Below are 115,343 nucleotides of genomic sequence, written 5' to 3'. Positions count from 1 at the left end.
GGTTTCCGTCAGACCGGAGAACACGGCGATCACTCCGCTCGGACGGCGTCGCAGCACACCCTCCACCCAGGCGTCTCCAGCGGTGTGGTCGCGGCGGAGGTCCGATATTCCCACCACGATCTCGTGCTCACGAGCCACCTCCGCCACGCCGTTGGTGATCTCGACGGGATAGTCGCCCTCCAACGCGTGGAAGACCAGCTCCACCAGGGCCAGCGAGGTGGATCGGCGGCGCTGCCGCCGGTAGCCGTGCTGGCGGATGAGCTTTTCCACGGCGGCGCGGGTTTCGGACGACACCGCGGATCGGCCGTTCACTACCTTGGAGACCGTCGCGGTGGAGACTCCGGCCAGCTCGGCGAGCTGGGCGATGGTGAGGGGGGACGACTCCATGGTCATGGCGGCAGTCTAGCTACGGTGGGGCCGACGGGGATCTCACAAGATCAAGGTTGCGCGCCCAGGGTGCACAGGACCGTGCGCGGGGCGGGTCTGACCAGGTGTCTCCCTCAGGCGGGTAGGTGGCGGGGCATGGTCCTGGGTCCTGGGCACGGCGGACACTTCCAGTCCGCCGCGTCCAGGACCCGGTTCACCATGACCCGGGCGGGGCCGCCCTTGCCCGAGCCCGCCACGCCATTAGCGCTGCAGTGTCAGCACACCCGGCCGGTAGGGCAGGAGACCGTAGTCGCCGCCCGAGCTGGGGGAACGTCCCTGGTAGAGCAGCTGCAGATTGCAGGGGTCAACAGTCATGGTCTGATCGGGGTTGCTGCGGACCAGATCGCCGTGGCTGATGTCGTTGGTCCAGGTGGCGCCGCTGTTGGCCTTGCCGGCGAAGGGGTTGCCCTCGGTCGCGGCCTGCGGTGTCCACGTACCGCCCAGGCTGGTGGCCGTGAACGAGCGGAAGTAGCGGCCCTGCGAGCCGATCGCCTCGACGAGCATGAGGTATCGGTTCTGGCCCTGGAGCTGGTAGACCTGAACGCCTTCGAACAGGTTGTTCGTCGAGTCGCTCATGATCGTCGTCGAGGTCGCGCCGAAACTGCCCGGGAAATTTCCGATGGGCATACTGGCCCGGTAGATCTTGCCGTTGTCCCCGGCGAAGAACAGGTACATGTTCGTGCTGTCACCGATGAGTGTCTGGTCGATGGGTCCTGTGCCGGAGCCGGAGATGCTGCCGGAGAAGAGCACCTGCTGCGCTGACCAGCCATTCGGATTGGTGGGGTCGCTGGAGGTCCGGTAGGAGAAGGCGGTCCCACCCCACTGGTAGGCGAGCACCCAGATGTTCTTCGGGGCGAAGTAGAAGAGCGTCGGCGCGACAGCGGAAACAGACATCGTGTTCTGGCCGGCCGAGGCCATGTCGGACCAGTTGGTGAAGAGGCCGAAGTTCATCGAACCCCACCTCGTCCCCGTGTCGTGCGTCGTCGCATAGACCAGATGCTTGCCGTTGTAGACGACGTTGGTGAAGTCCTTGAGCGAGACCCACCCCGACTTCGGGCTGGCCAGTTGGCCCGTCGATGTCCAGCGGTAGGTCGACGGAAGATCGCACGTACCGGGGTTGCCGCCGTCGACCCGGACAAGCTGCCACTGCTGATTGGTGCCGCCCCAGTCGTCGTATTGGACGATGTTGGCGCCGTCGGCGGTGGAGGCGCCCTGAACCTCCAGGGCCTTGTTGCTGTGGCGCGCGATGAACCTCACGTAGCCGTCCGAGCTGTCGGCGAGTCTCCATTGCTGGTTGGTGCCGTTGCCGTCGGCCCATTGGACGATGGAGCCGCCGTTGGCGGTGGAGAAGTTGTAGACGTCCAGGACCTTGCCGGAGTGGCGGGACTTGAGGCGGTAGTAGCCGCCGCCGGAGTCGACGAACTGCCACTGCTGCTGGTTGCCGTTGTTACGGGTCCACTGGGTGATGCGGCCGCCGTCGGCGGTCGACAGGTTGTAGACGTCCAAGGCCTTGCCGCTGTTGCGATTGACCAAGACGTACCAGGCGTTGGTGTCGACGGTGGCCGCGTTGGCGGACTGAGCCTGCATGGCGACGAACAGGCTCGCCACTAAGGTGACCACCGTCGCGAGGACGGCCAAAAATCTGAATTTCACGATGCGCTCCGATGCATTCGACTCGGACAGTTGCACGTATCAGGCGTTGATGTCGATCAGCCTCGGGGTGGGAGAGCCGCCGTTGAGGAGTCAGGGGGTGGTGAGATCGAAGCGGCGTACGGTCACCGCGCCGCCGAGGGCCTGGGTGGCGTAGTTGAAGATCCCGAAGCGGTAGCCCATGAAGAACTGCCAGGCATTGTTCAAGGTGAAGGCCGGGCCCAGGCTCACGAAGTTGCTGCCGTCGGTGCTGTAAGAGAAGTGGGCCTGCCTGCCGGACCCCGGCCGGATGTCGGCGTTGACCCGTAGCCAGACCCGGCCGCCCGAGATGTTCGCGCCGGCCGCCTCGGTGCCGGTGCCGGTGGTCTGCCACGAGCTGTTCATGGTGAGCCCGTTCGTCATCACGACCCGGTTGACGCCGTTGTCGCGTTTGACACCGATCCAGGCCGACTGGTCGCGCAGCATGGCCAGCCCGGAGCGGTCGCCGTTGGCCATCTGCGAGTAGTCGAGCTCGATCGTCGCCGTGGACGACGGGCCCTGGATGCGGTGGGTCAGCGTGTTACGGGCGTTGTAGAGATCGCCTGTGACGGTCGCGGTCTGCAGACGCAGGCCGTTGCCGGTGGAGAAGCGGCTGGTGTCGGGGTTGTGGTTCCACTCCCAGCGGTGGCCGAGAGCGCCCGAGGCGAACGTGTCGGGGCCGATCATCGACGCCACGGTCCGGCTGGTCTGGATGTTCGGCCTCGGGTAGGTGACTCCCCAGCCGCCGTTGACGGTCTGCACGGTCGGCCAGTCATTGGTCCAGGTGATCGGCGCGAGCGCCGGGACCCGGCCGCCGGGGTAGGCGTCGACGAACGACATGTAGTACCAGTCGCCGTTCTGGGTCTGGACGAGCCCGCCTTGGTGGGGGACGCCGCCGCCGGAGATGGGGCCGGGCATGTTGAGCAGGACCTGCCGCATCTCGTACGGTCCCCACGGCGACGTGGAGCGCAGGACGTACTGGCCGTTGGCCGGGCGGGTCAGCCAGATGTAGTAGTAGCCGTTACGTTTGTAGAAGCGGGAGCCCTCCAGGGTGCCGACGCTGCTCGGGGTCTGGAACACTCGCTGGGCACGCACCTGGCTGAGCCCGTCGGCCGAGAGCTGGGCGACGCTGATGGTGCTGTTGCCGTAGGCGACGTACATGGTGTCATTGGTGTCGATCAGCAGGCCGGCGTCGTAGTAGCAGTTGTTGATCTGCGAGCGCTTGGCCCACGTGCCGTCGACGGCGGAGGCGGTGTAGACGTAGGTCCGGTTGAACTCGACGCAGCCGATCCAGTAGTAGGTGCTGTTGCTGGGCCGGTAGTTCAGGGCCGAGGCCCAGATGCCCTTCACGTACGCCCGGCCGCCGTTGAGGTCGTAGGCGGCGGAGTTGAAGTCGAGCCTCGGGACCGAATGGCCGGCGTACTCCCAGTCGACCAGGTTGTAGGAGCGCAGGATCGGTGCGCCCGGCGAGTAGTGCATCGTCGAGGCCGAGTAGTAGTAGGCGTCGCCGACCCGGATGATGTCGCCGTCGGCGAAGTCCTGCCAGACGACCGGGTTGGTGTAGTTGCCGTCCAGATTCGGGTTGGCGCCGACCGTCGCCGCTGACGCCTGAGCCGTGAGGAACACGCCCACGAGCAGCAGAGACGAGAGCATCGCGAGCACGCGTCTCACAGGAACCTCCCAAGGTTGTTGTTCGAGCCGTTGTCGTCGGCGAGCACGACCGGCGCGCCCTGAGAGGTGTCGGCCAGGCCGCCGTCGGTGGTGGACATGTTCTGGATGCCGAGAGCCGGCTCGCCGGCACCCACCTGACCAGTGGTGTTCCAGTAGACGACGTAGTTGCGGCCATGGGCGTCGTAGAACGGCTCCAGCCGTACCGAGGCCCCGTTGGCGGTGGCCGTGAAGGCCAGGGACGAGGTGCCGGCCCGGGCGATCGATGAGAGGACCAGCGTCGGGGCCGACGACAGGCTGGTGTTGCCGTAGTCGCCCGACAACACGACCGGGCCGTAGGTGACGGCTCGCATGTTGGGGTTGTCGTTGGCGACCTTCATGGCCACCCGCATGGGCAGCCACACGGTCACGGTGTCGCCCGACGTCCACGAGCGGGTGAGATCGGCGTAGGTGCCCGGAGCCGTGGTGACGTCCTGCCGGACCCCGTTGACGCTGATCGTCGCGCCCTGGGTCCAGGCCGGGATGCGGACGCGCATCGTCCACGATCCGCTCACATTCCCCGTGACCTGCAGGGACGTGGTGTCGCTGACCGGGTACGAGGTTGTCTGGGCGACCGTGATGCCGCGCTGGCTCCAGTTGAGCGTGGAAGGCACGAACAGGTTCACGAACAGCGTGGTGCCGTTGTGGAAGTAGATCGAGTCCATCAGCTTGGTGTTGGTCTCGATGCCGGTGCCCTGGCAGCACCAGAAGGAGTTGTAGTCCGTGCTCCACGTGCCGCCGCCCCAGGCCGGGCCGACGCCCCGGCGCCCGCCCGGGTTGAGCGGGGTGAAGTAGGTGACGTGCCCGTGTGCGTCAGCCGGGTTCTGCTGCCCGATCAGATGATTGAGCAGAGCGTTCTCGTAGTAGTCGAAGTAGTCGGCCCGGGCCGGCGACAGCAGCCACAGCTCCCGGGTCAGCTTGAGCATGTTGTAGGTGTTGCACGCCTCGCCGGTATCCCTGTTCAGGTGGGCGGCGATCGCGTTCGGGGCGCGGAAGTGCTCGGCCTGGCTGTTGGAGCCGTTCGCGTACGTGTGCGCTCCGACGGTGATGGACCAGGCGTTGGCGGCGATGTCGCGGTAGCGGGTGGTGCCCGTCGCCTTGTACTCGCGGGCCGCCCCGATCCACTTGGGCACCTGGGTGTTGGCGTGCAAGCCGTTGAGCTGGTCCTGGTTCGCGGCCAGCGGGTTGAACACGGCCGCGTGGTCGAACCGCTGGGCCGTGGTCAGCCAGCGGGAGTCACCGGTCATCTGGTACAGGTCTGTGAGCACGGCGTTCATGCCGCCGAACTCGGTGCCGAGCATGGCCTGCATCTGGCTTGCGCTGAGCCGCGAGGTGCGGGTGTCCACCCATCCGGCCAGTGCCAGCAGCACGGTCCGGGCCTGGGTGTTGCCGATCAGCCGCCACACGTCCAGCAGCCCCGCCAGGGTCTTGTGGAGGCAGTAGTAGGGCACGTTGCCGTTGGTGAGCGTGCGGTGCTCCAAGGCGGTTATGTCGGACTCGGGGAAGCCGGACAGGTAGCCGCTGGTGAACCCGGCGGCGCCGTTGTTGGCCTGGCATTTGGCCAGTTCGGCGACCATGCGGTCGGCCTTGTCCCGGCAGGTGGTGTCGCCGAGCACGGCGTAGGCCTGTGCCCACGCCGTCAGGAAATGGCCCTGCATGTGGGACCGGAACGGGAAGCTGGGCGCGTCCCAGCCTCCGTTGGCCGCCGCGCCGTTGGTGGACAGGCGGTGGTTGGCCCGGAAGACGTACAGCAGCCGGTCGACATCGACGAAGCGCAGGTAGCTCAACGTGCGGTTCTGGTTGTCCAGCCAGCGGCCGGAGGTCAGCCGGATCTGGCCGAGGTCGAACTCGTAGGCCGAGACGCCGATGTCGGATCTGGCCCAGGGGAGTGCGGCCAGGGCGGGGGACGTGCCGATTACCTGGCCGGCAGCCGAGAGCGCGACGGTCGCGCCTGCGGCTTGAAAGAGTCGGCGACGGCTCAAGGGCATAAGGAGCTCCTTGGATGTCAGCGGTGAAGACGGCGGCCACAGACTTGTTAGCGCTAACATTGTGTCCTGCTCAGTGGCGCGTACCTCCGGTGAGTACGTTGTCGCGGAGTACATCCGACGGTCCGGCTCGCGTCAACGAGGGGCGGCCCTCGCCGACTCGGGCGTTTGCGCGGGAACGTCTTCCCGCCTGGAGCTTCGTCTCCGGGAAGATCGAGCCGCGCTGCCGGTGGATGTGAAAGTTTCACAGAAGTAACCCGTTGGCAACGGGTAACTTGCGACGCCTTCGGAATTAACTTGCAGTCTCCGGGCATGGCCCACGCCGACTCATCCTTGCCTCAGCTGAGTTGCCAGCGCACTGCGGTGGTCGGCGGGCCCGCATTTCCGCTCTTCGGTGAGGTCCTGCCGGATCGCCAGCGGCGATACGCCGAAAAGGCGCTGAGCTCGACCGTCGCTCATCGCCCTCTACCCCGAGGCTATTTGATCTTAGTTAAGTTTCCTCGGTGTGAACGGTTGACGAGCCGCAGTCGGGGCCTTACGTTCCAGCAAGAGATGTTAGCGCGAACAATCGGCGCTCTCGAGAGGGTTTTCGGCAATGGCCTGACCTATGTAAGCCTCATCGAAGTGACCCGGTGAGAACGCGTTTCTCCGATGGGAGCGCTCCCATAGCACGGCGGAACCGGCGCCGACTGGGCCAACGGGACCGGAAATGCGCGGACTCAGCAATAGCCAAGAGGAGGAGACATGACGCAAGGTCGGAATGAGGCTGTTGGCAGCGAGCGAGGATCGCTGAGCCGGAGAAGCGTCCTGGCGACCATGGGGGCTCTGCCGGTCCTCACCGTCGCGGCCTCGGCCGCGACAGCCTCAGTGGCCGAGGCCGCGACGGCTGCCGCCGCGGTGATCATCGATCCGTCGGCACGGCGGCAGACGATACGCGGCTTCGGCGGCATGACCCACACGGCCTGGATCGGCGATCTCACGGCTGCCCAGCGGGACACGGCGTTCGGCACCGGCGAGGGTCGGCTGGGATTCTCCGTGCTGAGGATCCCCGTCCCCGAGAACCAGGCGGACTGGAGCCGCGACGTGGCGACCGCGAGGCGCGCGATCGAACTCGGGGCGACCGTCATCGCGTCCCCCTGGAATCCCCCCGCCCGCATGGTCGAGACCTTCGTCCGCGGCAGTCAGAACAACGCGAGACGCCTCAGATACGACATGTACGGCGCCTATGCCCAGCACCTGAACGACTTCACCGCATTCATGCGGAACAACGGGGTGAACCTGTACGGCATATCAGTGCAGAACGAGCCCGACTACGCGCATGATTGGACGTGGTGGACCCCCACCGAAATGGTGCGATTCTTACGGGAGAACGCCGGCTCGATCAGCACCCGGGTCATCGCGCCCGAGTCCTTCCAATACCTGAAGAACATGTCGGACCCGATCCTCAACGACCCCACGGCGCTCGCCAACGTGGACATCATCGGGGCGCACCTCTACGGCACCTCCTTCGCGAACTTCCCCTATCCCCTCTTCAAGCAGAAGGGCGCGGGCAAAGAACTCTGGATGACCGAGGTCTACCACCCCAACAGCACCGATTCGGCGGACCTCTGGCCCCAGGCGCTCGACGTGGGGGAGCACATCCACCGCGCCATGGTGGACGCCGAGTTCCAGGCGTACATCTGGTGGTACATCCGGCGCAGCTACGGACCCATGCGGGAGGACGGCCAGATCAGCAAGCGCGGGGCTAACATGGCGCATTTCGCCAGGTTCGTCCGCCCCGGATACGTGCGGATCGGGGCGACGGCGAACCCGGCGTCGAACGTATACGTCTCGGCGTACCGGGGCGGTGACTCCACGGTCGTCGTCGTCGCCATCAACAAGGGGACCTCTGCGGTGAGCCAGCAGTTCACCCTGGCGAACGGCGCCGCGTCCAGGGTCTCGTCCTGGCTGACCGACGCGAGCAGGAACGTCGCACCCCAGGGCACGACCGGCGTGTCGAACGGTTCCTTCACCGTCACGCTTCCCGCTCGAAGTGTGCTGACCTTCGTGACCGCGTGACCGGCGCCATCGTCCGATACGACGGCTGGGGGTCGCCATCCGCGCCCCGCCCGGCCCGCCGACCGCGGGCGCTCTGTGCGGATGCGGTCAGGGATGCCGCGAGGCGGTGGATCGCGGTGACGATGTGGGGCTCAGGCGTCGCCGCGTGGCCGAGGAGCAGTCCGGGGCGTTTGGCCGGTTCCTGGGCGTGCGCGGACAAGGGCTGCACGTCCACGCCATACGCCGCGGCCCGGAAGGCCGCCTCTCTGTCATCGATGTCTTCGGGCAGCCAGCCGACGACGTGCAGGCCCGCATCGGCGGGCGTCACCGACAGGACGCCGTCGAGCTCTTGACGCGCCGCCCGGACGAGGGCCGCCCCGCGTTCCGCGTACAGGGCCCGCATCCGCCGGACGTGCCGGGCGAAGTGCCCGTCGGCGATGAAGTCGGTGAGGGCGGCCTGCTCCAGCACGGGGACGTGCGCGGCCGCGAAACGTTGCCCAGCCGTGAAGGCGTCCACCAGTTCGTCGGGCACGATCAGGTATCCGATGCGCAGCGCGGGGAACAGCACCTTGCTGAAGCTGCCGACGTACACCACTCGTCCGGCGCCGTCCAGGCCCTGGAGCGAGGGAAGTGGATCTCCGATGTAGCGGTACTCGCTGTCGTAGTCGTCCTCCAGGACATAGGTGCCGGCGGTGCGGGCCCAGTCCAGCAGCGCAAGGCGGCGGTGCAGGCTCATGGTGACGCCCAACGGGAACTGGTGCGAGGGGGTCACATAGGCGATGCGGGCGTGGGGCGCCCGGGCGTTCCCGGCGTCGATGTCCAGGCCGTCGGCGTCGACGGGGACCGGGACCGGGGTGGCTCCCGCGGCGATGATCGCTCCGCGAGCGCCGTAGTAGCCCGGGTCCTCCATCCACGCGTCGTCACCCGGGTCGAGGAGAAGCCGGGCGGCCAGGCTGAGACCGGCCTGCGCGCCGCCCACAACCAGCACCTGTTCCGGGGTGCAGCGCACCGCCCGGGCCATGCCGACATACGCGGCGATGGCCTCGCGCAACGGCTGATAGCCGGCGGGATGCTGGTAACGCAGGAGGGAACCGGCCGACCGGCGGGCTCGTCGTGCCACCACCTTGCCCCAGAGCTCGGCGGGGAACGCGTCGATCGCCGGTCGGCCGACCGGGAACGCCGGCGGGCCCGAGCCGGGGCCATCCATGGTGTGCCTCATCCGCCACCGCACGCCGGCCAGGGCGGCGCCTTGGGCCGACAAACGCGGCGGCTGCCGTACGTTCGGGGGTTCGTGGACGGGAGCCGCCGCAGGATGGGGTATCCGCAGGAGCGCCACAGTGGTGCCCGCGCCGACCCGCCCGTCCAGGTAGCCCTCGTCACGCAGCCGCTCGTACGCGGTGACCGTGGTGGTACGCGACACACCCAGCTCCGCCGCGAGCGCACGCGAGGACGGCAGCCTGAGCCCTGGCCTGAGCTGGCCGGACAGGATGGCGTCGCGGATCCGCTCATAGAGGTGGCGCGAGAGCGCGATACCCGGGGCGGGGGCGAGCGTGATGCCGGCCGCGGCGAGGGAGGGGGACTGCTTGGGCATGATCGGCCAGAAATGGACTTGCCGGTTGACGAAGAAATGGCTCTTCAGACGGTACCAAGTGCGGGCCTACAGTGCGCAGGCGGACGAACCGCCATGAAGATTCATTGAGGAGTGGTGAGATGTCCATCTTGACCAGGAAGCTCGGGCAGACGGGGCTGGAGGTCAGCGCGATCGGGCTGGGTTGCTGGGCGATCGGCGGGCCGTTCCTGCTCCGCGGCATGCAGGACGGCTGGGGGGAGGTGGACGATGACGAATCCGCTCGCGCGATCAACCGCGCCGTCGACCTGGGCGTCACCTTCTTCGACACCGCCGACGTCTATGGCACCGGCCGCAGCGAGCGGGTTCTCGGCCGCGCCCTGCGGAATCGGCGCGACGCCGTCGTCATCGCCACGAAGTTCGGCTACACCTACGACGAGACGCGAAAGGAGATCACCGGCACCGACACCTCCGCCGCGTATGTCCAGCGCGCGTGCGAGGCGTCCCTGGCCCGCCTGGGCACTGACTACATCGACCTCTACCAGATGCATGTGGGAGACGTCGACGCCGCCGAGGACGTCTTCGCCGAGCTGGAGAGCCTGGTCGACAAGGGCATGATCCGCGGCTACGGGTGGAGCACCGACGATCAGGAGCGGGCCCGCCGGCTGGCCGGTCGGCGTGGGGCGGCGGCGGTGCAGTTCGCCATCAACGTCCTCAGCGACGCACCCGGGATGATCGAGGTCTGCGAGGAGAGCGGACTGGCCGGCCTGGCTCGTTCGCCACTGGCGATGGGTTTGCTGACCGGCAAGTTCACCGCCGAGTCGCGGCTGCCCGCCGATGACGTACGCGCCAGCGGGCACTCTTGGGTGAGCTATTTCCGCGACGGACGTCCCGACCAGGACTCCCTCGACCGGCTCGCCGCCATCCGGGAGATCCTCACCAGCGCCGGCCGCACTCTCGCCCAGGGCTCCTTGGCATGGATACTCGCACGGGGCGACCAGATGATCCCCATTCCGGGGTTCAAGTCGATCGCTCAGGCGGAGGAGAACGCGGCGGCCCTCGAGCGTGGCCCGCTGACCCCGGCTCAGCTGGACGAGATCGACGCGTTGCTGGCTCGCTGATCCGGAGGAGCCGATACTCGGCGATCAGCAGTGGGTACTTGGTCGATCACCGCGCCTTCGACGCCGCACCCGGCAGTTCGTACGGCTCACCGCAGAAATAGCGGTTGAGCGCGTCAACGGCGGCCAGCAGCATGCGCGCGACCGCCGGATCGCTGCGATGCACGTTGACCGACAGCGTCATCCGGCGTTCGCCCGTGGCGTCGGCGAAGCTCAAGGTCTCGTAGCCGGGGATCGAGCCGGTCGCGCCCCACATCTGGCCGCAGGTGAGCCCCACCGCCTCCAACCCGAGCCCGTACCGGGGGAAGATCGGGGCCTGGGGTGTGGCGACGCCGGTGCGCATCTGCGTCAGCAGGTTCCGGCTGACCAGCCGGCCGCCGAAGAGCGCCTGGTAGAAGCGGTTCAGATCGCGGGCGTCTGACACCACTCCGTACGCGGCCCAGGCGAAGGACGGGTTCAGCCGGGTGATGGGCCGCAGCGCGCCCGGCCGGCTTGGATCGGCGCCCGTGGGCAGGTAGTAGCCGGTGGCGTGTGGACCACGGATGCCGTCCCAGGTCTTGGGCAGGTAGGAGCGCGTCATGGCGGCCGGCCGGAAGATCCGCCGATCGAGTTCGTCGCTCAGCTCATGGCCCGTCACCTTCTCCACGAGCAGCCCGAGCAGGATGTAGCCGGTGTTGGAGTAGCTGAAGCGACCCCGCTCGGGCGAGGGCAGCCGCTCGGCCTCGTCGATGAGTTGCCGCGGGGTATAGGTCCGCTTGCCGTACTGCTCGGGATCGGCGAACTCGGCGGCTTCGTCGTAGGTGGCCAGGCCGCCGGTGTGGTTGAGCAGCTCTCGCACCGTGATCTGGTCGCCACCGTCGATCTGGCCGGGTAGCCACGTGCCGACAGGCTCGTCCAGGCTCAGCTTGCCCTCCTGAACCAGCTGCAAGACGGTTGCGGCGACCATGCTCTTGGTCACGCTGGCGACGCGGAAGCGCGCCTCGCGCGGCACCGCTCTCCCGGTGTCCAGGTCGGCGGTTCCGCTGGTGCCGATCCAGGTCCCGTGGTCGTCGTCGATCCGGACCAGGACGCCGGGGGCACCGGCGGCCACCGTCGCCTCGAGCGCCTGCCGCATGCCGACGGGCTCGTCGTGCCGCGCCTGTGCGGTGGCCGGGACAGGCGACAGCAGGCCCGCGGCGACGAGCACGGCGACCGTCATGCGCTTACCGTTCATTGGCCTTCCTTTGGATGGAGGTCGTGGAAACGATCTCCATCCTGGTGGCGTCGGCGGCCGTCTCTCGTCAGCACTCGTGACGATCTTTCCCTGCGACCAGGGTCGCATCCCGGTAGTTCTCCAGGCTGACAAAGCCGGAGTGACCACCGCGGCGCGGTCTCGCGTTCGGCGGGGCGGGATCTTGAATGAGCGCCGAATCTATTAGTAAACTTTGTTTAAAGATTACCTGCTGGCGACCCGCGGGTAGAAGGAGCCTCATGAGAAGACATGCTCTCCGACCGGTGGTCCTCGCCCTCGCCTTGACCGTTGTCGGCGGCACCGCCGCCTCTCCCGCCAACGCCGCACCGGCCGCCGAGCCCGCCAAGAAGTCAGTAGCCCTCGGCCGCACCACCCTGGGTGGTGCGGACCCCAGTGTCATCCGGGTCGGCAACCTCTACGTCGCGGCCAAGTCGGTGAACGGTGGCGTCGCCGTACGGACGGCGACCACTCTCGAGGGCATCGCCGCCGCGCCCCCGCGCCAGGTGTGGAAGGACACCGGCAACCTCGGTGAGGTGTGGGCGCCCGAGATCGTGCACCACGACGGCCGGTACCACATCTACTTCTCGGCGGGCCGCAGCGCCGCCCACCGGATGTACCACATCAGCTCCGCCACCGCCGACTCCGGCTATTCCGCCGCGACGAAGGTCGCCCTGCCCGGCGACAAGTGGGCCATCGACGGCGCGCCGTTCACCTTCAACGGGCAGCGCTGGTTCGTGTGGTCCGGCTGGGCGGGCGACACCAACGTCGAGCAGAACCTTTACATCGCCCGGATGAGCGGCCCCACCACGGCCACCGGCGGCCGTTACATCATCTCCCAGCCGCGAGAACCGTGGGAGCGGGTCGTCGGCAACCCGTTCATCAACGAGGCTCCCGAGCCGATCCTCGACCCGAACGGGCAGTTGCACATCGTGTACTCCGCGAACGGCAGTTGGAGCAGCAAGTACTGCCTCGCCGATCTGCGGCTGCGCTCCGGCGGTGACCCCACGAACGTGTGGGACTGGTACAAGAGCAACGGTTGCCTGTTCGGCTCATACGCGGCGTACATGATGGCCGGCTGGACCCCGACGCTGCACGTGGACGGCCCGGGCCACCACACGTTCGTGCTGGAGGACGGCGACATCGCCAGCAGCCCGCCCTCCGGCAACCGGTTCCCGACCATGTACCACGCTGTCGCCAAGGGCACGCCGTACGAGTGGTCCAACCGGTACTGGTACACCGGCACGGCCGTCTGGTGGAGCAAGACCACCTACCGGCGGGCGAACGTGCCCGGCCCCAACACCGACGTCGGGTACAGCCTCAAGTTCTTCGAATGACGTCCCCAGAGCGGCACACGGAAACGTGCGTATCGGTCAGCAGACGGCCAGGGTGTCGCGCCACACCTCGTCCAGGGCCATCTGGATCGCGCCGGTGAGTACGGTGCCCTCGGCCAGCTCCGACAGTTCCACGCTGGGCGGGGCGAGGGTCAGGTCTTCGAGGTGCCGGGCGATCGCGTCCAGCAGGACCGCGCCGGCTCGGGCGATGCCACCACCTATCACGATCACATGCGGGGACAGTACGAGGACCACGGGCGCGATCGCCTCGGCGAAGACGGCGGCGACCCGGTCGACGACCTCGGCGGCGATCGGGTCGCCCCCGGCGGCGGCCGCGAAGACGGCGGCCGCGTCCGTCGCACGGGCGAGCCCGGACTCCGGATGCTCGGCGGCGCGGCGGCGGGCGAGATTGACGATCGCCTCGGCGCCGATCGCGCGCTCCAGCGGCCCACGACCGTCCCCAGCCGCGTCGGGAGCGTCGGCGTTGGGAGGGTCGGCGTTGGGAGGGTCGGCGTTGGGAGGGTGAGCGTCGGGAAGATTCGCGTCGGGAAGGTTATCGACGGGTCGAATGAAACCGATTTCACCGGCCTGGCCCGCGCCCCGATGCAGCCGTCCGTCGATGACGACGCCGGCCCCGAGCCGCTCGCCCCACTGAACCGCGAGCAGGGTGCCCGCGCCGGTGCGCTGGTGGGCCGCCGCCAGCGCGGCCAGGTTCGCGTCGTTCTCCACCGTGACCGCGCACCTGAAACGAGCCCGCAGGCGGCCGGCGAGGTCGATCTCCGACCAGCCCGGCACACTCGGGACGAACAGCACCCGGCCGGTGGTCTCCTCGACGATGCCCGGGGTCGCCGCGGTGACCGCCGTGATCTGCTCGGCGGCCAGGCCGGCCGTCGCCAGCGCTTCATCCGTCGCCTCGTCGACCGCCTCGAGCAGGTGCCTAGCGCTGCGCCGGCCCACCGTCCGGCGAATCACCGCGAGGCGCTCACCGGCCAGGTCGGCGATCCCCGCCGTCACGGTGTGCGGGCCGACGTCCAGGCCGAGCACGGGTGCCGCCCGGCCGTTCAGGGAGAACCGCGTCGCCGGTCTGCCCACCGTGGCCGGCCGCGGCGCGTGCTGCCGTAGCCAGCCGGCGGCCAGTAGATCCTCCACGGCCTGGGCGACCGTCGGGCGGGTGAGCTCGGTCAGCCGGCTGAGTTCGGCCAGCCGTACGGGCTCGGGTGCGCGCCGTCGGACCGCGTCGAGCACCGCGGCCCGGTTCATCCTCCGTAGCACGGGTGTGCCCGCCGGCCGCTCCTCCGTCATCCGCGCCCCTCGCTGTCCGGTTCGTGAATATCCGCCGTGAGATCTTGACCTCTGGTCGCCTGCGGCTGAGTATATTTCGCAAAGACGTTACGAAAAGTCTTTACATAACTCTTTCTATAGTAGGCCCCTTAGTCGCCCCCCTCGGAGGTGGCCGCCCGATGACCCGTTCCAGCGAACCCCACAGCCCCTTACCGCGCCGATGGCGAACGCTCCTGACGGCGCTCGCCGCAGTCCTGCTCACGATGCTCACCGCGCCGTTCGTCTCCCCGCGCGAGGCGGCGGCCGACACGGTCGCCGGGTTCGGCGGCCCTGCGGCGCAGGCCCTCGAACGGCTGATCGGGACATCGCGCGCCAAGCAGGTCACTCTGCTCACGATCGTCAAGGGCACGGGCCGAGACCGGTTCCAGGTGTACGGTTCCAACGGCCGCCTCGTCGTCGCCGGCACGACGCCCGCGGTTCAGCTGACCGGCTTCGGCTACTACCTGCGTCAGGTGGCCCACGCCGACATCGCGATCAACGGCTCCCAGGTCGACCTGCCCGAGCACCTCCCGTTGCCCGCGGCACCCATCGCCAGAGACTCCTCGGTGGATCACCGCTTCGCCCTCAACGACACCAACCAGGGCTATGCGGGCGCGTATCTGAGCTGGCCGGAGTGGCAGCGGCGGATCGATGTCCTCGCGCTGCACGGCATCAACGAAGTGCTGGTCTACGAGGGCCAGGAGGCGGTCTACCAGCGTACCTTCATGAAGTTCGGCTACTCCGACCAGCAGATGCGCGCGTGGATCCCGCAGCCGGGCCACCAGTCCTGGTGGCTGTTGCAGAACATGTGCTGCACCGACAGCCCGATCTCCCAGCAACTCATCGACCAACGGGTCGACCTCGGCCGCAAGATGGCCGACCACCTGCGTTCCCTGGGGATGGTCCCGGTGCTGCCCGGCTACTTCGGCACCGTGCCGACCGACTTCAAGGCCCGCAACCCGGCAGCCAACACGGTCCCGCAGGGCACCTGGAACCAGCTCGAACGCCCGCACTGGCTCGACCCGACCAACGCGGTCTTCGCGCGTGTCGCGGCCACGTTCTACCGGGTGCAGAGCGAACTGTTCGGCAACAGCACGATGTACAAGATGGACCTGCTGCACGAGGGTGGCACGGCCGGAGCGGTCAACGTCGCACAGGCGTCACAAGCGGTACAGCGGGCATTGAACACCGCCCATCCCAAGGCGCTCTGGACGATCCTGGGATGGCAGAGCAACCCGCTGCCGGCGACGCTTCAGGCCATCGACCGGACCAAGATGTTCATCGTCGACGGCATCAGCGAGGAACCCGGCATCACCGACCGGGACAAGGACTTTCTCGGCACCGGGTACGCGTTCGGCACCATCTGGAACTTCGGCGGTCACTTCAACCTCGGCGCCCGGCTGACGCTGTGGAACCAGAAGTTCCACGCCTGGCGCGACAAGCCCGGCACGGCGATGAACGGCATCGCCCTCATGCCGGAGGCCATCGACAACAACCCGGCCGCGGTCGCGTTCTTCGCCGACCTGCCATGGCAGGACAGCCCGGTCGACATGCGGCAGTGGTTCGCCGACTACGCCACCGCGCGGTACGGCGGGGAGGATCCGCACGCCAAGGCGGCCTGGCAGATCCTCCTCGACACCGTCTACAGCTGGCCCGCCGGCGCCGACTCCCGGCACGTCACCGGCCTGTACGACGACGAGCCCGGCCTGGCGAACACCGGCTACCCGCTCCAGTACGACATCGCCACCTTCGACAAGGCGCTCGACGAGCTGCTCCAGATCGACAAGGGCCTGCGCGGCTCCGGCGCCTACCGCTACGACCTCGTCGATGTCGCAAGGCAGGTGCTGGCCAACCACAGCCGGCTGCAGCTACCCAAGATCCGCGCTGCCTACCGGGCCAAGGATCTCGAACGCTTCGAGCGCCTCACCGGCCAGTGGATGGACCAGATGCGGCAGATGGACCGGCTGCTCGGCACCGACGAGAACTTCCTGCTCGGGGCGTGGCAGAAGGAAGCCCGCCGGCAGGCCGCCACGCCGGCCGAAGCAGCGACGCTCGACTACAACCTCAAGTCTCTGGTCACGATCTGGTCCGCCGACGCCCGTCTGCAGGACTACGCCCGCAGGGAGATGAACGGTCTCGTCGGGCAGTACTACGTGAAGCGCTGGCAGATGTTCTTCGACGGTCTGAAGACCGCGCTGCGCTCGGGCGAGGATTACCCCGAGAAGATCGACTGGATGGCCGTCGCCGAGGACTGGGCCAAGGCCGGCACCCAGCTCGCCTCCGAGCCACGCGGCGACGCCTACGCCGAAGCGAGCACCGTGGCCGCACTGCCCGACGGCGCGGTGACCATCGGGGTCGACCGTAAGGGCGTCAAGCCGGGTGGGACCGTACAGGTCACCGCCGCGTTCACCAACGACAACACCTCGCGGCCTACCGACCGGGCGACGCTTCAGCTCGACGCCCCGGACGGATACCAGGTGCAGGCGACCTCCCCGACCAGCGCCGACCACGTCGCCTCGCGTGACAAGCTCACCGCGACCTGGACGGTGACCGTTCCCGCAGGTGAGGCCCCAGGCGGCACTCCGGCGCTGGACGTCATCGCCTCCTGGGACTCCGGCGACGTCGCCCGACGGGACACGGCCTCGACCCGCCTGCTGATCGCCGGAGCCGCGCCCGCGCCGTACAAGACGATGAGCAACACGCAGGCCGAGTTCGCGGCCACCAACGACGGGGTCGCGATCGCGGCGAGCGGCGCCGACCTTTGGAAGGAGACCAACGAGCTGGCCACCGCCTACCGCGCGGACGCACTAGCCGACGGGCAGCAGCTCACCAGCACGGTGCTGCGACAGGACGGGGCGTCGGAGTGGACCCGGTCCGGGCTGGTGGTGAGCGACGATCTGGCCACCTCCGGGGCCACCGGGTATGCGAACATCGCCGTCACTCCCGGCCACGGCTGCGTGTTCAGCTGGGATTCCGACGGCAACGGGCAGCTTGACTCGTACACCGAAGTGGGTGGGTTCACCCCGCCCGTACGCGTGCGCATCGGCAAGTCCGGCGACCAGCTCACCGGCTCGTGCGGCAGCGACGGCAAGAACTGGTCGGTGATCGGGTCGGCCCGCGTCCCGGGCACCGGTGCCACGCTCGACGCCGGCCTGTTCGTCAGCGCGGCCAACCGAGACACCGGTCAGCAGGCGACCGCCGTGCTGACCGATCCCGAGTCGGCCCCGTCGACCGCCCGCGACGGCGCGGGGGACACACTGCAGAGCCTCCGCAAGCCGGTCACGGCACTGAGCTGGGAGTCGGGTCGGGGCCCCGAGTACGTGAACGACGGCAACCGGGCCAACTCCCCGTACTTCGCCAGCCAGATGACCTGGGACACCACCTGGTGGAAGGTCGACCTGGGGGCGGTCGACGACATCTCACGTGTCAACGTCCGCAACTATGTCGGAGGCGGGCGCTACTACGAGTACCGGCTGGAGGGCAGCCTCGACGGCGTCACCTGGTACACCCTCGGCGGCCGTCGTGGCCCCAAGGCCGCGACCGACGCCGGAGACACGATGACCACCGAGGCGAAGGCCCGGTACGTCCGGGTGATCGGCACCCACAACACCGCCAACCTGTCCTTCCACCTCACCGAGGTCAGCGTGTACGGCACGCCGGCGCAATAGGAGCCGTGAACGTGGGCGTTTCCCAGCCTTGATCACGAGGGCCGGCACGCCCACGTGACCGGCATCAGAACCCGGGCGGGGTCCCCGCCATAGCCATGTGCGCCGTCCTCGACGCCGCCGAGCGCGCCGAGGTGATGGGCAACGCCACAGCCAAGGCCGCCGCCGTCCACGCCTATGTCATGCAGGTGAACGCCGCTGTCATCAGCCGCTCCCTCACCCCGGCCCGAGCCGCCATCCTCAAGAAGCTGGCGGCCGCCCTGTAACCCACGCCCCGGGGGTGGGCGGCCACCGGCTCCCCGGTTACCCGACCTGGCTGGGTGGGCCACCGGCTGCCCGGTAAAGCCGCCCCGACGCGGTGGGCCATCGGAGGCCCGGTGGCCCACCCCGCGTGCGGAGTCGGGTCTCCCTGCCTGAGCCGTGAAGCGGCTGGAGCGAGATCGGCTGGGCGAATCGATCGCCCGCTAGGGGCTCTTCTGCCCTCGGTCGAATGCCCCTGTGTGGTTCATGATCGTGGTGATGAGGGTGGCTGTCGCGATGAACGTACCCCCGCTCCATCCAAGGGCTCCTACCATCGGCACCCCATTCTCTCTCGCCACGATGAAGGCGATGAGCGCGATCACCAGCGAGAGAAGCATGTCGATGGTTAAGCAGAGCGCGATGCGCAGGGTGATGCTCACTTCTTTCTCATTTCGGTCCGATGGATCGAGATCGGAGAAAGCGTGCGGCGCTCGGTCGACCTCGGCGGCGTCAATGTCCGGACAGGTAAGCCGGGAACTGTCCCTTTCGTCTGTTGATCTAGTGGCAGGCTCAGGCTGGCGTCAGGACGGATCGCCGTTTCGGCGGTGCTCGTCCATCGCCGCCCTAGATTATGGCGGTTCGCGAGCAGCCGCGCAGGTGCAGATGCATGTGCATGTATGGATTTTCCCCTGCGGGATGACAATCCTCCACCGGCGCGGCTTCTCGGGAGAAATTACCGATGCGTTTAGGTCTCATAGAAGCACATAATCCACAGAACGTTAATATGTGACTACGTAAAGTATCTGCACGTGCAGGCTGGCCGCTGGGCTGGGTCGGTGGCTGGCCCCTGGACGCAGCGCCGCAGGCGAAGCCGGCGCCGTGGCGGTGACGGCTGCGGCGGTGACGGCTGCGGCGGTGACGGCTGTGGCGGTGGTCCTGGTGGCGATGCGGTGGGACGCCGCGAACAAGATCGCGACCGCCCTGTCGGCCCTAGCGGCGCTGGCCGCGGTCGGAGTCGCGGTGTGGGCGGCGCTCCCGGGCCTCCCGCCCCAGGCCAATGTGCGGGTGTCGAACACCGGGCGGGCCATGGTCGGTCGCGGTGGCCGCGCCAACAGCGGGGCGTCGGGGAAGGCACCACAGGGTCGGATCCAGGTCGACCGGACGGCGGAGGCCGACGCGTCCAAGGGCGGCGAGGTCAACTCCGGAGTCGAGCTCGACTGACCTGGTGATCGTCACAGCGTCGGGGCCGCCCTCGCGCGGTCAAGCGCGAGGGCGGCCCCATATCCGGAGGTGTTCGTCGTGGCCGTTACTTCTTGAAGGCGTCCTTGACCTTCTTGCCGGCGTCCTTGACTTTCTCGCCGGCCTGTCTGAGGCCCCCTTCGGCCTGTTCTGTACGCCCTTCGGCCCGCAGGTCCTCGTCGTCGGTGGCCTTTCCGAGGGTCTCCTTCGCCCGGCCCTTGAGCTCCTCCGCCTTGTTCCGGATCTTGTCATCGGCGCCCATGTCCATGCCTTTCTCATCGGTTCCCGGAAACTCCCACTTTCCGAACAGACCGACTAGAAACATGGGGACCGGTCAGGCGAGGACCCGCACCGGGTTAGTTGACGCAGTCCTGCTTGTGGAGCCCCAGCGCCATCTCGTAGACCTTGCCCTTGTTGAGGAGGAAGGAATAGTAAGCATGCGCCTTGCCGGGGATGTCGACGTACGGGTAGCCGCTGGCGGCCGTCTTCAGCTTGGGATAGGCCTTCTTGATCTGCCGGTACGTAGAGCCCAGCCCGATGCCCTCAGGGGTCTTGGCGCCCTTGGGCGCGAAGATCACCGCAACGCCGTGCTTCTTGGAGATGAAGAGGCCGACGGAGTCGCTGCCGACCGGGTGAGCCTTCAGGCTCCAACCGGTGCAGGTGGGGGAGACGCCGGCCCCGTCGGCGGGCGTGATCTTGCCGCTGGCCTTGGCCGCCTTCGCGCTCATCCCCAGTGTGATGCCCCCATATCCGGAAGGGCCGAAAGCGGCGGACGCGGTCGCGGCGTGCGCCGCCGGCGTGAGGCCGCCCAGCACCAGACCTGCGGCCAGGGTCGTGCCCAATACGGTACGGGTCATCGTGTGTGTGGTCATGCACGGTTGGATGGACGAATGAGCCGCGAAGTTCGCACGAGACGAGGTTCTGACAACTGCTCCCGCTCGAAGTAGCCTCGAGATCGGGCCGTGGACCGTACGCGACACCGGGACCGAAGACCGCACGGTCTACGCCAAAACCTCGCTCCTTCCTCCTTCAACGAGGGACGACATGCCGACCACGAGATCGTCATCAGGAACGGACAGCCGCCGGCTCAACGACCCCATTCTCGTCACCGGTGGCAGCGGCCACGTCGGCTCGCACCTGGTCAGCCGGCTGCTGCTCGACGGTCACCGCGTGCGCGCCACGGTCCGCTCGCCCGCCCGCGAAACCAGCCTCCGCGAGGCGGTGGCCGCGGCCGGCGCCGATCCAGGGGATCGGCTCGACATCTGCCACGCCGATCTGTCCGCGGACGACGGCTGGGCCGCGGCCACGGCGGGCTGCGCCTATGTCCACCACGTCGCATCGCCGCTGCCCGCCGGTCAGCCGAGGGACGACGACGAGCTGATCGTCCCGGCCAGGGACGGAGCGCTGCGCGTCTTGCGTGCCGCCCGCGACGCCGGTGTGGCGCGGGTGGTGATGACCTCGTCCTTCACCGCGGTGGGATACAGCCGTAAGGCGAGCGACGAGTATGACGAGCGCGACTGGACCGACCCCGCCGACGACAACACGGCCTACACCAGGTCGAAGACGATCGCGGAGCGCGCGGCGTGGGACTTCGCGCGGACCGAGGCCGATGGCCTCGAACTGGCCGTGATCAACCCCACCGGGATCTTCGGTCCGCTGCTCGGCCCGCACCTGTCGGTCTCCACCATGCTCGTCAAGACGATGCTCGACGGGGACATGCCGGTCGCGCCCCGAGTCTTCTTCGGCGTGGTGGACGTGCGCGACGTCGTGGACCTGCACGTGCGGGCCATGATCCACCCCGCCGCGGCCGGACAGCGGTTCCTGGCCGGCAGCGGTGAGATGATCAGTTTCCTGCACGCCGCCCGGATCCTGAGCGACCATCTGGGCGAGCTCGCGGCCAAAGTGCCGAAGCTGGAGCTCGCCGACGAGCAGGTCAGGGCCGCGGCACGGACGAACCCCGAGTTACGGGCGATGGTCGACCAGCTGGGCCGCATCCCGGTCGTCCACGCGGACAAGGCTCGTGAGGTCCTCGGCTGGCAGCCGCGCGCCCCGGAGACCGCCATCGCCGACACCGCGGACAGCCTCATCCGCCTCGGCCTGGTGGCGAGCCGACCCTCGGCCACCGGTCGTTCGGCGACGTTCGGCAACCGATCGAGATCATGAACCCGAGGGCGGGGTGCGCTCGCAATAACAGAGCACTCGCTCCATAATGGTGTATCGTCGTTTCCGGCGCTGTGAGACGGCCTGTCGCCAGGCCGATACTCACCCGACCCGATCTTCCGCGGATCTTTGAGGAAGTAGTTCTGGGCTGATAATCAGGAGTTTTGATGTTGGCAAATCTCTCTCGGTCTTTCTCCCTGACTTTGTCGAAAGCTCTCGGCGGGTTGATCGGACAAGACGAGAAGTTCGCTTTGGAAGCGTCGCCGCAGCATGCTCCTGTCTCCAGCAGAGGTATCCGAGCTTGGGGTAGCGGGTGCATCAGGAGCGCCGAGGCCGAGATTTAATGGGCGCCCATTGAGCGCTGCGTCATGGGCCAACGGGATATTCGCAATCGACGACTCAAGCGCGATTTAGGAGCGTGAGCATGGCGCCAGAATCGATACCACCCAAGGCCCTGGAAGACAGCTGGCCGGGTCTGGAGGCGGAACGAGACGGCGTCACCTACAACGAAAAGGTGATCAGGGAAAGTGCCAAAGCGCTGAGAGAGGCGCTGGGGCGCTTCACCGGCGAAGGCGGCAGCGCCAAGGGGAGCAGCCTGGCCGCCGGCCAGGGCTCCATCGATGATCTGACCAAGTACGCCGCGCTCGAGCAACTGAGGGCCCAGTTGCAGAGCGTTGCCCGGTGGGAGGGCGGTCGCACGTTCGCCGAGATGCTGGCGACCTGCCACCAGGAGTTCACCACGACCTATCGAGAGGTCCAGAAGAACTTCGATATCGCGATTGCGCTGCTCGACGCCGGCGCGGGCAAATACAAGGACGTCAGCGACGCGAACACGGACGGAGCCTAGCCACCCATGGTTGCGAAGACCGACAAGAAGACACGCTGGCTCAAGCCCTCCCGCGGTGCGGACTGGACGATCGATAACGATGACCGCAGATTTGAGGAGGTCAGGGACTTCATCAAGGGCATCAGCGTCAAGGAGATTCAGGATGCCGGCGCCTCCTACGTGGACGCGTGTTCGGTCGTCGCCAACGCCCAATGGGTGCTCGGGCAGGAAGCCGAGGCTCTCGCCAAGGTCTGGGAGGGCAAGGCCTCCGTAACGGCACAGCGGGCCCTGAGAACTCTTTACATAGCGCTCGGCGAACTCTCTGACAAGCTGCTGGCGATGGGCCGTCCGCTCGAGACCCTGGCCGGAGTGGTACGCCAACACCAGGAGTCCATCGACGGCGAACTTTCGGAGGCGGAGCGCGAATCCTCGAATTTCGGCTTCAGGCGCGATGGTCACGGCGACCTCATTTTTAACGGAGTCCTGCAGTCGGGCAAGCATGGCGTGGATTTAACCTGGAAGAATCTGGGAAAGCTGGCAGGACTGCAGTTGGAGGCGTTCAGCAAGGACCTCGAGGCGATCTACAGCACCCTTCCCAAGACGGTGGAGATGGAACTGCCCGCCATCGCCTATCCGGTGGCACCGCATGAGAAGCCCGAAACGGTCGACTACAGATTCGGCGAGAGGCCGTCCGCCGGAGCCTCCGACCGCTCCCCCTCCCATATAGGCCCCACTGACACTGACCGCTCAGGCGGCGGCCCTGCGTTACCTGACGGCGCGGACTCTTCCGCAGCGCATGGCGAGCGCGCCCATTTCCCTGGTGATCCCGAGGACCGGGACAGAGCGGACCTCAGCCAAGGGCCGGACAGCCCATCGTCCGACGCCGCCCCGGGCGGCACGAACGCACCCCGTTGGCCGGCCATCCTCGACGCGAACGGCAGCGACGCATCGCCTGGCGACCCCACCCGCGGCTCGAACGATCCCACGAGCGCCTTGGATCGGCCCACCAACCTGCATACCAAGCTGGCAGACTTCCAGCGCCCAATCGACTCGGACAGCGGCCCGATCCACTCCACCCTCAAGAGCCCGAACCACTCCCCGGCCACCGACCCCGGCAATCCCGGCGCCGGTATGGGCAGTGGATCGGGAGCCCCGGCGACGATCAACGGTATTCGGGCCACCGCCACGAACGGGACGGGCTCCTCCTTCATGCCGATGAGCGGGATGGGCGGTGCGAGCGGCCAGGAGGAGAAAGAGCGCGAATCCGCCACTTGGCTCCATGAGGACGACGACGTCTGGGGCGACGACATGGACGGTGTGGTCCACGACAGAATCGGCTGATTGCCTGCCAAGCGCCACAGCAAGGCCCGTGTCGTGTCCGGTCGCCGTCACCAGCGGTGCTGAGAACGTTCTGCGTATGACGGCCGGTGACGACGGCGCGGGGTTCGCCGTCGCCGCCGTTGCTCCGCGGTTATCGGTAGGCGCTGGCTTGGAGGGTGTAGAGATCGGCGTACAGGCCGTCCAGTGACATGAGGGTGTCGTGGGTGCCCTGCTCGGTCACCTTGCCGTGCTCCAGGACGTAGATGCGGTCGGCGTAGCGGACGCTGGCCAGCCGATGGGTGATGAGCAGAACGGTGCGGCCGTCGGAGTGGCCGCGGATGCGTTCGAACAGCGCGTGCTCGGCGCGGGCGTCGAGGGCGGCGGTCGGCTCGTCGCAGATGAGCAGCGCCGCGTCGCGGTGGAAGCCCCGGGCCACCGCGATGCGCTGCCACTGGCCGCCGGACAGCTCGTGGCCGTCCTTGAAGCGCCGGTCGAGCAGCGTGCGGTAGCCGTGGGGGAGGTCGCCGATGACCACGTCGGCCCCGGCCACCTCGGCTGCCGAGTGCAGGGCCGCTTCGCCCTTGTCGGTGCCCATGGTGATGTTGTAGCGGGCCGTGAGCGGCCAGCGGGTGTGGTCTTGTGCGATGACGGCGGTGCGCAGCCGGAGGTCGTCGGGGTTGACGTCTTTCAGGTCGATCTCGTCCCAGGCGACGGTGCCGCTGTCGGGTTCGTAGAGGCCGGAGAGGATCTTGGCGAGGGTGGTCTTGCCCGAGCCGTTCTCGCCGACGAAGGCGACGATCTCGCCGCGCTTGATCTCGATGGACACCTCGCGGAGCGCGGGCTCGTCGGCGCCCGGATAGGTGAAGGACACCTTGTCGGCGACGATGCACTGGAAGGACTCGGGCGCCGTGAGCGGGCGGGGGCCGGGCAGCCGGCGTTCGGCGTCGGCGCAGAACTCCAGGAAATCGGTGAAGTAGAGGCCCTGCTCGTAGAGGCGGTTGGTGGCGTACATGAGGCTGCTCAGGGACTGCTGACCGGATCTGATCGCCAGGACGGCGGTGCCCGCCACGGCGAGCGGGATCGCGGCGATGGCCAGCAGGATGCCGAGCGCGACGTAGACCACGCCGGCGCCCAGGCCGCCGAAGGCCTCGCCCACGAGCCGGGCCACCGTCTGCCGTCTGGCCAGCAGCAGGAGCACCTCCTGCTCGGCCTTGGCCACCGCGTCGTACATGCGCAGCAGGAAGCCGCGCATCGTGAACGAGCGGACCTCGGCGGCGGCCTCGCGCTCGGCCAGCAGTTCGGCGATGATCCACTTGCGGCGGCGGGCCGGGATGAGGGAGTGCATCGTCGTGTAGCGCATCCGCGCGCTGCGGACCGCGGCCCAGGCGTCGGGCAGCACCGCCAGCAGGAGCAGCGGCAGCAGCACCGGGTGGAGGACACCGAGCACCCCGGCCACGGCCGCGAGGCCGACCACGGCCGTCACCACGTCGATGGCCGAGGACACCACCGAGTCGGCCACCGCCACGCCCCGCATGTTGGCGCGTTCGAGGGAGTCGTGGAAGTCGGGGTCGTCGTAGGCGACCAGGTCGACGCGGCTGGTCAGGCCGTAGAGCCGCTCCTCGGTGTGCCGGGAGATCTGGGGAGTGAGGCGGGATTCCGCCCAGCCGGCGCCCGCTTGCATGGCGGTGCGCAGGGCGGCGGCGGTGGCGACGAGGGCGAGGCTGGGCAGCGCGGCCATCACGCGGTCGGGGGTGGGACCCTGGCTGAACAGGGCGGCGAGCACGCCGGTCGTGGCCAGCAGCCCGAAGGCGGTGAACACCCCGCCGAGCAGGTTGAGCGCGACGGTGGCCAGGGTGTCGCGCGGGCTGGCTCCCCAGGCCATGCGCAGCGCCTGGCGCACCAGGGAGGGGAGCCGGCGGGCGATGGTCAGGAAGCTGACTTCCGCCATCTTGTCGGTGTGGGCGTGCCAGTCGGCGATGGAGATCTCGCCGAGTTCGAGAGGCTCATCAGACATACGCTCAGTGTGCACTCGGGCACCGACAGTTTCATCAGGTCGTCTTTTCCGGGGCCGCCGCCGATGCTCGGCGCCGTTCCGTACCGCCCGTTCGTACGCTGTCCGGACGATCCTGTGTCGCCTCGGTGAAGACGTAGACATAGGGGTGGTGCGGCCGTACCGAACCGTCGGCGGCGGCCCGCGCCAAGGCGAGCGCGCCGTCGGCGGAGTTGCCTCGGGGCGGTTCGAAGCGAGCCTCGGGAAGCAGCGTACGGACGGTGCTCTGGAAGGGCTCCATCAGCAGATCCGCGGCGTCGAACAGCCGGCCGCCCCAGGAGAAGACCGGGTCGAGCCCGGACGCGGCGGCCAGCGCGGTCTGGCCGAGCTGCCGACCGGCCTCGGTCCAGATCTGCCGGGCCACCGGGTCCCCGTCACGGGCCGCCTCGCCGACGGCCGGTGCGAACGAGGCGAAGTGGTGGGCCGCCGATCCCGCCGCGTACACCAGCGTTACCAGCTCCGATGGGGGCCCGAAGTGGGCCGTCAGGCGCTCGAGAAGCGCGGGCGACCCGCCCGTCCGGCCGTCATGCGCGCGCAGAGCGGCGTGCAGGCCGCGCATCCCGATCCAGGCGCCGCCGCCGTGGTCGCCGAGCAGGTATCCCCACCCGTCGGACTGGTTCCAGACGCCGTCCAGGTCGGTGCCGAGGGTGATGACGCCGGTGCCCGCGGCGACGACGACGCCGGGCCGGAACCCGAGCGCGCCGACGTGCGTGGTCACCATGTCGCCGGTGACCACGAGCGTGCCCATGCCGAACCGCCCGCGCAGGGCGTGCCAGAGCGTGCCCGGGTCCGGGACCAGACCCGGCAGGCCGGTCGTGCCGATCGCCATGCCGGCGAACCGGTCGATCTCCCGGCCGCCCACGGCGTTCTGGATGACCCGGATGATCCGCGCCGCGAGCCGATCGAGGTCGACCCTGCCCTGCACACGCGGCACCGGCGACGCGTCGTCCCCGGACACGATCGACCCGCCCGCCTCGATCCGCACCCTGATCCCGCCACCGCCGACGTCCACGCCCGCCAGGTTCATCTGCCGCCTGTCAGCGCCGAAGTCCACGCCCGCCGGTCCGCCGCCGCCGGCGTTCACGCCTCCCAGGCTCATCCGGCGTCCGCCAGCGCGGCGACGGCCGCACGCACGCCCGGATGCCGCTCCAGCGCGGTCCGCGCCCGCTCGGCCGAGCAGCCGGTGAGCAGCCGTACGAGCGCCTCCGGGATGTTGCCGCCCGCGTCGGCCAGGACCGCGCGGCAGCTCGCCGCCTCCTCACCCGTCGCCTCCACGAGCAGGCTCACCGCGCGCTCGCTGAGCTTGGCGTTGGTGGCCACCAGCCCGACCATGAGGTTGCCGTACGTCCGGCCCGCCTTGATCATGAGAGCCGTCGAGAACGAGTTGAGTATCACCTTCGTCGCCGTGCCGGCCTTGAGCCGGGTGGAGCCGGTCAGCGCCTCCGGCCCGGTGGCGGCGACGACGTTGATCTCGGCCAGCTCGCGGAGCGGAGCGTCCGGGTTGCAGGTGACCAGCACCGTGAGGGCGCCGGCGGCGCCGGCCGCGCGCAGCGCGCCCGCCACGTACGGAGTGGACCCGGACGCCGTGATCCCGATCGCCACACTGGCCTCGTCGAGGACGGCGGCGTCGGCGGCGCCCAGCGCCTCGGCGTCCTCCTGGTCGACGGAGGAGTCGGTGACGGCGGCGAGCCCACCGGCGAAGTGGGCGGTGAACAGGCCACGCGCCGCCCCGAAGGTCGGCGTGATCTCCGTGGCGTCCAGCACCGCCAGCCGTCCGGAGGCGCCGGCGCCGAAGTAGTGCACAGTTCCGCCCCGGTTCAGCCGGAGATGTGCTTCGTCCACCGCGCGGGCGAGCTGGTCGCCGGCCGCGCCGACGGCCTCGACCGCCAGGGCGTCCTCCTCTCGCAGCAGCCGGAGGACCTCACGGGACTCCAGGGTGTCGATGTCGGCGGTGCGTGGGTTCCGGCGCTCGGTCGGAGGTACCACCTGGGGCATCGTTCTCCTCATCGATCGTGTTCGTAAGTTTGGGCAAGTGAGTCGGCTTGGTCCGCGTAGGCGGTGAACAGCCGGCGTGACTCCGTGGCGAGATCGCCCAGGTCCTGTGGCGGCGCAGCCGGGCCCTCCCGCAGGAAGAGCTCGGCCCGGTCACGGAGCCGCTCATCCAGGTCCGCATCGGGCCCGTCGCCGGGCGTGGCGAGCGCGTCGTTGAGGCCACGCGCCCACAGCTCCCAGCGATCGCGGTAATAGCCGCCGACGAGCCCGCTCCAGTGCCGCCCCGCGTAGTCGTCGAGCAGGGGACTGGAGGAGGTGCCCCAGACCGTGATGATGCGGCGGGCGTTGTCCCGCAGGACGTCGCGTTCGGCCGGGTCGGTCGCCCACGACAGGGCCTTGGACTCCCAGTGCTGAAAGGTGTACTCGGGGCGAGCGGCCAGCATCCGGTCCAGGTCATCGAAGACGCGCAGGAACCGGTCGACATGGGGCCGGCTGGCCGTACCGAGCGCGGCCGACCGCTCCACGGCGTCGAGGTAGTAGCGGTCGGCCACCCTGACCATGAACGCGATGCCCACCTCGACGAGGTCGTGCCCCAGCGGACCGGTCACCAGGTCATGATCGTGCTCGGCCACCTCGATCATCCGTTCCCAGGCCGCGGCCAGCTCCGCCGGGTCGTACCAGAGGGTGCCGGTGACGTTGGCGCGCGCCTCGGCCATCCCCGCGTAGGAGGGTTTGGCGGTGAGGACGCCGTTGAACTGCGCGGGGTAGATCCGCAGGCCCCGGGTGTCGTAGACGGTGTTCAGGAGGCCGCGCCAGGCGGTACGCAGCGGGGCCGCGCTCCTGTCGTAGCGCTGGGTGACGAAGGCGTCGAGCCAGACGTCGAGGTCGGTGACCCGGTTCCAGATCTGGTCGGTCACGAGCTCGAAGAAGACGGGGTTGTTGCGGGTGGCCTCCATGGACAGGCCGAGGCCCGTGGGCGGGTTCGGCGCCGACAGGGCGGTGTCGATCGCGGCCGGCACCGCCCGCAGGTCGGCGGCCGGATCGGTGCGGCCGCCGAAGTTGAGCAGCGCGCACCAGAGCCAGGGCTTGCCGGAGAACTCCTCGAAGCGCTCCCACAGCGGGTCGTACTCCGCCCACAGGTCCGCGACGAGCATCCGGTCATTCGGGATCGCGTCGAGGAAGGCGGTGACGCGGTCCTCGGTCCAGAAGTCCCGCTGGTAGGAGAAAGGCCAGGCCTGCATGAGCCAGACCGCGTCCGGATCGGCAGCCCGCAGCCCGGCCAGCGTCGCCGTCGCCACGGCCCCGGGGAAGGAGGGGTCGGCGTCGACCGGGATCATCTCGATGAACGGATCGGCCGCGTACAGGTGATCGGTGCCGAAGAGCTTGATCTGGGCGCGGGCGATCTCGGTGCTCAGCCGCTCGTAGAGCGGGTCGGCCGGGTCGAGGACCCAGGTCTCGAACCCCTGCCAGTCGCGGCGCGCGGCTCGCGACGACGCGGCGATCTGCTGCGGGACGTGTCCGGTGAAGGCCGGAAGGACGGGCGTCATGCCGAAGGCGCGCTCGCGGTCGAGGATGCGCGCCCCGAGCTCGCGATGGCTGTCGATCCAGGACGCGGGGAGCGGACCGGCGAAGTTGTCCATACACCCCATGAACTGGAACGGAAGGTAGCCTGGCCCGCCAAGGAAGCTACGGATGGTGTGATCCTCGAGACCGAGGAGGGAGTAGGCGGCGTGCAGCGCGGCCTCGTGGCCGGTGATGGCGAGCGGCATGGTGATGCCGTGCAGCGCCATCCAGTCGATCTCGCGCTCCCAGTCGGCCCAGTCCCAGTAGGGCATGGTGTAGCTGAACGTACAGAAGTTGAAGTAGTAGCCGTCCTGGACCCGCGCCGAGCCCTGCCGGGGCGGGCTGTCCGCGAGGGACGTCAGCCGCAACGGCAGCACGGTGTCCCAGCCCACGGACAGCTCGCAGCATTCACGCAGATAGTGATGGAGGGCGACCGAGGCGCTCACGCCGTCCGTCGCGGCGACGGTGAGCGCTCCGTCTCTCGCCTCGTACTCATAGCCACGCCCCGCGCCTTCGCGCGTGAGGAAGCGGATCGACTCGGCCACCGGCCCGAGAACGCGGTGGGCGAGACCGCTGACGGTGTCCGCCCACGGCGGGGGCTGCTCGTCGTCACCGGATGACATCGCAGGTCACACCCCTCGACGAATTAGTTCCGTACGGTCCATAATTATTATGCTAGCGTACCCGCAAGTCGAGCCCAGGGAGAGGTCATGGAGCAGGTGGTCGCCGTTGGCACGCAGTTCATGCGTGAGGTCAACGCGGGTGCCATCCTGCGGCGGCTGCGGACCGAGACCAGCATGAGCGTGTCCGCGCTGGCCAAGGCGGTCGGGCTTTCCCGGCAGGCGGTCACCCGTTCGCTCAACGCGCTGGCCGCGGAGGGGCTCGTCGAGTTCGGCTCCCTCGATCGCGACTCCAGCAGGGCCGGACGGCCCGCGCAGCTCGTCCGCTTCCGGGCGGAGGCGGGCTACGTGCTCGGCATCTCGATCAGCCCGCAGGAGCTGCGGGTCGCGGTCTCCGACCTGGCCGGTACGGTCGCCGCGGCCGACGCGGTGCAACTCGGCGGCGATTCCCATGCCGCGCAGGTGGTGGAGACGCTCCTGCCCGCGGTGGCACGCACGCTGGAGGCGGCGGGCATCACGACCGGCGACCTGTGGTTCGCCTCGGTGGGCACGCCCGGCATAGTCGACCCGGCGACCGGGATCATCCGGCTCATCCCGAGCATGCCCGGCCTGACCGGCGACCTCCTGCATCGCCGGATGAAGGACGCCCTCGGCTGCCCGGTCTACCTGGACAACGACGTCAAGCTGGCCACCCAGGGCGAGCAGTGGCGGGATCCCGAACGCCGCGAGGACTCGCTGGTGATGGTTCACTGGGGCGAACGCGTCGGCGCCGGCATCGTGCTGAACGGCGAGCTCTACCGCGGTGCCTCCAACGACGCCGGTGACGTCGGCTTTCTCGACCTGTTCGCGGCCACCCCTCCCGAGCCCCGCCATCCGCACGGCCTCGGCCCGTTCGAGGACTGGGTCGGCGGCGAGGAGATCGTCCGGCTGGCGAAGGCGGCGGCCGAGCGCGACGGCGACGACGCCCTCCGGGCCAGGCTCGAAGCGGCGGGGGAGCGGGCGTTCGACGCCGTGCTGGACGCCGTTGTGGACGGCACACCCTCGGCCCTGGACGCGCTCGACGTGGTCGCCCGCCGATTCGCCAAAGGCGTCGCGGCGATCCGGGCGATCCTCGACCCGCGGCTCGTGGTCATCGGCGGGCCGCTGGCCAGATGCGGCGAGACACTGCTCGCCGCGGTCCGGCGGCACCTGGCCGAGCAGCCCCTGGACCAGCCGGCCCTGGAGGTCTCGACCCTCCAGGACGACGCCGTCGTCCACGGGGCCCTGCGTCACTCGCTGGAGGAGATCGAGCGAACCAGGTTCGACCTGGTGAGAAGCGGCCGCCAGGAGGTCCGTTGAAGAACCCGCTTGGAGTTTGGCGACTCGGAGATAGGCGAAAGGTCATGCACATGGCAACACCAGGTCGGTGGCAGGCGCTCGTGGCGCTCGGCACCGCGGCGACACTCACCCTGACGGCCTGCGCGGGCACCGGCGGCACCGCCGCCCCGAGCGGGGACGCGGCGAAGAAGATCGACGTATCGACGACCATCCCCAACGACCCGGTCACGCTGACTCTGGCCTACAGCAACGATCCCCCCACCCAGACCCTCATCGACGGCTTCAGGAAGAAGCACCCGAACGTCACCATCAAGCCCCAGATGACGCCGTTCAACGACTACGTCAAGTCGATCAAGCTATCGATGTCGGGCGACGCGGCGCCGGACATCGCCCAGTACAACCCGGGTGCGATGAACTCCCTGGTCCCGGCCGGTCTCATCCTGGACCTGGGCCCGTGGAACAAGGCGTACGGGTGGACCGGCAAGTTCCCGCCCTCCAGCCTCGAGGTCCTCAGCTCCGACAAGGCGGCCAAGCAGTTCGGCACCGGCGGCCTGTACGCCGTGCCGGGCGGGCTGTCCGTGGTCGGCGTCTACTACAACAAGAAGATGGTCAAGGAGGCGCCGAAGACGCTGGCCGAGTTCGAGGCCGCGATGCAGAAGGTGAAGGACGCCGGCCAGACCCCGCTGAGCCTCGGCGCGCTGCAGGTCGGCGGCTTCCACCTGTGGAACGCGCTGCTCAACGTCACCGGCGACGTCGACGCCTACCGGAGCTGGGTCTACGGCAAGCCGGGCGGGACGATCAAGACCGACGCCGCGAAGAAGGCCTCCCAGACGTTGATCGACTGGTCGAAGAAGGGTTTCTTCCCCGCGGGCGCGAGCGCCACGGCGGACCCCGACGCGCTGGCGAACTTCTCCAAGGGCAAGAGCGCGTTCCTGGTGACCGGCAACTGGGGCGCCACCGCCGTGGAGAAGGAGCTGGGCGCCGACGCCGGCTTCTTCCTCATGCCCACGGCATCGGGCGAGCCGGCCAAGGTCGCCTCGGGGGCGAGCGTCGCCTACGCCATCTCGGCCAAGACGAAGCACCCGAACGTCGCCGCGGCGTTCCTCGACTACCTGAGCTCGGCGGAAGCGGCGAAGATCGAGTTCGACGGCGGGTTCATGCCGGTCGACACCAAGGCCGAGCTCGGCGCCCAGGGGCTGCGCGGTGAGATCGCGACCGCCTTCACGCCGGTGGCGCAGGCCAACGGGATCGTCCCCTTCCCCGACTACGCCTCGCCCGGCATGATCGACAAGCTGACCCCCGGCATCCAGGGGCTCCTCAGCGACAAGATGACCGTCGACGACTTCCTGAGCTCCCTGCAGGAGTCGTGGGACGGACACCATGGCTCGTGATGTGAGCACGTCCATCTCCCCGCCGCGGGCCACCTCGGCCCGTGGCGGGGAGCGGGTCGCCGACAGCGCGCGGGCTCGCCCGCCCCGGCGCGGCGGACGGGCCCGCGGCTGGCTGTACGTGCTGCCCGCGCTCGCCGCCTACCTGGGGTTCGCCATCTGGCCGGCGCTGAACACGGTGCGCCTGTCGTTGCTGAACTGGGACGGCATCCTGCCCGCGACCTTCGCCGGCCTGGACAACTACGTCAAGATTTTTCGTGATTCGGCGTTGTACGAGGCCATCCTGCACAGCCTCATACTGATCGTCTTCTTCTCGTTCATCCCCATCGGGGTCGGGTTGTTCATGACGGCCCTGCTGATGGGCAAGGTACGCCGGGGGATGACGTTCTTCCGGACCGTGTTCTTCCTTCCCCAGGTGCTGCCGCTGGTGGCCGTCGGCATCACCTGGCGGTGGCTCTACAGCGAGTCCGGCGTCGTCAACCAGGTCCTCGACCTGGTGGGGCTGGGGGCGATCACTCGCGCCTGGCTGGGCGACTACGGCCTGGCGCTGGTCGCGCTCGGGCTCATCGGGACCTGGGTGATGAGCGGGCTGTGCATGATGCTCTTCCTGGCCGGCGCGCAGAAGATCGACCCGTCCCTGTACGAGGCGGCCACGCTCGACGGCGCCGGGGCCTACCGGCAGTTCCTGCACGTCACCCTGCCCGGAGTGCGTAAGGAGATCACGATCGCCGGCGTCATCACCACGATCGCCGCGCTGGCCAGCTTCGACCTCGTCTTCACCACGACGAACGGCGGCCCGGCGGGGCAGACCAACGTGCCGGGCCTGCTGGTCTACCGGCTGGCCTTCAACGAGGGCGACATCGGCGGCGCCAGCGCGCTGGCCGTCGTGCTGACCGTGATCGTGATCGCCGTCGTCGGTGCCGTCCGATACTTCACCAGGGATGAGAGTTGAGCATGCGCGGCGGTGTCGGAATCCGGTACGGAGTGCTCGTCCTGATGGCGGCCATGATCCTGGTGCCGTTCCTCGGCATCATCCTGGCCGCCCTGCATCCTCCGGGCTCGCAGCTCAGCGGGCTGAGCATCCCGGACCAGTGGTCGTGGGAGAACTTCGCCCTGGCCTGGGAACGGGGCAACTTCACCGCCCTCATGCGCTCCAGCCTGCTGATCGCGGTCTTCGTGGTGCCGATCGCGGTGACACTGGCCACCCTGGCCGGCTATGGCCTGACGGTCCTGAAGGTGTGGGGCAACCGGGCGCTGTCGTTCGGGTTCGTGCTGGGGCTCACGCTGCCGATCGAGGTCATCGTGGTGGCGCTCTACTTCAACCTGCGCGAGGTCGGCCTCACCAACTCCTACGTCGGCATCATCCTCGCCGAGGTGGCGCTGTTCATGCCCTTCGGCGTGTACTGGATGCAGACGCACTTCTCCAACATCCCCGACGAACTCGTCGAGGCGGCCCGCATCGACGGCGCCCGGGACTTCATCGTGCTGGCGCGGGTGCTGCTGCCCATCTCGTGGCCGCAGATCACCACGCTGTCGGTCCTGTACTTCATGTGGTCGTGGAACCAGTTCATGCTGGTCCTGGTCATGATGCAGGACCCGGATCGGCGTACGGCGCCGGGCGGCCTGGGGCTCTTCGTCGGTCAATACACCACCGACATCCCGCTGCTGGCGGCGGCCTGCCTGATCGTCGTCGCGCCGATCGTGATCGTGTACCTCATCTTCCAGCGCAGCTTCGTCAACGGCATCACCCAGGGTGCCATCAAGGGTTGACCAGCATCGCCCCGCCGCCGCCCGTGTTCGAGCACCGGGCGGCTCTTGGCGTTTCAGCGCACGTCTCAGCTCATTTTAAATCAGTCGCTTGACTTAACGTTGCGACCCCGGTTAACTGACCACGAACCGAAGGAGGTTCTCGCGGAGGGCACCTCCACCACCCGTAGAGGCACAGGAGGGACTCTCGATGAAAGTACGCGTGGACGAGGACAAATGCTGCGGCGCGGGCACGTGCGTGATGCTCGCGCCGGAAGTGTTCGATCAGCGGGAAGAAGACGGCATCGTGATCCTGCTCGACGCCGAACCGGCCGAGCGGCTGCACACCACGGTCCGCGAAGCGGCCAGCATGTGCCCGGCGGCCGCGATCGAGCTGAGCGAGAACGCGTGAGCGCTCCCTCCGGCGTTCTGGTGGTCGGCGCCTCGGCCGCCGGGCTCGCCACCGCGGAGGCGTTGCGGCGCAAGGGCTACCAGGGCGGCCTGACCGTCCTCGGCGCCGAGCCGCACCTGCCCTACGATCGGCCGCCCCTGTCCAAGCAGGTCCTCTCCGGCGCCTGGGACCCCGAACGGGCTCAGTTGCGACCGCAGGCCGCTCTGTCCAGCCTGGACGCCGAGTTCGTCCTCGCCGATCCGGCCGTCGGCCTGGACGTGGCTGTACGCACCGTGCACACCGCGGCCGGGCGGGCCCTGCGGGCCGACGCCATCGTCGTGGCCACGGGACTGCGCGCCCGGACGCTGCCCGGGCAGGCGGATCTGACCGGGGTCCACGTACTGCGCACGCTGGACGACGCGCTGGCCCTGCGCGCGGATCTGCTGGCCGCCTCGCGGCTCGTGGTCGTGGGGGAGGGCGTGCTCGGCGCCGAGATCGCCGCCACCGCGCGCGGCCTGGGCCTCGAGGTCACCATGGCCGGCCCCCTGACGGCACCGCTGGCCGGCCAGATCGGGCCCTCGGTCGCGGGACTGCTCGCCGAACTGCACACCGAGCGCGGCGTCCGCCTGCGGCTCGGCGCCGGTGTCGACCGGCTCACCGGCCAGGACGGCAAGGTCACGGGCGTGCGCCTGGACACCGGCGAAGTGCTGCCGGCCGACGTGGTCGTGGTGGCGATCGGTTCTGACCCGGCGACCGGCTGGCTGGCCGACAGCGGCCTGCGGGTGGAGAACGGACTGGTGTGCGACTCGCGCTGCCGCGCGGCCGAGGGCGTCTACGCGGTGGGCGACGTGGCCCGCTGGCACCACGACCGGTTCGGCACCCTGCTGCGGCTGGAGAACCGGACCAACGCCACCGAACAGGCCAACGCCGTCGCGGCCAACATCCTCGGCGACGACCAGCCCTACTGCCCGGTGCCCTACTTCTGGACCGACCAATTCGACACCAAGATCCAGGTCCATGGCGTGCTGCCCGTCGATGCCGAGGTGACCGTGGTGGAAGGCGACCGTTCGGCCCGCCGGTTCGTCGCGCTCTACCGCAGTGACGGCAGAGTCACCGGCGTACTCGGCTGGAACATGCCCAAGCAGACCCGCCTGCGTCGCCAAGAGGTCGTCGACGCGCTTCCCGACTTCGTCTCCACCCTCTGACTTTCCTTGGAGAGCCTGATGACCAGTACGTTGGACACCCCGGACTACCCGATGACGAGGGCGGCCGGCTGCCCGTTCGATCCGCCTCCGGCGCTGCGGGAGAAGCAGAAAAAGGGCCCGCTCACCAAGGTCCGCCTGTGGGACGGCAGCACGCCGTGGCTGGTGACCCGTTACGCCGACCAGCGGGCGCTGCTGGCCGACCCGAGGGTCAGCGCCGACGCCTACCAGCCCGGCTATCCGAGCCCGACCGCCCTCGTCGGCTCGGGCTCGCCCATCAGCTTCATCATGATGGACGACCCCGAGCATGCCCGGCTGCGGCGGATGGTGACGGCGCCGTTCACCATCAAGCGGGTGGAGGCGATGCGGCCGGCCGTACAGAAGATCGTGGACGATCTGATCGACGACCTGCTGGCCGGGCCGAAGCCGGTCGACCTGGTGGAGGCGTTCGCGCTGCCGGTCCCGTCGCTGGTGATCTGCGAGCTGCTCGGCGTACCGTACGCCGACCACGACTTCTTCCAGGACAACAGCAAGACCATCATCAACCGGGACGCCGACCCCGAGCAGCGGGCGGCCGCCCTCGGCCGGCTGGCCGGCTACCTGGACACCCTGCTGGGCGAGAAGCTCGCCAGCCCCGGCGACGACCTGCTGTCCGGGCTGACCGAGCGGGTCAAGACCGGGGAACTGTCCCAGCGGGACGCGGCCGGGATCGGGGTGCTGCTGCTGATCGCCGGGCACGAGACGACCGCGAACATGATCGCGCTCGGCACGCTCGCCCTGCTGGAACACCCCGACCAGCTGGCCCTCCTGCGCGACCCGGCGGATCAGAAGCTGGTCACCTCAGCGGTGGAGGAACTGCTGCGCTACCTGCACATCACGCACAATGGGCGGCGCCGGGCGGTGCTGGCGGACATCGAGATCGCCGGACAGGTCATCCGCGCCGGCGAGGGGCTGATCATGGCCAACGACATCGGCAACCGTGACCCCGACGCCTTCCCCGACCCCGACCGGCTGGACCTCCAGCGCGACGCCCGCCACCACGTGGCCTTCGGCTTCGGCATCCACCAGTGCCTGGGCCAGCCGCTGGCCCGCATGGAGCTGCAGGTCGTCTACAGCACCCTCTATCGGCGCATCCCCACCCTGCGGCTGGCCACGGACCTGGACCAGATCCCGTTCAAGCACGACGGGTCCGTGTACGGGGTCTACGAACTCCCCGTGACCTGGTGACCTCCCCAACAACGACAATCAAGAGGGTCTCATGAAGGTCATCATCGACCAGGACAAGTGTGTTGCTTCCGGGCAGTGTGTGGTCGCCGCGGCGGAGGTGTTCGACCAGCGCGACGAGGACGGCATCGTGGTGCTGCTCAACCCGGACCCGCCGGCGGAGCAGGCCGCCGACGTCAGGCATGCCGCGGTGGTCTGCCCGGCGCTGGCCATCCACATCGAGGACTGACACCCGAACCGGAGCCCCCTCGTACGCGCGACGGGGCGCCGCTGCGGCGACCGTCTGACCAGGAGGTTTATTCTTCGGGCCGTTCGGTAGTCCACCCTGTGACGAACGGGGGCCGACACCATGCGACAGAAGCCGATCCTGCGTTCCGGGGCCAGGGGCGCGATCGCCGCCATGGCGATGTCCGGCCTCAGGCAGTTCTCCACATCGATCGGCCTGATGGAGAAGGTGCCGCCGGAGGCCGTGCTGGAGCACACCACGCCCCGGTTCTTCCGCGGTGTCCCGGCCGCTCGCCGGCCCGCGATCATCGAGCTCGCGCACTGGTCGTACGGGGCGTTCGGCGGCGCGCTCTTCGGGGCCCTGCCCGAGTCCGTGCGACGGCACCCGTGGGCGGGGCCCGCCTACGGCCTGCTGGTCTGGGCGGGCTTCCAGGCTGTCATCGCGCCCGCGCTCGGCCTGCCGCACAAGGGCAAGACCACAGTCACGGAACGTCTGACGCTACTCGCCGACCACGTGCTGTACGGGATCGTGGTGGCCGCCTCTCCCTGGCCGCACCACGACGTTCCTGAGGGCGACGCACCGGAACACCAGACCGGGCACCGCGAGCGGCCGACGAACTCTATGGCCGAACCGGCGACCGCGAGCGGCTGACGCCCCGGGACGCGGGCCACCGCGAGCGGCCGTGGCTCGCCGCTACGCACTTGGCGTGCGGGCGGGCAGGAGTGGCTCCCACCAGGGGCGATTGTCGCGATACCAGGCGACGGTCTCCGCCAGGCCGGTGTCGAAATCCTTGCGTGGCCGGTAGCCCATCTCGGTGCGGGCCTTGGTGCAGTCGACCGAGTAGCGGAGGTCGTGGCCCTTGCGGTCCTCGACGTAGGAGACCTGGTCCCAGTCGGCGTCACAGGCTTTGAGGAGCAGGCCGGTGAGCTCCCTGTTGGTGAGCTCGGTGCCGCCGCCGATGTTGTAGATCTCGCCTGGACGGCCTCCGGAACGGACCAGTTCGATGCCCCGCACATGGTCGTCGATGTGCAGCCAGTCGCGGGTGTTGCCCCCGTCGCCGTACAGCGGCACCCGCCGGCCGTCGAGCAGGTTGGTGATGAACAGGGGGATGATCTTCTCTGGGAAGTGATGGTGGCCGTAGTTGTTGGAGCAGCGGGTCACCCGTACGTCGAGACCGTGGGTGCGGTGGTAGGCCAGGGCGAGCAGGTCGGAGGCCGCCTTCGAGGCGGAGTACGGAGAGCTGGGCCGCAGCGCGTCGCTCTCGAGCGAGGAGCCGTCGGCGACCGAGCCGTAGACCTCGTCGGTGGAGACGTGCACGAAAGTCCTGAGGCCGCTGCGGACCGCCGCGTCGAGCAGGGTCTGGGTGCCGGTCACATTGGTGCGCACGAACTCGGTGGCGCCCATGATGGACCGGTCGACATGCGATTCGGCCGCGAAGTGGACCACCTGGTCGTGGCGGGCGACGAGCGGGTCGACGAGTTCGGTGTCGCATATGTCGCCCTGGACGAAGGTGAATCTCTCGTTCGTACGGACCTGCTCAAGGTTCGCCGGATTGCCCGCGTAGGTGAGCTTGTCGAGAACGGTGATCTCCGCGTCCCCGTCGTCCTCGTCGAGCAGGGTGCGTACGTAGTGGGAGCCGATGAAGCCGGCGCCGCCCGTCACCAGGATCCTCATCGGGTGATCTCCTCCCAGGCTTCAGCAGTGGACGCCGCTTCCCCGCGGTCACGATCTGTCTTTCGCCGTGGAAATCATATCGCCGGTAAACCGGGCGCAACCGTTTAGTGGCCGACATAGGGGGGCGCGGGGGGATGGCTAGGGGGTGAACGAGGGTCGTCTTGGAGTCCATTCCGATGTGCAGCGGTGTGATGCTCGGTGCACGAATATCGACTCCGGCTACCGGTTTTCCCTGACGAAGGGTATTTCGTGAAAGGCATAATTCTGGCCGGCGGGCACGGGACCCGGTTGTATCCTATTACGCTCGCGGTCTCGAAACAGCTCCTGCCGGTGAACGACAAGCCGATGATCTATTATCCCTTGTCCGTCCTCATGCTGGCGAATATCAGAGAGATCCTGGTGATCTCCACCCCGGAGGACCTGCCGAACCTGGCACGCCTGCTCCGAGACGGCTCCCACCTCGGGCTCGACATCAGCTACGCCCGCCAGGACGAGCCCGTCGGCCTGGCCGACGCCTTCATTCTCGGCGCCGACCATATCGGCGACGATTCCGTGGCGCTCGTGCTCGGCGACAACATCTTCCACGGAAATTCGTTCTACGACATCCTCCAGGAGAACACCGCGGACGTCGACGGCTGCGTGTTGTTCGGCCATCCGGTCAGCGATCCCGAGCGCTACGCCATCGCCGAGAGGGACGCGCTCGGCGGGCTCGTCTCCATCGAGGAGAAACCCGCGCACCCGCGTTCCAACTGCGCCGTCGTCGGCCTTTATCTCTACGACAACGACGTCATCGACATCGCCAAGAACGTCCAGCCGTCCGCTCGTGGAGAGCTTGAGATCACCGATGTCAACCGGGTGTATCTCGACCGGGGCAAGGCGAAGTTCGTCGAACTCGGCCGCGGGTTCGCCTGGCTCGACGCGGGCACGCCCGACTCCATCCTGCAGGCCAGCCAGTACGTTCACATGCTCGAAGCCCGGCAGGGCGTACGCATCGCCTGCATCGAGGAGATCGCGCTGCGGATGGGCTACATCGACGCCGAGCAGTGCCACCGCCTCGGCGCGGAGCTCCTGCCCTCCAGCTACGGCCGGTACGTCTGCGCCCTGGCCACCGAGTTCCGCCATGCCCGTCAACCGGCCGGCTCATTCTCCTAGAACCCCTAGAGATCGCCGATGGCCGGCCACCCCCGGCCACGATCACCGGAGGTACCCGACATGACCATCCCCTCCGCCGCCTCACCCCTGCCCGGCCGTGGGCCCGTGGAGGTCGCGCTCGAAGGCGGCCCCGCCGATGTCCCGCGAACGCTCCGCGTCATGCACGACGTGGTCTCGGATGGAAAGATAAAGATTCCACGCAATGGCGGGTACGAGCATTTCGAACGGGTCGGCGCGGCGCCGGAGTCCGGCGGCCCGCCGCTGTTTCGGTGGACCACGCGGACCAAAGTGGCCGAATGAGCCGGCCCAGGGCACACAGCGCCTTACTGCGGTTCGGGGAGCACCGCGCCTTCCACGGACTCAGGGGGCACCGCGCCTCTCACGGATCCGGGGCGCACCGCGCCTTTCCGAGAGTCGGGTCTCACAGCGCCTTGCGCAGACCCGGTCCGAGGTCGGTCGAGCCGGAATTCTCCCGTTCCTCGACGAAGACGGCCACCCCGTCGAGCAGGCGGCGAAGACTGAACCAGAGCCATTCGTCGATGTGGGCTATTTCCTCCTGTCTCTCCAGCAGGCTCGACAACATGGGGAACTGCCCGGATTCGAGGATCTCCGACAGCATCGGCATCTTGGCCGCGCGCCACTGCCGTGTGGTGACGCCGGTGCGCCGCTCCGCCTCCCATTCGCTGACGCGAAGCAGGGCGGCGCCTTGTACCTGAGCGCTTACGGCGATGGTCACCCAATGCATCATCACCGGATCGAGGCCGAGGCCGTCCAAGGCGCCCATGGCCCGCTCGAGGTCGGCCAGAATGTTCGGCCCGAGCGGAGGTTGCGGGGTCGCGATGACCTGCAGCACCCATGGGTGGCGCGAATAGAGTCTCCACTCGCGCAGCGCGGACAGTTCGAGCCGGGCGCGCCAGTCGTCCGGAACGGGCGTCAGATTCTTGTCTTCGCCGTGTACGCGATCGACCATCAATTCGATCAAGGCGTCCTTGCTCGACACGTATCGGTAGAGAGACATCGTGCCGACGCCCAGGTCCGCCGCCACCCGGCGCATGGACAGCGTCTCCAGACCTTCGGTGTCGGCGATCTCGATGCCGGTGCCCACGATGCGTTCGAGAGTGAGCCCTTCGCGAGACTCCCGCGGGATCGCCTCGGGTTTGGTGGGCTTGTCGACTTCCATGACCGGCTCCGCGGGGAGCTTTTCAGAGAGTGGCCCTTCGGAGCAGGGCCCTTCGGAACAGGGCAGGGCACGTGCCGCCACACGCGCTCTGTACGCCCGACCCTGGCACGACCGCGAGCAGTATCGCGGACGTCGCCCCCGAGGTGCGGCATACAACGGTCTGCCGCATTGTGCGCAGGTGAGCATCTGGCCTCACAGATTTTGTCACGCGCATATTGATATGTAGTGAAATTATATCACACGAAGTCGTGATGAAACTGATCGGCGAGTGTGATGAAATGCCCCCGACCGCCACCAAAATTGCGTGATATATACCCGCTGGTATCTCTTTGTCGGAATTTATTCCTCGATAAAGATCTTGAAGTCGGTCGAAGGCAAGTCTGAGTACGTCGTATGCACGCGTACACGCTATCCGAGGAGTGTGGGATGGAAACGGCTTCGACGACCGCTGGACGACGGGAATGGGTGGGACTGGCGGTTCTGGTCCTCCCCGTCCTGCTGATCTCCATCACCGTCACGGTCCTCTACTTCGCGTTGCCGTTCCTCAGCGCGGAGCTGAAGCCGAGCGGGCCCGAACTGCTCTGGATCGTCGACATCTACGCCTTCTGGCTGGCGGGCCTGCTGCTCGTCATGGGCACACTCGGCGACAGGATCGGCCGACGGCGTCTGCTGCTCCTCGGCGCCGCAGTCTTCGGCGTCACCTCCGCCGTGGCCGCCTACGCGCCCAGCGCCGAGATGCTCATCGTCCTGCGCGCCCTGCAAGGGGCGGCGGCCGCCACGCTCATGCCGTCCACCCTGGCGTTGATCCGCAACATGTTCCACGAGCCGCGCCAGCGCCGGCTGGCCATAGCGATCTGGGCGGCCGGTTTCTCCGGAGGCAGCGTGCTCGGCCCGATCGTGGGCGGGTGGATGCTGGAGAGATTCTGGTGGGGTTCGGTGTTCCTGATCAACGTGCCGATCATGGCCCTGCTGCTGGTGCTCGGTCCCATCCTGCTGCCGGAGTATCGCGATCCGCAGGCGGGCCGGCTCGATGTGCTGAGCACCGTTCTGTCGCTGGTGGCCGTGCTCCCGGTCGTCTACGGGGTGAAGGACATCGCCGAGCAGGGCCTGACCCCGACGGCCGCGCTGGCCATGGCCCTGGGCCTGGCCGCCGGCGCCTCGTTCATCTGGCGGCAGCGCGCGCTGGCCGACCCGATGCTCGACCTGCGCCTGTTCGCGAATCGGGCCTTCGGCGTCTCGCTGATCACGAGCACGCTCGCGATCTTCGCCCTCATGGGACTGTTCTACTTCATCGCCCAGTACCTGCAGCTGGTTCTGGGGCTGCGCCCGTTCGTCGCGGGGATATTGACGTTGCCCGCCGCGGGGATGGCCCTCGTCGGGTCGATGCTGGCCGTGGCGGTGGTGCGCTGGGTCCGCCCCGGATTCGTCATCGGCGGCGGCATGTTCGTCGCCGGTCTGGGGTTCGCGGTGCTCTCGCAGCTCGAAGGCGAGCCGGGGGTGCAGACACTCGTGATCGGACTGGGACTGCTGGGCCTGGGCCTGGGCGCCGTACAGGCGGTGGCCTCCGATCTGGTGATCGCGGTGGCGCCGGCGGAACGGGCCGGCTCGGCGTCGGCGGTGCTGGAGGCCGGCACCGAGTTCGGCGCCGCGCTCGGCGTCGCCGTCCTGGGCAGCCTGGGGCTGTTGATCTACCGCTGGACGTTCGAGGTGCCCGTCGACCTTCCCGGTGAGGCCGCCCAGACGGCGCGTGAAACGCTCGGCGGCGCGGTCCAGGTGGCGGCCCAGCTGTCGGGCCCCGCGCAGGAGGCCCTTCTCCAGGCGGCCCGTACGGCCTTCACCGAGGGCATGCGGGTGGCCGCGCTGTCGGGCACGGCCATCCTGGTGGCCACGGCGATCCTGGCCACGATCCAGCTCCGGCGGGTGTCCATCGAGGAGCAGAGCCCCGATCGGGCGATATGAGGTCGGCGGTAAGAGGTCGGGCGAAATGAGGTCGGCGAAAAGAGGTCGGCGAAAAGAGGTCGACGGTAAGAGGTCGGCGTAAAGAGGTTGGCGTAAAGAGGTTGGCGCTGTGTGGTCAGCGGAGTTCGACGTAGGAGAACTGTGAGGGCAGGTCTCTTCTGCCACGCACGTTGAGCTTGCGGTAGATCCGGGTCAGATGCTGCTCGACGGTGCTGATCGTGATGTAGATCTTCCGGGAGATCTCCCGGTTGGTGTAGCCCAGCGCGGCGAGGGAGGCGACCCGCTGTTCGGCGTCGCTCAGCAGGCCCATGCTCTCCGGGGTCTCCGCCTCCTGCTCGGCCGGATCGTCCTGCCGCACCGCCCAGCGCAGCGGCTCGGCCTGGCACTCGTCGGCGACCCGGTCGGCCCAGTAGCCGATCATCCTGGCCTTGTGGAGTTCGCCGATCTCGTTGAAGGCGTGGGTCAGATCGACGAGCGCGTACGCCATCTCCAGCCGGTCTCCCGCGTCCTGGAGCATGTCCACGGCCTCCCTGAGCAGCGCTGGGCGCTTCTTGAGGTCACCGATGGCGGCCAGCAGTCGCAGCGTGGCCCCTCTCGCCCTGAGCGAGTCGCCGCCGGGCAGATCATAGGGTTCCTGGAGGAAGGCTCTCGCCTGGTTCAGCTGGCCCATCTGCAGGTGCGCGGAGGCCGCACCCTGGCGCCAGGGCACCAGCACGGGAGTGTCGAGGTTCCAGGCCCGCATCAGCCTTCCGCAGCTCAGGAAGTCGCTGAGCGCCGCGTGCGACAAGCCTGTCGCCAGGTGGAAATGGGCCCGTGCCTGGAGATAGTGCAGCCCGAACCGGGTCTGGTAGATCGCGGTGGGTACGGGATGCCTGAGCAGGCGCGCCGCGACGTCGAACTTCCCCATTTCGGTGTTGACCCGGATCAAGGCGGCCAGCGGCAGGGCGATATGAATCCCCAGACTCCGGCGCGGTAGTACATCCAACGCTATAGAGGCATATTTAACGGCTATCGCTAGATCTCCGTGGCGAATGGCGATGTGCGCCCGGACGCCGGCCAGCACGGCGCGCCAGGTGGGGGAGCGCCGTTGGACGGCTTCTTCGAACAGGACATCACAGAGCGGTGCCGCCCGATCCGCCTGATCGGAGTAGAGCAATGTGAAAAGAGAGGACTCTATGGCTTCAAGGTTCGACTCGTCCAGTGTGGTGGACTGCAGGACGCGTTCGGCGGTATCGATCTTTTGCTCATTCTCCTCCGTTCGCAAGAAGCGTGACAATAGGGCGGCCCCCTGAAGGGGAGATACGCCAGGTGCCCCCGGCTTGGGGGTGCCGGAAGAGGCGTCCGCCACCTCGAGGAGAAGCGAGGGAAAGGCGGTGGACAACCACTGATGAGTGACTTCCAGCCGCATGGGCGTGTCTTTTTCGCCCGATTCGGCGGCCAGGGCGTTCAGCCGCCGAAGCACCTCTCCGGCTTCTTCAAGTCGTCCGTGCCACAGGAAGAACCTCAGCAGCATGCGAAGGTCGTCGAAGCCCAGGCCGCCCTCTCGCGCGATCGACATCAGATGGTCGAGATGCTGGGCGGTGGCCGCGGGGTTGATCAGCCACTCCACCCGCGCGAGCGAGGCCCGCAGGGACGCTCGGCGCGCGTCGTCGTGACAGAAGGCGATCGCCAGCTTCAGGCATTGGATCGCGAACTCGTGCTCGTCGTTGAGCAGCGTCTGATCGGCGGCTTCACGCAGCTCCACCGTCGCCCATGGCTCCGGGCAGTCGGAGGCGTGGATGAGGTGCTCGGCGACCGCGGTGCTCGCCGCTCCCTCCATGTGGAGCAGTCGGGCGGCGCGCCGGTGCATCTCCCTGCGCTCTTCGGCGTCGAGGTCGTCGAGAACGGCGGAACGGGTCTCAGGATGGCAGAAGTGCTGTCCATCGGTGATTCCGACGGCGGCGAGGTGGTTAAGGGTCTGCTGGACGGTCGCCGGCGGAAGTTCGATTAGTTCGGGCAGTAGGTTGGGAAAGGCTCCCTCCCCGAGTATGGCGAGGCCGCGAGCGGTGCGCAGCGAGGTCGGGTCGGTGCGATGGAGCAGGGCGCGTACCGATCTGGAGAAGGCATCGCCGATGACCAGCGAATTGGATTCGCCGGACTCGTGTAAATAGTCCTCGACCAACGCCTCGACAAGTAAGGGGTTGCCGCCGCCGGCCGCATGGAAATCAGGACCGAGTTTTTCCGCCGTATCCTGGTCCATGGATTTGCAGAGCATCTTCGTGACGCCTTCCTGGGAAAGCGTGCCCAATCTCAGGTGCTGGCAGTGCGGGTGGCGCATCAGATCCACCTCGATGAGCGGATCCATGCCCTGCGGGTTTTCTGTCGCGGTCACCACGACGAATACGTTCGCATTGTTGAGACGCTGTACGAAATTGAGCAGGAGTTGCCACGACAATGCGTCCGAATATTCGACGTCGTCGACGGTGATGAGCACCGGCGCACTCGTGGACAGCTCCAGGACTATCGACCACAGCCCCTGAATGGTGTGCAGCCAGTCGGGATTGTGCGCCGAGGTTTCGATGGACTTCGCGCTGAAGGCGGCCTCCTCGATCAGCCGGGCCGCCTCCGAGGCGTGCTCGATCGGCAGCGCCGCGCTGTGAAAGCTCTGGCTGGCCATCCCGAGCGGCAGGTTGCGGTCGGCTCGTGAGCAGGTGGCGCTCAGCCAGGTGACGCCGCCCGCGGCGGCGCGCTGGCTGAAGGTGTAGGCGAGTTCGGTCTTGCCGACTCCTGTGGGTCCGGTGATCACCATGACCCGTCCCTTGCCTTGTAGGCAATCGGTGAGCAGGTTGTCCAGCTCCGTGATTTCGTGGTCACGCTCGATGAGGGTCATCGTGATTCCCGTTCGTCCCCTAACGCGGTATGAGGGATCATGCCTCGTCCCGATCCTTGCACAGACCCTTGAGAATCATTCTCCTACGGCCGCCACGGCACTTGTCAATACATTTGGACAAGCCTGGGAGTGGCGGTGGATTTCATCACATTGCGTCTCGGCTATTTCATCATTTCGTCACGGTGGGGCCTGCGGTTTCGGGCTGGGACGCCGAGGTCGGCTACCCGATGTGGCCTATCGAAACCCCTCAATGGCCCTTACTTGGCGGACGAATCTAGGGGGCTCCTTGTGCGCACGGCGGGACTGAATGAGTTATTCTCCTGTTCATCGCAAAGAGGGCCGGCCGAATGTGGACGGCTACCGAGAGATTTCACCACGCGGTGCAGCGCGAGGTGAATGTTCGGTGGATATAAAGTCCACTGCTCTTCTTGATTTACGCCCGGCCCGAAAAACGAGCCGAGAAAGGGATTGCTGTGAGTGACGCGGTAAACACCGGTGAAGCCTGGATCCGGCGTTACCACCCTTCGCCCGAGGCGTCGTCCGTACTCGTCTGCCTGCCGCACGCCGGCGGCTCGGCCAGCTTCTATTTCCCGGTCTCGCGGATGACGCCGGCCTCGATGGAGGTCCTGGCGGTCCAGTTCCCCGGCAGGCAGGACAGGCGCGGTGAGCCGTGCGTCGAGAGCATCGGGGAACTGGCCGATCGCGTCGTGGAGACGCTGCGGCCGTGGATCGGTATGCCCATGGGGCTGTTCGGGCACAGCATGGGCGCGACCGTCGCCTTCGAGGTGGCCCGCAGGCTCGAACGGGAGGGTACGTACCCTCTGGCGCTGTTCGCGTCGGGGCGACCGGCGCCGTCGGCGCTGCGCCCGGGCTTCGCCGGGCGGCGCTCGGACGAATGGCTCCTGGGGGAGCTACGGGGCCTGGGCGGCACCGACGCGCAGGTGCTCGGCGACGACGAGTTCGTGCAGGCGATCTTGCCGGCGCTCAGAGGCGACTACCGGGCGGTGGACACCTATCGCTACCTGCCCGGGCCGAGGCTGTCCTGTCCCGTCTTCGCTCTCAGGGGCGAGGACGATCCCAAGGTCGACCACGATGAGGCCCGGGCATGGGGCGACCACACGACGGGCGGATTCGAGCTGCGCACGTTCGCCGGTGACCACTTCTATCTCGCGGAGCACGCGGCGGAGGTCATCGCCCTGATCGTCGACCGGATGAGCGCCGCGCTGAACACGTCCCGAGCGGCGCGCTGAACGCGCCCACCGCCCGAGTGGCGCGCTGAACCGCGCGGTCCGAGTGGCGCGCTGAACCGCGCGGTCCGAGCGGCGCGCTGAACCGCGCGGTCCGAGCGGGATGCTGAACCGCGCGCGGCCCGAGCGGGGCGTTGAACGAGGCCCGCGCAGGTCACTGAGGGCCCGGTTAGCGCTGCGCTGCGAGAAGAGCCTACGAATAGTCGTAGAAGCCGCGACCGGACTTCCTGCCCAGCAGGCCGCCCTCCACCATGCGCAGCAGAACCGGCGGCGGCGAGTAGCTCGGCTCCTTGAACTCGGCGTACAACGCGTCGGCGATGGAGGCCACCGTGTCGAGCCCGATCAGGTCGGCCAGGCTCAGCGGGCCCATCGGATGGGAGCACCCCAGTACCATGCCCCGGTCGACGACCTCCGCGGTGGCGAACCCGGACTCCACCATCCTCATGGCCGCCAGGAGATAGGGGATCAGCAGGGCGTTCACCACGAATCCCGCACGATCCGCAGAGTGAATCACTTGCTTGCCGAGCGTTCCGACGACGAACGCCTCGGCGCGGGTCTTGGTCTGGTCCGTCGTGAGGAGCGACCCCGTCAGCTCGACCAGCGCCAGCGCGGGAACGGGGTTGAAGAAGTGGACGCCGATGACCTGGCCGGGCCGGCCGGTCGCGCGCGCGAGCCTGATGATCGGAATGGAGGAGGTGTTCGACGCCAGGATGGCGTCGGGCGATTCCACGATCTTGTCCAGCGCGCCGAACAGGTCGAGCTTGGTCGACTCCGTCTCGGGGACGGTCTCGAAGACGATCTGCCGGTCGCCGAGATCGTTGAGATCCGCGGTGAAGACGACGCGGCCCACCGCCGCGTCCCGTTCCTCCTCGGTGATCGTCCCCTTGCGCAGGCCGCGGTCGAGCGACCTGACCAGGCGCCGCCGCCCGTGGGCCACGGACGCCTCCGTGGAGACCGCCACCCGCACATCGAGGCCCGCGCGGGCGCACACGTCGGCGAGGCCGGAGCCCATCACCCCGCATCCCACGATGCCGATCCTGTCGAACTGGGTCATCTCGCCTCCCGTGCTGCTCTGTTCGTCAAGCTCTGGCCGTCATATTCCGGCCGCAAAACCTCTGGTCGGAAAAGCTCTGGTCACTAAGGCTCTGGTCACTAAAGCTCTGGTCGCTAAGCTCTGGTCGTCCAGCGGAGCAGGCAGGCGCCCACCGACATGCCGCCGCCGAAGCCGGCGAGCAGGACGAGATCGTCCTGTTTGAGGATTCCCGACCGATTCGCCTCGTCGAGCGCGACGGCCACGGAGGCGCTGCCCAGGTTGCCGTACCTCTCGAGGGTGCGCGGGGTGTGCGAGCCGGTGAGGCCGCAGCGCTCGACCAGCTCCGTCACCAGGCGGCCGTTCGCCTGATGGGGTACGAACGTGTCGATCTCCTCCAGCCCGAATCCGGCACGGTCCACCAGGCTCTTCATCGCGGGCGGCACGTGCTCCAGCACGAACTCCGTCACCGCGCGGCCGTCCATTCTGAAGTAGTGCTCGCCGTCCGCGACGGTCTGGGGCGAGGCCGGATGCCTGCTGCCGCCCGCCTTGATGCCGATGAGCCGGTGGTCGGCACCGTGGCTGGACAGCTCGAAGTCGATGAAACCCGAGCGCTCCGGCACCACGCCGACGATGGCGACGCCGGACCCGTCGCCGAACAGCACGGAGGTGCGGCGGTCGGTGAAGTCGAGCTGCCTGCTGTACAGGTCGGCGCCGATGACCAGGGCGTAGGTGTCCGGGCGGCGCGCGATGAGACCGTCGGCGATGGCGAGCGCGTACACGAATCCGCTGCAGACGACGTTGATGTCGAAACAGGCGGCAGCACGCGCGCCCAGCGCGTCCTGCACGAGATAGGACGTCGGGGGCTGGGGGAAGTCGCCGGTGGAGGTCGCCACGATGATGTAGCCGATGCGGCCCACATCGATGTCGGCGCGCCGCAACGCGTCCAGGCTGGCCTGTACGGCGAGGTCCGAGGTCGCCTCGTGCGCCGCGGCGTGCCGGCGGAACCCGATCTGCGTCTTGCGCAGGATCCACTCCGCCTCGACGCCCACCCGCTCCGCCAGGTCCTCATTGGCGACCTCGTCCCCGGGGAGATACGAACCGGTCGCCAGGATCCCGGTAGTGTGTCCGGCCACTGTCAGCTCCGCCTTCTCCTGGAAACCACGCCTACGCCAGCGCCGCGGGGGCGGCGTCCGCCAGGCCACGCAGCGGATTGATCCGCCGCTCGCCGATCTCGGCGCGCCGCGCGGGGTCGGTGACGCCCAGTCCGGGCTCGGGCGCCATGCACAGCACGCCGACCTTGCCGATGTGGCCGTTGGTCTGCACCAGCCGGGTGGCCTCCGCGACCTCGTCCAGCGGATAGACGGTCGACAGGGTCGGCATCACCATCCCGAGGTCGAACAGCCGCACGCACTCCCGCACCTCCTGCAGGTTCGCCGCATGGCTGCCGATGATGCGCTTGAGGTGCATCCAGAGATACCGGTTGTCGTAGTGGTGCTGGAATCCGGTGCTGGAGCCGCAGGTGACGACCGAGCCGCCCCGGCGGGTCACGAACACGGAGGTGGCGAACGTCGCCCGGCCCACGTAGTCCATGACGATGTGCGGGTCCTCGCCGACCGCCGCGCGGATGGCCGCTCCCAGGCGCTTGCCCAGTGCGATCGCCTGTTCGGGCGTGCTGTCGATGTCGTCGGTCATCCCGATGTCGTTGCGGTTGATGATGACGTCGCAGCCGAGACTTCTCAGCATCGCGGCCTTCGAGTCGGAGCCGACGACGCCCACGGGGATGCCGCCGCCGTTCTTCACCATCTGCACGGCGTACGCGCCGAGGCCGCCGGCCGCGCCCCAGATGAGGACGATGTCGCCCTGTTTCATCCGGGCGCCCCGGGCGCTGACCAGCATGCGGTAGACCGTGCCCGCGCACAACGTGACGCAGGCGGCCTCCTCCCAGGTCAGGTGCGCCGGCTTGGGCGCCAGCTGACTGGCCCGCACCAGGGTGTAGTGCGCCAGCCCGCCGAAGTTGGTCTCGAATCCCCAGACCCGCTGCTCGGCGCCGAGCATGCCGTCGTCGTGCGTCGCCGCTTCCTGGTCGTCGGCCTGGATCGGACTGATCACGACGTGGTCGCCGACGCTCCAGCGTCGCACGCCCGCGCCGACCGCGACGATGACCCCGGCTCCGTCGGAACCCAGCACGTGGTACGGCTGGTCGTGCCGCGCCGCGAACCCGCCGGCCCGGCCGAAGCGCTTGAGGAAGCCGAACGTCGGCAGCGGCTCGAAGGTGGCCGACCAGACGGTGTTGTAGTTGATCGAGCTGGCCATCACCGCCACCACGACCTCGTCGGGCGCGAGTTGCGGCATGGGCACCAGGCCGACGCGCAGCGATTTGCGCACGTCCTTGTCCTCCATGCCAGCGAACATCTCGGTGTCCTCGACCCGGAGGTAAGAAGCCGGATACTCCTTCGGCAACGCGATCTTCGCCAGGTCGCCGGGCGCGGCTCCGCCCAGCAGGGCCTCGGCCATGGGATCCATGTCACTCCTCTTGGTGTGGTGGTCAGCCGGTCACAGCGGGATGTTGCCGTGACGGCCTCGTGTCGCCGAGGCCGCCGCGAGCGCCATGGCGAGCTTGGGCCGGGTCTGCGCGGGGTCGATCACTTCGTCGACGACGCCCAGCGCGACGGCGCGGGCGACACCTCCCGCGACGAGGGTGTGCTCGGCGACGAGCCGCTGCCGCAGCTCGGCGCGCTCGTCGTCGTCGTGCGCGGCGGCCAGGCGCTTGCGGTGCAGGATGCCCACCGCCGCCTCCGCGCTCATCACCGCGATCCTCGCCTCCGGCCAGGCGAACACCGCGGACGCGCCGAGCGAGCGGGAGTTCATGGCGATGTACGCCCCGCCGTACGACTGGCGCGTGACCAGCGTGACGCGGGGGACCGCCGCCTCGGCGAAGGCGTGCAGCAGCTTGGCGCCCCGCCTGACCACGCCACCCCATTCCTGGGTGACGCCGGGCAGGTAACCGGGAACGTCGACGAGCACGATCAGCGGAATGCCGAACGCGTTGCACATGCGGACGAATCGCGAGGCCTTCTCGGCGCTCAGCGAGTCGAGGCAGCCACCCATGCGCAGCGGGTTGTTGGCGATCACGCCGACGCTCCCGCCGGTCAGGCGGCCGAGGCCGACGACGACGTTGGGGGCCCAGCGCGGCTGGAGCTCCATGAACGGGGCGCCCTCGTCGAGGATCTCGCGTACCAGCGGGCGCACGTCATAGGCCCGCCGCGCCCGCTCCGGCAGCAACGAGCGCAGGTCCTTCCCGGCCGTGGCGAGGTGGGGTTCGATGCGGGCGCGATGGGCCAGCAGCAGGGTCACCTGGCGGGTGGCCTCGTACGCGTCGCTCTCGGAGTCGACCACGATGTGCGCCACACCCGACTTGCGGCTGTGCGTCTCGGCGCCGCCCAGCGACTCCATGTCGATCTGCTCACCGGTGACGGAGCGCACGACATCGGGGCCGGTCACGAACATCCGGCCGGCCCTGGACATGATCACCACGTCCGTGAGCGCGGGACCGTAGGCGGCGGCTCCGGCGGCCGGGCCGAGGATGACCGAGATCTGCGGCACGCGCCCGGAGGCGCGGGTCATCGCGGCGAACATCCGCCCGACACCGTCCATCGACTCCACGCCGTCGGCCAGCCGGGCGCCGCCGGAGTGCCACAGGCCGATCACCGGGCAGCCTTCGAGCAGCGCCGCGTCGATGGCCGACACGATCTTGTCGCAGCCCGCGGCGCCGAGCGCGCCGCCCATGTTGGCCGGGTCGGTGCAGAAGGTGATCACCTTGTGGCCCGCGATGCGGCCACTGGCCGCGGACACGCCGCTGGCGTCCGGGTCATGCAGGGGCACCACTGAGTCGGCGTCGAGCAGCCGGGCCAGCCGTACGGCCGGCGCACGCTGATCGAGCGGGAAGTGTTCCTGCGTGATCGGTGTGGCGGTCAACGCCGTCTCCCGTTCTCATGCAGGGTTGAATTTATTGGTTCCCGCATGTTTCCTACCTCCAGCGCCAACGCTGAGGACTTTTCTGATGGATTCCAGCAGACTGCTGAAAATAGGCTTATCCACGCACTATCTCCACACAACCCTTACCAGTCCCCCTAAGCGCCCTGTAGCGTTGCTGAGCGAGGGCGAACGGCGTCGTCCTGGGGCTGATCCGCGGCGATGTTTCGTGGGCGAAGCCACCACTGCTGCGATCATGTCCGCACGTCAGGCCCGATGCCGATCCGCATCCGGGTCGTCCGGCCGACGACGCCGCCCCTGCGGAGTGGGAACGTTCCGAAAAACAATGGCTTTATCGCATATAGCGCCATAGTTGCCGCTAGGGGGGCCGGTAGGGGTTGTTTCGCGCGTCTCCAACGGCCAATCATGGTGCCGTCATTTCGACGTACGGCCAGATTTCCTATGTCTGAAAGGCATGCGCATGGAGATAGCCGAGCTTGGCGTGGAGAAAGCTTTCCTGATCACTCCGGACGTCCACTCCGACCACCGGGGAGTTTTCCTCGAAGTGTTCAGCCAGCCGGCGTTCGAGCGGGCGGTGGGCCATCGGTTGTCGGTGGCGCAACTCAACTGCTCGCTGTCCCGGCGCGGGACCATCCGCGGCATGCATGCCATCGCGCTGCCGGGTCAGGCCCGTTATGTCAGCTGTGCGCAGGGGGGCATCGTCGACATCGTGCTCGACATCCGCGTCGGCTCGCCCACGTACGGCGAGCATGTCGCGGTCGAGCTGACCGCCGCGAACCGGCACGCCCTGTACCTGGCGGAAGGGCTGGCGCACGGGTTCGCGCCGCTGACCGACGAGGCGACCGTCGTGTACATGTGCTCGAGCACCTGGTCGCCGGGCTCTGAGGTCATCATCAACTCGCTCGACCCGGAACTCGGCCTGCCCTGGCCCACCGAGCCCGAGCCCGTGCGCTCCGACAAGGACGCGGCGGCGCCTTCCCTGCGCGAGGCCGCGAAGCGGGGGCTGCTGCCCACCATGGCCGAGTGCCGGGCGTTGTACGCCGAACTCGACGATCTCACGCTCACGAGGTGACGGCATGATCCCACTGTTCCGGGTGGCGATGTCTCCCGAGGCGCCGGCCATGGCCGCCCAGGTCATCGGCAGCGGCATGATCGGCCAGGGCGCCAAGGTCCAGGAGTTCGAACGAGCGCTCGCCGGGCGGATCGGCCGGGACGAGGTGGTCACGGTCAACAGCGCCACGGCGGGCCTGCACCTCGCCCTGCACATGGTCGCCCGCGAGGATGCCGACGACGGCGGCGAGGTGCTGTCCACGCCGTTGACCATGGAGGCCACCAACTGGGCGATCATGGCCAACCGGCTGCGCGTCAAGTGGGTGGACATCGACCCGGCCACCCTCAACGTCGATCTGGACGACCTGGCCCGCAAGATCTCGCCGAAGACACGGGCGATCATGATCGTGCACTTCGGCGGCTACCCCCTCGACCTCGACCGCCTCCGCGAGATCCTCGACCAGGCCGAGGCCAGATTCGGGTTCCGCCCGCCGGTGATCGAGGACTGCGCGCACGCGTGGGGCGCGACCTACCGCGGCGCGCCGATCGGCAGTCACGGCAACCTGTGCGTATTCAGCTTCCAGGCCATCAAGCACCTGACCTGCGGCGACGGGGGCGCTCTCGTCCTGCCGAGCGAGGAGCTGCGCCGGCGCGCCGAGCGGCTGCGCTGGTTCGGCATCGACCGTACGGCCGACCGGCTGCGCAACCCGCCGGACGTCACGGAGTGGGGCTTCAAGTTCCACATGAACGACATCAACGCCTCCATCGGCCTGGCCAATCTGGCGTGGGCGGAGGAGGTGGTGGCCCGGCACCGTGCCAACGCCGCCTTCTACGACAGGGAGCTGGCCGGCGTCCCCGGCGTCGAGCTGACCGAACGGGCCGCCGACCGCCAGTCCTCCTTCTGGATCTATCCGATGAAGGTGGAGGACCGCGAGGGCTTCATGAAGCGCATGGACGAGGCCGGGATCATGGTCAGCAACGTGCACGAGCGCAACGACCTGCACACGGTCATGCGCCCGTACGCGTCGCTGCTGCCCGGCCTCGACCATGTGGCCCCGCGCGTGGTGTGCGTGCCCGTCGGCTGGTGGATCACCGAGGAGCAGCGCGCGCACATCGCGGACACCGTCAGGCGGGGCTGGTGACCGCGCCCGCCGCCGTACACAACGCAGGGCGGGCGGCGAAGGGCACGGTGCCGTTCGGGGAGCACCGGACCTGGTACCGGATCACCGGCGAGCCGGGCGGCGCGGGCCGTCCGGCCGTCGTCGTCCTGCACGGCGGCCCCGGCAGCACGCACGACTATCTGGTCGGCCTGGCCGTCCTGGCCCAGCACGGCTGGCCCGTCGTGCACTACGACCAGCTCGGCAACGGCGGCTCCACCCATCTGCCGGACAAGGGGGCGGAGTTCTGGACGCCGCAGCTGTTCCTCGACGAGCTGGACAACCTGCTGCGCCGGCTCGACGTGCGCGACGACTACGTGCTGGTCGGACAGTCGTGGGGCGGCATGCTGGCCGCCCTGCACGCCTCGGCCAGACCGGCGGGCCTGCGCGGCCTGGTGATCGCCGACGCCCCCGCCTCCTACCGGCTCTGGCTGAGTGAGATGCGGGTGCTGCGCGACCGGCTGCCCGACGGCGTCGACGAGACGCTGCGCCGGCACGAGGCCGCGGGCACGACCGACTCCCAGGAGTACTTCGACGCGATGATGGTCTTCTACAACCGGCACGTCTGCACCCTGGACCCCTGGCCGCGCGAGTTCGTCGCCACGTTCATGGAGATCTACAACGACCCGACGGTCTACTACGCGATGAACGGCCCCAGCGAGTTCCACGTGATCGGCTCGCTGCGTGACTGGGGCGTGGAGGACCGCGTCGCGGACATCCAGGTGCCCACGCTGCTCATCTCCGGGCGGCACGACGAGGCCACGCCCGCCACCGTGCGACCGTACTTCGACCTCATCCCCGACGTGCGGTGGGAGGTCTTCGAGGAGTCCAGCCACACGCCGCACCTGGAGGAGCCCGAACGCTTCACCCAGGTGCTGATCGACTTTCTGAAGGGCCTGGGTGAGTGAAGTGGACATGCGGACCGCGATCGTCTTCCCCGGGATGGGGCCCACCCGGTTCACCGACGTCGACGCGTTCATGCTCGGCGACCCCGTCGCGCGGCGGCTGGTCGCGCGCGCCGACGAGGTGCTGGGCTACTCGCTGGCCGACCGCTTCCGCGACTCCGCGGACGACTACTCCGAGGCGGCCCAGGTGGCGTTCCTGGTGAACAGCCTGGCCCTGGCCGAATGGGCCGAGCGGACGCTGGACATCGCCCCGCACGTGTGCGCGGGCCCGAGCTTCGGCGGCAAGGCGGCCGCCGCCTACTCGGGCGCGCTGTCCTTCCCCGACGCCGTGCGCATGACCGCCGAGCTGGCCCGCTGTACGGCGGACTACTTCGCGCACGAGCACCGCGACCTCGTCACCTGCTCCTTCGTCCGCGTTCCCGAGGACAAGCTGAGCGAGCTGCTGGCCGAACTGCGCGAGCAGGGCGAATGGCACGACATCTCCTGCTACATCGACCACGACTTCTACATGGTCTCGCTGCGGGAGCGGCGGGCGGCGTGGCTGGAAGGCAGGATCCGGGCGCTCGGCGGGCTGCCGCTGTACAGGATGCGGCCGCCCATGCACTCAGCCGTGCTGGAGCCGCTGCGCAAGAGGGCCGAGGAGGAGGTGTTCGGCGCCCTGCGCTTCACCGACCCGCGGCTGCCGGTCGTCGACGATCACGACGGGACGCTGCTCACCGGCGCGGCGGGCGTGCGGGCCATGGTGCTCGACGGCTTCGTCCGGCCGCTGCGCTGGCCCGAGGTGGTGGCCACGTTGCGGCGGCTCAACGTCACGAAGGTCGTCGTCAGCGGCCAGGACGCCATGTTCGGCCGGGTGCCGGTCACCACGCGGAGCTTCACCGTGGTCCCGGTCAACCCGAGGATGGCGGTACTGCCGCGGCCGTCGGTCCCATCGGCCTGACGAGGTCCCGTGGACCTCGTCAGGCGCCGGTCGATCAGGCGGGCGGCCGGTCGGGCGGCGGTCGGTCAGGTCGCGGGAATCCCGGACAGGACTTTCCAGAGTGTGCCCGGAGTGGCGAACGTCTCCTTCGTCAGCGCCTCGTCCCTGAATCGCACGCCGTACGTCTCCTCGAGCGCGGCCAGCAGCTCGACGATGCCGAGCGAATCGAGGCCGAGACCGGGGAGATCGGCATTTTCGGCGAGCTTGTCATCAGGCGGCAGAAACGGCAGCAGTGGCCGCAGGAGTTCTTCGAATCGGGCATCCCACATGACAGCTGATTTCCTTTCTACGGTTATCGCTAACGAGCCCACGGCGCCGACGCTATCCGGCGGCAAGGCGAATGTCCATAATGGGTGGTTCAGATGAGCGCAGATTATTCGCGACCCCTCTACGCGCATTTCCTGCGCGGCCTCGGTATGGCGCCCGAGCGGCCGGCCTTCCGGGCCGGGCCGGACACGGCGAGTTACGCCGAGCTCCATCGGTCGGCGCTGCGCTGGGCCGGCGCGCTGCTGCGGGCCTCGCCCCGCCCGCTCGGTGCCGTAGGGGTTCTGGCCGACAAAGGGGGCACGGCATACGCGGGCCTGCTCGCCGGCCTGTACGCGGGCGCGGCGGTGGTGCCGCTCCAGCCCGACTTCCCGGCCGCCAGGACCCGCCAGATGATCGAGGCCGCCGGGGTGTCGGCGCTGATCGTCGATGATCGCGGCCAGAAGCGGGCGGCCGAGCTCCGCGCCCAGGGGGTGGACGTGCTCGTCCTCACCCCCGACGCGCTCGGCGGCGGGCGGGCACTCGCCGCGCCGCGGCCGGTCGACCCCGCCGACACCGCGTACGTGCTGTTCACCTCGGGGTCGACGGGCCGTCCCAAGGGGGTGCCCATCACCCACGGGAACACCGCGCACTACTTCGACCTGCTGGCCGGACGCTACGACTTCACCCCTGACGACGTGTTCTCGCAGACCTTCGACCTGACCTTCGACTGCGCGATGTTCGACCTGTTCTGCGCCTGGGCCGCCGGCGGGACCGCGGTGGCCGTGCCGCCGCACGCGTACGGAGACCTGCCCCGATACCTGGCCGAGCAGGGGATCACCGTGTGGTTCTCCACCCCCAGCGCGATCTCCCTGGTGCGCAGGACGGGCGGGCTCGATGCGGGCGCGATGCCTACCCTGCGCTGGAGCTTCTTCGCCGGAGAGGCGCTGAAGTGCGCGGACGCCGCCGACTGGCAGCGGGCGGCGAGCGCCTCCATCGTGGAGAACCTCTACGGCCCGACCGAGCTGACGATCACGATCACCGGTCACCGCTGGTCGGGGCAGACCTCGCCCGGCCGCTGCGTCAACGGCCTGTCCCCGATCGGCACGGTGCATCCCGGCCACGGCCACCTCCTGGTGGACGAGGACGGCCGGACCGTCCACGACGAGGGGGAGCTGTGGATCACCGGGCCGCAGCTGACCCCGGGATACCTCGATCCGGCCGACGACAAGGGCCGATTCGTCGAGCGGGACGGCCGCACCTGGTACAACACCGGCGACCGCGTCCGGGTCGCGGACAACGGCGAACTCGTCTACCTCGGCAGAGCCGACGCCCAGATCCAGGTGCACGGCTGGCGGGTCGAACTGGCCGAGATCGATCACGCCGTGCGCGGCGTCGCCGGAGTGGCGGACGCGGTCACCGTGAGTGCCGAAAAGGACGGCACCGCCGTGCCCGTCGTGTTCTACACCGGCGTTCGGCTGCCCCCTACCGATTTCACCACCCGGCTCGTCGAGACACTGCCGGCCGGTCTCATTCCGCGGCACTATCGGTATCTCGACGAGCTGCCGCTGAATCCCAACAGAAAAGTCGACAGAGCGGGTCTGCGAGAGCTGGCCGCGGGCCTGGTGGGTAAACGTGAGCGGGTCGCGGAAGAGGGGAGGGGCGCTTTAGGGGGGCGGTAGGGGTCTATTGGAAATCAGGGTTCGGGATAACTTTTCAATGATTTGCTTTTTCATTGATCGACATTCCTGGAAATTCCTTTTCCCACCTGGGCGGGAGGACGATATTGGACGGGACGCGGTTTCTTCGATCGGGCCTCATCCACGATCTGCTCGATGAGGCCATGGACGCGAGACCCGAGGGCGACGCGGTCCGCGACGCGCGCGGCGCGTGGAGCTACCAGCGGGTCGGCGAGCTCAGCCACGCCGTCGCCCGCCGGCTGGCGGCCAGTGGCGTGGGCCCGGGGGACCGGGTCATCGTCCAGCTGGCCAACCGGCGGGAGACGGTGCCCATCGTCTACGGCCTCTCGCGGCTCGGCGCGATCTTCGTGCCGCTGCACCCCGAGATGAAGGCCTTCCATCTGCGCTCCGTCCTTCAGGACGCGGAGCCCACGCTGGTCATCGGGGGCGGCGAGGCCATGCGCGAGGTCGCCACCATGCCGGTGCGCGACATCGACGACTTCTGGCCCGAGGTCGAGGAGCTGGCGGGGCAGCCGGCCGCGCAGGAGCCGACCACGCGTGAGCACCCGGCCACGCGTGAGCCGGCCGCGCGTGAGCCGGTCAAGGTCCTGCCCTCGGACGTCGCCATCCTGATCTACACCTCGGGCAGCACCGCCGCGCCCAAGGGGGTGATCTGCCCGCACGCGCAGGTCACCTTCGCCGCCTCGGCGATCAACGCGGTGCTCGGATACGGGCCGGACGACGTGGTCTTCTGCCGGCTGCCCATGTCCTTCGACTACGGCCTCTACCAGATCTTCCTCGCCGCCCTCGGCGGCGCGGAACTGGTCCTGGCCGAGGACGGATCCGACCTGATGCTGCTCGGCCAGATCAGCGACGCCGGCGCGACCGTCGTGCCCGTCGTCCCGTCGCTGGGCGGCATGATCGCGACCCTGGCCCGGCGGGCGACCGGCTCGGTGTCGAAGGTGCGGATGTTCACCAACACCGGGGCCGCGCTGCCGGAGGCGACCATCCGCAGCCTGCGCGCCTGCGCCCCCGGCGCCCGGGTGGTGCGCATGTACGGCATCACCGAGTGCAAGCGCGTCACGATCATGGAGCCGGAGCTCGACCGGGACCGGCCCGGCGCGGTCGGCCGTCCGCTGCCCGGCACCCGGGTGGAGATCCTCGACAGCGCGGGCCGCTCGTTGCCGGCCGGGGAGACCGGGGAGATCGTGGTCGCCGGTCCCAACGTGATGGCCGGCTACTGGCGCGACCCCGAGCTCACCGCCCGCGCCTACCGCCGCGACCCGGTCACCGGCGAGGTCCGCCTGCACACCGGCGACTACGGCCGGCTCGACCAGGACGGCTACCTGTACTTCGAAGGCCGCAGAGACGACATGTTCAAACGCCGGGGCACCCGGATGAGCACGACCGAGATCGAGGCGGCCGCCATGGACGTCCCCGGCGTGCGCGCGGCCGTGGTGCTGCCCCCGGGCGACGGCCGTGACCTCGTGGTCTTCGTCGAGGCCGATCTGGCGCCCAGCAGCGTGCTCAACGCGCTGAAACAGCGGCTCGAACCCGCGAAGGTGCCGGCCGCCTGTCATGTCCTGCCCCGCTTCCCGCTGACGCTCAACGGCAAGAACGAGCGCAAACAGCTGGCCCTGCTGCTCGACGGAGGTCACGCGTGAACTGGTACGCCGAGCTCGCCGCTCGCTACGGCTCCCCGCTGTACGTCTACGACCTGGACCGCGTCGCCACCGCGCAGAAGGACCTGCGTCAGGCCCTGCCCGGCGGGTTCTCGCTGTTCTACTCCTTCAAGGCCAACCCGCACCCGGAGATCGCCCGAGCGCTGCGCGACGGCGGCGCGCTCGCCGAGATCAGCTCGACCGGCGAGCTGAACGCGGCGTTCGCCGCGGGCTTCGACGGCTCCGAGGTGCTCCTCACCGGACCGGGCAAGACCACCGAGGAACTGGAGGTCGCCGTCGACGGCGGCGTCCGCCTGTTCTCCGTCGAATCGCCCACCGACCTGTGGCATGTCGGGCAGGTCGCCTCCCGGCGCGGCGTGCTCGTGGACTGCCTGCTGCGCGTCAACAGCGCCGAGCCCGGCGCCGCCACCAGCATCCGGATGACCGGTGCGCCCTCCCAGTTCGGCTTCGACGAGGAGACGATCCCCGCGCTGATGCCGGAGCTCCGGGCGGTGCCCGGCACGCGGCTGGCGGGGGCGCACCTCTTCTCCCTGAGCAACTCCAAGGACGAGGAGAGCCTCGTCGCCGAGTTCGACCACACCATCTCGGTGGCCGCGCGCCTGGAGCGGGAGACGGGCCTGCCGATCCGCCTGCTGGACATCGGCGGCGGATTCGCCGCGCCGTACCTCACCGGGGGAGAGCGGCCCGTGTACGGCGGCCTGCGCGCCGGGCTGGAGAGGGTCCTCGACGCGAAGTTCGCCGGCTGGCGGGCGGGCACGCCCCAGATCGCCTGCGAGTCCGGCCGTTACCTGGCCGGCGACTGCGGCACGCTGGTCTGCACCGTGGTCAACGTCAAGGAGAGCCGCGGCCGCAGGTTCGTCATCCTGGACGCCGGCATCAACACCCTCGGCGGCATGTCCGGCCTGGGCAGGCTCCTACCGGTCTCGGTGGAGCTCAACGGCGCCACCCACGAGGGCGAACGGTCGCCCGCGACCCTGGTCGGCCCGCTCTGCACCCCCGGCGACATCCTCGCCAGGAACGTCTCACTGCCCCCGCTGGCACCCGGCGACGTCGTGACCATCCCCAACGCGGGCGCCTACGGCATGACCGCGAGCCTCGTGATGTTCCTGGGCCACCCCGCGCCCATCGAGGTCGTCGCGCACGGCCACCAGGTGGTGTCCGTCTCCCGGATCGAATTCAACCGCAAGTACGAGTGACACCCCCAGATCGACTTCAGCCGCAAGTACGAGTGACACCCCCGGATCGACTTCAGCCGCGAGTACGAGTGACACCCCCGGATCGACTTCAGCCGCGAGTACGAGTGACACCCCCCGGATTGACGTCAACCGCAAGTACGAAATGACATGAGTGAGCGGAGTGTGTGTCTTGAGCGAGCAGCGTCGCTTCCTCGCCGACCTGGTGCACGACCTGACCGTCGAGGTCCTGCGGACCGTGCTCCCAGACGCCCCCGACGCGGTGGATCCCCAGCGCGGCTTCAGGGAACTGGGACTCGACTCGCTGGCCGCCGTCGAGCTGCACGACCGCCTGGCCCAGGCGGTCGGCGCCGAACTGCCGGTCACGATCGCCTTCGACCACCCCACCCCCGAGGCGGTCGTCGAGTACCTGTTCACCGACGTGCTTGGGCTGGCCGATACGGAGACAGCGGAAGCCGATCCGGGCACCGCCGGGGCACGGGCGGACGAGCCGCTCGCCATCATCGGCGTCGGCTGCCGCTATCCGGGCGGGATCACCACTCCCGAAGAGCTGTGGCGGCTGGTCGCCGAGAGCGGGGAGACCCTCACAGGGTTCCCCGTCGACCGGGGCTGGGACCTCGACCGGCTGTTCGACGACGACCCGGACGCGCCCAACGCCACCTATGTCCGGTCGGGTCACTTCCTGCACGACGCCGGTGAGTTCGACGCCGACTTCTTCGGCATCAACCCGCGTGAGGCCGTCGCCATGGACCCCCAGCAGCGGCTGGTGCTCGAAGCCTCCTGGGAGGCGTTCGAGCGGGCGGGCATCGACCCGCGCTCGCTGCGCGGCAGCCAGGCCGGCGTGTTCATCGGCGCCGAGCCGCAGGACTACGGCCCCCGGCTGGACAAGGCGCCGGAAGAGGTCGAGGGCTACCTCGTGACGGGCAACGCCCCGAGCGTGGTGTCCGGCCGGATCGCCTACGCCCTCGGTCTCGAAGGGCCCACGCTCACCGTCGACACCGCCTGCTCCGCCTCCCTGGTCGCCCTGCACCTGGCCTGTCAGGCGCTGCGTAACGGCGAGACCGACCTCGCGCTGGCCGGTGGCGTGACCGTGATGTCCACCCCCGGCACCTACACCGCGTTCAGCCGGCAGCGGGTGCTCGCCGCGGACGGCCGGTGCAAGGCGTTCGCCGCCTCCGCCGATGGCACCGGCTTCTCCGAGGGCGTCGGCATCCTCGCGATCGAGCGGCTGTCGGACGCGCGCCGCCGGGGCCACCCCGTGCTCGCGGTCATCAGGGGCTCGGCGATCAACCAGGACGGCGCGAGCAGCGGCCTGACCGCGCCGAACGGTCCTTCCCAGGAACGCGTGATCCGGCGGGCGCTGGGCAACGCGGGCCTGTCTCCGGCCGACGTCGACGTGGTCGAGGCGCACGGCACCGGCACCAAGCTGGGCGACCCGATCGAGGCGCACGCCCTGATGGCCACGTACGGCCGCGACCGGGGCGAGCGCGGGCCGCTGCGCATCGGCTCCCTCAAGTCGAACATCGGGCACACCCAGGCGGCGGCTGGCGTCGCCGGTGTGATCAAGATGGCCATGGCCATGCGCCACGAGACGCTGCCGCGCACCCTGCACGTGGACGAGCCCTCGCCGTACGTCAACTGGTCCCTCGGCGCGGTCGAACTGCTCACCGAGAGCCGCCCCTGGCCCGCGGGCGGTGCCCCGCGGCGAGCCGGCGTCTCCTCCTTCGGCGTCAGCGGCACCAACGCGCACCTGATCCTGGAGGAGCCGCCCGTAGCAGCCACCCCGGATGGGGACGGCGGTCCGCCCCCGGCCGTCGTCCCCCTGGTGTTGTCGGGCAAAGCGCCCGAGGCGCTGCGCGCGCAGGCCGCCCGGCTGGCGGCCCATCTGGCGGAACACGAGGACCTTCGCCCGGCCGACGTCGCCCACTCGCTGGTGACCTCGCGCTCGACCTGGCAGCACCGCGCGGTGGTCGCCGCCGGTGACCGGACCGACCTGCTCGCCGGGCTGACCGCGCTGTCCGAAGGCGAGCCCGCCGCCGAGGTGACCGAGGGCGAGGCCACCGCCGAGCGCCGCGTCGTCTTCATCTTCCCCGGTCAGGGCTCGCAGTGGGCCGGCATGGCGGTGGACCTCCTGGACACCTCGCCGGTCTTCGCCCGGAGCATGGCGGAGTGCGCGGCGGAGATCGAGACCCACGTCGACTGGCGGCTGCTCGACGTGCTGCGCGGCGAGCCGGGCGCGCCCTCGCTGGACCGGCTCGAGGTCGTCCAGCCGGTGCTGTTCGCGGTGATGGTGTCGGTGGCCGCCCTCTGGAAGTCGCTGGGCGTGCGGCCCGCCGCCGTCGTCGGCCACTCCCAGGGCGAGGTCGCCGCCGCGTACGTGGCCAGCGGGCTGTCCCTGGCCGACGCCGTACGCGTGATCGTGCTGCGCAGCCGCCTGTTCGCCGAGCGCCTGGTGGGCAAGGGCGCGATCGCGGCCATCGCCGCGGCGGCCGGTGAGGTGGAGGAACGGCTGGCCCGCTGGGACGGACGGCTGTCCATCGGCGCGAAGAACGGCCCATCGTCGTGCACCGCGGTGGGCGACGAGCAGGCGCTCGCCGAGCTCGTCGCCGAGTACGAGGCGGCGGGCGTCCGCGCCCGTCTCCTGGCCAGCACCGTCGCCTCCCACTGCGACCAGGTCGACCCGCTGCGCGAGGAGCTGACCCGGCTGCTCGAAACCGTGTCCCCGGCCCCGGGAGAGGTGCCGTTCCACTCCACGGTCACGGGTCAACTCCTGGACACCGGCGAGCTGACCGCCGACTACTGGTTCCACAACGCTCGCCAGCCGATCGAGTTCCAGGCCGTGATCGAGGAGCTGCTCGCCGGAGGACACGACGCGTTCCTCGAAATGAGCGCCCACCCGGTGCTCGTGATGAGCGTGCAGGACACGATCGACGAGGCCGGAGCCGACGCGTTCGCCGGCGGCACCCTGCGCCGTGGGGAAGGCGATCTGCGCCGCGCGCTGACCTCGGTCGCGGAGGCGTACGTGCGTGGCGTGGCCGTCGACTGGGCCGCCCTCCTCCCCGGCGCGAACCTGGTCGAGCTGCCCACGTACGCCTTCCAGCACCGCCACTACTGGCTGGAGACCCGCACCTCGGCCGGTGACGTCGCCTCGGCGGGGCTGACCGACGCCGGCCATCCGCTGCTGGGCGCGGCCGTGACACTCGCCGAATCCGGTGGCGCCCTCCTGACCGGACGGCTCTCGCTCCAGCTGCACCCCTGGCTGGCCGACCACGCCGCCGCGGGCACGCCGCTCCTGCCCGGCACCGCCTTCGTCGAGCTCGCCATCCGGGCGGGCGACCAGGTCGGCTGCGGCCTGCTGGAGGAGCTGACGCTGGAGGCCCCGCTGGTCGTACCCGAGCGCGGCGGGGTGTGGCTGCAGGTGTCCGTCGGAGCGCCCGAGGACGCGGGACGACGCGGCATCACCGTGCACTCACGGGCGGAGGACGCCCCGGCCGACGCGCCGTGGATCCGCCACGCGAGCGGGTACGTCGCCCCCGATGACGCACCCGAGGTCTTCGACCTGGCCCAGTGGCCGCCGGAGGGCGCGACGCCCGCGGACCTCGACGGCCTCTACGACCGGCTCGCCGACGCCGGCTACGGCTACGGCCCGCTGTTCCAAGGGCTGAAGGCGGCGTGGCTGCGCGGTGACGAGGTCTTCGCCGAGGTCAGGCTGCCCGAGCAGGCGACCCGCGACGCCGAGCTGTACGGCCTGCATCCGGCGCTGCTCGACGCGGCGCTGCACGCGGGGTCGCTGCTGGACCCCGCCGACGATCGCCTGAGCCTGCCCTTCGCCTGGACCGGCGTGTCCCTGCGCGCCACGGGTGCGGCGGCCGTGCGGGTCCGGCTGTCGCCCTCGGGTCCCGACACCCTGTCGCTGTGGCTGGCCGACGCCTCGGGCGCGCCCGTCGCCACGGTGGGCTCGCTGGTCTCGCGGTCGGCTTCGGCGCAGCAGCTCTCCGCCGCCTCGGTGGCCCATGGGGATTCGCTGTTCCGCGTTGAGTGGACGGCGGCGCCTGCCGCGCAGCCGACGCCGGCTCTGGCCGGGGGCGCCGCGGTGCTCGGGCCGGACCCGTACGGCCTGCGCCGGGCGGGCGTCGCGAGGGCCGAGTACGCTGACCTGGCGGCGCTGACCTCGTCGGATCCGCTCCCCGACACCGTGTTCGTGAGCTTCCGGTCGGACAGAGTGAGCTTCTCGCCGGATGGCTCCGCACCGTTCGTGGGCGTCGGGTCGGACGGCACCGCACCGTTCGTGGGCGTCGGGTCGGACGGCTCCGAACCGTTTGCGGGCGTCGGACCGGACGGCTCCGCACCGGGAGAAGTGGTGGGTGGCGCGCGGTCGGCCACGCATCGGGCGCTGGGGCTCGTACAGGCATGGCTGGCCGACGAGCGGCTGACCTCGGCGCGGCTCGTCGTGGTGACCCGCGGCGCGGTGGCGGCGGGGCCGGACGCGGAGGTTCGGGACCTGGCGAGCGCGCCGGTCTGGGGCCTGCTGCGGTCCGCGCAGTCGGAGCATCCCGGCCGGTTCGTGCTGCTGGATCTCGACGACTCCGAGGTGCCGGTGCCCGCCGTGCTGGCGGCGCTCGCCGAGCCGCAGCTGGCCGTGCGATCCGGCGAGGTACTGGTGCCCAGGCTGGCCCGCGCGGCCACCAAGGACACGCTGGCCCTGCCCGTGGGCGTCGCGGAATGGCGCCTGGACGCGGCGGTCAAGGGCAGCCTGGACGGCCTGTCCCTGGTTCCCTGCCCGGAAGCGGCCCGCCCGCTGGGGCCGGACGAGGTGCGGGTGTCGGTGCGGGCGGCCGGTCTCAACTTCCGCGACCTGGTCGTCACCCTCGGCATGGTGCCCGAACACGGCGAGCCCATCGGCGGCGAGGTCGCGGGCGTAGTGCTGGAGGTCGGGTCGGCCGTGGCCGATCTGGCGCCCGGTGATCGAGTGCTGGGGCTGCTGGACGGGGCCTTCGGTCCCGTGGGAGTGACGGATCGGCGGTTGCTGGCGCCGATGCCCGCCGGTTGGTCGTTCGCGGAGGCGGCGTCGGTGCCGGTGGCGTTCCTGACCGCCTACTACGGCCTGGCCGATCTGGCCGACCTTAAAGCAGGTGACCGGGTGCTGGTGCACGCGGCCGCCGGTGGGGTCGGAATGGCGGCGGTGCAGCTCGCCCGGTCGTTCGGCGCGGAGGTGTTCGGTACGGCGAGCCCCGGCAAGTGGGCGTCGACGACCCTGGACGACGCGCATGTGGCTTCCTCACGGACACTGGAGTTCGCGCAGAAGTTCGGCCAGATCGACGTGGTGCTCAACTCGCTGGCCGGTGAGTTCACCGACGCCTCCCTGGACATGGTCGCCGAGGGCGGCCGGTTCCTGGAGATCGGCAAGACCGATCTGCGCGAACCCGGCCAGGTCGCCGACACTCACCCCGGCCTGCGTTACCTCCCCTACTCCCTGATGGAGGCCGGTCCCGACCGGCTGGGCGAGCTGCTGGCCGAGGTGATGGCCCTGTTCGAGCGGGGCGCGCTGTCGCTGCCGCCGGTCCGGGTCTGGGACGTGCGGCGGGCCGGCGAGGCGCTGCGGTTCATGTCGCTCGCCCGGCACACCGGCAAGATCGTGCTGTCGATGCCGCCCACGTTCGGCGGCGGCGGGACGGTGCTGGTCACCGGTGGCACGGGCGGCCTGGGCGCGCTGGTGGCGCGCCATCTGGTGACGGTGCACGGCGTACGGGATCTGCTGCTCGTGAGCCGGTCCGGGATCTCGGCCGCCGGAGCGCCGGAACTGCTGGAGGAGCTGTCCGGGGCGGGCGCGCGGGTGCGGGTCGTGGCCTGCGACGTGGCCGATCGGGCGGCCCTGGCCGAGGTGCTGGCCGAGGTACAGGCCCCGCTGCGCGGGGTGGTGCACACCGCCGGGGCGCTGGACGACGGCGTGGTGGCCGCGCTGACGCCGGAGCGCGTGGACGCGGTGCTGCGGCCCAAGGTCGACGGGGCGTGGAACCTGCACGAGCTGACGCGGGATCTCGACGTGTCGGCGTTCGTGCTGTTCTCCTCCGCGGCCGGTGTCCTGGGCGATGCCGGGCAGGGCAACTACGCGGCGGCGAACGTGTTCATGGACGCGCTGGCCGCGCACCGGCGCGCGCACGGCCTCGCCGCAGTATCGCTGGCCTGGGGCTTCTGGGAACAGCGCAGCAACATGAGCGCCCATCTGCAGGACGCCGACATAGCGCGGATGGAGCGGTCGGGCGCCCGTGGCCTGTCCTCCGAGGACGGGCTGGCGCTCTTCGACGCCGCCCTGACGGTGGACGAGGCCCTGCTGGCGCCGATCCGCCTCGACCTCGCCGCGATGCGGCGCGACCCCGCCGGGGTCCAGCCGATGCTGCGCGGCCTGGTGCACGCGCCCGCGCAGCGCAACGTCGCGGCGGGCGCCGTACCCGGCGGTGTCGCCTCCGCGCTGGAGCGGCAGCTGGCCGGGCTGCCCGAGAACGACCGCGACCAGGTGCTGGTCTCCCTGATCCGGGCGCAGGCCGCCACCGTGCTCGGCCACGCCGACGCCGGCTCGGTGGACGCCGGCCGGGCGTTCAAGGAGCTCGGCTTCGACTCGCTGACCGCCATCGAGCTGCGCAACCGGCTCAACGCCGCCACCGGGCTGCGGCTGCCCGCGACGCTGGTCTTCGACTATCCGACGCCCGCCGCGCTCGCCCAGCACATCAAGGGCAGGCTGCTCGGCGCGGCGGCCACCGTCGCGCCGGTCGCCACCCCCGCCGCCCCGCTCGACGACGATCCGATCGTCATCGTCGGGATGGGCTGCCGCTATCCCGGCGGTGTCGACTCGCCGGAGGCGCTGTGGCGCCTGCTCGCCGAAGGCCGGGACGCGATGTCGGAGTTCCCCGCCGACCGCGGCTGGGACCTGGAGCGGCTCTACGACCCCGACACCGAGAGCGCCGGCAGCAGCTATGTGCGGGTCGGCGGCTTCGTGTACGAGGCCGGGGACTTCGACGCGGCCTTCTTCGGGATCTCGCCGCGTGAGGCCCTGGCCACCGATCCGCAGCAGCGGCTGCTGCTCGAAGCCGCCTGGGAGACCCTCGAACGCGCGGGCATCGACCCCGGCGACCTCAGGGGCAGCTCGACGGGCGTGTTCGTCGGCGCCTCCGCCACCGGCTACGGCACCGGGCCCGGGCCCCTGCCCGAGGAGGTGGAGGGATACCTGATCACCGGCAACTCCAGCTCGGTGATGTCCGGCCGCGTCGCCTACGCGCTCGGCCTGGAGGGCCCGGCCGTCACCTTGGACACGGCGTGCTCGTCGTCCCTGGTCGCGCTGCATCTGGCCTGCGAGTCGCTGCGCCGTGGCGAGAGCACGCTCGCGCTCGCCGGTGGGGTGACCGTGCTGTCCACGCCGGAGATCTTCGTGGAGTTCAGCCGGCAGCGGGGTCTGGCGCGGGATGGGCGGTGCAAGGCGTTCGCGGAGGCGGCGGATGGTACGGCGTTCGCCGAGGGTGTGGGTCTGTTGCTGCTGGAGCGGTTGTCCGACGCGCGCCGTCACGGCCATCAGGTGATGGCGGTCGTGCGGGGGAGTGCGGTCAATCAGGACGGCGCCAGCAACGGGCTCACCGCGCCGAACGGGCCGTCCCAGCAGCGGGTGATCCGCCAGGCGGTGGCCAACGCCGGTCTCGGCCTGGCCGACATCGACGCGGTCGAGGCCCACGGCACCGGCACCACGCTCGGGGACCCGATCGAGGCGCAGGCGCTGCTGGCCACGTACGGCAAGGACCGTCCGCAGGATCGGCCGCTGTGGCTGGGCACGGTCAAGTCCAACATCGGGCACACCCAGTGCGCGGCCGGCGTCGCCGGTGTGATCAAGATGGTCCTGGCGATGCGGCACGGCGTACTGCCGAAGACGCTGCACGTCGACGCCCCGTCCTCGCACGTGGACTGGTCGGCGGGCGCGGTGTCGCTGGTGACCGAGGCGACCCCCTGGCAGGACCGCGACGGGCGGCCACGCCGGGCGGGCGTGTCGTCGTTCGGCATCAGCGGGACCAACGCGCACGTGGTGATCGAGGGCGTTCCGGCCGAGGAGCCGGTCCCCGCTGGGGCGCCGGTTGCCGACGTACCGGTGCCGGTGGTGGTCTCCGCGCGTGGCGCGGACGCGGTACGGGCGCAGGCGGAGCGGCTGCGGGACTTCGTGGCGGCTGCCGAGGACATGGTCCCCGCGCAGGTGGGGTACTCGCTGGTCAGAACGCGGTCGCTGCTGAGCCATCGGGCTGTCGTGGTGGCGGCCGATCGGGCGGAGCTGGTCGCGGGTCTGGCGCGGGTCGCCGAAGGGGCCGAGCCGGTCGATGTCGTGAGCGGTCCCGGGGACACTGAGGGCGCCGGGCTGGGATTCATGTTCACCGGCCAGGGAAGCCAGCGGGTAGGGATGGGCCTGGAGCTGACCAGGGCGTTCCCCACCTTCAAGGAGCACCTGGAGGCGGTCGCGGCGGGTTTGGACCGCCATCTGGACGTGCCCCTGACCGAGGTGATGTGGGGCAGGCCGGACCTCCTGGACCAGACGCAGTACGCCCAGACGGGGCTGTTCGCCGTGGAAGTGGCCCTCTATCGGCTCCTGGAGTCGTGGGGGATGGCGCCGGACTACCTGATGGGCCATTCGGTGGGCGAACTCGCGGCGGCGCACGTCGCGGGCGTGCTGTCACTGGAGGACGCGTGCGCGCTCGTGGCGGCGCGGGGCCGGCTGATGCGGGGGCTTCCGCAGGGCGGGGCGATGCTCGCGGTCGCGGCCGGAGAGGCGACGGTCGCCAAGCTGCTGGCCGAGCTCTCCGACGTGGCGGGCCAGGTGGAGATCGCGTCGGTGAACGGACCGGCCTCGATCGTGGTCTCGGGCGACGAGCCCGCGGTAGAGCGGGTGGCGGCGGAGTTCGGCCGGCGCGGGTTGAGGTGCCGGCGGCTGCGGGTCAGCGACGCGTTCCACTCCCACCGCATGGAGCCGATCCTCGGCGCCTTCGGTGAGGTGGCCGCCGGACTGGAGTACCAGGACGCGGCGATCCCGGTGGTGTCGAACCTGACCGGTGAGCCGGTGTCGCGGTTCTCGGCCGAGTACTGGGTGCGGCACGTGCGGGAGCCGGTACGGTTCGCCGACGGCGTCGCCTTCCTGCGCGAGCGGGGCGTACGGACCCTCCTGGAGCTGGGTCCCGACGCGGTGCTGTCGGGGCTGGTGCAGGAAGGCGCCACGGACCGGGAACCCGCGCCGGTCGCGGTGCCGCTGCTGCGGCGAGACCGGGACGAGGCCGGGCAACTGGTCACGGCCATCGGCAGGGCGTACGCGCGCGGGGCGGAGGTGGACTGGGACACCTTCTACGCTGGAGCCGGGCGGGTGGATCTGCCCACCTACGCCTTCCAGCGTCGCCATTACTGGCTGAGGCTCGCCCACCACGGCGGCGATCCCGCCTCGCTCGGGCTCGAAGCCGCGGCTCACCCGCTACTGGGCGCCGCGGTCGAGCTGCCCGACACCGGTGGGTCGCTGTACACCGGCAGGCTCTCGCTCGCCGGTCACCCCTGGCTGGCCGATCACCGGATCCTCGGCACCGTGCTGGTTCCGGGCACGGCCTTCGTCGAGCTCGCCGTCGCGGCCGGTCACCAGGCCGGGTGCGACCTCGTCGAAGAGCTGACCCTGGAGGCACCCCTCGTGCTGGGGGAGCGGGACGCCGTCACGATCGAGGTGATCGTCTCCGGGGCGGACGACTCGGGCCGCCGTACGGTGACCGTCTACTCGCGGGCCACCACGGGCGAACGGCCCTGGACCCGGCACGCGACCGGGACGCTCGCCGTCGCGGACCAACCACCCGCCTTCGACCTGGCCGAATGGCCGCCGCCCGGCGCCACGCCCATCGACGTCGGCGACCTCTACGCGCGGCTGGCCGTCGAAGGCACCGAATACGGGCCCGCCTTCCGAGGGCTGCGCGCGGCCTGGCGGCGCGACGGCGCGGTGTTCGCCGACATTGAGCTGCCCGACGCCGTGGTGGCGGACGCGGGCAGCTTCGGCCTGCATCCCGCGCTGTTCGACGCCGTGCTGCACGCCATCGGGCTGGCGACCGAGGATCCCCGGGACGGCAGGGCGATGGCGCCCGGGGATCCTCGGGTCGAGCTGCCCTTCAGCTGGACCGACGTCAGCCTGTACGCGACCGGCGCCACCGCCGCCCGCGTCCAGGTGTCCGCCGACGGCTCGGGCGCGCCGCTGCTGACCGTTGCGGACGCGACGGGCGCGCCGCTGGCCAGCGTGGGCTCGCTGGCCATGCGGCCCGTCTCCGGCGCCGGGCTCGGCGCCGGCCGGAGCGGGGCGGGCGCCTCGCCGTACCAGGTGAAGTGGACGCGCGTGGCCGTCGGCGGCTCGCGCGACGACTGGGCGGTGCTCGGCGCCGACGACGGCGAACTGCTCACGGGCCTGCGCGCCGCGGGACTCTCCGCGCGCGCCGTCCCGGACCTGGACGCGCTGGCCGCCCTGACCCCGCCGCCGACGGCGGTTCTGGTCCGCGCCGGGTACGAGCCTGCGGGGCTGGTCTCCGCAGGACGCGAGCCGGTGTCAGCGGCCGAGGTCTCCGCAGGACGCGAACTCGCGTCGGCGGGGCTGGGCCCGGCCGGGCATCAGCCCGCGTCGGCGGATCCCTCGGTGGACGCTCGCGAGCTGACCGGACGGACGCTCGGCCTGCTTCAGGGCTGGCTGGCCGACGAGCGCTTCGGCGGCGCCAAGCTGGTGCTGGTGACCGGCGACTCAGTGCGCACCGGGGCCGACGACGACACCCCCGACCTGGCCCACGCCCCCGTCTGGGCTCTGGTACGTGCCGCGCAGGCCGAGAACCCCGGCCGGTTCCTCCTCGTCGACGTGGATGACACGGCGGCCTCCTACCGGGCGCTGCCCACCGCACTGACTGGTCAGGAGCCTGAGCTGGCCCTTCGCGAGGGCGACGCGCTCGCGCCGCGGCTGGCCATGACCGGCGAGGACGGCCTGCTGAAGCTGCCGCCCGGTGCGGAGTCCTGGCATCTGGAGATCACCGAGCCGGGGACGATCGACGCCCTGGCGGCGATTGCCTGCGACGCGGCCCGGCGGCCCTTGGAGGAGTTCGAGGTACGCGTGTCCATGCGGGCCTGCGGCCTGAACTTCCGCGACGTCCTGATGGCCCTCGGCATGTACCCGGGCGAGACGTCCATCGGCGGCGAGGGCGCCGGCGTGGTCGTCGAGGTCGGCTCCGGCGTCACCCGGTTCGCCCCCGGAGACCGGGTGTTCGGGCTGTTCGAGGGTGGTTTCGGGCCCTATACGGTGACCGATCACCGGATGGTGGTGCACATGCCGGACGGCTGGTCCTTCGTGGACGCGGCCGCCGTGCCGGCCGTCTTCGCGACCGCCTACTACGGCCTTGTTGATCTGGCCGACCTTAAAACAGGGGACCGGGTGCTGGTGCACGCGGCCGCCGGTGGGGTCGGTATGGCGGCGGTGCAGCTCGCGCGGTGGCTGGGCGCGGAGGTGTTCGGTACGGCGAGTCCCGCCAAGTGGGCGTCGCTGCCGCTGGACGACGCGCATGTGGCCTCGTCGCGGACGCTGGAGTTCGCGGAGAAGTTCGGCCAGGTCGATGTGGTGCTCAACTCGCTCGCGGGTGAGTTCACCGACGCCTCCCTGGGCATGCTGGCTCCCGGTGGCCGGTTCGTGGAGATGGGCAAGACCGACATCCGGGACGTGGAGACGATCGCGCCCGGCGTCCGCTACGCGCCGTTCGACCTCTCCGACGCCGGGCCGGACCGGACTCAGGAGATCCTGACCGAGCTGGTGAAGCTGTTCGAGGAGGGCACCTTCGCACCCCTGCCGACCCGCGTCTGGGACGTGCGACGCGCGCCCGAGGCGTTCCGGTACATGGCGCAGGCCCGGCACACCGGCAAGATCGTGCTGACCGTGCCCACGCCCATCGGCGGCGCCGGCACCGTGCTCGTCACCGGCGGCACGGGCGGGCTCGGCGCGCTGGTGGCCCGGCATCTGGTGGCCGAGCACGGCGTGCGCGACCTGCTGCTGGTCGGCCGCAGGGGGCTCGACGCCCCGGGCGCCGACCGGCTGCGCGCGGAGCTCATCGAGCAGGGGGCCCGCGTCGAGGTCGCGGCGTGCGACGTCGCCGACCGCGACGCGCTCGCGGAGCTGCTCGCGGGCCGTTCGCTGACCGCGGTCGTGCACACGGCGGGCGTCGTGGCCGACGGAGTCATCGGCTCGCTCACGCCCGAGCAGGTGGACACGGTCTGGCGGCCCAAAGCCAACGCCGCCTGGCATCTTCACCAACTCACGAAAAATCTGGACCTGTCGGCGTTCGTGCTCTTCTCCTCCTCGGCCGGCACGCTCGACGCCGCCGGGCAGGGCAACTACGCGGCGGCCAACGCCTTCCTCGACGCGCTGGCCGCGCACCGCAGGGCGGCCGGTCTGCCGGGGCTCTCGCTGGCCTGGGGCATGTGGGCGCCGGAGGTGGGCGGCATGACCGCCCAGCTCGGCGAGGCCGACCTGCGCCGGCTGCGTCACTCGGGCCTGCTGCCGCTGTCGGCCGAGGCGGGGCTGGCGCTGTTCGACGAGTCGCTCGCGCTCGACGAGGCCGCGCTGGTTCCGATCCGGCTGGATCTCGCGGCCGTGCGGTCGCGCGAGGAAGGGCCGCCGCCGATGCTCCGTGGCCTGGTCACCGCCCCTGTCGGGCGGGCGCCCGTCACGGCCTCGGTCACGGCCCCCGCCGCCGCGCCCGTCTCGTTGACGGACCGGCTGACCCCGCTGTCCAGGGCGGCGCGTGACCGCATGCTGCTCAGCCTGGTACGCACCCACGTCGCCGCCGTGCTCGGCCACGACACCGAGGACCCGGTCGATCCGGTGCGGGGGTTCAAGGAGCTGGGGTTCGACTCGCTGACCGCGGTCGAGCTGCGCAACCGGCTGAGCGCGGCGGCGGACGTACGCCTGCCCGCCACGCTCGTCTTCGACTACCCGACGCCGGAAGCCGTGGCCGCCTTCATCAAGACCGAACTGCTCGGCGACGACGACCCGGCCGCCGAACCGCTGGAGGCCGAGCTGGCCGAGCTCGAACAGGCGTTGGACCGGCTCGTACCGGATCCCGACGGGCACGCGCGGATCACCGCCCGGCTCAAGGCGCTCACGGCGAAGTGGGCCGAGGCGCACGGCCGGACGGAGGACCCGGCGGAGCCGACGCTCGAATCGGCCAGCGCCGAAGAACTTTTCAATATTCTCGACAAAGAATTCTGATGCCATGTCATGGCCGCCGACAAAGAGTCCGATTTTCCGTCCCGAGTACCGTTCATGCCACCGAACCATCCCTGAAGAGGAGGGCACGGATGGCCCTTCAGGCCGATGCGCGGAATATGAATCGGTGATTAGCATCCGTTCTATGAGCAGACCTGCGGACAATCCAAGGAGCGAAGAGGACGACATCGTTCGGTTGAATTCCGTACGACAGACGTACCACACGAGGAAGGGCAGCTTCGAGGCGCTGAGCGGCGTCACGATCGGCTGCCGGAAACGGGCGCTCACCGCGGTCATCGGGCCGTCGCGGTCCGGCAAGAGCACGCTGCTGCGCTGCGCGTCAGGACTGGAGCGGCCGGCGTCAGGGTCGGTGCTCCTCGACGGCGAGGAGCTGACCGACCTCGACGACGCGTCGCTGACCAGGCTGCGGCGTGACCGGCTCGGTTTCGTCTTCCAAGGGTCCAATCTGCTGCCCGCGCTCAACGTGGCGGAGAACATCGCGCTGCCCGGCTACCTGACCGGCCGGAGCGTCGACACCGTCCTGCTGGACCGGGTGATCGCCCAGATCGGCCTGACCGACCACCTGCACGACCTGCCGCACCGGCTGTCCTTCGCCGAGCAGCAGCGGGTGGCGGTGGCGCGGGCCCTGGTCGGCCGGGCGCCGGTGATCTTCGCCGACGAGCCCACCTGCGCGCAGGACAACGAGGGCGTCGGCCAGGTGCTCGGCCTGCTGCGCGAAGCGGCGCGGGCGGGACAGACGGTGGTGGTGGCCACGCACGACTCGCGGATCGCGGCCTACGCCGACCACGTCTTCTTCATGGCCGGCGGCCGGGTCGTGGAGGAGCTGGAGCTCCCGCCCGGCAAGGCGGCGGCGGAACGGATGGCCCACCTGGCGATGTGGGACCGGGGAGAGCCGTCCTGATGTGGCGCCTGGCCCTGCGCACACTGTCCCACCGCAGGGGCGCGTTCTCGGCGGTGCTCGCCACGGTCTTCGCCGCCACCGCCATCGTGGCGGCCTGCGCGGGGCTGATGGCGGCGGGGATCCAGGCCGCGTTCCCGCCCGAGCGGCTGGCCGGCGCCGCGGTGGTGGTCGCGGGCGACCCGTCCTACCGGCTGCCGGACGCCGACCCCCGCGACGACGACGCCGAATGGGCGAGCCTGTCCGAGACCGTACGCCTGAGTCGGTCCCTGCTGGAGACCGTGCGGGCGGTGCCCGGCGTCGCCGACGTCATCGGCGACGTCTCCATCCCCGTCACCATGCTCGGCGGGGCCGCGCCCCGGGCCACGGGGCACGAATGGACCTCGGCGGGGCTGCTGCCGTACGAGCTGCGGTCCGGCAGCGCGCCCGCGACGGCCGGAGACGTCGTGCTGGACGCGGCGCTCGCCGCGCGATCGGGCGGCCACGTGGGTGACAGGATCCAGGTCGTGGCCCGTGGCGCCGTCGCCACCTTCCGGGTGACCGGCGTGGTCGCCCCGGCGGCGGGACGTACCGCTACGGCGGCCGCGATGTTCTTCACGCCCTACGACGCGCGGTGGCTGTCCGGCCATCCGGACTCGGTGGACGCGATAGCCGTGATCCCCGTGCCAGGGACGGGCGAGCAGGCGCTCGCCGACCGGGTGCGCGCCACCCTGCGCGGCCAGTCCGCGGTGACGCTCACCGGGGACGACCGCGGGCTCGCCGAGTTCGCGCAGGCGCGCGCCGGCCGCGAGAACCTGATCACCATCGCCGGCCTGATCGGCGGCACGACGCTCCTGGTCGGCATGCTCGTCCTGGTCAGCACCATGAAACTCCTGGTCGAGCACCGGGCGCCGGAGCTGACGCTGCTGCAGGCGATGGGCACGCCGCCGCGCCGCGTCCGCCTGATGATGTTCGGTGAGGTGACGACGATCGCGGTGGTCGCCACGGCGGCGGGCACGGTGCTCGGTGGCCACCTCGGCGGTCAGTTGTTCGGGCACCTGGTGCGCGACGGAGTCGTACCGGCGGCGCTGCGGTTCGACCCGGGCTGGCTCCCGGCCGCGCTCGCGGCCGCGGTGTGCCTGTGCACCGGGCTGGCGGCCGCCTTCTTCCCGATCTGGCGGGCCGCGCGACCTCGCCCGGCCACGGCGCTCAGCTCGGTGCCGCAGGACCATGGGCTCGACCGGGCACGGGCGGCGCTCGCCCTGATCTGCCTCGGCGTGGTGGGCACGACGATCTGCTCGGCCATGGTGATGATCCGCTCGGCCGCGGTGAGCGTCGCCTGCCTCGCCGCGATCGTGGTGATCCTCGGCGTGGCCGTGGTGGCGTCCAGGATGACCAAGGCCATGAGCGGGCTGGTCGGCCGGGCCGTACGCGCCCGGCCCAGGACGATCGGCCGCCTCGCCCTGCTCAACAGCTGCGCCCGGCCGTTCGGCATGGCCACCGCGATCCTGCCCATCATGCTCGCGACCGGGATCAGCACCGCGAACATCTATCTGCAGATGACGCAGGCCGACCAGGTCCGGCAGGTCCGCCTGGAAGACCTGCGGGCCGACCACGTGATCACCGGCGGCCTCGGTCCCGGTCTGCTCGGCCGCGTCCGGTCCGTCCCAGGGGTCATGGCCGCGTCGGAGCTGGCGACCAGCAGCGGGTTCGTCGAGAGCCCGTACGACCCATCGCAGAGCGAGCACGGCTGGCCGCTCCTGGGCCTCACGGCGGACGGCGCGGCGGGGGTCACGGACATCTCCCTCACCGCGGGTACGCTCACCGGGCTGCGTGGCGACTCCGTCGCCCTCACCCGGCAGCACGCCCGCGAGCTCGGCAAGGGGATCGGCGACGCGATCACCCTGCGACTGGGAGACGGCGCCAAAGTGGACCTGAGGGTGGTCGCGCTGCTCGCGGACCGGCCCGGCGGCGAGATGATCCTCATGCCCGCCACGCTGCTCGCCGCCCACACGACCGCCGGCTCGCCGACCCAGATCCTGGTCCGGGCGGCGCCCGGCGGCGACCCGCGCAAACTGCGCGCCGACCTCGTCGAGGCGACGGGCCGCCTGCCCACGCTGCGGGTCAGTGACGGCATCGGGCCGTCCATGACCGCCGTTGAGCAGGGGCGGACCCGGGCCTGGATCAACTATCTGTTCACCGGAGTGATCATCATCTTCGCCGGCATCTCGGTGATCAGCGCCCAGGCGATGGGAGCCGGCTCGCGGCGCAGAGAGTTCCGTCTGCAGCGCCTGATCGGGTTCACCCGTGGCCAGATCCTGCGCATGGTGGGGATCGAGGCCGTGGTGGTCGCCATGGTCGGCGTCGTGCTCGGCACGGCGGCGGTCGCCCCCATCCTGATTCCGTTCGCCATGGCGGTCAACGGCTCACCGATGCCCCCGGGGCCGGCATGGGTCTATCTGGCCGTGATCTGCTCCGCCACGCTGTCCGCCCTGGTGGCGACGCTGTCTCCCGTGTGGGCGATCATCCGGCCGCGCACAGGGGAGCGTGAGGGGTCCCCTAGGGGTCGGGCGGTCATCCGCGCATAGGTAGCGTCCCATTCGACGCGATAAATAATTTGGAGGAATTGTTCATGCGTGTTCTGTTCACTCAACACGCGGCAAACGCGCACCTCTTTCTGATGGTCCCCATCGCCTGGGCGATGAAAGCCGCGGGCCACGAAGTAATCGTTGCCGGCCAGCCGGACATCGTCGACGCCATTACCCGGACCGGCTTGACCGCTTTATCGGTCGGCGGAAAGTCCGATGTGGCCGAGCGGCTGCTGGAAACACCGCTTGACCGGCAGATCTACGGCTCCGGATACGACATCGCGGAGGAGCGCCCCGAGGTGCTCACGTACGAGTACGTCCGCGACTGCCTGGACGCCTTCTGCTCCCCGATGGCCCTGGACTTCATCACTGACGAGTCCATGTACGCCGACCTGGTCGCCTTCTGCCGGAGCTGGCAGCCCGACCTGGTGGTCTGGGATTCCATCACCTTTCCGGGCCCCGTGGCCGCCCGGGCCTGCGGCGCGGCGCAGGTACGGACGACCTTCGGCCGCGATCACTGGGCGCGGATGCGCTCGTTGTTCCTCCGGCTGCGCGCGGAGCGACCGGACGATCCGCGTGAGGACCCCGTGGTCGAGTGGATCACGGCGAAGCTGGCCGCGTACGGCTGCGACTTCGACGAGGAGGTGATCCTCGGCCAGGCCACGGTCGACTCCATGCCGGCCTGGCTGCGCTTCCCCGGCGAGGACGACCACCTGCGCGTCCGTTTCATCCCCTACAACGGCCCCTCGACCATCCCGGCCTGGCTCCGGGAGCCGCCGTCCCGGCGGCGCGTCTGCTTCACCCTAGGGGTGTCCGGCAGGGAGGTCTGGGGTGGGCGCGGCAGCGTCGGGGCCGCCGAGCTGTTCGAGGCCGTGGCCGACCTGGACGTCGAGGTGGTCGCGACCCTGAAGGAGAACCAGCTGGACGGCGCGAAGGTCCCGCCGAACGTCCGCATCGTGGACTTCGTCCCGCTCAACTCCCTGCTGCCCGGCTGCTCGGCCATCGTCCACCATGGCGGCACGGGGACCACCTGCACGGCCATCACCCAGGGTGTGCCCCAGCTCATCGTCCCCGCCCAGCTCTACGACGAGACGGGCATGGCCCTTCAGATCGCCCAGCAGGGAGCGGGCCTGGTCATCGAGCCCGAGCAGCTCTCGGCGCGGACGCTGCGCGACGGGCTGGTGCGGCTGCTGGATGACGAGGGGTTCCGGCGGAACGCGGTCCGGATCCAGCAGGACATGGCGAAGACGCCGACCCCCGCCGACGGCGTACGTGATCTAGAAGAGCTGGTCGCCCGTCACCAGGCGGCTTCCCCGACCCGGAGATGAGCCGTGGACAACGAGACCAGGCTGCTGGAATACCTCAGGCGGGCCACCGCCGACCTGCGGGAGACCCGCCGCCGGCTGCGGCAGGCCGAGGACAGGGACGCCGAGCCCATCGCGATCGTCGGGATGAGCTGCCGCTTCCCCGGCGACGCCGGCACGCCCGAGGAGTTGTGGCGGCTGCTGGTCGCCGGGACCGACGCGATCTCGCCGTTCCCCTCCGACCGGGGTTGGGACGTCGACCTCTATGACCCGGATCCGGACAGTCCCGGCAAGAGCCTGACGAATTCCGGCGGATTCCTGCACGACGCCGCTCAGTTCGACCCGCACTTCTTCGGGATCAGCCCGCGCGAGGCGCTGGCGATGGATCCGCAGCAGCGGCTGCTGCTGGAGACCGCGTGGGAGGCCTTCGAAGGCGCGGGCATCGATCCGGCCTCCGCGCGGGGCAGCGCCACGGGCGTCTTCGCCGGAGTCATCTACCACGACTACGGCTCCAGGGTCCGCGCCGTGCCCGCCGACCTCGGCGGCTACATCGGCAACGGCAGCGACGGCAGCATCGCCTCCGGCCGGGTCTCCTACCTGATGGGCCTGGAAGGCCCGGCGATCACGGTGGACACGGCGTGCTCGTCCTCCCTGGTGGCGCTGCACCTCGCGGCCCAGGCCCTGCGCCAGGACGAGTGCGCCATGGCACTGGCCGGCGGGGTCACGGTGATGTCTACCCCGAGCACGTTCGTGGAGTTCAGCAGGCAGCGCGGGCTGTCGCCGGACGGCCGGTGCAAGGCGTTCTCGGCGGCCGCCGACGGGACGGGCTGGGGTGAGGGCGCGGGCATGCTCCTGCTGGAGCGCCTGTCGGACGCCACCCGCAACGGTCACCAGGTGCTGGCCGTGATCCGCGGCAGCGCGATCAACCAGGACGGCGCCAGCAGCGGGCTGACCGTGCCCAACGGCCCGTCCCAGCAGCGGGTGATCGCCCGGGCGCTGGCCGCCGCGGGCCTGACGCCCGCCGAGGTCGACGTGGTCGAGGCGCACGGCACCGGTACGACGCTGGGCGACCCCATCGAGGCGCGCGCCCTGTTCGCCGCCTACGGCCAGGGCCGCCCGCAGGACAGACCCCTCTACCTGGGCTCGATCAAGTCGAACATCGGCCACACCCAGGCCGCCGCCGGCGTGGCCGGGGTGATCAAGATGGTGCTCGCGATGCGGCACGGCACCCTGCCCAAGACCCTGTACGCCGAGGAGCCCTCGCCGAACGTGGACTGGTCGTCCGGCAGCATCGCCCTGCTGACCGAGAACGTCCCCTGGGACACGGTGGAGGACACCCCGCGCCGCGCGGCCATCTCCTCGTTCGGCGTCAGCGGCACCAACGCGCACGTCATCATCGAGGAACACCCGCACGCCGAGACCCCCCGCGAGCAGACGGCCTGCCCGGTGGTGCCCTGGATGGTCACGGCCAAGAGCGAGCAGGCGCTGCGGGCCCAGGCCGGGCGACTGGCCGCCCGCGTCGAGCAGGACCCCGGGCTGCCGCCGGTCGACGTCGGCCACTCCCTGGTCAGCTCGCGCGCCGCCCTCCCGTACCGCGCGGCGGTGATCGGCGACGACCGTGACACCCTCCTGGCGGGCCTGCGCGCCGTCGCGGACGCGGTCCCCGCCCCGAACGTCGTGTACGGCACGGCGACCGCCTCGCCCCGGGTGGCCTTCGTCTTCCCCGGCCAGGCCGTCCTGTCGAAGGACATGATCCTCGGGCTGCTCGACGCCGCGCCGCCGTTCGCCGCCCGCATGGCGGAGTGCGCGGACGCGCTCGAGAAGTTCGTGGACTGGAAGCTGATGGACGTCCTGCGCGGCGAGTCGCCCGCGTGGCCACTCGACCGGATGGACGTGATCCAGCCCGCGGCCTGGGCGGTCATGGTCTCGCTGGCGCGCCTGTGGCGCTCCTACGGTGTCGAGCCCGAGGCCGTCGTGGGGCACTCCCAGGGCGAGATCGCCGCCGCGTGCGTGGCGGGAGCGCTGTCCCTCGAAGACGCGGCCAAGGTGGTGGCCCTCCGCAGCCGGGCCATCACCGAGGACCTGTCCGGCCGCGGCGGCATGCTGGCCGTCTCGCTGCCGCCCGCCGAGGCGCTCGACCGGCTCGCCCCGTGGGCGGAGCGCCTGTCGATAGCGGCGGTGAACAGCCCGACCGCGGTCGTGGTCGCCGGCGACTCGGCGGCACTGAACGAACTGCTCGACCTCCTGAAGGCCGAGAACGTCAGAGCCAAGATGATCCCGGTCGACTACCCCTCGCACACGGCCTACGCCGAGCCGCTGCGCGACCGGCTGCTGGCCGACCTGGCCGGGATCGTCCCCTGGACGGCCGAGGTGGCGTTCTGCTCCACGGTGACCGGCGAGCCGCTCGACACCGCCGAGCTCGACGCCGCCTACTGGTACACCAACCTGCGCCGCCCGGTGCGCTTCGAGCAGGCGGTCCAGAGCCTGGTCCAGCAGGGCTACGGAATGTTCGTCGAGGTCAGCCCGCACCCGACGCTGACCGCCGCGGTCCAGGAGACGGCCGAGGCCGCGGGCGCCGGCGTGGTGGCCATCGGCTCGCTGCGCCGCGACGAGGACGCGGCGGCCAGGTTCGTCACCTCGGTCGCGGAGTCCTGCGCGCACGGCGCGCCGGTCGACTGGACGCCGCTGTTCGCCTCGGCCGACGCCCGCAGGGTGGACCTGCCCACGTACGCCTTCCAGCGCGAACGCTACTGGCTGGAGGCCGGCGACTCGGCCGACGTCGAGCAGGCGGGCCTGACCGCGGCCGACCACCCCTTCCTCGGCGGGGCGCTGTCCCTGGCCGACTCCGACGAGGTCGTCCTCACCGGCCGGCTGTCGCTGCGCTCGCACCCCTGGCTGGCCGGCCACACGGTGTCCGGCACGGTCCTGTTCCCCGGTGCGGCCTTCGCCGAGCTGGCCGTCAGCGCGGGCCGCCAGGTCGGCTGCGCCCTGCTGGAGGAGCTGGTCCTGGAGGCGCCGCTGCCGCTGCCCGCGCAGGCCGCCGTGGTGGTGCAGGTACGGATCGACGCGCCGGACGAGACCGGGCGACGGCCGCTGACGCTGCACGCGCGCCCCGAGGACGACACGGACTGGACCCGGCACGCGACCGGCGTCGTGTCGGCCGCCCGTCCCGCCGCGGACTTCGACCTGTCCGCCTGGCCGCCGCCGGGCGCCGAGGCCGTCGACGTGACCGATGTCTACGACCGCCTCGCCGAGCGCGGTCTGGACTACGACGGGCCGTTCCGCGGGCTCCAGGCCGCGTGGCGGCTCGGGGACGAGGTGTTCGCCGAGGTCACCCTGCCACAGCGGGAGACGGGGGGCTTCGGCCTGCATCCCGCGCTGCTCGACGCCGCGTTGCACGCGGAGTCGCTGCTGGACGGCGCCGCCGCAGGGGTGAGCCTGCCGTTCACCTGGTCCGGTTTGTCGCTGTACGCGGAGGGCGCGTCCACGTTGCGGGTCCGCCTGACCCCGTCGGGTCCGGACGAGATCTCGCTGCGGCTGGCGGACCCCTCGGGAGCCCCGGTGGCCGCCGTGGAGTCGCTGCTGTCCCGGCCGCTCGCGTCGTCGGCGCCGGATCCGCGCCGCGAGTCGCTGTTCCGCGTCAGCTGGATCGCCTCGCCGTACACCGGCGACCCGACGCCGACGCCCTCGCCGAGCCGCTGCGCCGTGGTCGACGCGAGCGGGCTGGGTTCTGGGCTCGCCGCTGCCCTGGGCGCCCCCGTCTATCCCGATCTGGCCTCCTTGCCGTCGGCTCCCGAGCTGGTGTTCGTCACCTTCTCGGGCGGCGGAGACGTGCGGGCGGCGATCCATCGGGCCCTGGCCACCGTACGGTCCTGGCTGGCCGACGACCGGTTCGAGGAGTCCACGTTCGCCCTGGTCACCAGGGGAGCGGTCGCCCTGGACGGCGAGGACGTGACCGACCTGGCCGCCGCCGCGGTGCTCGGCCTGATGCGGTCCGCGCAGTCGGAGCACCCCGGCCGGTTCGTGACGCTGGATCTCGACGACTCCGAGGTGCCGGTGCCCGCCGTGCTCGCCGCCCTCTCCGAGCCGCGGCTGGCCGTACGCGGCGGAGCGGTATGGGTGCCCAGGCTGGCGCGGGCCACGACCGGCGAGGCGCTGCTGCCGCCCTTGGGCGGCGAGCCGTGGCGGCTCGAAGCCACCGGCACGGGCACGCTGGACGGCCTGGCGCTGGTCCCGTGCCCGGAGGCGGCCCGCCCGCTGGAACCGGGCGAGGTACGGCTGTCGATACGGGCGGCCGGGATGAACTTCCGCGACGTCGTCGTGGCACTGGGCATGGTCCCGGAGCGCGACGTCCCGATCGGCGGCGAGGTCGCCGGTGTGGTGCTGGAAGTGGGCTCGGCCGTGACCGATCTGGTGCCCGGTGATCGGGTGCTGGGGCTGCTCGATGGCGCGTACGGTCCCGTGGGAGTGACCGATCGGCGGTTGCTGGCTCCTATGCCCGCCGGTTGGTCGTTCGCGGAGGCGGCTTCGGTGCCGGCGGCGTTCCTGACGGCGTTCTACGGCCTGGTGGACGTGGCCGGTGTGCGGGCCGGTGATCGGGTGCTGGTGCACGCGGCCGCCGGTGGGGTCGGCATGGCCGCCGTACAGGTGGCGCGCTGGCTGGGCGCGGAGGTGTTCGGTACGGCGAGCCCCGGCAAGTGGGCGTCGTTGCCGCTGGATGAGGAGCATGTGGCCTCGTCGCGGACGCTGGAGTTCGCGGAGAAGTTCGGCCAGGTGGACGTGGTGCTCAACTCGCTGGCCGGGGAGTTCATCGACGCCTCGCTGGACATGTTGCCGATCGGTGGCCGGTTCGTGGAGATGGGCAAGACCGACATCCGGGACGCGGAGACGATCGCCCCCGGGGTCCGTTACACCGCCTTCGACCTGATCGACACGGGGCCGGAGCGTCTGGGCGAGATGCTGGCCGAGGTCCTGGGCCTGTTCGAGGAGGGCGTGTTCGAGCGGTCGCCCATCCAGGTGTGGGACGTGCGGCGGGCGCGGGAGGCGTTCCGGTTCATGTCGCAGGCCCGGCATGTCGGGAAGGTCGTACTGACGTTGCCGGTCCCGTTCGACCGGGACGGCACCGTGCTGGTGACCGGAGGCACCGGGATGATCGGCGGGCTGGTGGCCCGGCACCTTGTGGCTGAGCACGGCGTATGCGATCTGGTGCTCGTGGGCCGCAGAGGCATCGAGGCCCCCGGCGCGGAGGAACTGCGCGCCGAACTCGCGGCCTCGGGAGCGCGGGCCGAGATCGTGGCGTGCGACGTCGCCGACCGTACGGCGCTGGCCGGGCTCCTGGACCGCCTGCGCGCGGAACATCGGCTGTCCGCCGTGGTGCACGCGGCCGGGGCGCTGGATGACGGAATGGTGGAGTCGCTCACGGCCGAGCAGGTCGACGCGGTGGTGGGCGCCAAGGCCGAGGCGGCCTGGCAGCTGCACCAGCTGACCGAGGGTCTGGATCTGTCGGCGTTCGTGCTGTTCTCCTCGGCGGCGGGCGTGCTGGGTGAGGCCGGGCAGGGCAACTACGCGGCGGCGAACGCGTTCCTGGACGCGCTGGCGGCCCACCGGCGGGCGCACGGTCTCGCCGCGATGTCGCTGGCCTGGGGCTTCTGGGAGCAACGCAGCGGCATGACCGCGCACCTCGACGACACCGCCATGAGTGGCATGGCACGGTCCGGCTTCGTCCAGATCCCCTCCGCCGACGGATTGGCGTTGTTCGACGCGGCGCGGACCGTGGACGAGCCCGTGCTGCTGCCGATCCGGCTGGACCTCGCCGCGCTGCGGTCGAGCGCCACCCCGCCGCCGGCGCTGCTGCGCGGCCTGGTCCGCGACCAGACCCGCACCCACGTACGGCGGGCCGCCCAGCCCGGCGTCACGACACTGAAACACCGGCTCGACGGCCTGCCCGAGGAGGAACGCAAGGCCGAGCTCGTGCGGCTCGTCCGCGCCGAGGCGGCCGGCGTGCTCGGGCACCCGAGCCCCGACTCGGTGCTACCCGACCGGGCCTTCAAGGAGCTGGGTTTCGACTCGCTGACCGGCGTCGAGCTGCGCAACCGGCTCAGCGCCGCCACCGGCCTGCGCCTGCCCAGCACCCTGGTCTTCGACCACCCCACGCCGAACGCCCTCGCGGACCGGGTGGGAGAGGCGTTCCGCCCGGCCGCCCAGGACTCCGCCGCCGTACTCGCCGAGGTCGACCGGCTGGAAGCCGCACTCACCACGGTGACGGCGACCGACGACCGGCCCGCGATCACCGCCCGGCTGCGGTCACTGGTCCGCAAATGGAACGACCTGCAAGGCGAGACGCCCGAGTCCGAACAGGACGGGTCCGAGCAGTACGAGTCGGCCACGGACGACGAGCTCTTCACAATCCTCGACAACGCGCTTGGCTCCTCGCGACGGAGGTCTGAGTCTGATGGCGAATGACGGCAAGCTCCGCGAATACCTGAGGCTGGCGACCGCCGAACTCCAGACGGTCCATCGCCGGATGGACGAGATGGAGGCCCGGCGGCACGAGCCCATCGCGATCGTGGCCATGAGCTGCCGCCTGCCCGGCGGAGTGAACGACCCCGAACAGCTCTGGCGCCTGGTCGCCGAAGGCCGGGACGCGATGTCGGAGTTCCCCGCCGACCGCAGCTGGGACCTGGAGCGGCTCTACGACCCCGATCCCGAGCGCGCCGGTACGTGCTACGTCCGCACGGGCGGCTTCCTGACGGACGCGGGTGACTTCGACGCGGGCTTCTTCGGGATGAGCCCGCGAGAGGCGCTGGCCACGGATCCGCAGCAGCGGCTCCTGCTGGAGACCTCATGGGAACTGCTCGAACAGGCCGGCCTCGACCCGGCGGCGCTGCGGGGCAGCGAGACGGGCGTCTTCGTCGGCGCCGCCTCCACCGGCTACGGCGTCGGCCCGGCCGGATTCCCCGACGGGGTCGAGGGCCATCTGCTGACCGGCGGCTCCACGGCCGTGATGTCCGGCCGCATCGCATACGTCCTCGGTCTGGAGGGTCCGGCCGTCACCTTGGACACGGCGTGCTCGTCGTCCCTGGTCGCGCTGCATCTGGCCTGTGAGTCGCTGCGCAGGGGCGAGTGCGCCCTGGCCATCAGCGGCGGCGCCACCATCATCTTCACGCCGGAGATCTTCGTGGAGTTCAGCCGGCAGCGGGGTCTGGCGCGGGATGGGCGGTGCAAGGCGTTCGCGGAGGCGGCGGATGGTACGGCGTTCGCCGAGGGTGTGGGTCTGTTGCTGCTGGAGCGGTTGTCGGACGCGCGTCGCAACGGCCATCAGGTGATGGCGGTCGTGCGGGGGAGTGCGGTCAATCAGGACGGCGCCAGCAACGGGCTCACCGCGCCGAACGGGCCGTCCCAGCAGCGGGTGATCCGCCAGGCGCTGGTCGACGCCGAGCTGTCTCCCGCCGACGTGGACGCCGTGGAAGCCCATGGCACCGGTACGACCCTGGGCGATCCGATCGAGGCGCAGGCGCTGCTGGCCACGTACGGCAAGGACCGTCCGGAGGATCGGCCGCTGTGGCTGGGCACGGTCAAGTCCAACATCGGGCACACCCAGGCCGCCGCCGGCGTCGCCGGTGTGATCAAGATGGTCATGGCGATGCGGCACGGCGTACTGCCCAGGACCCTGCACGTCGACACCCCGTCCTCGCACGTGGACTGGTCGGCCGGGAACGTCCGGCTGCTGACCGAGCCGATCCCCTGGTCCGGCGGCGAGCGCGCGCGCCGGGCGGGCGTGTCGTCGTTCGGCATCAGCGGGACCAACGCCCATGTCGTCCTGGAAGCGGTCGAGGCGTCGGACGAAGAGCCGGTGGCGCCGGCGGCTCTGCCGGCCCTGCCGCTGCCGATCTCCGGGAGGAGCGCGGCCGGGTTGCGCGCTCAGGCGGAGCGGCTGAGGTCCTACCTGGAGGAGCGGGAAGACGCTGCTCTGCCGGACGTGGCCTACTCGCTGGCGACGGCGCGGGCGGCTCTGGAGCATCGTGCCGTGGTGACCGCGTCGGATCGCGCCGGGCTGCTGGCGGGTCTGTCGCAGGTGGCCGACGGCGTGGTGAGCGGCGGGAAGCTGGCGTTCCTGTTCACCGGACAGGGGAGTCAGCGCGTGGGGATGGGGCGCGAGCTGGTGGCGGCCTATCCGGTGTTCGCCGAGCACCTGGCTGCGGTGTGCGCGCGGCTGGACCCGCTGCTGGAGCGTCCGCTGACGGAGGTGATGTGGGAGCGGCCGGAGCTGCTGGACCAGACGGGGTACACCCAGGCCGCCTTGTTCGCGGTGGAGGTGGCGCTCTATCGGCTGGTGGAGTCGTGGGGCGTCCTTCCCGACTTCCTGCTCGGGCACTCGATCGGAGAGGTGGCGGCCGCGCACGCGGCGGGAGTGCTGTCGCTGGACGACGCGTGCGCGCTCGTGGCGGCCCGGGGCAGGCTGATGCAGGCGTTGCCGACCGGCGGGGCGATGGTCGCGGTCCAGGCCGGAGAAGAGGAGACCAGGCGGATCCTCGCCGAGGTTGGCGAAGAGGACGCCGGGCGTGTCCTCGCGGGCGTCGGGAACGCGGACGCCGGGCAGGTTCTCTCAGACACCGGTGGAGTGGTGATCGCGGCGATCAACGGGCCCGCCTCGGTGGTCCTGTCCGGTGACGAGGAGGCGGTACTGCGGGTCGCGGGCCGCTTCGCCAAGTCCCGCCGGTTGCCGGTCAGTCACGCCTTCCACTCACCCCGGATGGAGCCGATGCTGGCCGCCTTCCGCGAGGTGGCCGAGGGCCTGTCGTACGGGAGCGCGTCGGTCCCGGTCGTGTCGAACGTGACCGGTGCGCCGGTGCGGGAGTTCACGGCCGAGTACTGGGTGCGCCATGTCCGCGAAGCGGTGCGGTTCGCCGACGGCGTCGCCTTTCTCCATGGCCAGGACGTACGGACCTTCGTCGAGCTTGGCCCCGACGGGGTGCTGTCGGGGATGGGGCAGGAGTGCGTGCCCGAGCCCCAGGACGGGCGCGGCCCGGTGTTCGTACCGGCGCTGCGTCGCGGCCGGGACGAGGCCGAGCAGGTGGTGACGGCGGTCGGGCAGGCGCACGCCGGTGGCGCGGCGGTGGACTGGGAACGGTTCTTCGCCGGGACCGGCGCCCGCCGGGTGGACCTGCCCACATACGCCTTCCAGCACCGGCGCTACTGGCTGAACGCCGCGCAGTCGAGCGGTGACCCCTCGTCCATCGGGCTGGACGCCCCGGACCATCCGCTGCTGGGCGCCGGGGTCGAGCTGCCCGACTCGGGCGGATTCCTGTTCACCGCCCGGCTCTCCCTCGCCTCGCACCCCTGGCTCGCCGATCACGTGGTCGGCGAGGCGGCCGTGTTCCCCGGCACCGGCCTGGTGGAACTCGCCATCAGGGCGGCCGACCAGGTCGGCTGCGGGAAGGTCGAGGAGCTGACCTTGGAGCGGCCGCTGCTCGTTCCGGGGCACGGGGGCGTCCGGCTGCAGATCGTCGTAAGCGATCCGGACGACTCGGGCACCCGGACGATCACGATGTACTCACAGACCGACGACGCCCCATGGGACAGACACGCCACCGGCGCCCTCGCCCCGAACTCCTCGGGCTCCCCGGTCAGCGCGTTTGAGGCGAGTTCGTGGCCGCCGGCCGATGCCCAGCAGGTCGAGGTGGATGGACTCTACGAGCGGCTCGCCGATCTGGGGCTTCCCTACGGTCCGACCTTCCGTGGGCTGCGGACCGCCTGGATCCGTGGCGAGGAGGTCTTCGCCGAGATCGAGCTGCCCGAGCACGCGGCGGCGGACGCGGCCCGTTTCGGTCTGCATCCCGCACTCCTCGACGCCGCGCTGCACGCCTTCGGGTTCAGTCCCGCCTCGGCCGAGCACACCGCGTTGCCGTTCACGTGGGCCGACGTGGAACTGCACGCCGCCGGGGCGTCCAGCCTGCGCGTACGGGTGACCCCGATGGGAGAGGACTCCTTCCGCCTGGAGGCGGCCGACCCGCTCGGTCAGCCGGTGGTGTCGATCGGCTCGCTGGTCCTGCGCCAGATCACCCTCGACACGCTCTCCGGTCCACGACCCGGCGCGGAACGCGCGCTGTACCGCCTCGACTGGACGCCGATCCCGGCCGAGCCGGTGTCCCTGGCCCGGTGCTGGACCATCGGCGGCGGTGAGATCGCCGGTGCCGAGACATACGACGACCTGGCCGCGCTGCTCCGGGCTCTCGACTCGGGAGAGGACCCACCCGAGCTCGTCATCGTGAACCCCACCGTCACGGACCGGCCCGTCACCACCAGCGACGCGACCGGCGATGCCACGGCCGACGCGACCACCCACGCGACCACCCACGCGACCGCCGACGCGGTCCGCTTGGCGGTCCACCGTGCGCTCGACCTGGTTCGGACCTGGATCGCCGACCCGCGCCTCGCCGAGTCGCGGCTCCTCTTCGTCACCAGGAAGGCGATCGCCCCCGACAGCGGGCGCGACCTCCCAGGCGCCGCGGTGTGGGGCCTGGTCCGATCCGCGCAGGCCGAGAACCCCGGCCAGTTCGTCCTCCTGGACCTCGACGACCGCGACGACCGCGACGACCGCAATGATCGCGACGACCGCAATGATCGCGACGGCCGCGACGGCATCGGCGACCACGCCGTCTCCACCAGCCTGATTGCCGCCGCCGCCCACAGCGGCGAGCCGCAGCTCGTCCTGCGAGAGGGCACCCTGCTCGCGGCCCGGCTCACCCCCGCGCCCGACCCCGGCCTCACACCGCCGTCCGATGGCGCCGCCTGGCGGCTGGACAGCCGGGCCAAGGGCACGCTGGACGGTCTGGCCTTCGTCGACGCGCCCGAGGCCGTCGCGCCCCTGCGGCCGGGCGAGATCCGGATCGCCGTACGCGCGGCCGGCATGAACTTCCGCGACGTGCTCAACGCCCTCGGCATGTACCCGGGCGAGAGCGGTGCGATGGGGCTGGAGGGCGCCGGCGTGGTCGTCGAGGTCGGCTCCGGCGTCACCGGGTTCGCTCCCGGAGACAAAGTGTTCGGGCTGTTCGACGGCGGTGCGTTCGGCCCGCTGATGGTCACGGATCACCGGCAGGTGGCGCCGATGCCCGCCGGTTGGTCGTTCGCGGAGGCGGCGTCGGTGCCGGTGGCGTTCCTGACCGCCTACTACGGCCTGGTCGATCTGGCCGGCCTGCAAGCAGGGGACCGGGTGCTGGTGCACGCGGCCGCCGGTGGGGTCGGCATGGCGGCGGTGCGGCTCGCCCGCTGGCTGGGCGCGGAGGTGTTCGGTACGGCCAGTCCTGGCAAGTGGGCGGCGACGACCCTCGACGACGCGCATGTGGCTTCGTCGCGGACGTTGGAGTTCGCGCAGAAGTTCGGCCAGGTCGATGTGGTGCTCAACTCGCTGGCCGGTGAGTTCATCGACGCCTCCCTGGGCATGCTGTCAGCGGGTGGCCGGTTCGTGGAGATGGGCAAGACCGACATCCGGGACACGGAGCCGATCGCTCCCGGCGTCCGCTACACGCCGTTCGACCTCGTCGAGGCCGGTCCCGAGCGGATCGGTCAGATGCTGCGCGAGATTCTGCGCCTGTTCGAGCAGGGCGAGATCAAGCCGCTCCCCATGAGGGCCTGGGACCTCCGGAGCGCCCCCGAGGCGTTCCGGTACATGTCGCAGGCCCGGCATATCGGGAAGGTCGTACTGACGGTCCCGGCGCCCCTCGACCCTGAGGGGACCGTGCTGGTGACCGGCGGCACCGGCGCGCTCGGCAGGCTCGTCGCCCGCCATCTCGTCGCCCGGCACGGCGTACGCGATCTGCTGCTCACCAGCCGTCGCGGCGCCGCCGTCGAGGGTGCCGAGAAGCTCCGCGCCGAGCTCGCGGAGCTCGGCGCGCGGGTCGAGATCGCGGCCTGTGACGTCGCCGACCGCGACGCGCTCGCCGAGCTGCTCGCGGGCCGTCCGCTCACGGCCGTGGTGCACGCCGCGGGCGTCCTGGACGACGGACCGATCACCGCGCTCTCCCCCGAGCGGATGGACGGTGTGCTGCGGCCCAAGGCGGACGCGGCGCTCAACCTGCACGAGCTGACGCACGACCTCGACCTGTCGGCCTTCGTCATGTTCTCCTCGGCCGCCGGGACGATGGGCAGCGCGGGGCAGGGCAACTACGCGGCCGCCAACGCGTTCCTGGACGCGCTGGCCCACCGGCGGCGGGTGCGGGGGCTCCCGGCAACCTCGCTGGCCTGGGGCCCGTGGACCGGCGGCGGAGGCATGCTCGACACGCTCGCCGAGGCGGAGGTCGCCCGGATGGCCCGCGAGGGCATCGTCCCGTTCACCCCGGAGACGGGCCTGGCGCTGTTCGACACCGCCCTGCTCCGGGCCGAGGCGGCCCTGGTTCCGATTCACCTGGACGTCAAGGCGCTGGGCGCGCGCGGCGACTCACTGCCGCCGCTGCTCAGCGAGCTGGTACGAGCCCGCCCGCGCCGCGCCGCCTCCGCCGACCGCGGCTCCGGCGCCGGTCTGCAGGCCAGACTGGCCGGGCTTCCGGAACCGGAGCGGCGGCGGATCCTGCTCGACCTGGTGCTCGACCAGGTCACCGCCGTGCTCGGGCACGCCTCCGCCGAAGAGGTGGACCCGCACCGGCCGTTCGACGAGCTGGGGTTCGACTCGCTGACCGCGGTAGAGCTGCGCAACCGGCTGAACACCGCCGTCGATCGGCGGCTGCCGTCGACGCTGGCGTTCGACCACGCCTCGCCGATCGCGCTGGCCGAATACCTGCTCACGGAGATCGCGCCCGACGACCGGCCCACGGGCGAGCGGGCGCTGGAGGAACTCGACCGGCTGGGACGCCTGCTCGGCGCGCTCACGCCCGACGAGGAGACACGGTCGACGGTCACCGCCCGGCTGCGCGGACTGCTGGCGCAATGGCGCGGCGAACAGGCGGACACCGGCCAGACCGTGGAGTCGGCGAGCGCCGACGAGCTGTTCGCGTTGATCGACAAGGGGCTCTGAAACTTCCGGAAGGTGACGTGACGTGGCGGACGAGCAGAAGCTCCTCGACTACCTCCGGCGGGTGACCGCCGATCTCCAGCAGGCCAGGGAACGGCTGCGCGAGGCCGAGGCCCGCGAACACGAGCCGATCGCGGTGGTCGCCATGAGCTGCCGGTTCCCCGGGGACGTGCACGACCCCGAGGGGCTCTGGCAACTCGTGGCGGACGGCCGCGACGGTGTGTCACTGTTCCCGGACGACCGGGGCTGGCAGCTGTCCACCCTGTACGACCCGGACCTGACTCGTCCGGGCACCACGTACACGCGCGAGGGCGGGTTCCTGCACGACGCCGCCGACTTCGACGCCGGATTCTTCGGCATCTCACCTCGGGAGGCGCTGGCCGCCGACCCGCAGCAGCGCCTGATGCTGGAGGTGGCGCTGGAGGCGTTCGAGCGAGGCGGCATCGACCCGCGCTCGCTGAAGGGCAGCCAGGTGGGCGTCTTCGTCGGCGCCTTCGCCGACGGGTACGGAGGCAGCCTCGGCGCACCCGCCGAAGGAGCGGAGGGCCACCTGCTGACGGGCAACTCCACCGCGGTGATCTCGGGCCGGATCTCGTACGTGTTCGGGCTCAAGGGACCCGCGGCCACCATCGACACGGCCTGCTCATCGTCGCTGGTGGCGCTGCACTGGGCGTGCGAGTCGCTGCGCAGCGGAGAGAGCACGCTCGCGCTGGCCGGCGGGGTGACCGTCATGCCCACCCCCGACATCTTCGTGGAGTTCAGCCGCCAGCGCGCCCTGGCGCCCGACGGGCGGTGCAAGGCGTTCTCCGACGACGCCGACGGCACCGGCTGGGGCGAGGGCGCCGGTCTGTTGCTGCTGGAGCGGTTGTCCGACGCGCGCCGCAACGGTCATCCGGTGCTCGCGGTCGTCCGCGGCTCCGCGATCAACCAAGACGGCGCCAGCAACGGCCTGTCCGCCCCGAACGGGGTGTCCCAGCGGCGGGTCATCCGCCGCGCGCTGGCCGACGCCGGAGTCGCAGCGGCCGACGTGGACCTCGTCGAGGCGCATGGCACCGGTACCACGCTGGGCGATCCCATCGAGGCGCAGGCGTTGCTGGCCACCTACGGCGCCGACCGCCCGGCCGACCGGCCGCTCTGGCTGGGGTCGATCAAGTCCAACATCGGCCACACCCAGTCCGCAGCCGGGGTCGCCGGGGTGATCAAGGCGGTGCTGGCCATGCGGGCGGGCCTGCTGCCTAAGACGTTGCACGTGTCCGAGCCCTCGTCCCACGTGGACTGGTCCGCCGGGAACGTCCGGCTGCTGACCGAAGCCGTCGACTGGCCGGACAGCGGCGGGCCTCGGCGCGCCGGGGTGTCCGCGTTCGGCGTCAGCGGCACGAACGCGCATGTGATCCTCGAACAGGCCCCAACAGACGACCCCGCGCCGACCAACCCCGCGCCGACCGACCTCGCCTCGACTGACGCCGCCCCGGCCGCCCTCGCATCTCCAGCGGACGCGACGGCGACAACGGGTGCGGTCGCGTGGACGGTGTCGGCCAAGAGCGCGGCCGCCCTGCGTGCCCAGCTCGACCGGCTCGGCGCCCACGTGGCGCGCCCCCCCGGCCAGTCCGCCGCCGACATCGGCTTCTCCCTGGCCACCACCCGTACGGCCTACCGTCATCGCGCCGTCGCAGTGGGCCGGGACCGTGCGGAGCTGCTGGCCGCCGTCCGCGCCCTCGCCGCGGGCGAACAGGTCCCCGCCGGAGTAAGCGGGGTGGCCGGAGCACCGGGCAAGACGGTGTTCGTCTTCCCCGGCCAGGGTTCGCAGTGGACAGGCATGGCCACCGAACTGCTCGACGAGTCGCCGGCCTTCGCCGAGCACTTCGCCGCCTGCGAGCGCGCGCTCCAGCCGTTCGTGGACTGGTCGCCGGCCCGGGTGCTGCGCGGCGAGCCGGGCACGCCGCCGCTGGAGCGGGTGGACGTGGTCCAGCCGCTGCTCTGGGCGGTCATGGTGGCGCTGGCCGGGCTGTGGCGCTCGTACGGCGTGCGTCCCGACGCGGTGATCGGCCACTCCCAAGGCGAGATCGCCGCCGCCACGGTGGCGGGCGGCCTGTCGCTGGAGGACGGCGCCCGCGTGGTCGCCCTGCGCAGCCAGGCCATCGGCGCCGTGCTCGCGGGCCGTGGCGGCATGGCCTCCGTCGGGCTGCCGGTCGAAGAGCTGACCGAGCGCCTTGCCCGGCGACCGGATGAGTACTCACTGGCCGCGGTCAACGGCGCACGCTCGGCCGTGGTCTCCGGGGCACCTGGCGCGCTCGGCGACCTGGTCGCGGAGCTCACCGCCGAGGGGATCCGGGCCAAGCTGATCCCGGTTGACTACGCCTCACACTCGGCCCAGGTCGACGAGCTGCGCGAACGCCTGCTGCGCGACCTCGCGCCGATCACCCCGAAAACGGGCGACGTGCCGATGATGTCGACGGTGACCGGTGACTGGATCGACACCGCCGGGCTCGACGCCGCGTACTGGCACGCCAACCTGCGTCAGACCGTACGGTTCGACGCGGCCGTCCACGCGCTGGTCGGACAGGGTCACACGGTCTTCGTCGAGTCCAGCCCGCACCCGGTGCTCACCATGGGCATCCAGGAGACCCTCGACGCCCTCGGCCGGGACGCCGTGGTCATCGGCACGCTCCGCCGTGAGCAGGGCGGGCCGGTCCGCATGCTCACCTCGCTCGCCGAGCTGCACGTACGCGGCGTCGGCGTGGACTGGACCGCGCTCTACCCCGGCGCCCGCCGGGTGGACCTGCCGACCTACGCCTTCCAGCGGGAGCGCTACTGGCTGGAGTCCGCGCCCGCGATCACCTCGCCCGCCGATCCGCTCGACGGCCGGTTCTGGGAAGCGGTGGACCGAGGGGAGGTGCCGCGGTTCGCCGAGGTGGACCCGGCCGCCCTGGACGAGGTACTGCCCGCGTTGTCCGCGTGGCGCCGCCAGATGCGGCAGGCGGCGACGCTGGACTCCTGGCGCTATCAGGTGGCCTGGCGGCCGGTACGGGAGGCGGCCGACGCGACGCTGACCGGAGCCTGGATCGTCGCCCTGCCGGACACCGACGGCGTCGACGCCGCTTCGATCGTCAACGGGCTGGCCAAGGCGGGCACCCAGGTGGTGCCGATCCAGGTGCGGGACCACGACCGGGCCGCGCTCGGGCGTACCCTGCGCGACGCGCTCCCCGACGAGCCGGTCACCGGAGTGCTGTCCCTGCTGGCACTCGACGACCGCCCCCACCCGGCCCACCCCGTCCTGTCCCGTGGCTCGGTCATGACCGTCACGCTGGTGCAGGCGCTCGCGGACGCGGAGATCTCCGCGCCGCTGTGGGCGATCACCTCGGGCGCGGTGGCCGTGGAGCGCGCGGCCGAACTCCAGTCCCCCGCCCAGGCGGTGACGTGGGGCATCGGCACCGTCCTCGCGCTGGATCATCCCGACACCTGGGGCGGGCTGATCGACGTGCCCGCCGAACTGGACGAACGCGGCGTCGCCCGCCTCTGCGGCGCGCTGTCCGGGCTGGACGGCGAGGATCAACTGGCGGTACGGGCGGCGGGCGTCTTCGCCCGGCGGATGGAGCGCGCGCCGCTCGGCGAGGCGGCACCCGAGACCCCCTGGCGGCCGCACGGCACCGTGCTCATCACCGGCGGCACCGGCGGCGTCGGCGCGAACCTCGCCCGCCGCCTGGCGGCCCGCGGCGCCGATCACCTCGCGCTGATCAGCCGCCGTGGCCCGGCCGCCCCGGGCGTCGTCGAGCTGGAGGCCGAGCTGACGGCGCTCGGCGCCAAGGTCACCGTCACCGCCTGCGACGTCGGCGACCGCGACGGGCTGAGCCGCGTGCTCGACGCCCTGCCCGGCGGGCACCCGCTGACCGCGATCGTGCACGCGGCCGGGGTCGTGGGCGACGACGTGCCGCTTGCCGACAGCACGCTCGCGGAGTTCGCGGAGACGGTCGAAGGCAAGATCGCCGGAGCGCTGCTCCTCGACGAGCTGTCGGCCGGCCACCCGGTGGAGCGATTCGTGCTGTTCTCCTCGGGTTCGGCGGTGTGGGGCCAGGCGGGACAGGCCGCGTACGCGGGAGCCAACGCGTTCCTGGACGCGCTGGCCCACACGCGGCGCGCTCGCGGGCTCCCGGCCACCTCGGTCGCCTGGGGCGCCTGGGGCGGCGGCGGCATGGTGGACGAGGAGGTCGGCGCGCGCCTGCGCCGGCTCGGCGTCCGCGTCATGGAGCCCGACGCGGCGGTGAGCGCCCTGGAGCAGGTCCTCGACCACGACGAGTCGCACCGCGTGGTGGCCGACATCGACTGGACCCGCTTCGCCTCCGTGTACACCCTCGCCAGGCCGCGGCCGTTGCTCCGCGCGCTGCCCGACGTACAGGCGATCCTGGCCGCCGACGGCGACGCGGCCGGTCAGGACGCGCACGACCCGTCGTTCGCGGCGGAGCTGGCCGGGCTGCCGGCCGAGCAGCGGGTCGAGCGGCTGCGCGACCTGGTGCGGGCGCACGCCGCGCGGGCGCTGGGTCACTCCGGGGCCGACTCGATCGCCCCCGACCAGAACTTCCTGGAGGCCGGGTTCGACTCACTGACCTCGGTCGAGCTGCGCAACAGCCTCGCCGCGGCCACCGGCCTGCGCATGCCCGCCACCGTGGTCTTCGACCACCCCAGTCCCACCGCCCTGGCCCGGCACCTGTCGGAGGAGTTCGGCGGTACGCGGACCGGCGACCCGCACGCGGGCGACAGCCTCAGCGCGCTGTTCGGCGAGGCGGCCCGCACCGGCAAGACGCACGAGGGCCTGGCCGTGCTGCGGGCCGTGGCCGACCTGCGCCCCTCCTTCGGCTCGCCCGACGAGCTCGGTGAGATCCCGCCGCCGCTCAAGCTGGCGACCGGCCCCGCCGAGCCCGCGCTGTTCTGCTTCAGCACGCCCATGGCGCTGGGGGGAGCGGCCCAGTTCGCCCGGCTCGCGGCGAACTTCCAGGGGGTGCGCGACCTGCTCGCCCTGCCCGTCCTCGGCTTCGCCCCAGAGGAGAGTCTCCCTGGTACGGCCGACGCCGCGGTGCGGATGTGGGCGCACAGCGTGCTCAACGCGGCGGACGGCAAGCCCTTCGCCCTCCTCGGCTACTGCGCCGGCGGGATCTTCGCGCACGCCGCGGCCACCTATCTGGAGGGCATCGGCGTCCACCCGGCCGGGCTGATCCTGCTCGACACCTTCATGCCCGAGGACAAGGTGATCGACGACCTCGGGACGCAGATGGTCGAGGGCATGTTCGACAGGGAAGACGCGTTCGGGCCCTTCACCAACTCCCGCCTGTCGGCGATGGGCCGCTACTACAAGCTGTTCCGCGAATGCGAGCTCGGCGAGGTGGCGGCGCCCATCCTCTTCCTCCATCCGGACACGCCGCTGTCGCAGTCCCCCTCGGGGGACTGGCGCGCCACCTGGCACACCGAACACACCGAGCGGGAGGTGAAGGGCGACCACTTCACGATGCTGGAGGACCAGGCTCCGTCCATGGCGCACGCCATCGAAACCTGGCTCTCCTGACCGGGCTACGTGGCCGGTAGTTCGCTGTACGGGTTGACGCCGTCGTACTGGACCTCCAGGTGACGCGGACCCCGCAGGGTGGAGCTCGGGCGGTAGGGCGGCGGGTCGGTGACCAGGCGGGGGTTCACCAGCCGCCGCGCGAGCTCGCGGAGCGCGATCTGGGCTTCCAGGCGCGCCAGCGGAGCGCCGAAGCAATGGTGGACGCCACCGCCGAAGCCCAGGTGCTGGATGTAGGGACGGTCGGGGTCGAAGTGGTCGGGGTCGCGCAGGTGCGCGGGGTCGCGGCTGCCCGAGGCGAGCGCGAGGATGATGGGGGAGCCCTTGGGGATGGTGACTCCCGCGATGGTGATGTCGTCGAGGGCGACCCGGTTGGGCAGGAAGTGCACCGGCGGCTCGTAGCGCAGCAGCTCCTCGATGGTGTGGATGGCAAGGTCCGGCTCCTTGCGCAGCCGTTCCAGCAGCCACGGGTTGCGCAGCATGGTGAGCATGCCGTTGGCGATGAGGTTGACCGTGGTCTCGTGGCCGGCGATCAGCAACAGCGCGCCGGTCCCGATCACCTCGTGCTGCGACATCGTCCCGTCGGGGCCCTCGTCGGTGATCAGCCCGGACAGGATGTCGTCGCCCGGGTTCTCGCGGTGGGCATCGGTCAGCTCGGACAGGTACTCGCCCAGCGTGAGCAGCGTGGCCTGGCGTTTCTTGATCCGCTCCGCCATGTCGCCCTCACCGGGGCCGAGGTTCTCCACGAGCTCGTCCGCCCATTGGCGGAAGCGGGGTTCGTCCTCCAGCGGCACGCCGAGCAGGCGGCAGATCACCGTGACCGGGAACGGGTAGGCGAAGTCGTCGACGATGTCGGCCTGTGTCCGGTCCGCGAGGCCGTCGATCAACTCCGTCACGATCTGGAGCAGCTCGCCGCGCAGGCTGTCGACCTTGCGCGGCGAATGCGGCGGCCCGAAATGGCGCATCGTCAGCCGCCGGAGCCGGTCGTGCTCGGGCGGATCGGTGGAGATGAAGGAGGGCAACTGCCCCCCGCCGAGGGACGGATCAGCGAGGTTGCGGCGATCGGAGCTGACCCGCGGGTCGTGCAGCAGCGCCACGATCTCCTCGTACGTGCTGACGACGTAGCTGCCGTCCTCCTGCCGCGCGACAGGCGTCTTGCGCAGTTCGGCGTACAGCGGATACGGGTCGGCCCGGTTGGAGAACTGGAGAATCTGCTGGTAGCTGCTTGCCGGCTCCACGAAATGCCTCCCTTGGACGCGTGGTTCGAGATGGTCTTACCGCTGAGGGCGTACGAGCGTGACGCGGCGTTCGCCCGGATCGTGGCCGGTCACCACCACGGTCGCTCCTTCGGCGGGCTTGATCCGCTCCGGCACTTCGGCCGGAACGGGCCGTGATCCGTCGAGCCGGTCGACCGTGCGGAAGTCAGGGGGGAACGGCGCGGCCTGCTCGATCAGGCGCCGGTAGAAGTCCAGCCACATCCCGTGGTCGAAGGTGACCGCGGCGGTGATCCTGCCCCGGTAGCCGTAGACGGCGACGAACCGCCGCTCGGCCAGCGAACCCTGCGCGATCATGACCTCGTCGGCGAAGCTCGGCACACCGACCGACTTGATGTTGACGCCGAACTGGTTGGACCAGAAGACCGGCAGCGACAGATGCGGCCAGCGATGCGCCTGGTCGCTGATCATGTTGTGCGCCGCGACCTCGGCCTGGGCGACGGCGTTGCCCCAGTGCTCCAGCGCGAGGAACTGGTAGTGGAAGACCGGGTGCGGGAAGCGGGCCACATCACCGGCGACGAACACGTTGTCGGTGACCACGCCGTTGACGTCGAAGGCCCGGCAGCCCGCGTCGGTGGCGATCCCCCACACCCCGCACGCCAGCCCGGACCCCTCCAGCCATTCGATGTTGCGGACCGCGCCGAGCGCGACCACCGCCACGTCGGCCTCCACGGTGCTGCCGTCGGACAGCCGGGCGCCGCGCAGCCGTCCCTCCGCGTCCCCTTCCAGCTCCGCCACCGTGACCTTGCAGCGCAGGTCGACACCGGCCGCGCGCTGCATGTCCGCCGCGACCGCGCCGATCACGCCGCCCAGCGCGCCGCGCAGCGGAACGGGCCCGTGGTCGACGAGGGTCACCGGCAGGCCCATCTCGCGGCAGACCGACGCGACCTCCGACCCGGTGAATCCGCCCCCGATGATCAGCACCCTGCCGACGCCGGCGGCCAGCCGCTCCCGCAGGCGCCTGGCCTCGTCGAGCGTGCGCAGGACGTACACGCCGTCGAGCGCGGCCTCCGTCTCCTTCGGCCACGGCCGGGCCCGCGCGCCGGTGGCGATCAGGACCTTGTCGAAGCCGATCTCCCCGCCGTCGGCGAGCCGTACTTTCTGGGCGGACAGGTCCAGCCCGGTCGCCCTGGTCTCCGGCAGCCAGTTGACATCGACCTCGCGCAGCTGGGGGAGCAGGGTGCGCTCGGCGGGCACCTTGCCGGTCAGGACCTGCTTGGACAGCGGCGGCCGGTCGTACGGCTGGTACGGCTCGTCCCCGATCAGGGTCAGCGAGCCCGTGAAGCCGTCTCTGCGCAGCACTCCGGCGGCCCGCCCGCCGGCCAGGGAGGCGCCGACGATGACGATGCGGCCCTGGCGTTTGAACGCCTCGCTGTCGCCCGTGGGGGAGGGGCCCAACTCCGGCCGCATGGTTCTGTGCTGGGTGGTCATCCGGTCGAGGTGAATGGCCTGGACCGGGCATGCCGCCGCTGCCTGGAGCACCCGCTCGCGCTGGTCGTCGGCCGGGCCGGTGTCGTACATGAGCGCTTCCTGGCCGTGCATCGAGAACACGTCCGGCGCCAGGAAGACGCACTGCCCGTAGCCCTGGCAGCGCGTGAGATCAACGACAACTCGCACAGTAACTCTCCCCGTCGGAAACTCTCCCCGTCGGACCGGGCGGCCAGCTGCCGCCAAGCCGCCCTTTTCACGACTTACCCGACGCCACATAGCTGATTTGGCGCTAAGGGTCATTTGTTGGGCAGGTCTGCGGAGATCATCCGGGGATGGGCGGCGATCAGGAAGCAGCCCACGATCAGGACCCAGACGGGAAAGACGATCTCCGACCAGGCGACGTGGCTGACGACCAGGAGGAGCACCAGCCCGATGAGATAGCCGAGCCAGGACAGCCACCGGGGGAAGATGCCGAGACGCGTCGCGATGGTCGTGGTCGTCAGGGTGAACACCGCGGCCATGCGCGGCGCGTACTCGGTCAGCAGGGCCAGGGTGAGGTGGCGCCCGTAGTGCCAGAAGGCCATGGGCCGCGACGGGTCCCGCATCGTGCCGATCGTGGCCAGAAAAGCGTCCGCCGTCGCGCCGAAGACGAAGAGCGTGGCCACGAACAGCAGGCCGGCGCCGAGGAAGACGGTCGCGAAGAACCGGTCCTCCCGCACCCCGATGGAGTCGCGTACGGCGCCCATGAACCACAGGAAGAAGATCCCCCCGAACGGCAGCAGGACCAGCGCCACCCGCAGGGCGTGATGGCCGGCGGTGTCGGCGAGGTAGGCGGCCGCGCCGATCGGCTGGTCGGGCACCGCCCTGCGCACCAGGATCATGGCGCCGCCCAGCGGCAGCGCGGCGAGGATCCCCGCGGCTCCCGCGGCGCGCGGCGTCCGCAACGCTCTCGCCGGCGATCCGGCAATGCCCTGCATGGAGCCCTTCCTCCCACGACGCCGAAGCCTGTACAGCCTGTACGACGCTACGTGTCCAGCCGATACGCTCGGTAATCATCGTGGCGTGGTACGAAGCGGGCGCGTCGCGATGGTTAGGTGTGTCCTGTGACCCTTGATCGTGATTCCGAGATCGCCGATGTGCTCCGTACGATGGCCGAGAAGATCGCGGCCGGAGCGCCCGCGGGATGGCGGCGGGCCGAGCTGCAGGGGTTCGCGACCGGCCCGGACGGGTCCGGCCACCGCGGACTGAGGGTCGAGCCCGGCGAGGCGGATGACATCGACCTGCACGCGGAGATGTGCGAGATCTACACCCTGGCCGGGGCGAGCGGCGACCACCTCGCCATCGAGCTGGTGGTCGAGGCCAAGGGCCGGTTCGAAGCGGTGGTCAGCGAGTCGCTGGACCGCGTGGATCACGGCGAGCACGGCTTCCTGTACGTCCTCGATCGGGGCGTGCTGCCGCCCGAGCCCGCGGAGTTCCAGCGGGGCCGGCCGGATGCCGCCCCGGCGGGAGATCCGAAGGAGGTCGTCGCGCTGCTCGGCGCGTACTTACGCGAGCGTGACCGGGTCCTGGGCGGTCCCGGCACGGACAAGTACGCCCCGCCCCCCGCGCTCCCCGAAGCGCGCCGCGCCTGGCTGGAGGCCCAGCTCCGGGTCCGGTACGGCGTGACGCTCCCCGAGGACCTGCGCGCCCTTTACGCGCTGGTCGACGGCGACGGCGGTGAGGGCCTCCTGGACCGGCACCCCTGGTTCGGCCTCGAACTGCTGGAGGACCAGAGCCGCCCGGAGAACCGCTGGTGGGCGGTCGGCCGTAGCTGGAGCCACCAGCCGTTCATCACCGGCGTGGGCCCCTCGCTGGCGATGCGGCGGGCCTCGGACCACCCGTGCTGGATCCCGTTCGCCACCAGCACCGGGGGCGACTTCCTGGCGGTGGACCTGGCGCCCGGCCCGGACGGGCGGCCGGGCCAGGTCATCCGCATGGGCACGCACCATGACGAAGGACCTGTCTATGTCGCCGACTCCGTGACCAGCCTGCTGCGGCGGCACGTCACCGCCTTGCAGGCCGGCGCCTACGCGGTCGAGAACGGCGAGTTGTGGATCGACCTGGGCGACATGAAGGAGCCGAACCGGCACGCCCACGAGCAGACCCGTTCGCTGACGGTCGCCGGCCCCGACGCGGCCACCATCCGGGGCTGGGAGCCGCGGATCCAGCGCCTGTCGGTGCTCAACGCACCCTGGGTCGACTTCGGGCCCGTGCGCGGGGCGCCGGTGCTGTGGCAGGTGAAGGTGGACAACTGCCCGGGCGCGGACCTGACCCCGCTGCGCGACACTCCGGTGGAACTGCTCGACCTGGCCATGGACGGGATCGACCTGGCGCCCCTGGCGGGCCACGTCACGCTGCGGTCGCTGACCCTGCGCACCGAGCGGCCCGTGGACCTGACCCCGCTGCTGTCCTGCCCGCGGTTGTACGCGCTGGACCTGTCCCGCGCCGCCGTGGGCGACCTCGGCGTGCTGAGCGAGCTGAAGGGCCTGCTCTACCTCAACCTGCGCCGGGGGCAGTGGGCGGAGCTGCTGGAGCGGGGCGGTCTCCCGGCGGGGCTGGCGGCGGCCGGGCTCGCCGCCGAGCCGCGCCGGGAGAAGACCTGGTGGTGGTCGGTCGACCGGGCCTACCACGCCCCGGAGCCGTCGCTGAAAACGGCGGTCAGATGGGCGAGCGACCTGGCCGGGGAGGCGGCGGACGTACGGGTCTTCACGGGCCGCTTCCCCCGGCGGCGGCGCTGAGACTCGCGCGGGTCAGCCTCGGGTGGAGATCAGCCGCAAGGCGAGGTCGTGCTGCTCCTGTGACGGCGGCCGGGTCCACGTGATGCCGGGGCGTCGCTCGGTGAGCATCCGCGCCAGTGCGGCGGACATGACGTCCACGGGCTGGGCGTGCGGCATGCGCGGGCGAAGCTCCTGGTAATCGGCGAGCACCCGGCTGTAGTCGTACATCAGCGTGTTGGTGAAGCGGCTCTGCTCGCCGTCGGCGCGCTCGAGCCCCGCGACGAACTCGGGCTCCGGCTCCTCGATCACCGCCTTGTAGACGTCGAGGCGGTTGCGGATCTCGCCGGGCGAGGCGTGGCTGTGCGCTTCGTCGTACATTCTCCGCACATGCGCCGGTACCTCGGTGAGCACCGTGAGCATGCCGTAGCCGGCGTCCTCGTTCCCATAGCCGCCGACGCCCCCGTCGACGCCCTGTGCGTGCGTGGCCATGCCCATCTCGCGGGTGAAGTCGTACTTGTCCAGGCCGTCGACGGGCTCCTCCATCCACTCGTCGTCGATGTAGAGCACACCGTCGATCTCCGCCTCCGCGGCGCGGCCGATCAGGTGCCGTACGGCGCCCGCCGGATCCGCCAGCGCCCCCGGGCCCATCGCGGCGAACTGCTCGGTGAGGAGGAACAGCGAGACCATCATCTGCGGGTTGTAGACGTGCAGCGCCCCCGCCTCCCGGTGCGGGAAGACGGTCCGCTCCTCGTCGTAGGCCTCCAGCCCGGCCATGAAGGCCCGCTCCTGCTCCTCGGTGAGGACGAGCTCCCAGGCCCACGTACGCTCGACGTGGAACTTGTAGAAGTCCTCACCTCTGAGCGGGTCGCGGAACTTCCACCACAGCGCGACGCCGACGATCAGCGCGACGATCACGCCCAGTGCGATCAACATCTAGATCCCCCACTTCCTGACATATCCCGTTTCCTGATGTCAAGCACAGAGCGGGAAGCCTAGCGGTGAGGGTCCGCCGGAGCATTGGAAACGATCAAACGCGGGTCCTAGACCCGGATGACCCGGATGCCGGCGTCCGCGAATCCGGCGGTCAGCTCCGGCGCGGCCGTGGAGTCCGTCACCAGGACGTTGATCCTGCTCAGCGGGCAGACCAGGGCGAACGCCCGGCGGCCCAGCTTCGAGCCTTCGGCCACCACGATCACCTGGCGGGCCTTGGTGGCCATCAGCCGGTTGACGGCGGCCTCGCCCTCGCCATGGGCGCTGGCGCCGTGCTTGACGTCGAGCGCGTCGACGCCCAGCACCACCACGTCGAGCGCGACGTCGGCCAGCATGCCCGTCGCCACCGGGCCCACCAGCTCGTACGATTCGGCGCGGGCGGAGCCGCCCGTGGTGAGCACGTGCAGATGCGGCCGCACGGCCAGCTCGTGGGCGATGTTCAGGGCGTTGGTCACCACGGTGAACGCCGGGCCGCGGCGGCCGGAGGGCGGGTCGGGGCGGTTGGCCAGCACCCTGGCCACCTCCGTCGTCGTGGTGCCGCCGTTGAGCCCGACCGTCGCCCCCACCGGCACCAGGGCCGCCGCGGCGGCGGCGATGCGCTGGTTGTCCGGCGCGTGCTGGGCGACCTTGTAGCGCTGCGGCAGGTCGTAGGAGACGCTGTGCGCGATGACGCCGCCCCTGGTCCTGGTCAGCAACTGCTGGTCGGCGAGTTCGTCGAAGTCGCGCCTGATCGTGGCCGCGGACACGCCGAGCTTGCGCGCCGTCTCCGACACGTTCAGGCGGCCGGCCTCGGCGACGAGCTCTAACAGCATGTTCCAGCGTTCGTACCGGTTCACCGTCTAATCATGCCCGAAACCCGGCTGAAGCTCTTATCTGTCGGTTTTATGGGAAAATACTCGCCAAATGCTACGGACATCCACAGTCGTGCTCCCCGTGTCCCCGCTGGGTCCGGAGAACCCGCTGCCGCCGCTGCGCACGCTCCCCGATCCGCGTGGCGGGCTGAGGACGGCCGCCGCCGACGCCGAGATGGCGGCCCAGCTGGCTTATGGGCACGCCGAATCGCTCCTGCCGTACACCTTCCAGGACGGCTACGGCCGCGAGCGGGAGGAGCGGGAGCTGAAGACGGCGGTGCTGGAGAACGAGCTGCTGCGCGCGGAGTTCCTGCTGGAGTACGGCGGGCGGCTGCGCTCGCTGGTGCACCTGCCGACCGGGCGCGAGCTCCTGCACAAGCCGCCCCACCTGCAGCTGGCCAACCTCGGGCTGCGCAACGCGTGGTTCGCGGGGGGAGTGGAGTGGAACCTCGGCACGTTCGGGCACACCGCGCTGGCCTGCGCGCCCGTCCACGCCGTCCGGGTGGCGGGGCCTGACGGGGTGCCGGTGCTGCGGATGTACGAGTGGGAACGGATGCGGCGGCTGGTCTACCAGCTTGATGTCCACCTGCCGCCCGGCTCTCCGGTGCTCCTCGTCCACGTCCGGATTTATAACCCTTCAGCGGTGGATGCCCCGGTCTACTGGTGGTCGAACGCGGCGGTGCCGCAGACGCCGGGCAGCCGGGTGCTGGCGCCGGCGCGCCAGGCGTACCACTTCTCCTATGACGGGATGCTGCGCCGGGTGCCGGTGCCGCGCTGGCGCGAGGCCGACCAGTCCTACCCGGCCCGCAACGAGCAGGCCGCCGACTTCTTCTACGAGCTGCCGCGCGGCGAACGCCGCTGGATCGCCGCCCTCGACGCGGACGGCGGCGGGCTCGCGCAGGTCTCCACCGACCTGCTGCGCGGCCGCAAGCACTTCCGCTGGGGCACCGGCGCGGCGGGCCGCAACTGGCAGGACTGGCTGTCCGGCCCCGACCGGCCGTACCTGGAGATCCAGGCGGGCCTGACCCGCACCCAGCTGGAGCACGTACGCCTGCCCGCCCGCTCCGCCCTGTCCTGGACCGAGGCGTACGGCCTGCTCCAGGCCGACCCCGCGCGATCCCACGGCCCCTGGCCCGAGGCGCTCGGCCACGTGAGCCGGGCCGTGGACCGGCTGATCTCCCGCGACCGCCTCCAAGCCGCGCACGAGCAGGCCGTAGAGCTGGCCTCGGCGGTGCCCGTGGAGGTCCTGCACGTCGGCAGCGGCTGGGGCGCGCTGGAGCGCCGGGCCCTGGCCAAGCGGCGCAGCCGGGCGCTCAACCTGCCCGGCACGCCGTTCGCCGACTGGACGATCGGACGCGACCAGCAGTCGTGGCTCGCCCTGGTGCGCAAGGGCTCGATCCCCACACCCGCCCCCGCCCTGCCGCCGTCCTCCTACACCGTCGGCCCCGAGTGGCGCGCGCTGCTGGAGAAGTCGGTCGAGGAGTCGGGCGGCACCTGGTTCACCCTGCTCCACCTGGGCGTGAACCTCTATCACGACGGCGACCACGACGGTGCACGGGCCGCCTGGGAACGCTCCCTGGCCTGCGCCGAGAACGCGTGGGCCCTGCGGAACCTGGCCGTCCTCGCCCCGTCGCGCGCCGCCGACCTGTACGAGCGGGCGCACGCGCTGTCGCCGCGGCTGCGCCCCCTCACCATCGAGACCCTCGCCGCTCTGCTCGCCGCCGGCCGCCCGGACGAGGCCCTGGTCCTGATCGACAAACTCGGCCCGAAGGACCGCTGGCACGGCCGGATCCGTCTCCTGGAGTGCCGCGCGGCCCTGGACACGGGCGATGTCGGCCGGGCCGGGCGGGTGCTGGAGACGGGGCTGGTGGTGGACGACCTGCGGGAGGGGGAGGACACGCTGGACGAGCTGTGGTGGGACTATCACGAACGGCTCAATCCGACGGGGCGGGCGCGGGCGCGGGCGGAGAATCCGCTGCCCTGCCGGTATGACTACAGCGTCAAGCAGTATTAGGGGCGAAGATCTCGTCGAGGGTTTTCGCGGTGCAGGCGCGGTTTATCCATTGAGTCAGCTGGTCGTGGTCTGTGCATTGGGTGATGCGGTCGCGGACGTCTTGAGGGACGGTGATCTCGTGTATGTCGAGCACTTTGACCACAGCCTCGGCCATGGCTTTGATCAGGCGTTCATCATGATTTCCGACAATCCCGTCGATGTAACCTTCGACGTATCCTCTGCTGAAGTGCGCTTTGGCGAAGGGGCTGTATACCGGCCATTCCATGGACGACATAAGATTCCTGAAATAGGCGCCGGGCCCCGATCGAGGCCCGGCGGAAGCGTATGCGGTGTTAAGCGGTGTAAGGCAGAGCTCATCTGAAGACGTCGTCGATGGATGCCGCGCTGGCTGCTCGGACGATCCACTCTTCCATTTGGTCGGGGTCTTTGCATTCGGCAATGCGGTCGTGGGCGTCCTGGGGGACGCTGATGGCGCGCGCTTTGAGGATCTTGATCAGTGCGGTAGCTTCGCCTTTGCTGACAAGCCCTCGGAGGATGGGGCTCTGTAGGGGCCAAAGGTCAAGCGACATGATCTCCTCCATAATGCGCCGGGTGGCGAGCGAAGCCAGTCTGTATGCGTATTCATAGTACTGCAGAGAGTCACCGTCGGGGAGCTTGTTCAGGGCCGTCATGTAGGCCTCTGTCACGGTTCGCTGCTGACCGTGCATCATCACGGACATGGCGGCGAGTTCGAGGCAGTCCGCGGCTTGGACGTGATCGGTGATAGCGGGGACTTGGTCCGGCCCGAAGGCTTGGGGCTGGAGGACGAAGCCGGGCAGGCTGGTGACGATCGGCTCCGCCGCCCACGTCGCGACCCGGGTGTCGGGGCAGAGGGCCAGCACTACTACCGGACATTTCAGCTGCAGCCAAAGCGCAGCCGCATAGCGGGCCCAGGCTGTGCGTTTGTGTTCCTTGGTGTCCTGCTGGATCTCGACGATGACCCCGAAGATCGGGTCCTGGCGCGGCCCTACGGTGATCACCGTGTCTGCCTGGAAGTCCAGGGACGGGCGGTCATTGAAGTCGTTTCCGGCGACCTCTATCAGTACGTCCGGGGGCAGATCGACGTCGAAGACATCCCGGAGGATCTCGACGGCGAATGCCGGACGGTTGCGGAAGAGCGCATTGAGTGTGTCATGCGCGGGGGATGGCATGTCACGGAACGGTATCAGTCATGTACAGTGCGTGATCAAGCTTTGGTCAACTTGCGGAAAAGACCGCCTCGCCGCGCTTGCCGTACCAGGCGCTCCAGGCCGCGATGAGCGCGAGGGTGCCGAGCAGTAGCGCCGTCGACAGGCCGGCCATCACGTCCACCGGCAGCAGATAGATGAGCGGGAGCCGGATCGCCGACTCGATGAGGAAGGCCGCCGCCCAGGTCAGGGTCATGACGTAGTAGACGCGGCGGAACGCGGGCTCGGTCAGATAGAGAGCGTCCCAGCGGGCGGAGGTGGTGGCGTCCCCGGCGCCGAAGCGTTTGGCTAAGGGGAAGGCGGCGGGGCGCCCCGTCACGCAGGTGGCGACGAGGATGGCGGCGATGACGGCCGTGGTGATCGACTTGACCGCCAGCATGAGGCGCTCGTCCCCGGTGGCGAAGGACAGGACCAGGCCGAGGCCGAAGATCAGGCACATGAACGCCGCGTATCCGTCCAGGCGGCGTTCTCTGACGCCGACATAGGCGGTGCGCAGGAGGCCGACGGCCGTGGCCGAGAGCAGGGCGGCGTACTCGCCCACGTTCAGCGCGCGCAGCAGGTAGCAGGCGACGACGCAGGGGAGCACGTCCCACAGCGCCACCTTGAGCACGGAGCGGTTCATGCGAAGACTCCTTAATGCGAATATTTTCGCTTCAGGGTAACCACGGCGAGAGCGTTAACGCAAGAGAATTCGCGTTAAGTTGGGTTGCATGGAACCAGTACGCAGGCCGGGCGGCCGCAGCGCGAGAGTCCGCACGGCGGTGCATGAAGCCGTCCTCGACCTGCTGAGGAAGGAGGATTGGGACAGCCTGAGCCTCGCCCGGGTGGCGGAACGCTCCGGGGTGCACCAGGCGACCCTCTACCGGCGCTGGGGCACGCTCGGCGCGCTCATATCGACGACGTGGTGACCGAGCGGCTTTCGCAGGGGTCACCGGTGCCCGACACGGGCATGCGCGGCGACCTGGAGGCCTACGCCGTCCAGGTCGCGGCGGACGTGGCGGGGCCGCTGGGGCCTCTTTACGTCAGGGCCGCCCAGGTCGGCACTCGCGTCCCGGACGACGACCAGCCGTACTTGACGGACCGGGCCGTGCAGCTCCAGGGCATGCTGGAGCGGGCGGCGGCGCGCGGCGAGAGCCCGCCGACGCTGCTGGAGCTGATGGAGGTGGTGATCGCGCCGCTCTACTACCACGCGATCTTCTTCAACCGTCCGGTCGGCGCCGGCCACGCCAGGACGCTGGTCGACCGGTTGCTCAGCCTGCCCCGGTGAAGGTAGCGGTCCCGGTGAGGGTCAGCGGTCGACGATCTCGTTCTTGCCGATGACCACGATCCCGCCCCTGGTCAGCGCGAAGCGGGTGCGGTCGTAGTCCAGGTCGAAGCCGATCCGCGCGCCGTCGGGGATCACCACGTTCTTGTCGATGATCGCCTTGCGGACGATCGCGCCCCTGCCGACCTTGACGTTCTCCATCAGCACCGAGTCCTCGACCAGCGAGTGCGAGTGCAGCACGACCCTGGGCGACAGGATCGACCTGTTCGCCGTGCCGCCGGACACGATGACGCCCGGGGACACCAGGGAGTCGATCGCCCGGCCCACCCGGTCGCCGTCGTTGTGCACGAACTTGGCCGGCGGCAGCGGGTCGTGGCCGGTGTGGATCGGCCACTTGTCGTTGTAGAGGTTGAAGATCGGGTGCGCCGAGATGAGGTCCATGTGCGCCTCGTAGTAGGCGTCGAGCGTGCCCACGTCGCGCCAGTAGCCGCGGTCGCGCTCGCTCGAACCCGGCACCACGTTGTTCGCGAAGTCGTAGACGTCCGCCCCGCCGGACTTGACGAGCATCGGGATGATGTTGCCGCCCAGGTCGTGCTTGCTCGTGGGGTCGAGGGCGTCCTCCCGCAGCGCGTCGATCATCGCCTGGGTCTTGAAGACGTAGTTGCCCATCGAGGCGTACACCTCGTCGGGGGAGTCGGCGAGCCCCACCGCGTCCTTCGGCTTCTCCCGGAACGCGACGATCCGCCGCCCTTGCGGATCGGTCTCGATGACGCCGAACTGGTCGGCCAGCGACAGCGGCTGCCGGATCGCCGCCACCGTCACGTCCGCGCCGGAGTCCTCGTGCTGCTCGACCATCTGCCGCGGGTCCATACGGTAGATGTGGTCGGCGCCGAACACGATCACGTGCTCGGGCATCTCGTCGTAGATCAGGTTCAGGTTCTGGAACAGCGCGTCGGCCGAGCCGGAGAACCACCGCGGGCCGAGCCGCTGCTGGGCGGGCACCGGGGTCACGTAGTTGCCGAGCATCGCCGTCAGCCGCCACGTACGCGAGATGTGGCGGTCGAGACTGTGATTCTTGTACTGGGTCAGTACGACGATCTGCAGGTATCCGCCGTTGGCGAGGTTGGACAGCACGAAGTCGATGAGCCGATACATTCCGCCGAACGGAACGGCCGGTTTGGCGCGATCCGCCGTGAGCGGCATGAGCCGCTTTCCCTCTCCACCTGCCAGTACGACCGCAAGAACCCTCCTGGACCTCATATCCGTGACGCTACCCTCAAAATGCCGATCTATCGACGAAACGCCCACCGAACGTAGTTCGTGCCTGGAGCTCATGGAAGATGGCGTCCCACAGCCCGCCGCTACGGCTTGTCTGGCTGTGCCCGGCGGCCCGATGGATCGTAAGGTCGTGTCATGCGCGTTGATCTGCTCACCCGGGAGTACCCGCCGGATGTGTACGGCGGTGCCGGGGTGCACATGGAATATCTGGCCAGAGAGCTGCGGCGGCTGGCCGACGTCCGGGTGCGGTGTTTCGGGGCCGCACGCGACGAGCCGGGCGTCTCCGCCTACCCCGTGCCCGCCGGGCTCGCGGACGCCAACGCGGCCCTGCAGGTGCTCGGGGTCGATCTGGAGATGGCCGCCGCGTGCGCGGGCGCCGGGGTGGTCCACTCCCACACCTGGTACGCGAACTTCGCCGGGCACGTCGCCAAGATGCTGCACGGCATCCCGCACGTCGTCACCACCCACAGCCTGGAGCCGCTCCGGCCGTGGAAGGCCGAGCAACTGGGCGGCGGCTACACCGTCTCCTCCTGGGCGGAGCGGACCGCACTGGCCGGTGCCGACGCGGTCATCGCGGTCTCGGAGGGAATGCGGCGCGACGTACTCCTCGCCTATCCCGAGATCCCGCACGAGCGGGTGAGCGTCATCCACAACGGCATCGACACCGCCCAATACGCCCCCGACCGGGGCGACGACGTGCTGAAGAAGCACGGCGTCGACCCGGCGCGGCCGTACGTCATCTTCGTCGGGCGCATCACCCGGCAGAAGGGGCTGGTCCACCTCCTGCACGCGGCACGGACCTTCGACGCCGGCGCGCAGATCGTGCTCTGCGCGGGCGCGCCCGACACGCCGGAGATCGAGGCCGAGGTGACGAGCCTGGTGCGGGAGCTCGGCCGGGAGCGCGACGGGGTCATCTGGATCTCCGAGATGCTGCCCAAGCCGGAGGTGATCCAGCTGCTCACGCACGCGTCGGTGTTCGTGTGCCCGTCGGTGTACGAGCCGATGGGGATCGTGAACCTGGAGGCGATGGCCTGCGAGACCGCCGTGGTGGCGACGGCGACCGGCGGCATTCCCGAGGTGGTGGCCGGCGGCGAGACCGGGCTGCTGGTGCCGATCGACCAGGGGATCGATGGGACGCCGCACGATCCGGAGCGGTTCGCCGCCGACTTCGCCGAGCGGGTCAACGCGCTGCTGGGGGATCCGGCGCGGGCCGCGGCGATGGGGGTGGCCGGGCGGGCCAGGGCCGTCGAGCACTTCTCGTGGGAACGCATCGCGCACCGGACCATGGAGCTCTACACCTCACTGACCTGAGGATTCAGCCGAGGCTGATCCGCCAGAGTATGGCGCGGGTCAGGTCCTTCTCGGGGTCGGAGGAGCCGGCCGCGTAGACCTGGCTCGTGCCGGGGCGCTGGGCGAGGGCGTTGATCGTGCCGTCTACGGTCTGCGACGTCCAGCGTTCGCGGCTGAAGTGCAGCAGCCGCGACCCCGTCGAGTCGAGCACCCACATCCCGTCCAGGCCGTCCGGCTCGGCCTGGGTGAACGTCGGCCCCAGCGCGCCCCACCGGCATCGCCACTCGCCGCCGTCCCAGTGCAGGGCGACCGGGCGGGAGCGCTCCAGCGGCTCGTTGTCCTTGGTGAACTCGCCGGGCACCAGCCATGACACCCCGCCGACCACCCACACGTCGGCCGGGCCGAGCACCACGACGTCGTTGAGCCGGACGCGCGGGGACTCCGCCTTGTCCGGCGCCCCGAGCACGGGCAGGTCGACCCGCTGCCACGCCTCGCCGTCCCAGCGGGCGGCCGGTCCCTGGTCGATCAGCGGACCGCTGACCGTCCACACGTCGCCGCCGCGCTTGCCGCCGCCGCTGTTCCCCGAACCGCCGCCGCTCCCGCTGCCGCCGCCCACCGCGCCGGCCGGGGCCGGGAGGTCGTGGTGCTGCCAGGTCGAGCCGGTCCACCACAGCGCCGACGTGCCGCTGACCGCCCACGCGCCACGCGCCGCGGTGCCGCCCGCGCCGAAGGTGTCGCCGAGCCGGCCGGTGAGCCGCCGCGCCGCCCATGTGTCGTTCTGGAAGGCGCCGACGAGCCCGGTTCTGCCGTCCGCCAGGCCGAACACCCACGCGTTGGCGGCCGAGGTCGCGCTGAGCGCGGTCACCTGAACGCTCGGCAGCGGGTACGACGTCCACCCCTTGCCGTCCCACCGCCGCAGGCCCGCGAAGGCCGTCTCCACGGACTCGGCCGTCAAGCGCTGGGTGAGGTGGGTGGCCCAGACGGCGCCGTCGCGCCCCACGGCGAGGTCGTGCAGCTTGCCGTACCCCTCGCCGGTGGACACGACGCGCCAGCCGGAGGCGGCCTTCGTGGCGCGGATGTCGTCGGTGTCGGCCGGTGGCTGGGCGCAGGCGGCGGGCTTGGCGGGGAGCGCGGGCCGCCCGCCTCCGGGCACCGGCACCGGCGAGATCGACGTGCTGGGAGCCGAGGTACTTGGGGTCGCCGTGCCGGGACGCGTGGTGGTGGCGGCGCCCGTGCCCGGCGCCTCGGTCGCCGTCGGCGGGGTGGAGGTGCAGGCGGCGAGCGCCAGCACTGCCAGGCCCGCCGTACAGGCGCGTGCGACTCGGCTCACCCAGCCCGCCCCCTTCGCGTGACCCCCTGCTTTTCGCAGGCCTCGTGATTTTCGCAGGATAGGCCAGTCCGGGCCGCCGCGCCCCTTACGAAATCGGTTACGTTCGCGATATGTGATGCAAGATCACGTTATGTACGTGGTGCGCCTTGTTGTCGCCGCGGAAGTCGACCTCGTACGTGTGCGTCCCGACGTGAATGGCGATCGCGCCCGAGGAGAAGAACCCGCCGGCGAACGACTTGTTGCTCACCACGCTCACCGCGGAGATCTTGCTGTAGGGGATGCTGGTGATCGCGACGCGCTTGCCGACGAACGACTTGTCCTGCACGATGACCCGCCGATCGGTCAGCCCGAGGAACCCCGTCCCGGCGCCGATGGCGTCGTACACCGCGATGATCTGCTCGCCCGGCATCAGCCCGCTCTCTATCTGCTTGAGCTGTTCTTTCCTGTCATAGGGGATGTCAGCCATGTCTGGGCAACGAACAGGGCAAGCGACAGCGTTCCGCAAGCGCCGATTGGGTCTTGTAGCCGATGGGGTTCTGGATCACCCTGAACGCACAGGAGGCCTGACATGTCGCATCCACTCGGAGTAAGCCGCCCAGATCTCAACGTCACAGACCTTCCGACACCGGAAGAGGTGTTCAAGGTCTCCAGGATCGGCCCGAAAGAGCTGGTCAAGTACGCGATCGGGCCCAGCCTGATCGCCCTCGGCATCTCGATCGGAAGCGGCGAGTGGTTGCTCGGGCCGCTGAACGTGGGGCAGTACGGCTTCGTCGGCGTCGGCTGGGTGATTCTGGTCTCCGCCCTCCTCCAGACGTTCTACAACGTCGAGTGCTCCCGCTACGTCCTCGCCACCGGGGAGACCCCGGTCGTCGGCTGGGGCCGGGTGCCGCCGGGCTGGAAGCTGTGGGTTCCGCTGTCCGTACTCGTGGTGATCTTCGCCTTCATCGCGGGAGGGTGGGCCGCCTCGGCCGGCCAGGGCGTCTACGCGCTCGTCCACGGCGTGGTCGCGCCCGCGGACGCCGAGGAGCCGCGGCTGTGGGCCATCGCGCTGTTGGTGCTGGTCTTCCTGATCACCGCGTTCGCCAAGCGGATCAGCCGGGCGCTGGAGCTGGCCAACTGGGTGATGGTCGGCACCATCCTCCTCGCCTTGCTCGCCGTCGACCTGCTCATCGTGCCGTGGAGCCAGTGGTGGGAGGGCATCCGCGGCTTCGTCACCCCGGCCGCGCCGCCCGCGGGCATCACCGCGACCCAGCTCGGCGGCCTGGCCGGCTTCACCGCCCTGGCCTCCGGCCTGAACTGGTACGTGATGGGCCACTACCGCGACAAGGGTTACGGCATGGGCTATCGCGGGGGGTTCCTGTCGGGGATGCGCGGCGAGCGGCGCGAGATCCTGGCCAGCGGCGTCACCTTCCCCGACGACGACCTCAACCGGGGGCTGTGGCGCAGGTGGTACCGGCTG

75 protein-coding genes (2 of these 75 only partly in view) are annotated in these 115,343 nt (G+C 70.4%); 42 read left to right on the top strand and 33 right to left on the bottom strand.

Annotation, left to right across the window (positions count from 1 at the left end; genetic code table 11):
- The 4 genes from ACIBO2_RS42570 to ACIBO2_RS42555 all read right to left on the bottom strand — a co-directional run.
- Window positions 1-393, bottom strand: the beginning of a protein-coding gene (locus ACIBO2_RS42570) for a LacI family DNA-binding transcriptional regulator (protein ID WP_358557662.1). Its footprint begins 627 nt before the window's first position; the window shows 393 of its 1,020 coding nt (coding positions 1-393); its start codon is at window positions 391-393; the stop codon falls past the left edge of the window.
- A gap of 234 nt (window positions 394-627) precedes the next feature.
- Window positions 628-2,079: a non-reducing end alpha-L-arabinofuranosidase family hydrolase gene (locus tag ACIBO2_RS42565; RefSeq protein WP_397304014.1), complete on the bottom strand. Its 1,452-nt coding sequence runs from the start codon at window positions 2,077-2,079 to the stop codon at window positions 628-630.
- A gap of 90 nt (window positions 2,080-2,169) precedes the next feature.
- The gene (locus ACIBO2_RS42560; RefSeq protein ID WP_397304013.1) at window positions 2,170-3,765 is read right to left on the bottom strand and encodes a glycoside hydrolase 43 family protein; all 1,596 of its coding nucleotides are present in this window, start codon (window positions 3,763-3,765) and stop codon (window positions 2,170-2,172) included.
- A complete protein-coding gene (locus ACIBO2_RS42555; protein WP_397304012.1) occupies window positions 3,762-5,789 on the bottom strand; it encodes a beta-L-arabinofuranosidase domain-containing protein in 2,028 nt (675 codons plus the stop codon). The genes ACIBO2_RS42560 and ACIBO2_RS42555 overlap by 4 nt, the downstream gene beginning before the upstream one ends.
- Before the next feature lie 813 nt (window positions 5,790-6,602).
- Between ACIBO2_RS42555 and ACIBO2_RS42550 the strand changes: the two genes are divergently transcribed.
- On the top strand, window positions 6,603-7,844 hold the full coding sequence (locus tag ACIBO2_RS42550) for a glycoside hydrolase family 30 beta sandwich domain-containing protein (protein WP_358549799.1): 1,242 nt from the start codon (window positions 6,603-6,605) through the stop codon (window positions 7,842-7,844).
- Here the strand turns inward: ACIBO2_RS42550 and ACIBO2_RS42545 are convergent.
- A complete protein-coding gene (locus ACIBO2_RS42545) occupies window positions 7,801-9,414 on the bottom strand; it encodes a PLP-dependent aminotransferase family protein (protein WP_397304011.1) in 1,614 nt (537 codons plus the stop codon). The two genes, ACIBO2_RS42550 and ACIBO2_RS42545, sit on opposite strands and share 44 nt — an antisense overlap.
- 119 nt (window positions 9,415-9,533) lie before the next feature.
- On the opposite strand from ACIBO2_RS42545, the gene ACIBO2_RS42540 reads away from it, so the two are divergent.
- Window positions 9,534-10,511, top strand: coding sequence for an aldo/keto reductase (locus tag ACIBO2_RS42540; protein WP_358549803.1), 978 nt, complete (start codon window positions 9,534-9,536; stop codon window positions 10,509-10,511).
- A 46-nt stretch (window positions 10,512-10,557) separates the two neighbouring features.
- On the opposite strand, the gene ACIBO2_RS42535 is transcribed toward ACIBO2_RS42540, so the two are convergent.
- The gene (locus tag ACIBO2_RS42535; RefSeq protein ID WP_358549805.1) at window positions 10,558-11,721 is read right to left on the bottom strand and encodes a serine hydrolase domain-containing protein; all 1,164 of its coding nucleotides are present in this window, start codon (window positions 11,719-11,721) and stop codon (window positions 10,558-10,560) included.
- Between the two features lie 257 nt (window positions 11,722-11,978).
- Between ACIBO2_RS42535 and ACIBO2_RS42530 the strand changes: the two genes are divergently transcribed.
- Window positions 11,979-13,073 carry a glycoside hydrolase family 43 protein gene (locus tag ACIBO2_RS42530; RefSeq protein ID WP_358549807.1) on the top strand — a complete coding sequence of 365 codons (1,095 nt, stop codon included), beginning with the start codon at window positions 11,979-11,981 and terminating at the stop codon, window positions 13,071-13,073.
- Between the two features lie 36 nt (window positions 13,074-13,109).
- Here the strand turns inward: ACIBO2_RS42530 and ACIBO2_RS42525 are convergent, their stop codons facing one another.
- Window positions 13,110-14,372: an ROK family protein gene (locus tag ACIBO2_RS42525; protein WP_397304010.1), complete on the bottom strand. Its 1,263-nt coding sequence runs from the start codon at window positions 14,370-14,372 to the stop codon at window positions 13,110-13,112.
- A 158-nt stretch (window positions 14,373-14,530) separates the two neighbouring features.
- Here ACIBO2_RS42525 and ACIBO2_RS42520 point away from each other — a divergent pair, with 158 nt between their 5' ends.
- On the top strand, window positions 14,531-18,058 hold the full coding sequence (locus tag ACIBO2_RS42520; RefSeq protein ID WP_397304009.1) for an alpha-N-acetylglucosaminidase TIM-barrel domain-containing protein: 3,528 nt from the start codon (window positions 14,531-14,533) through the stop codon (window positions 18,056-18,058).
- Window positions 18,059-18,153: 95 nt separating this feature from the next.
- Window positions 18,154-18,321, top strand: coding sequence for a hypothetical protein (locus ACIBO2_RS42515; RefSeq protein WP_397304008.1), 168 nt, complete (start codon window positions 18,154-18,156; stop codon window positions 18,319-18,321).
- Window positions 18,322-18,519: 198 nt separating this feature from the next.
- Here ACIBO2_RS42515 and ACIBO2_RS42510 read toward each other — a convergent pair whose 3' ends face one another.
- The gene (locus tag ACIBO2_RS42510) at window positions 18,520-18,735 is read right to left on the bottom strand and encodes a hypothetical protein (RefSeq protein WP_397304007.1); all 216 of its coding nucleotides are present in this window, start codon (window positions 18,733-18,735) and stop codon (window positions 18,520-18,522) included.
- 439 nt (window positions 18,736-19,174) lie between these two features.
- On the opposite strand from ACIBO2_RS42510, the gene ACIBO2_RS42505 reads away from it, so the two are divergent.
- Entirely contained in the window at window positions 19,175-19,516 is a 342-nt protein-coding gene (locus tag ACIBO2_RS42505) for a hypothetical protein (protein ID WP_397304006.1), read from the top strand.
- 85 nt (window positions 19,517-19,601) lie between these two features.
- On the opposite strand, the gene ACIBO2_RS42500 is transcribed toward ACIBO2_RS42505, so the two are convergent.
- Window positions 19,602-19,796 carry a CsbD family protein gene (locus ACIBO2_RS42500; RefSeq protein ID WP_358449388.1) on the bottom strand — a complete coding sequence of 65 codons (195 nt, stop codon included), beginning with the start codon at window positions 19,794-19,796 and terminating at the stop codon, window positions 19,602-19,604.
- A gap of 94 nt (window positions 19,797-19,890) precedes the next feature.
- Window positions 19,891-20,406 (bottom strand): hypothetical protein, encoded by a 516-nt coding sequence (locus ACIBO2_RS42495; RefSeq protein WP_397304005.1) that lies wholly within the window; start codon window positions 20,404-20,406, stop codon window positions 19,891-19,893.
- 172 nt (window positions 20,407-20,578) lie between these two features.
- On the opposite strand from ACIBO2_RS42495, the gene ACIBO2_RS42490 reads away from it, so the two are divergent.
- The 3 genes from ACIBO2_RS42490 (at window position 20,579) to ACIBO2_RS42480 (ending at window position 23,861) form a co-directional block, all read left to right on the top strand.
- The gene (locus tag ACIBO2_RS42490) at window positions 20,579-21,697 is read left to right on the top strand and encodes an NAD-dependent epimerase/dehydratase family protein (protein ID WP_397304004.1); all 1,119 of its coding nucleotides are present in this window, start codon (window positions 20,579-20,581) and stop codon (window positions 21,695-21,697) included.
- A gap of 421 nt (window positions 21,698-22,118) precedes the next feature.
- A complete protein-coding gene (locus tag ACIBO2_RS42485; RefSeq protein WP_397304003.1) occupies window positions 22,119-22,541 on the top strand; it encodes a hypothetical protein in 423 nt (140 codons plus the stop codon).
- A 6-nt stretch (window positions 22,542-22,547) separates the two neighbouring features.
- Window positions 22,548-23,861, top strand: coding sequence for a hypothetical protein (locus tag ACIBO2_RS42480; protein WP_358549827.1), 1,314 nt, complete (start codon window positions 22,548-22,550; stop codon window positions 23,859-23,861).
- A 130-nt stretch (window positions 23,862-23,991) separates the two neighbouring features.
- Here the strand turns inward: ACIBO2_RS42480 and ACIBO2_RS42475 are convergent, their stop codons facing one another.
- Genes ACIBO2_RS42475 through ACIBO2_RS42460 form a run of 4 tightly spaced genes read right to left on the bottom strand, consistent with a single transcriptional unit; the run spans window position 23,992 to window position 30,068 of the window.
- Entirely contained in the window at window positions 23,992-25,854 is a 1,863-nt protein-coding gene (locus tag ACIBO2_RS42475) for an ABC transporter ATP-binding protein (protein ID WP_358549829.1), read from the bottom strand.
- A gap of 34 nt (window positions 25,855-25,888) precedes the next feature.
- Complete coding sequence (locus tag ACIBO2_RS42470) at window positions 25,889-26,989, bottom strand: N-acetylglucosamine kinase (protein WP_397304002.1); 1,101 nt, start codon at window positions 26,987-26,989, stop codon at window positions 25,889-25,891.
- Window positions 26,986-27,885, bottom strand: a complete 900-nt coding sequence (locus ACIBO2_RS42465; RefSeq protein ID WP_358549833.1) for an N-acetylmuramic acid 6-phosphate etherase — start codon at window positions 27,883-27,885, stop codon at window positions 26,986-26,988. The genes ACIBO2_RS42470 and ACIBO2_RS42465 overlap by 4 nt, the downstream gene beginning before the upstream one ends.
- A gap of 8 nt (window positions 27,886-27,893) precedes the next feature.
- Window positions 27,894-30,068 carry an alpha-N-acetylglucosaminidase TIM-barrel domain-containing protein gene (locus ACIBO2_RS42460; RefSeq protein ID WP_397304001.1) on the bottom strand — a complete coding sequence of 725 codons (2,175 nt, stop codon included), beginning with the start codon at window positions 30,066-30,068 and terminating at the stop codon, window positions 27,894-27,896.
- A gap of 87 nt (window positions 30,069-30,155) precedes the next feature.
- On the opposite strand from ACIBO2_RS42460, the gene ACIBO2_RS42455 reads away from it, so the two are divergent.
- The 9 genes from ACIBO2_RS42455 (at window position 30,156) to ACIBO2_RS42415 (ending at window position 38,210) form a co-directional block, all read left to right on the top strand.
- Window positions 30,156-31,403: an ROK family protein gene (locus ACIBO2_RS42455; protein ID WP_397304000.1), complete on the top strand. Its 1,248-nt coding sequence runs from the start codon at window positions 30,156-30,158 to the stop codon at window positions 31,401-31,403.
- 50 nt (window positions 31,404-31,453) lie between these two features.
- Window positions 31,454-32,773 carry an ABC transporter substrate-binding protein gene (locus tag ACIBO2_RS42450; RefSeq protein ID WP_397303999.1) on the top strand — a complete coding sequence of 440 codons (1,320 nt, stop codon included), beginning with the start codon at window positions 31,454-31,456 and terminating at the stop codon, window positions 32,771-32,773.
- A 1-nt stretch (window position 32,774) separates the two neighbouring features.
- Window positions 32,775-33,722, top strand: a complete 948-nt coding sequence (locus ACIBO2_RS42445; protein WP_397303998.1) for a carbohydrate ABC transporter permease — start codon at window positions 32,775-32,777, stop codon at window positions 33,720-33,722.
- Window positions 33,723-33,724: 2 nt separating this feature from the next.
- Window positions 33,725-34,540, top strand: a complete 816-nt coding sequence (locus ACIBO2_RS42440; protein ID WP_358549839.1) for a carbohydrate ABC transporter permease — start codon at window positions 33,725-33,727, stop codon at window positions 34,538-34,540.
- Between the two features lie 187 nt (window positions 34,541-34,727).
- A complete protein-coding gene (locus ACIBO2_RS42435; protein WP_358549841.1) occupies window positions 34,728-34,928 on the top strand; it encodes a ferredoxin in 201 nt (66 codons plus the stop codon).
- The gene (locus tag ACIBO2_RS42430; RefSeq protein ID WP_358549843.1) at window positions 34,925-36,112 is read left to right on the top strand and encodes an FAD-dependent oxidoreductase; all 1,188 of its coding nucleotides are present in this window, start codon (window positions 34,925-34,927) and stop codon (window positions 36,110-36,112) included. The genes ACIBO2_RS42435 and ACIBO2_RS42430 overlap by 4 nt, the downstream gene beginning before the upstream one ends.
- A gap of 18 nt (window positions 36,113-36,130) precedes the next feature.
- Complete coding sequence (locus tag ACIBO2_RS42425; protein ID WP_397303997.1) at window positions 36,131-37,336, top strand: cytochrome P450; 1,206 nt, start codon at window positions 36,131-36,133, stop codon at window positions 37,334-37,336.
- 31 nt (window positions 37,337-37,367) lie between these two features.
- Window positions 37,368-37,562 (top strand): ferredoxin, encoded by a 195-nt coding sequence (locus tag ACIBO2_RS42420; protein WP_357951422.1) that lies wholly within the window; start codon window positions 37,368-37,370, stop codon window positions 37,560-37,562.
- Between the two features lie 120 nt (window positions 37,563-37,682).
- Window positions 37,683-38,210 (top strand): hypothetical protein, encoded by a 528-nt coding sequence (locus tag ACIBO2_RS42415; RefSeq protein ID WP_358549847.1) that lies wholly within the window; start codon window positions 37,683-37,685, stop codon window positions 38,208-38,210.
- 42 nt (window positions 38,211-38,252) lie between these two features.
- Here the strand turns inward: ACIBO2_RS42415 and rfbB are convergent, their stop codons facing one another.
- Entirely contained in the window at window positions 38,253-39,233 is a 981-nt protein-coding gene (gene rfbB / locus ACIBO2_RS42410; RefSeq protein ID WP_397303996.1) for a dTDP-glucose 4,6-dehydratase, read from the bottom strand.
- A 249-nt stretch (window positions 39,234-39,482) separates the two neighbouring features.
- Between rfbB and rfbA the strand changes: the two genes are divergently transcribed.
- Window positions 39,483-40,385: a glucose-1-phosphate thymidylyltransferase RfbA gene (gene rfbA, locus ACIBO2_RS42405; protein WP_358549851.1), complete on the top strand. Its 903-nt coding sequence runs from the start codon at window positions 39,483-39,485 to the stop codon at window positions 40,383-40,385.
- Between the two features lie 60 nt (window positions 40,386-40,445).
- A complete protein-coding gene (locus ACIBO2_RS42400; RefSeq protein WP_357951430.1) occupies window positions 40,446-40,685 on the top strand; it encodes a DUF5988 family protein in 240 nt (79 codons plus the stop codon).
- A 121-nt stretch (window positions 40,686-40,806) separates the two neighbouring features.
- Here ACIBO2_RS42400 and ACIBO2_RS42395 read toward each other — a convergent pair whose 3' ends face one another.
- Window positions 40,807-41,646: a TetR/AcrR family transcriptional regulator gene (locus tag ACIBO2_RS42395; protein ID WP_358549853.1), complete on the bottom strand. Its 840-nt coding sequence runs from the start codon at window positions 41,644-41,646 to the stop codon at window positions 40,807-40,809.
- 345 nt (window positions 41,647-41,991) lie between these two features.
- On the opposite strand from ACIBO2_RS42395, the gene ACIBO2_RS42390 reads away from it, so the two are divergent.
- The gene (locus ACIBO2_RS42390) at window positions 41,992-43,524 is read left to right on the top strand and encodes an MFS transporter (protein ID WP_358549855.1); all 1,533 of its coding nucleotides are present in this window, start codon (window positions 41,992-41,994) and stop codon (window positions 43,522-43,524) included.
- A 115-nt stretch (window positions 43,525-43,639) separates the two neighbouring features.
- Here ACIBO2_RS42390 and ACIBO2_RS42385 read toward each other — a convergent pair whose 3' ends face one another.
- Window positions 43,640-46,393: an AAA family ATPase gene (locus tag ACIBO2_RS42385; RefSeq protein ID WP_397303995.1), complete on the bottom strand. Its 2,754-nt coding sequence runs from the start codon at window positions 46,391-46,393 to the stop codon at window positions 43,640-43,642.
- Window positions 46,394-46,866: 473 nt separating this feature from the next.
- Between ACIBO2_RS42385 and ACIBO2_RS42380 the strand changes: the two genes are divergently transcribed.
- Window positions 46,867-47,643, top strand: coding sequence for a thioesterase II family protein (locus tag ACIBO2_RS42380; RefSeq protein ID WP_397303994.1), 777 nt, complete (start codon window positions 46,867-46,869; stop codon window positions 47,641-47,643).
- Window positions 47,644-47,833: 190 nt separating this feature from the next.
- Here ACIBO2_RS42380 and ACIBO2_RS42375 read toward each other — a convergent pair whose 3' ends face one another.
- The 4 genes from ACIBO2_RS42375 to ACIBO2_RS42360 form a co-directional block, all read right to left on the bottom strand.
- The gene (locus ACIBO2_RS42375; protein WP_358549859.1) at window positions 47,834-48,694 is read right to left on the bottom strand and encodes a 3-hydroxybutyryl-CoA dehydrogenase; all 861 of its coding nucleotides are present in this window, start codon (window positions 48,692-48,694) and stop codon (window positions 47,834-47,836) included.
- Between the two features lie 113 nt (window positions 48,695-48,807).
- Window positions 48,808-49,806, bottom strand: a complete 999-nt coding sequence (locus ACIBO2_RS42370; RefSeq protein WP_358549861.1) for a ketoacyl-ACP synthase III — start codon at window positions 49,804-49,806, stop codon at window positions 48,808-48,810.
- A gap of 31 nt (window positions 49,807-49,837) precedes the next feature.
- Window positions 49,838-51,196 (bottom strand): crotonyl-CoA carboxylase/reductase, encoded by a 1,359-nt coding sequence (ccrA, locus tag ACIBO2_RS42365; protein ID WP_358549863.1) that lies wholly within the window; start codon window positions 51,194-51,196, stop codon window positions 49,838-49,840.
- Between the two features lie 30 nt (window positions 51,197-51,226).
- Entirely contained in the window at window positions 51,227-52,648 is a 1,422-nt protein-coding gene (locus tag ACIBO2_RS42360) for a carboxyl transferase domain-containing protein (RefSeq protein WP_358549865.1), read from the bottom strand.
- A gap of 499 nt (window positions 52,649-53,147) precedes the next feature.
- Here ACIBO2_RS42360 and ACIBO2_RS42355 point away from each other — a divergent pair, with 499 nt between their 5' ends.
- From ACIBO2_RS42355 to ACIBO2_RS42340, 4 genes are read left to right on the top strand one after another with little or no spacing between them, the layout of a single operon-like run.
- Window positions 53,148-53,738, top strand: a complete 591-nt coding sequence (locus tag ACIBO2_RS42355) for a dTDP-4-dehydrorhamnose 3,5-epimerase family protein (protein WP_397303993.1) — start codon at window positions 53,148-53,150, stop codon at window positions 53,736-53,738.
- 4 nt (window positions 53,739-53,742) lie between these two features.
- Window positions 53,743-54,858 carry an aminotransferase class V-fold PLP-dependent enzyme gene (locus ACIBO2_RS42350; RefSeq protein ID WP_358549869.1) on the top strand — a complete coding sequence of 372 codons (1,116 nt, stop codon included), beginning with the start codon at window positions 53,743-53,745 and terminating at the stop codon, window positions 54,856-54,858.
- The gene (locus ACIBO2_RS42345; RefSeq protein WP_358549871.1) at window positions 54,855-55,781 is read left to right on the top strand and encodes a proline iminopeptidase-family hydrolase; all 927 of its coding nucleotides are present in this window, start codon (window positions 54,855-54,857) and stop codon (window positions 55,779-55,781) included. The genes ACIBO2_RS42350 and ACIBO2_RS42345 overlap by 4 nt, the downstream gene beginning before the upstream one ends.
- Window positions 55,774-56,718 carry an ACP S-malonyltransferase gene (locus ACIBO2_RS42340; protein WP_358549873.1) on the top strand — a complete coding sequence of 315 codons (945 nt, stop codon included), beginning with the start codon at window positions 55,774-55,776 and terminating at the stop codon, window positions 56,716-56,718. Before ACIBO2_RS42345 ends, ACIBO2_RS42340 begins: the two co-directional genes overlap by 8 nt.
- A 65-nt stretch (window positions 56,719-56,783) precedes the next feature.
- Here the strand turns inward: ACIBO2_RS42340 and ACIBO2_RS42335 are convergent, their stop codons facing one another.
- The gene (locus tag ACIBO2_RS42335; protein ID WP_357951452.1) at window positions 56,784-57,026 is read right to left on the bottom strand and encodes a phosphopantetheine-binding protein; all 243 of its coding nucleotides are present in this window, start codon (window positions 57,024-57,026) and stop codon (window positions 56,784-56,786) included.
- 93 nt (window positions 57,027-57,119) lie between these two features.
- Here ACIBO2_RS42335 and ACIBO2_RS42330 point away from each other — a divergent pair, with 93 nt between their 5' ends.
- The 10 genes from ACIBO2_RS42330 (at window position 57,120) to ACIBO2_RS42285 (ending at window position 98,183) form a co-directional block, all read left to right on the top strand.
- A complete protein-coding gene (locus ACIBO2_RS42330) occupies window positions 57,120-58,682 on the top strand; it encodes an AMP-binding protein (RefSeq protein WP_358549875.1) in 1,563 nt (520 codons plus the stop codon).
- Between the two features lie 161 nt (window positions 58,683-58,843).
- Window positions 58,844-60,343: an AMP-binding protein gene (locus ACIBO2_RS42325; RefSeq protein WP_397303992.1), complete on the top strand. Its 1,500-nt coding sequence runs from the start codon at window positions 58,844-58,846 to the stop codon at window positions 60,341-60,343.
- On the top strand, window positions 60,340-61,557 hold the full coding sequence (locus ACIBO2_RS42320) for a type III PLP-dependent enzyme (protein ID WP_358549879.1): 1,218 nt from the start codon (window positions 60,340-60,342) through the stop codon (window positions 61,555-61,557). The genes ACIBO2_RS42325 and ACIBO2_RS42320 overlap by 4 nt, the downstream gene beginning before the upstream one ends.
- A gap of 169 nt (window positions 61,558-61,726) precedes the next feature.
- Complete coding sequence (locus tag ACIBO2_RS42315; protein WP_397303991.1) at window positions 61,727-74,836, top strand: SDR family NAD(P)-dependent oxidoreductase; 13,110 nt, start codon at window positions 61,727-61,729, stop codon at window positions 74,834-74,836.
- Between the two features lie 142 nt (window positions 74,837-74,978).
- Window positions 74,979-75,755, top strand: coding sequence for an ATP-binding cassette domain-containing protein (locus tag ACIBO2_RS42310; RefSeq protein WP_358549883.1), 777 nt, complete (start codon window positions 74,979-74,981; stop codon window positions 75,753-75,755).
- Window positions 75,755-78,319 (top strand): ABC transporter permease, encoded by a 2,565-nt coding sequence (locus ACIBO2_RS42305; RefSeq protein ID WP_358549885.1) that lies wholly within the window; start codon window positions 75,755-75,757, stop codon window positions 78,317-78,319. Before ACIBO2_RS42310 ends, ACIBO2_RS42305 begins: the two co-directional genes overlap by 1 nt.
- A gap of 44 nt (window positions 78,320-78,363) precedes the next feature.
- The gene (locus tag ACIBO2_RS42300) at window positions 78,364-79,647 is read left to right on the top strand and encodes an activator-dependent family glycosyltransferase (RefSeq protein ID WP_358549887.1); all 1,284 of its coding nucleotides are present in this window, start codon (window positions 78,364-78,366) and stop codon (window positions 79,645-79,647) included.
- A gap of 3 nt (window positions 79,648-79,650) precedes the next feature.
- Window positions 79,651-86,085: an SDR family NAD(P)-dependent oxidoreductase gene (locus ACIBO2_RS42295; protein ID WP_397303990.1), complete on the top strand. Its 6,435-nt coding sequence runs from the start codon at window positions 79,651-79,653 to the stop codon at window positions 86,083-86,085.
- Window positions 86,075-92,632, top strand: coding sequence for an SDR family NAD(P)-dependent oxidoreductase (locus ACIBO2_RS42290; RefSeq protein ID WP_397303989.1), 6,558 nt, complete (start codon window positions 86,075-86,077; stop codon window positions 92,630-92,632). The genes ACIBO2_RS42295 and ACIBO2_RS42290 overlap by 11 nt, the downstream gene beginning before the upstream one ends.
- A gap of 22 nt (window positions 92,633-92,654) precedes the next feature.
- A complete protein-coding gene (locus tag ACIBO2_RS42285) occupies window positions 92,655-98,183 on the top strand; it encodes a type I polyketide synthase (RefSeq protein WP_397303988.1) in 5,529 nt (1,842 codons plus the stop codon).
- A gap of 5 nt (window positions 98,184-98,188) precedes the next feature.
- Here ACIBO2_RS42285 and ACIBO2_RS42280 read toward each other — a convergent pair whose 3' ends face one another.
- From ACIBO2_RS42280 to ACIBO2_RS42270, 3 genes are all read right to left on the bottom strand, one after another.
- Window positions 98,189-99,418, bottom strand: coding sequence for a cytochrome P450 (locus ACIBO2_RS42280; RefSeq protein WP_397303987.1), 1,230 nt, complete (start codon window positions 99,416-99,418; stop codon window positions 98,189-98,191).
- Between the two features lie 36 nt (window positions 99,419-99,454).
- Window positions 99,455-101,071 carry an FAD-dependent oxidoreductase gene (locus tag ACIBO2_RS42275; RefSeq protein WP_397303986.1) on the bottom strand — a complete coding sequence of 539 codons (1,617 nt, stop codon included), beginning with the start codon at window positions 101,069-101,071 and terminating at the stop codon, window positions 99,455-99,457.
- 110 nt (window positions 101,072-101,181) lie between these two features.
- Entirely contained in the window at window positions 101,182-101,862 is a 681-nt protein-coding gene (locus ACIBO2_RS42270; RefSeq protein WP_358549898.1) for a hypothetical protein, read from the bottom strand.
- A 126-nt stretch (window positions 101,863-101,988) separates the two neighbouring features.
- Between ACIBO2_RS42270 and ACIBO2_RS42265 the strand changes: the two genes are divergently transcribed.
- Entirely contained in the window at window positions 101,989-103,662 is a 1,674-nt protein-coding gene (locus ACIBO2_RS42265; protein ID WP_397303985.1) for an SMI1/KNR4 family protein, read from the top strand.
- A gap of 12 nt (window positions 103,663-103,674) precedes the next feature.
- On the opposite strand, the gene ACIBO2_RS42260 is transcribed toward ACIBO2_RS42265, so the two are convergent.
- Both ACIBO2_RS42260 and ACIBO2_RS42255 read right to left on the bottom strand, forming a co-directional pair.
- On the bottom strand, window positions 103,675-104,574 hold the full coding sequence (locus tag ACIBO2_RS42260) for a hypothetical protein (RefSeq protein WP_358549902.1): 900 nt from the start codon (window positions 104,572-104,574) through the stop codon (window positions 103,675-103,677).
- A 107-nt stretch (window positions 104,575-104,681) separates the two neighbouring features.
- Window positions 104,682-105,467: a DeoR/GlpR family DNA-binding transcription regulator gene (locus ACIBO2_RS42255; RefSeq protein ID WP_358549904.1), complete on the bottom strand. Its 786-nt coding sequence runs from the start codon at window positions 105,465-105,467 to the stop codon at window positions 104,682-104,684.
- Between the two features lie 97 nt (window positions 105,468-105,564).
- Here ACIBO2_RS42255 and ACIBO2_RS42250 point away from each other — a divergent pair, with 97 nt between their 5' ends.
- On the top strand, window positions 105,565-107,496 hold the full coding sequence (locus ACIBO2_RS42250) for a DUF5107 domain-containing protein (protein WP_397303984.1): 1,932 nt from the start codon (window positions 105,565-105,567) through the stop codon (window positions 107,494-107,496).
- Here the strand turns inward: ACIBO2_RS42250 and ACIBO2_RS42245 are convergent.
- From ACIBO2_RS42245 to ACIBO2_RS42235, 3 genes are all read right to left on the bottom strand, one after another.
- Window positions 107,483-107,761 carry a hypothetical protein gene (locus tag ACIBO2_RS42245; protein WP_397303983.1) on the bottom strand — a complete coding sequence of 93 codons (279 nt, stop codon included), beginning with the start codon at window positions 107,759-107,761 and terminating at the stop codon, window positions 107,483-107,485. The two genes, ACIBO2_RS42250 and ACIBO2_RS42245, sit on opposite strands and share 14 nt — an antisense overlap.
- A gap of 88 nt (window positions 107,762-107,849) precedes the next feature.
- Window positions 107,850-108,686 carry a hypothetical protein gene (locus ACIBO2_RS42240; protein WP_397303982.1) on the bottom strand — a complete coding sequence of 279 codons (837 nt, stop codon included), beginning with the start codon at window positions 108,684-108,686 and terminating at the stop codon, window positions 107,850-107,852.
- Between the two features lie 46 nt (window positions 108,687-108,732).
- Window positions 108,733-109,344 carry a VC0807 family protein gene (locus ACIBO2_RS42235; RefSeq protein ID WP_358549912.1) on the bottom strand — a complete coding sequence of 204 codons (612 nt, stop codon included), beginning with the start codon at window positions 109,342-109,344 and terminating at the stop codon, window positions 108,733-108,735.
- Window positions 109,345-109,432: 88 nt separating this feature from the next.
- Here ACIBO2_RS42235 and ACIBO2_RS42230 point away from each other — a divergent pair, with 88 nt between their 5' ends.
- Both ACIBO2_RS42230 and ACIBO2_RS42225 read left to right on the top strand, forming a co-directional pair.
- Complete coding sequence (locus tag ACIBO2_RS42230; protein ID WP_358549914.1) at window positions 109,433-109,630, top strand: TetR family transcriptional regulator; 198 nt, start codon at window positions 109,433-109,435, stop codon at window positions 109,628-109,630.
- Entirely contained in the window at window positions 109,627-109,989 is a 363-nt protein-coding gene (locus tag ACIBO2_RS42225; RefSeq protein WP_358549916.1) for a TetR-like C-terminal domain-containing protein, read from the top strand. Before ACIBO2_RS42230 ends, ACIBO2_RS42225 begins: the two co-directional genes overlap by 4 nt.
- Window positions 109,990-110,010: 21 nt before the next feature.
- Here ACIBO2_RS42225 and glgC read toward each other — a convergent pair whose 3' ends face one another.
- Window positions 110,011-111,246, bottom strand: coding sequence for a glucose-1-phosphate adenylyltransferase (gene glgC, locus ACIBO2_RS42220; protein ID WP_357951489.1), 1,236 nt, complete (start codon window positions 111,244-111,246; stop codon window positions 110,011-110,013).
- 153 nt (window positions 111,247-111,399) lie between these two features.
- Between glgC and glgA the strand changes: the two genes are divergently transcribed.
- Window positions 111,400-112,575 carry a glycogen synthase gene (gene glgA / locus ACIBO2_RS42215; RefSeq protein ID WP_358549918.1) on the top strand — a complete coding sequence of 392 codons (1,176 nt, stop codon included), beginning with the start codon at window positions 111,400-111,402 and terminating at the stop codon, window positions 112,573-112,575.
- A 4-nt stretch (window positions 112,576-112,579) separates the two neighbouring features.
- Here the strand turns inward: glgA and ACIBO2_RS42210 are convergent, their stop codons facing one another.
- Both ACIBO2_RS42210 and ACIBO2_RS42205 read right to left on the bottom strand, forming a co-directional pair.
- Window positions 112,580-113,884 (bottom strand): hypothetical protein, encoded by a 1,305-nt coding sequence (locus ACIBO2_RS42210; RefSeq protein WP_358549920.1) that lies wholly within the window; start codon window positions 113,882-113,884, stop codon window positions 112,580-112,582.
- A gap of 97 nt (window positions 113,885-113,981) precedes the next feature.
- Window positions 113,982-114,350: a PH domain-containing protein gene (locus ACIBO2_RS42205; protein WP_214638874.1), complete on the bottom strand. Its 369-nt coding sequence runs from the start codon at window positions 114,348-114,350 to the stop codon at window positions 113,982-113,984.
- Between the two features lie 102 nt (window positions 114,351-114,452).
- On the opposite strand from ACIBO2_RS42205, the gene ACIBO2_RS42200 reads away from it, so the two are divergent.
- Window positions 114,453-115,343, top strand: partial view of an Nramp family divalent metal transporter gene (locus tag ACIBO2_RS42200; protein ID WP_358549922.1) — the 5' portion only. The gene runs 588 nt beyond the window's last position; the window shows 891 of its 1,479 coding nt (coding positions 1-891); the start codon lies at window positions 114,453-114,455; its stop codon lies off the right edge, out of view.

It is taken from the genome of Nonomuraea sp. NPDC050022 (assembly GCF_044460705.1).
Classification (GTDB): Bacteria; Actinomycetota; Actinomycetes; order Streptosporangiales; family Streptosporangiaceae; genus Nonomuraea.
This window is presented reverse-complemented; position numbering and strand designations above follow the sequence as displayed.

Coding starts and splice junctions, on each gene's coding strand:
- ACIBO2_RS42555 (WP_397304012.1), bottom strand. CDS start 5,789: ATGCCCTTGAGCCGTCGCCGACTCTTTCAAGCCGCAGGCGCGACCGTC.
- ACIBO2_RS42550 (WP_358549799.1), top strand. CDS start 6,603: ATGGGGGCTCTGCCGGTCCTCACCGTCGCGGCCTCGGCCGCGACAGCC.
- ACIBO2_RS42545 (WP_397304011.1), bottom strand. CDS start 9,414: ATGCCCAAGCAGTCCCCCTCCCTCGCCGCGGCCGGCATCACGCTCGCC.
- ACIBO2_RS42540 (WP_358549803.1), top strand. CDS start 9,534: ATGTCCATCTTGACCAGGAAGCTCGGGCAGACGGGGCTGGAGGTCAGC.
- ACIBO2_RS42535 (WP_358549805.1), bottom strand. CDS start 11,721: ATGAACGGTAAGCGCATGACGGTCGCCGTGCTCGTCGCCGCGGGCCTG.
- ACIBO2_RS42530 (WP_358549807.1), top strand. CDS start 11,979: ATGAGAAGACATGCTCTCCGACCGGTGGTCCTCGCCCTCGCCTTGACC.
- ACIBO2_RS42525 (WP_397304010.1), bottom strand. CDS start 14,372: ATGACGGAGGAGCGGCCGGCGGGCACACCCGTGCTACGGAGGATGAAC.
- ACIBO2_RS42520 (WP_397304009.1), top strand. CDS start 14,531: ATGACCCGTTCCAGCGAACCCCACAGCCCCTTACCGCGCCGATGGCGA.
- ACIBO2_RS42515 (WP_397304008.1), top strand. CDS start 18,154: ATGTGCGCCGTCCTCGACGCCGCCGAGCGCGCCGAGGTGATGGGCAAC.
- ACIBO2_RS42500 (WP_358449388.1), bottom strand. CDS start 19,796: ATGGGCGCCGATGACAAGATCCGGAACAAGGCGGAGGAGCTCAAGGGC.
- ACIBO2_RS42495 (WP_397304005.1), bottom strand. CDS start 20,406: ATGACCACACACACGATGACCCGTACCGTATTGGGCACGACCCTGGCC.
- ACIBO2_RS42490 (WP_397304004.1), top strand. CDS start 20,579: ATGCCGACCACGAGATCGTCATCAGGAACGGACAGCCGCCGGCTCAAC.
- ACIBO2_RS42485 (WP_397304003.1), top strand. CDS start 22,119: ATGGCGCCAGAATCGATACCACCCAAGGCCCTGGAAGACAGCTGGCCG.
- ACIBO2_RS42480 (WP_358549827.1), top strand. CDS start 22,548: ATGGTTGCGAAGACCGACAAGAAGACACGCTGGCTCAAGCCCTCCCGC.
- ACIBO2_RS42475 (WP_358549829.1), bottom strand. CDS start 25,854: ATGTCTGATGAGCCTCTCGAACTCGGCGAGATCTCCATCGCCGACTGG.
- ACIBO2_RS42470 (WP_397304002.1), bottom strand. CDS start 26,989: ATGAGCCTGGGAGGCGTGAACGCCGGCGGCGGCGGACCGGCGGGCGTG.
- ACIBO2_RS42465 (WP_358549833.1), bottom strand. CDS start 27,885: ATGCCCCAGGTGGTACCTCCGACCGAGCGCCGGAACCCACGCACCGCC.
- ACIBO2_RS42460 (WP_397304001.1), bottom strand. CDS start 30,068: ATGTCATCCGGTGACGACGAGCAGCCCCCGCCGTGGGCGGACACCGTC.
- ACIBO2_RS42455 (WP_397304000.1), top strand. CDS start 30,156: ATGGAGCAGGTGGTCGCCGTTGGCACGCAGTTCATGCGTGAGGTCAAC.
- ACIBO2_RS42450 (WP_397303999.1), top strand. CDS start 31,454: ATGGCAACACCAGGTCGGTGGCAGGCGCTCGTGGCGCTCGGCACCGCG.
- ACIBO2_RS42440 (WP_358549839.1), top strand. CDS start 33,725: ATGCGCGGCGGTGTCGGAATCCGGTACGGAGTGCTCGTCCTGATGGCG.
- ACIBO2_RS42435 (WP_358549841.1), top strand. CDS start 34,728: ATGAAAGTACGCGTGGACGAGGACAAATGCTGCGGCGCGGGCACGTGC.
- ACIBO2_RS42425 (WP_397303997.1), top strand. CDS start 36,131: ATGACCAGTACGTTGGACACCCCGGACTACCCGATGACGAGGGCGGCC.
- ACIBO2_RS42420 (WP_357951422.1), top strand. CDS start 37,368: ATGAAGGTCATCATCGACCAGGACAAGTGTGTTGCTTCCGGGCAGTGT.
- ACIBO2_RS42415 (WP_358549847.1), top strand. CDS start 37,683: ATGCGACAGAAGCCGATCCTGCGTTCCGGGGCCAGGGGCGCGATCGCC.
- rfbB (WP_397303996.1), bottom strand. CDS start 39,233: ATGAGGATCCTGGTGACGGGCGGCGCCGGCTTCATCGGCTCCCACTAC.
- ACIBO2_RS42400 (WP_357951430.1), top strand. CDS start 40,446: ATGACCATCCCCTCCGCCGCCTCACCCCTGCCCGGCCGTGGGCCCGTG.
- ACIBO2_RS42390 (WP_358549855.1), top strand. CDS start 41,992: ATGGAAACGGCTTCGACGACCGCTGGACGACGGGAATGGGTGGGACTG.
- ACIBO2_RS42385 (WP_397303995.1), bottom strand. CDS start 46,393: ATGACCCTCATCGAGCGTGACCACGAAATCACGGAGCTGGACAACCTG.
- ACIBO2_RS42375 (WP_358549859.1), bottom strand. CDS start 48,694: ATGACCCAGTTCGACAGGATCGGCATCGTGGGATGCGGGGTGATGGGC.
- ccrA (WP_358549863.1), bottom strand. CDS start 51,196: ATGGATCCCATGGCCGAGGCCCTGCTGGGCGGAGCCGCGCCCGGCGAC.
- ACIBO2_RS42350 (WP_358549869.1), top strand. CDS start 53,743: ATGATCCCACTGTTCCGGGTGGCGATGTCTCCCGAGGCGCCGGCCATG.
- ACIBO2_RS42335 (WP_357951452.1), bottom strand. CDS start 57,026: ATGTGGGATGCCCGATTCGAAGAACTCCTGCGGCCACTGCTGCCGTTT.
- ACIBO2_RS42330 (WP_358549875.1), top strand. CDS start 57,120: ATGAGCGCAGATTATTCGCGACCCCTCTACGCGCATTTCCTGCGCGGC.
- ACIBO2_RS42325 (WP_397303992.1), top strand. CDS start 58,844: ATGGACGCGAGACCCGAGGGCGACGCGGTCCGCGACGCGCGCGGCGCG.
- ACIBO2_RS42310 (WP_358549883.1), top strand. CDS start 74,979: ATGAGCAGACCTGCGGACAATCCAAGGAGCGAAGAGGACGACATCGTT.
- ACIBO2_RS42305 (WP_358549885.1), top strand. CDS start 75,755: ATGTGGCGCCTGGCCCTGCGCACACTGTCCCACCGCAGGGGCGCGTTC.
- ACIBO2_RS42300 (WP_358549887.1), top strand. CDS start 78,364: ATGCGTGTTCTGTTCACTCAACACGCGGCAAACGCGCACCTCTTTCTG.
- ACIBO2_RS42290 (WP_397303989.1), top strand. CDS start 86,075: ATGGCGAATGACGGCAAGCTCCGCGAATACCTGAGGCTGGCGACCGCC.
- ACIBO2_RS42270 (WP_358549898.1), bottom strand. CDS start 101,862: ATGCAGGGCATTGCCGGATCGCCGGCGAGAGCGTTGCGGACGCCGCGC.
- ACIBO2_RS42260 (WP_358549902.1), bottom strand. CDS start 104,574: ATGTTGATCGCACTGGGCGTGATCGTCGCGCTGATCGTCGGCGTCGCG.
- ACIBO2_RS42245 (WP_397303983.1), bottom strand. CDS start 107,761: ATGGAATGGCCGGTATACAGCCCCTTCGCCAAAGCGCACTTCAGCAGA.
- ACIBO2_RS42240 (WP_397303982.1), bottom strand. CDS start 108,686: ATGCCATCCCCCGCGCATGACACACTCAATGCGCTCTTCCGCAACCGT.
- ACIBO2_RS42235 (WP_358549912.1), bottom strand. CDS start 109,344: ATGAACCGCTCCGTGCTCAAGGTGGCGCTGTGGGACGTGCTCCCCTGC.
- ACIBO2_RS42230 (WP_358549914.1), top strand. CDS start 109,433: ATGGAACCAGTACGCAGGCCGGGCGGCCGCAGCGCGAGAGTCCGCACG.
- glgC (WP_357951489.1), bottom strand. CDS start 111,246: ATGAGGTCCAGGAGGGTTCTTGCGGTCGTACTGGCAGGTGGAGAGGGA.
- glgA (WP_358549918.1), top strand. CDS start 111,400: ATGCGCGTTGATCTGCTCACCCGGGAGTACCCGCCGGATGTGTACGGC.
- ACIBO2_RS42205 (WP_214638874.1), bottom strand. CDS start 114,350: ATGGCTGACATCCCCTATGACAGGAAAGAACAGCTCAAGCAGATAGAG.